The sequence below is a fragment of the Burkholderia sp. AU33803 genome (assembly GCF_002223095.1).
In the GTDB taxonomy this organism is placed as follows: Bacteria; Pseudomonadota; Gammaproteobacteria; order Burkholderiales; family Burkholderiaceae; genus Burkholderia.
Genome location: NZ_NKFJ01000002.1, coordinates 170,319 through 277,471 on the forward strand (window position 1 = coordinate 170,319; position 107,153 = coordinate 277,471).

Annotated in this window: 98 protein-coding genes, 1 tRNA gene and 1 riboswitch (1 of these 100 only partly in view); of the genes, 54 read left to right on the top strand and 45 right to left on the bottom strand. The window is 67.7% G+C overall.

Going from position 1 to position 107,153, the window contains the following annotated elements; translation table 11 throughout:
* The 5 genes in view from rffA to CFB41_RS00860 are tightly spaced (at most 59 nt apart) and all read right to left on the bottom strand, a layout consistent with a single transcriptional unit that may run on beyond the window.
* Nucleotides 1-351: the start of a dTDP-4-amino-4,6-dideoxygalactose transaminase gene (gene rffA / locus CFB41_RS00840; protein ID WP_089455442.1), read on the bottom strand. It extends 807 nt beyond the left edge of the window; only the first 351 of its 1,158 coding nucleotides appear in the window; the start codon lies at nucleotides 349-351; its stop codon lies beyond the left edge, outside the window.
* A gap of 59 nt (nucleotides 352-410) precedes the next feature.
* Complete coding sequence (locus tag CFB41_RS00845) at nucleotides 411-1,058, bottom strand: class I SAM-dependent methyltransferase (RefSeq protein ID WP_089438961.1); 648 nt, start codon at nucleotides 1,056-1,058, stop codon at nucleotides 411-413.
* 10 nt (nucleotides 1,059-1,068) lie between these two features.
* Entirely contained in the window at nucleotides 1,069-1,791 is a 723-nt protein-coding gene (locus CFB41_RS00850) for a WbqC family protein (protein ID WP_089455376.1), read from the bottom strand.
* Complete coding sequence (locus CFB41_RS00855) at nucleotides 1,788-3,173, bottom strand: FAD-binding oxidoreductase (RefSeq protein ID WP_089455377.1); 1,386 nt, start codon at nucleotides 3,171-3,173, stop codon at nucleotides 1,788-1,790. Before CFB41_RS00855 ends, CFB41_RS00850 begins: the two co-directional genes overlap by 4 nt.
* Nucleotides 3,170-3,955, bottom strand: coding sequence for a TylF/MycF/NovP-related O-methyltransferase (locus tag CFB41_RS00860; protein ID WP_089455378.1), 786 nt, complete (start codon nucleotides 3,953-3,955; stop codon nucleotides 3,170-3,172). Before CFB41_RS00860 ends, CFB41_RS00855 begins: the two co-directional genes overlap by 4 nt.
* A 409-nt stretch (nucleotides 3,956-4,364) precedes the next feature.
* On the opposite strand from CFB41_RS00860, the gene CFB41_RS00865 reads away from it, so the two are divergent.
* The 3 genes from CFB41_RS00865 to CFB41_RS00875 all read left to right on the top strand — a co-directional run bounded on the left by CFB41_RS00865 (nucleotide 4,365) and on the right by CFB41_RS00875 (nucleotide 11,076).
* Nucleotides 4,365-6,152 carry a tetratricopeptide repeat protein gene (locus tag CFB41_RS00865; RefSeq protein ID WP_089455379.1) on the top strand — a complete coding sequence of 596 codons (1,788 nt, stop codon included), beginning with the start codon at nucleotides 4,365-4,367 and terminating at the stop codon, nucleotides 6,150-6,152.
* Nucleotides 6,153-6,394: 242 nt separating this feature from the next.
* Nucleotides 6,395-8,593 carry a tetratricopeptide repeat protein gene (locus CFB41_RS00870; protein WP_089455380.1) on the top strand — a complete coding sequence of 733 codons (2,199 nt, stop codon included), beginning with the start codon at nucleotides 6,395-6,397 and terminating at the stop codon, nucleotides 8,591-8,593.
* Complete coding sequence (locus CFB41_RS00875) at nucleotides 8,590-11,076, top strand: tetratricopeptide repeat protein (protein ID WP_089455381.1); 2,487 nt, start codon at nucleotides 8,590-8,592, stop codon at nucleotides 11,074-11,076. Before CFB41_RS00870 ends, CFB41_RS00875 begins: the two co-directional genes overlap by 4 nt.
* A gap of 221 nt (nucleotides 11,077-11,297) precedes the next feature.
* Here the strand turns inward: CFB41_RS00875 and CFB41_RS00880 are convergent, their stop codons facing one another.
* From CFB41_RS00880 to CFB41_RS00890, 3 genes are all read right to left on the bottom strand, one after another.
* Entirely contained in the window at nucleotides 11,298-11,594 is a 297-nt protein-coding gene (locus CFB41_RS00880) for a flagellar protein FliT (protein ID WP_089455382.1), read from the bottom strand.
* Between the two features lie 28 nt (nucleotides 11,595-11,622).
* Nucleotides 11,623-13,041: a flagellar filament capping protein FliD gene (fliD, locus tag CFB41_RS00885; protein ID WP_089455383.1), complete on the bottom strand. Its 1,419-nt coding sequence runs from the start codon at nucleotides 13,039-13,041 to the stop codon at nucleotides 11,623-11,625.
* Between the two features lie 193 nt (nucleotides 13,042-13,234).
* Nucleotides 13,235-14,053: a flagellin domain-containing protein gene (locus CFB41_RS00890; protein ID WP_089438970.1), complete on the bottom strand. Its 819-nt coding sequence runs from the start codon at nucleotides 14,051-14,053 to the stop codon at nucleotides 13,235-13,237.
* 543 nt (nucleotides 14,054-14,596) lie between these two features.
* Between CFB41_RS00890 and rpsU the strand changes: the two genes are divergently transcribed.
* Nucleotides 14,597-14,809, top strand: coding sequence for a 30S ribosomal protein S21 (rpsU, locus tag CFB41_RS00895; protein ID WP_006401410.1), 213 nt, complete (start codon nucleotides 14,597-14,599; stop codon nucleotides 14,807-14,809).
* Between the two features lie 160 nt (nucleotides 14,810-14,969).
* Here rpsU and CFB41_RS00900 read toward each other — a convergent pair whose 3' ends face one another.
* Complete coding sequence (locus CFB41_RS00900) at nucleotides 14,970-17,093, bottom strand: TonB-dependent siderophore receptor (RefSeq protein ID WP_089455384.1); 2,124 nt, start codon at nucleotides 17,091-17,093, stop codon at nucleotides 14,970-14,972.
* A 226-nt stretch (nucleotides 17,094-17,319) separates the two neighbouring features.
* Here CFB41_RS00900 and CFB41_RS00910 point away from each other — a divergent pair, with 226 nt between their 5' ends.
* Nucleotides 17,320-18,555: a PepSY domain-containing protein gene (locus CFB41_RS00910; protein ID WP_089455386.1), complete on the top strand. Its 1,236-nt coding sequence runs from the start codon at nucleotides 17,320-17,322 to the stop codon at nucleotides 18,553-18,555.
* 121 nt (nucleotides 18,556-18,676) lie between these two features.
* On the opposite strand, the gene CFB41_RS00915 is transcribed toward CFB41_RS00910, so the two are convergent.
* A complete protein-coding gene (locus tag CFB41_RS00915) occupies nucleotides 18,677-19,279 on the bottom strand; it encodes a DNA-3-methyladenine glycosylase I (protein ID WP_089455387.1) in 603 nt (200 codons plus the stop codon).
* Between the two features lie 142 nt (nucleotides 19,280-19,421).
* Here CFB41_RS00915 and CFB41_RS00920 point away from each other — a divergent pair, with 142 nt between their 5' ends.
* Together CFB41_RS00920 and CFB41_RS00925 are read left to right on the top strand one after the other, a co-directional pair.
* Entirely contained in the window at nucleotides 19,422-20,303 is an 882-nt protein-coding gene (locus CFB41_RS00920; RefSeq protein WP_089455388.1) for a BadF/BadG/BcrA/BcrD ATPase family protein, read from the top strand.
* 136 nt (nucleotides 20,304-20,439) lie between these two features.
* Entirely contained in the window at nucleotides 20,440-21,264 is an 825-nt protein-coding gene (locus CFB41_RS00925; protein ID WP_089455389.1) for a Cof-type HAD-IIB family hydrolase, read from the top strand.
* 118 nt (nucleotides 21,265-21,382) lie between these two features.
* On the opposite strand, the gene aqpZ is transcribed toward CFB41_RS00925, so the two are convergent.
* A complete protein-coding gene (aqpZ, locus tag CFB41_RS00930) occupies nucleotides 21,383-22,126 on the bottom strand; it encodes an aquaporin Z (protein ID WP_089424232.1) in 744 nt (247 codons plus the stop codon).
* A 299-nt stretch (nucleotides 22,127-22,425) separates the two neighbouring features.
* Here aqpZ and CFB41_RS00935 point away from each other — a divergent pair, with 299 nt between their 5' ends.
* Nucleotides 22,426-22,722, top strand: a complete 297-nt coding sequence (locus CFB41_RS00935; protein ID WP_021162849.1) for an H-NS histone family protein — start codon at nucleotides 22,426-22,428, stop codon at nucleotides 22,720-22,722.
* Between the two features lie 106 nt (nucleotides 22,723-22,828).
* Here CFB41_RS00935 and CFB41_RS00940 read toward each other — a convergent pair whose 3' ends face one another.
* Nucleotides 22,829-23,893, bottom strand: coding sequence for a glycosyltransferase family 4 protein (locus tag CFB41_RS00940; RefSeq protein ID WP_046547453.1), 1,065 nt, complete (start codon nucleotides 23,891-23,893; stop codon nucleotides 22,829-22,831).
* Nucleotides 23,894-24,557: 664 nt separating this feature from the next.
* Between CFB41_RS00940 and flhD the strand changes: the two genes are divergently transcribed.
* From flhD to metF, 25 genes are all read left to right on the top strand, one after another.
* The gene (gene flhD, locus CFB41_RS00950) at nucleotides 24,558-24,878 is read left to right on the top strand and encodes a flagellar transcriptional regulator FlhD (protein ID WP_011350590.1); all 321 of its coding nucleotides are present in this window, start codon (nucleotides 24,558-24,560) and stop codon (nucleotides 24,876-24,878) included.
* A gap of 92 nt (nucleotides 24,879-24,970) precedes the next feature.
* Complete coding sequence (flhC, locus tag CFB41_RS00955) at nucleotides 24,971-25,525, top strand: flagellar transcriptional regulator FlhC (RefSeq protein WP_034209584.1); 555 nt, start codon at nucleotides 24,971-24,973, stop codon at nucleotides 25,523-25,525.
* A 168-nt stretch (nucleotides 25,526-25,693) separates the two neighbouring features.
* Nucleotides 25,694-26,554: a flagellar motor stator protein MotA gene (motA, locus tag CFB41_RS00960; RefSeq protein WP_011350592.1), complete on the top strand. Its 861-nt coding sequence runs from the start codon at nucleotides 25,694-25,696 to the stop codon at nucleotides 26,552-26,554.
* Nucleotides 26,555-26,567: 13 nt separating this feature from the next.
* On the top strand, nucleotides 26,568-27,590 hold the full coding sequence (gene motB, locus CFB41_RS00965) for a flagellar motor protein MotB (protein WP_089438975.1): 1,023 nt from the start codon (nucleotides 26,568-26,570) through the stop codon (nucleotides 27,588-27,590).
* 24 nt (nucleotides 27,591-27,614) lie between these two features.
* Entirely contained in the window at nucleotides 27,615-27,992 is a 378-nt protein-coding gene (locus tag CFB41_RS00970; protein ID WP_011350594.1) for a response regulator, read from the top strand.
* 33 nt (nucleotides 27,993-28,025) lie between these two features.
* Nucleotides 28,026-30,284: a chemotaxis protein CheA gene (gene cheA / locus CFB41_RS00975; RefSeq protein ID WP_089455391.1), complete on the top strand. Its 2,259-nt coding sequence runs from the start codon at nucleotides 28,026-28,028 to the stop codon at nucleotides 30,282-30,284.
* Nucleotides 30,285-30,335: 51 nt separating this feature from the next.
* Nucleotides 30,336-30,851, top strand: a complete 516-nt coding sequence (cheW, locus tag CFB41_RS00980) for a chemotaxis protein CheW (RefSeq protein ID WP_043185043.1) — start codon at nucleotides 30,336-30,338, stop codon at nucleotides 30,849-30,851.
* Between the two features lie 37 nt (nucleotides 30,852-30,888).
* Nucleotides 30,889-32,865: a methyl-accepting chemotaxis protein gene (locus CFB41_RS00985; RefSeq protein ID WP_089455392.1), complete on the top strand. Its 1,977-nt coding sequence runs from the start codon at nucleotides 30,889-30,891 to the stop codon at nucleotides 32,863-32,865.
* 3 nt (nucleotides 32,866-32,868) lie between these two features.
* Nucleotides 32,869-33,852 (top strand): CheR family methyltransferase, encoded by a 984-nt coding sequence (locus tag CFB41_RS00990; RefSeq protein WP_089455393.1) that lies wholly within the window; start codon nucleotides 32,869-32,871, stop codon nucleotides 33,850-33,852.
* Entirely contained in the window at nucleotides 33,849-34,577 is a 729-nt protein-coding gene (gene cheD / locus CFB41_RS00995; protein WP_089455394.1) for a chemoreceptor glutamine deamidase CheD, read from the top strand. The genes CFB41_RS00990 and cheD overlap by 4 nt, the downstream gene beginning before the upstream one ends.
* On the top strand, nucleotides 34,574-35,665 hold the full coding sequence (locus CFB41_RS01000) for a chemotaxis response regulator protein-glutamate methylesterase (RefSeq protein WP_089424237.1): 1,092 nt from the start codon (nucleotides 34,574-34,576) through the stop codon (nucleotides 35,663-35,665). The genes cheD and CFB41_RS01000 overlap by 4 nt, the downstream gene beginning before the upstream one ends.
* 67 nt (nucleotides 35,666-35,732) lie before the next feature.
* Complete coding sequence (gene cheY, locus CFB41_RS01005) at nucleotides 35,733-36,128, top strand: chemotaxis response regulator CheY (RefSeq protein ID WP_039346818.1); 396 nt, start codon at nucleotides 35,733-35,735, stop codon at nucleotides 36,126-36,128.
* Nucleotide 36,129: 1 nt separating this feature from the next.
* The gene (gene cheZ, locus CFB41_RS01010; protein WP_089424238.1) at nucleotides 36,130-36,861 is read left to right on the top strand and encodes a protein phosphatase CheZ; all 732 of its coding nucleotides are present in this window, start codon (nucleotides 36,130-36,132) and stop codon (nucleotides 36,859-36,861) included.
* 260 nt (nucleotides 36,862-37,121) lie between these two features.
* Nucleotides 37,122-37,625, top strand: a complete 504-nt coding sequence (locus CFB41_RS01015) for a DUF2844 domain-containing protein (protein WP_089455395.1) — start codon at nucleotides 37,122-37,124, stop codon at nucleotides 37,623-37,625.
* Nucleotides 37,626-37,641: 16 nt separating this feature from the next.
* Nucleotides 37,642-38,886, top strand: coding sequence for a DUF3443 family protein (locus tag CFB41_RS01020; protein WP_089455396.1), 1,245 nt, complete (start codon nucleotides 37,642-37,644; stop codon nucleotides 38,884-38,886).
* A gap of 167 nt (nucleotides 38,887-39,053) precedes the next feature.
* Complete coding sequence (locus CFB41_RS01025) at nucleotides 39,054-39,560, top strand: VOC family protein (protein WP_089455397.1); 507 nt, start codon at nucleotides 39,054-39,056, stop codon at nucleotides 39,558-39,560.
* 462 nt (nucleotides 39,561-40,022) lie between these two features.
* Entirely contained in the window at nucleotides 40,023-40,403 is a 381-nt protein-coding gene (locus CFB41_RS01030) for a DUF805 domain-containing protein (protein WP_089438983.1), read from the top strand.
* Nucleotides 40,404-40,741: 338 nt separating this feature from the next.
* Nucleotides 40,742-41,938: a flagellar biosynthesis protein FlhB gene (gene flhB, locus CFB41_RS01035; protein WP_089455398.1), complete on the top strand. Its 1,197-nt coding sequence runs from the start codon at nucleotides 40,742-40,744 to the stop codon at nucleotides 41,936-41,938.
* Between the two features lie 151 nt (nucleotides 41,939-42,089).
* On the top strand, nucleotides 42,090-44,189 hold the full coding sequence (gene flhA / locus CFB41_RS01040; protein ID WP_089438985.1) for a flagellar biosynthesis protein FlhA: 2,100 nt from the start codon (nucleotides 42,090-42,092) through the stop codon (nucleotides 44,187-44,189).
* The gene (gene flhF / locus CFB41_RS01045; protein WP_089455399.1) at nucleotides 44,186-45,946 is read left to right on the top strand and encodes a flagellar biosynthesis protein FlhF; all 1,761 of its coding nucleotides are present in this window, start codon (nucleotides 44,186-44,188) and stop codon (nucleotides 45,944-45,946) included. Before flhA ends, flhF begins: the two co-directional genes overlap by 4 nt.
* Nucleotides 45,939-46,757 carry a flagellar biosynthesis protein FlhG gene (locus tag CFB41_RS01050; RefSeq protein WP_089438987.1) on the top strand — a complete coding sequence of 273 codons (819 nt, stop codon included), beginning with the start codon at nucleotides 45,939-45,941 and terminating at the stop codon, nucleotides 46,755-46,757. Before flhF ends, CFB41_RS01050 begins: the two co-directional genes overlap by 8 nt.
* A gap of 22 nt (nucleotides 46,758-46,779) precedes the next feature.
* Nucleotides 46,780-47,514, top strand: a complete 735-nt coding sequence (locus CFB41_RS01055) for an RNA polymerase sigma factor FliA (RefSeq protein ID WP_006484033.1) — start codon at nucleotides 46,780-46,782, stop codon at nucleotides 47,512-47,514.
* Nucleotides 47,515-47,621: 107 nt separating this feature from the next.
* Nucleotides 47,622-47,737, top strand: a riboswitch (S-adenosyl-L-homocysteine riboswitch).
* A gap of 32 nt (nucleotides 47,738-47,769) precedes the next feature.
* A complete protein-coding gene (gene ahcY / locus CFB41_RS01060; protein WP_089438988.1) occupies nucleotides 47,770-49,188 on the top strand; it encodes an adenosylhomocysteinase in 1,419 nt (472 codons plus the stop codon).
* A gap of 162 nt (nucleotides 49,189-49,350) precedes the next feature.
* A complete protein-coding gene (locus CFB41_RS01065; RefSeq protein ID WP_006477367.1) occupies nucleotides 49,351-49,704 on the top strand; it encodes a phage holin family protein in 354 nt (117 codons plus the stop codon).
* A gap of 12 nt (nucleotides 49,705-49,716) precedes the next feature.
* Nucleotides 49,717-50,547, top strand: a complete 831-nt coding sequence (gene metF / locus CFB41_RS01070; RefSeq protein WP_089455400.1) for a methylenetetrahydrofolate reductase [NAD(P)H] — start codon at nucleotides 49,717-49,719, stop codon at nucleotides 50,545-50,547.
* 89 nt (nucleotides 50,548-50,636) lie between these two features.
* Here metF and CFB41_RS01075 read toward each other — a convergent pair whose 3' ends face one another.
* Both CFB41_RS01075 and CFB41_RS01080 read right to left on the bottom strand, forming a co-directional pair.
* Nucleotides 50,637-52,115 (bottom strand): amidase, encoded by a 1,479-nt coding sequence (locus CFB41_RS01075; RefSeq protein ID WP_089455401.1) that lies wholly within the window; start codon nucleotides 52,113-52,115, stop codon nucleotides 50,637-50,639.
* Nucleotides 52,116-52,196: 81 nt separating this feature from the next.
* Nucleotides 52,197-52,889: a dienelactone hydrolase family protein gene (locus CFB41_RS01080; RefSeq protein ID WP_089455402.1), complete on the bottom strand. Its 693-nt coding sequence runs from the start codon at nucleotides 52,887-52,889 to the stop codon at nucleotides 52,197-52,199.
* A 223-nt stretch (nucleotides 52,890-53,112) separates the two neighbouring features.
* On the opposite strand from CFB41_RS01080, the gene CFB41_RS01085 reads away from it, so the two are divergent.
* Together CFB41_RS01085 and CFB41_RS01090 are read left to right on the top strand one after the other, a co-directional pair.
* Entirely contained in the window at nucleotides 53,113-54,192 is a 1,080-nt protein-coding gene (locus CFB41_RS01085) for a nitronate monooxygenase family protein (RefSeq protein WP_089455403.1), read from the top strand.
* 416 nt (nucleotides 54,193-54,608) lie between these two features.
* The gene (locus CFB41_RS01090; protein WP_039346789.1) at nucleotides 54,609-55,751 is read left to right on the top strand and encodes a branched-chain amino acid ABC transporter substrate-binding protein; all 1,143 of its coding nucleotides are present in this window, start codon (nucleotides 54,609-54,611) and stop codon (nucleotides 55,749-55,751) included.
* Nucleotides 55,752-55,839: 88 nt separating this feature from the next.
* Here CFB41_RS01090 and CFB41_RS01095 read toward each other — a convergent pair whose 3' ends face one another.
* Nucleotides 55,840-57,057, bottom strand: a complete 1,218-nt coding sequence (locus CFB41_RS01095; protein ID WP_179249939.1) for an MFS transporter — start codon at nucleotides 57,055-57,057, stop codon at nucleotides 55,840-55,842.
* A 249-nt stretch (nucleotides 57,058-57,306) separates the two neighbouring features.
* Here CFB41_RS01095 and CFB41_RS01100 point away from each other — a divergent pair, with 249 nt between their 5' ends.
* The 3 genes from CFB41_RS01100 (at nucleotide 57,307) to CFB41_RS01110 (ending at nucleotide 60,025) form a co-directional block, all read left to right on the top strand.
* Entirely contained in the window at nucleotides 57,307-57,966 is a 660-nt protein-coding gene (locus CFB41_RS01100) for a HugZ family protein (RefSeq protein ID WP_089455405.1), read from the top strand.
* A gap of 365 nt (nucleotides 57,967-58,331) precedes the next feature.
* Nucleotides 58,332-58,625 carry an H-NS family nucleoid-associated regulatory protein gene (locus CFB41_RS01105; RefSeq protein ID WP_006491875.1) on the top strand — a complete coding sequence of 98 codons (294 nt, stop codon included), beginning with the start codon at nucleotides 58,332-58,334 and terminating at the stop codon, nucleotides 58,623-58,625.
* A gap of 242 nt (nucleotides 58,626-58,867) precedes the next feature.
* The gene (locus CFB41_RS01110) at nucleotides 58,868-60,025 is read left to right on the top strand and encodes a cation diffusion facilitator family transporter (RefSeq protein ID WP_089455406.1); all 1,158 of its coding nucleotides are present in this window, start codon (nucleotides 58,868-58,870) and stop codon (nucleotides 60,023-60,025) included.
* A 48-nt stretch (nucleotides 60,026-60,073) separates the two neighbouring features.
* Here CFB41_RS01110 and CFB41_RS01115 read toward each other — a convergent pair whose 3' ends face one another.
* The 3 genes from CFB41_RS01115 to CFB41_RS01125 all read right to left on the bottom strand — a co-directional run bounded on the left by CFB41_RS01115 (nucleotide 60,074) and on the right by CFB41_RS01125 (nucleotide 61,924).
* Nucleotides 60,074-60,544, bottom strand: coding sequence for an Lrp/AsnC family transcriptional regulator (locus CFB41_RS01115; protein ID WP_011882933.1), 471 nt, complete (start codon nucleotides 60,542-60,544; stop codon nucleotides 60,074-60,076).
* Nucleotides 60,545-60,623: 79 nt separating this feature from the next.
* Nucleotides 60,624-61,283 carry an exonuclease gene (locus CFB41_RS01120; protein WP_039346779.1) on the bottom strand — a complete coding sequence of 220 codons (660 nt, stop codon included), beginning with the start codon at nucleotides 61,281-61,283 and terminating at the stop codon, nucleotides 60,624-60,626.
* Nucleotides 61,280-61,924 (bottom strand): MBL fold metallo-hydrolase, encoded by a 645-nt coding sequence (locus tag CFB41_RS01125; protein WP_043185095.1) that lies wholly within the window; start codon nucleotides 61,922-61,924, stop codon nucleotides 61,280-61,282. Before CFB41_RS01125 ends, CFB41_RS01120 begins: the two co-directional genes overlap by 4 nt.
* A gap of 657 nt (nucleotides 61,925-62,581) precedes the next feature.
* Here CFB41_RS01125 and CFB41_RS01130 point away from each other — a divergent pair.
* Nucleotides 62,582-63,193, top strand: coding sequence for a septal ring lytic transglycosylase RlpA family protein (locus CFB41_RS01130; protein ID WP_089455443.1), 612 nt, complete (start codon nucleotides 62,582-62,584; stop codon nucleotides 63,191-63,193).
* A 112-nt stretch (nucleotides 63,194-63,305) separates the two neighbouring features.
* On the opposite strand, the gene rsmI is transcribed toward CFB41_RS01130, so the two are convergent.
* Nucleotides 63,306-64,187: a 16S rRNA (cytidine(1402)-2'-O)-methyltransferase gene (gene rsmI / locus CFB41_RS01135; RefSeq protein ID WP_089455407.1), complete on the bottom strand. Its 882-nt coding sequence runs from the start codon at nucleotides 64,185-64,187 to the stop codon at nucleotides 63,306-63,308.
* A 46-nt stretch (nucleotides 64,188-64,233) separates the two neighbouring features.
* Here rsmI and CFB41_RS01140 point away from each other — a divergent pair, with 46 nt between their 5' ends.
* The 5 genes from CFB41_RS01140 to CFB41_RS01160 all read left to right on the top strand — a co-directional run bounded on the left by CFB41_RS01140 (nucleotide 64,234) and on the right by CFB41_RS01160 (nucleotide 66,692).
* On the top strand, nucleotides 64,234-64,662 hold the full coding sequence (locus CFB41_RS01140; protein ID WP_179249941.1) for a YraN family protein: 429 nt from the start codon (nucleotides 64,234-64,236) through the stop codon (nucleotides 64,660-64,662).
* Nucleotides 64,663-64,788: 126 nt separating this feature from the next.
* Nucleotides 64,789-65,373 carry an SIS domain-containing protein gene (locus tag CFB41_RS01145; RefSeq protein WP_089455409.1) on the top strand — a complete coding sequence of 195 codons (585 nt, stop codon included), beginning with the start codon at nucleotides 64,789-64,791 and terminating at the stop codon, nucleotides 65,371-65,373.
* Between the two features lie 17 nt (nucleotides 65,374-65,390).
* Complete coding sequence (locus tag CFB41_RS01150; protein WP_089438996.1) at nucleotides 65,391-66,191, top strand: BON domain-containing protein; 801 nt, start codon at nucleotides 65,391-65,393, stop codon at nucleotides 66,189-66,191.
* A gap of 11 nt (nucleotides 66,192-66,202) precedes the next feature.
* Entirely contained in the window at nucleotides 66,203-66,550 is a 348-nt protein-coding gene (locus CFB41_RS01155) for a c-type cytochrome (RefSeq protein ID WP_373558607.1), read from the top strand.
* Between the two features lie 66 nt (nucleotides 66,551-66,616).
* Nucleotides 66,617-66,692, top strand: a tRNA-Ala gene (locus tag CFB41_RS01160).
* Nucleotides 66,693-66,814: 122 nt separating this feature from the next.
* Here CFB41_RS01160 and CFB41_RS01165 read toward each other — a convergent pair.
* The 3 genes from CFB41_RS01165 to CFB41_RS01175 all read right to left on the bottom strand — a co-directional run bounded on the left by CFB41_RS01165 (nucleotide 66,815) and on the right by CFB41_RS01175 (nucleotide 70,053).
* The gene (locus CFB41_RS01165) at nucleotides 66,815-67,126 is read right to left on the bottom strand and encodes a hypothetical protein (RefSeq protein ID WP_089455411.1); all 312 of its coding nucleotides are present in this window, start codon (nucleotides 67,124-67,126) and stop codon (nucleotides 66,815-66,817) included.
* A 126-nt stretch (nucleotides 67,127-67,252) separates the two neighbouring features.
* A complete protein-coding gene (locus CFB41_RS01170; RefSeq protein ID WP_089455444.1) occupies nucleotides 67,253-68,650 on the bottom strand; it encodes an enolase C-terminal domain-like protein in 1,398 nt (465 codons plus the stop codon).
* A 62-nt stretch (nucleotides 68,651-68,712) separates the two neighbouring features.
* Nucleotides 68,713-70,053, bottom strand: coding sequence for an MFS transporter (locus CFB41_RS01175; RefSeq protein WP_089455412.1), 1,341 nt, complete (start codon nucleotides 70,051-70,053; stop codon nucleotides 68,713-68,715).
* Nucleotides 70,054-70,363: 310 nt separating this feature from the next.
* On the opposite strand from CFB41_RS01175, the gene CFB41_RS01180 reads away from it, so the two are divergent.
* Both CFB41_RS01180 and CFB41_RS01185 read left to right on the top strand, forming a co-directional pair.
* A complete protein-coding gene (locus CFB41_RS01180; RefSeq protein ID WP_089455413.1) occupies nucleotides 70,364-70,990 on the top strand; it encodes a DUF2239 family protein in 627 nt (208 codons plus the stop codon).
* A gap of 17 nt (nucleotides 70,991-71,007) precedes the next feature.
* Entirely contained in the window at nucleotides 71,008-72,339 is a 1,332-nt protein-coding gene (locus CFB41_RS01185; RefSeq protein ID WP_089455414.1) for a carotenoid oxygenase family protein, read from the top strand.
* A gap of 19 nt (nucleotides 72,340-72,358) precedes the next feature.
* Here the strand turns inward: CFB41_RS01185 and CFB41_RS01190 are convergent, their stop codons facing one another.
* The 4 genes from CFB41_RS01190 to CFB41_RS01205 are packed head-to-tail and all read right to left on the bottom strand — an operon-like array spanning nucleotide 72,359 to nucleotide 76,621.
* On the bottom strand, nucleotides 72,359-73,525 hold the full coding sequence (locus CFB41_RS01190) for an ABC transporter permease (RefSeq protein WP_089455415.1): 1,167 nt from the start codon (nucleotides 73,523-73,525) through the stop codon (nucleotides 72,359-72,361).
* An 8-nt stretch (nucleotides 73,526-73,533) separates the two neighbouring features.
* Nucleotides 73,534-74,688 (bottom strand): ABC transporter permease, encoded by a 1,155-nt coding sequence (locus CFB41_RS01195; protein ID WP_089455416.1) that lies wholly within the window; start codon nucleotides 74,686-74,688, stop codon nucleotides 73,534-73,536.
* Between the two features lie 21 nt (nucleotides 74,689-74,709).
* Complete coding sequence (locus CFB41_RS01200; RefSeq protein ID WP_089455417.1) at nucleotides 74,710-75,408, bottom strand: ABC transporter ATP-binding protein; 699 nt, start codon at nucleotides 75,406-75,408, stop codon at nucleotides 74,710-74,712.
* Nucleotides 75,409-75,415: 7 nt separating this feature from the next.
* A complete protein-coding gene (locus tag CFB41_RS01205) occupies nucleotides 75,416-76,621 on the bottom strand; it encodes an efflux RND transporter periplasmic adaptor subunit (protein ID WP_089455418.1) in 1,206 nt (401 codons plus the stop codon).
* A gap of 359 nt (nucleotides 76,622-76,980) precedes the next feature.
* Between CFB41_RS01205 and CFB41_RS01210 the strand changes: the two genes are divergently transcribed.
* Nucleotides 76,981-77,211 carry a hypothetical protein gene (locus CFB41_RS01210; RefSeq protein ID WP_039366831.1) on the top strand — a complete coding sequence of 77 codons (231 nt, stop codon included), beginning with the start codon at nucleotides 76,981-76,983 and terminating at the stop codon, nucleotides 77,209-77,211.
* 80 nt (nucleotides 77,212-77,291) lie between these two features.
* On the opposite strand, the gene CFB41_RS01215 is transcribed toward CFB41_RS01210, so the two are convergent.
* Entirely contained in the window at nucleotides 77,292-78,059 is a 768-nt protein-coding gene (locus CFB41_RS01215; protein WP_089455419.1) for a Mut7-C RNAse domain-containing protein, read from the bottom strand.
* A 33-nt stretch (nucleotides 78,060-78,092) separates the two neighbouring features.
* Between CFB41_RS01215 and CFB41_RS01220 the strand changes: the two genes are divergently transcribed.
* Both CFB41_RS01220 and CFB41_RS01225 read left to right on the top strand, forming a co-directional pair.
* Nucleotides 78,093-79,025, top strand: a complete 933-nt coding sequence (locus CFB41_RS01220) for an NAD(P)-dependent oxidoreductase (protein WP_256940829.1) — start codon at nucleotides 78,093-78,095, stop codon at nucleotides 79,023-79,025.
* Between the two features lie 76 nt (nucleotides 79,026-79,101).
* A complete protein-coding gene (locus CFB41_RS01225; protein ID WP_089439007.1) occupies nucleotides 79,102-79,743 on the top strand; it encodes a LysE family translocator in 642 nt (213 codons plus the stop codon).
* A gap of 87 nt (nucleotides 79,744-79,830) precedes the next feature.
* Here CFB41_RS01225 and CFB41_RS01230 read toward each other — a convergent pair whose 3' ends face one another.
* On the bottom strand, nucleotides 79,831-81,132 hold the full coding sequence (locus CFB41_RS01230) for an MFS transporter (RefSeq protein ID WP_089455420.1): 1,302 nt from the start codon (nucleotides 81,130-81,132) through the stop codon (nucleotides 79,831-79,833).
* Between the two features lie 97 nt (nucleotides 81,133-81,229).
* Here CFB41_RS01230 and CFB41_RS01235 point away from each other — a divergent pair, with 97 nt between their 5' ends.
* Nucleotides 81,230-82,159: a LysR family transcriptional regulator gene (locus tag CFB41_RS01235; RefSeq protein ID WP_089455421.1), complete on the top strand. Its 930-nt coding sequence runs from the start codon at nucleotides 81,230-81,232 to the stop codon at nucleotides 82,157-82,159.
* A 184-nt stretch (nucleotides 82,160-82,343) separates the two neighbouring features.
* Here CFB41_RS01235 and CFB41_RS01240 read toward each other — a convergent pair whose 3' ends face one another.
* The 7 genes from CFB41_RS01240 to CFB41_RS01270 form a co-directional block, all read right to left on the bottom strand.
* Nucleotides 82,344-83,177 (bottom strand): OmpW family protein, encoded by an 834-nt coding sequence (locus CFB41_RS01240; protein ID WP_089439010.1) that lies wholly within the window; start codon nucleotides 83,175-83,177, stop codon nucleotides 82,344-82,346.
* An 18-nt stretch (nucleotides 83,178-83,195) separates the two neighbouring features.
* Nucleotides 83,196-84,446 carry a DUF2957 domain-containing protein gene (locus CFB41_RS01245; protein WP_089455422.1) on the bottom strand — a complete coding sequence of 417 codons (1,251 nt, stop codon included), beginning with the start codon at nucleotides 84,444-84,446 and terminating at the stop codon, nucleotides 83,196-83,198.
* 150 nt (nucleotides 84,447-84,596) lie between these two features.
* Nucleotides 84,597-86,027 (bottom strand): DUF2957 domain-containing protein, encoded by a 1,431-nt coding sequence (locus CFB41_RS01250; RefSeq protein WP_089455423.1) that lies wholly within the window; start codon nucleotides 86,025-86,027, stop codon nucleotides 84,597-84,599.
* Nucleotides 86,028-86,462: 435 nt separating this feature from the next.
* Nucleotides 86,463-87,413, bottom strand: coding sequence for an N-acetyl-gamma-glutamyl-phosphate reductase (argC, locus tag CFB41_RS01255; RefSeq protein WP_089455424.1), 951 nt, complete (start codon nucleotides 87,411-87,413; stop codon nucleotides 86,463-86,465).
* Nucleotides 87,414-87,567: 154 nt separating this feature from the next.
* Nucleotides 87,568-88,140 (bottom strand): flavodoxin family protein, encoded by a 573-nt coding sequence (locus tag CFB41_RS01260; RefSeq protein WP_039366855.1) that lies wholly within the window; start codon nucleotides 88,138-88,140, stop codon nucleotides 87,568-87,570.
* Between the two features lie 233 nt (nucleotides 88,141-88,373).
* On the bottom strand, nucleotides 88,374-88,967 hold the full coding sequence (locus CFB41_RS01265; RefSeq protein ID WP_089455425.1) for a YbhB/YbcL family Raf kinase inhibitor-like protein: 594 nt from the start codon (nucleotides 88,965-88,967) through the stop codon (nucleotides 88,374-88,376).
* A gap of 255 nt (nucleotides 88,968-89,222) precedes the next feature.
* The gene (locus CFB41_RS01270; RefSeq protein ID WP_011350651.1) at nucleotides 89,223-89,909 is read right to left on the bottom strand and encodes an orotate phosphoribosyltransferase; all 687 of its coding nucleotides are present in this window, start codon (nucleotides 89,907-89,909) and stop codon (nucleotides 89,223-89,225) included.
* 458 nt (nucleotides 89,910-90,367) lie between these two features.
* On the opposite strand from CFB41_RS01270, the gene CFB41_RS01275 reads away from it, so the two are divergent.
* Nucleotides 90,368-92,638 carry an NADP-dependent malic enzyme gene (locus tag CFB41_RS01275; RefSeq protein ID WP_089455426.1) on the top strand — a complete coding sequence of 757 codons (2,271 nt, stop codon included), beginning with the start codon at nucleotides 90,368-90,370 and terminating at the stop codon, nucleotides 92,636-92,638.
* Nucleotides 92,639-92,786: 148 nt separating this feature from the next.
* On the opposite strand, the gene CFB41_RS01280 is transcribed toward CFB41_RS01275, so the two are convergent.
* Nucleotides 92,787-96,377, bottom strand: a complete 3,591-nt coding sequence (locus CFB41_RS01280) for an indolepyruvate ferredoxin oxidoreductase family protein (RefSeq protein WP_089455427.1) — start codon at nucleotides 96,375-96,377, stop codon at nucleotides 92,787-92,789.
* Nucleotides 96,378-96,707: 330 nt separating this feature from the next.
* Here CFB41_RS01280 and CFB41_RS01285 point away from each other — a divergent pair, with 330 nt between their 5' ends.
* Nucleotides 96,708-96,902 (top strand): hypothetical protein, encoded by a 195-nt coding sequence (locus CFB41_RS01285; RefSeq protein WP_089455428.1) that lies wholly within the window; start codon nucleotides 96,708-96,710, stop codon nucleotides 96,900-96,902.
* Between the two features lie 132 nt (nucleotides 96,903-97,034).
* Here CFB41_RS01285 and hppD read toward each other — a convergent pair whose 3' ends face one another.
* Nucleotides 97,035-98,132, bottom strand: a complete 1,098-nt coding sequence (gene hppD / locus CFB41_RS01290) for a 4-hydroxyphenylpyruvate dioxygenase (protein ID WP_089439018.1) — start codon at nucleotides 98,130-98,132, stop codon at nucleotides 97,035-97,037.
* 212 nt (nucleotides 98,133-98,344) lie between these two features.
* Between hppD and CFB41_RS01295 the strand changes: the two genes are divergently transcribed.
* Nucleotides 98,345-98,869: an Lrp/AsnC family transcriptional regulator gene (locus CFB41_RS01295; RefSeq protein ID WP_089439019.1), complete on the top strand. Its 525-nt coding sequence runs from the start codon at nucleotides 98,345-98,347 to the stop codon at nucleotides 98,867-98,869.
* 57 nt (nucleotides 98,870-98,926) lie between these two features.
* On the opposite strand, the gene CFB41_RS01300 is transcribed toward CFB41_RS01295, so the two are convergent.
* From CFB41_RS01300 to paaA, 8 genes are all read right to left on the bottom strand, one after another.
* Entirely contained in the window at nucleotides 98,927-99,574 is a 648-nt protein-coding gene (locus CFB41_RS01300) for a GNAT family N-acetyltransferase (protein WP_089455429.1), read from the bottom strand.
* A gap of 235 nt (nucleotides 99,575-99,809) precedes the next feature.
* Nucleotides 99,810-100,415, bottom strand: coding sequence for a TetR/AcrR family transcriptional regulator (locus CFB41_RS01305; RefSeq protein ID WP_006482923.1), 606 nt, complete (start codon nucleotides 100,413-100,415; stop codon nucleotides 99,810-99,812).
* Between the two features lie 16 nt (nucleotides 100,416-100,431).
* Nucleotides 100,432-101,256, bottom strand: coding sequence for a DUF1835 domain-containing protein (locus CFB41_RS01310; protein ID WP_089439020.1), 825 nt, complete (start codon nucleotides 101,254-101,256; stop codon nucleotides 100,432-100,434).
* A gap of 128 nt (nucleotides 101,257-101,384) precedes the next feature.
* On the bottom strand, nucleotides 101,385-102,473 hold the full coding sequence (gene paaE / locus CFB41_RS01315) for a 1,2-phenylacetyl-CoA epoxidase subunit PaaE (protein WP_089455430.1): 1,089 nt from the start codon (nucleotides 102,471-102,473) through the stop codon (nucleotides 101,385-101,387).
* A 5-nt stretch (nucleotides 102,474-102,478) separates the two neighbouring features.
* Nucleotides 102,479-103,039, bottom strand: coding sequence for a 1,2-phenylacetyl-CoA epoxidase subunit PaaD (paaD, locus tag CFB41_RS01320; RefSeq protein WP_089439022.1), 561 nt, complete (start codon nucleotides 103,037-103,039; stop codon nucleotides 102,479-102,481).
* A 27-nt stretch (nucleotides 103,040-103,066) separates the two neighbouring features.
* Nucleotides 103,067-103,870 carry a 1,2-phenylacetyl-CoA epoxidase subunit PaaC gene (gene paaC / locus CFB41_RS01325; protein ID WP_089455431.1) on the bottom strand — a complete coding sequence of 268 codons (804 nt, stop codon included), beginning with the start codon at nucleotides 103,868-103,870 and terminating at the stop codon, nucleotides 103,067-103,069.
* A gap of 10 nt (nucleotides 103,871-103,880) precedes the next feature.
* Complete coding sequence (gene paaB / locus CFB41_RS01330; RefSeq protein ID WP_089439024.1) at nucleotides 103,881-104,165, bottom strand: 1,2-phenylacetyl-CoA epoxidase subunit PaaB; 285 nt, start codon at nucleotides 104,163-104,165, stop codon at nucleotides 103,881-103,883.
* A gap of 40 nt (nucleotides 104,166-104,205) precedes the next feature.
* A complete protein-coding gene (paaA, locus tag CFB41_RS01335; protein ID WP_089455432.1) occupies nucleotides 104,206-105,204 on the bottom strand; it encodes a 1,2-phenylacetyl-CoA epoxidase subunit PaaA in 999 nt (332 codons plus the stop codon).
* A gap of 198 nt (nucleotides 105,205-105,402) precedes the next feature.
* Here paaA and CFB41_RS01340 point away from each other — a divergent pair, with 198 nt between their 5' ends.
* On the top strand, nucleotides 105,403-106,671 hold the full coding sequence (locus tag CFB41_RS01340; protein WP_089455433.1) for an SGNH/GDSL hydrolase family protein: 1,269 nt from the start codon (nucleotides 105,403-105,405) through the stop codon (nucleotides 106,669-106,671).
* Nucleotides 106,672-107,153 lie beyond the last annotated feature (482 nt).

Sequence of the window (107,153 nt, forward strand, 5' to 3'; positions counted from 1 at the left end):
CTCGTCGAGATTCAGCGTGTCGCGGCGGATGTCGACGAACACCGGCGTCGCGCCGCGCAGCACGAACGCGTTGGCGGTCGACACGAACGTGTAGGACGGCATGATCACTTCGTCGCCGGGCTGCACGTCGGCGAGGATCGCGGCCATCTCGAGCGCGGCCGTGCACGAGTGCGTGAGCAGCGCGCGCTGGCAGCCGATGCGCGCTTCGAGCCAGCGGTGGCAGAGCTTCGTGAACGCCTGATCGCCGGCGAGGCCGCCCTGCTCGACCGCTTTCGCGATGTAGTAGAGCTCCTTGCCGACCACGAACGGGCGGCCGAACGGAATGCAGTCGAGATTGGGTGGGCCGAACATGGTCAGGCTCCGCATCAAGGGGTGGGACGTCCGGCCGCGCGGCTCGCGCGCGGCGCCGCTCAAATGTCCTTGCGGACGAGAATCGTGAATTCGTACAGCCCGTAGTCGTGCAGCAGCGCGACGTGGCGCGAATAGCGGCGCTTGCAGCGATCGAACAGCGCGCACGGGTCCGCGTAGTACAGGAGGTCCGGGCGCATGAACGGCGGATCGGAATACGACGTCAGGCAGTTGAACGAGAAGCCCAGTCGGCTCGTCGCGTGCAGCGTGTCGAGCGTCGCGTGGATGTAGTCGAGCCACGCGTCGTCGCCGTGACCGCGCCTGACGTTGAAGATGCCGGATGCGATCCCGTAGTCCGACGCGGCCTGCGGCACCGCGCCGACATGAAACGCGACGTTCGCGTCGTCGCGGTAGCGCTGCCGCGCGGCGTCGACCATGTCGGACGAGATGTCGTAGCCCGCATACGCGAAGCCGTCCGGCAGCGCGCGCGCCTTCAGGAAATCGACCAGCGCGCCGTAGCCGCAGCCGATGTCGTTCACCGAATGGCCGCCGGACGCGGGCAGGATCTTCGTCAGTTGTTCGAAGCGCAGGAACTGGCCGGCTTCGCCGTTCCAGTCGACGCCGCGCGCGGTCGCGCCGTGCTCCGCCAGCCGCGCGCTGTAGTACGCGGCCACTTCTTCCAGCAGGCTCGCATGCGGGGATTCGCTCATGGACATCGCCTCAGTCTTTCGAGGTCAGCGCGTACCGGCGCGCTTCGGGACCGCAGTTGAACAGCACGTCGAGCACCGTCACGCCGTGGACGAAGTCGCCCCACTGCTGCGGATACTCGGGATAGGTCGGATAGTCGAACCAGCGCACCGCGACGCCGGCATCGGCGAACAGGTTTTCGTCGAGGTAGCTGCGCGCGGCCGGGCCGGACAGGTACTCGGTCGCGCCCACCTGCACGCACAGGTTCAGCAGCTTCTCGGTGCGGTCGCCGTGCAGCGCGTAGTCCGACGTCGACGACACGCGCGTGCCGATCTCCAGTTGCCGGAGGACCCACGTCAGCATCGCGACATTCAGCTCGCTCAGCATCCCGTAGGTGCGGCCGGTGTAGAGCGCTTCGAGCTCGTCCGCATAGCGGGCGAAGTGCGGCGCGCGCGCGTAGTTCTGCTGCAGGGCCTTCCAGTGCAGCGGCGCCCAGTCGGCGCCGTCGATCTCGGTTTCGCGGATCGACTGGTGATACTTGCCCTTCACCTTCACCGGCACGCTCAGCCATTGCACGCCCTGCGGCGTCTTGATCTGGTTGCGGTTGCGCCAGTCGCGGCGCGTGTACTGCGCGTCGTCGTAGAGGATGAACTCGTCGCTGGCGGCGATCAGGTCGAAGTAGCCCTTCCACGGAATGTAGTTGGACTGGACGATCGCCACCCGCTTCGCGTCGCGGTTCATGGTCGCACCGCTCATGCCGGAATGTGGCCGTACCGGTACATGTCGACGAGCTCGGGCGGAATGCCCCAGTCCGTCGCGCCCAGCTTGTCGTGCAGCGCCTCGAGATCCGAACGGATCGCGTTCTGGAGCTGTTCGACCATGCGGTTGCGCGCCGGCACGAAGTCGTGCTGGTACGCGGCGTTGATCTGATGGCGTACCGTCTTCGCGATCGCGGCCTCGCGCGTCATGTTGCGGATCAGCTTGCGTTCGGGCGCGAGTTCCGCGTAGCGCGGATCGATCGGCTCGCCGCGCATCGCCGCGACGAGATCGCGGCACAGCACCGGCGACAGGTGGAAGCCGTCACGCTTGGTGCCGCCGAGAATCCACAGGTCGCGCACGCTGGTTTCGCCGAACAGCGGATACAGGTCGGACGTTGTCGGCCGCCAGCCGACGTTGACGTTGAGCAGGTTCGCGCGCGAGAAGCGGGTGTTGATCTGGTCCATCGCGGACTTCAGCAGCGTGTACGCGCTGCCGGCGTGGCCGTGGTCGTGCGGCACCGGGCTGATGTAGTTGCTGGCGCCGACGAGGGTCCGGTCAGGCCCATGCGGCGCCGAATACACGCCGCACGCGAGGCCGCGGTTGGTCGTGCGCACGCAGTGTGTGTGCACGTTCTCCGCGCTCTGCAGTTCGATCGACATGCCGATGCCGTAGAACATCCGCTGCACCGGCAGCTCGGGCAGGCTCGCCTGCAGCACGCGCGTCACGTTGGCGCCGTTGCAGAGGATGAAGCGGTCCGCGCCGAGCACGCTGCCATCGGACAGGCGCGCCCCGGTGACGCGTCCGGCCGCGGTGTCGAGCCGCTCGACCTCGGCGTCGATGAAGCGCACGTTGCCGGCTTGCGCGACCGACTCGGTCAGCGCGTCGAGAAACTGTTTCGGATTGACCCAGCCTTCGCGCTTCAGGAAGACGGCCTTCAGCGCGCGATAGCGCGGGTCCGGATGATAGTTCGGGATGCCTGACGGATCGACTGCCTCGCAGGGCTCCTCGAATTCGCGACAGAACCGCTGCATGGCCGCGAAGTTCTCGTCGTCGAGCGCGTCGGTCGCCGCGTTGTTCAGCACGAAGGTGCCGAAGCCGTACGCGATCGCGCGCGCCGGCGTGCAGATTTCGGCGAATACGGCGGGCCAGGCCGCCGTCGCGCCGCGGCTCAGCTCGAACTTGAAGCGGTCGATCGGCGTGCCGAGCGAATCGCCTTCCAGCTCGGTGAACGAATTGAGCATCGCCGCCGCGGCGCGCGTGGCCGAGCCGGGCCGATGCGCGTGGCCGACGATCACGAGCTCGACGCCCGGGTCCGCCCGCTGCCATGCGCGGGCCGTCATCAGGCCGAGAATGCCGTTGCCGAGGATCGCGATTTTCATTTGCGTGTGCCTCCACCCTCGGGGAATGACAGGTAGCACAGCGACGGATAGGCCGCCGCCTTGTGGATCTGGTGCGGACGATTGCCGAGCAGGTCGCGCAGGTAATGGATGCCTTCCGCGGGCAGCTGGCCGCCGCGGGTGAGCTGCCAGAACGCGACGATGCCGCCGGGCACCAGCCGCTCCATCACCGCGTCGAACGCGTGTCGGGTCGGCTCGATCACGTTCAGGTCGAACCACGCGAGCGCGACCATCTCGCCGGGATGCGCTTCGCCGAATGCCGCCAGCGTGTCGCGACAGTCGCCTTCCCACACGTGGTGCTTGTCATGCACGTGCCCCATCGCGTTGCTGCGCTCGTGCAGGTTCAGCAGCTTGCGCAGCAGGTCGGCGTACTCGCCGGACAGCGAGTACGTGCCGTCGGAGAACAGCTTGCGGTCGCGCGTGTCGTGCTCGGCGAAGCCCGTGTAGCCGGTGAACGTATCGAATGCGTGGATGCGGCGCTGGAAGTTCAGCGGCTCGAGAATCGCGCGGAAGTTCTCGCACAGCACGGCGGTCTGCCCGCGCCACGTGCCGAGATCGAGGATCGCGCCCGGCAGCGGCACGATTTTTTGATAGATCTCGAAGGTCGCGAGAATGCGTGCGAGGAGCGAGCCGCGCACGAACAGGCCGAGCGACCGTTCCAGTTCCTCGCGCGTCGCGGGGTAGGTCTGCATCAGGTCGAACAGTTCGCGGCGCGCCGCGAGCTGATCGCCATCTGCGTTGGTGATGATCGCTGATTCGTGCATACACAGGGCTCCAGGCACAAAGGGTGTGACCGGACGAGCGCGCGTCGGCGCGGCGGCATCGGAATGCGCAACCGTTCGAGCGTCGCAGGTCGGTCATCTTTCTGCGATCAAGTCTAGCGAGCGCCGCCAGGATCGAATGTCGGATTAGCGGGTGGTTTCACCCCGCATTTCGATGGATTCGCGGGTGTCCGGCGCGCATTCAGGGCGGCCGCGGGGTGCGGCTCGCAGTCGCGGGAATTGCGACCAATTCCAGCACCTGCTCGCCCGATTGGAACGCGGCGTGCGCGGGGAGAATTCGGACACGTCGGAGACCGTCGGTGCGTGCGTCCGCGAGCGAAGGCGTGCGCCGACGCAGCGGTGCCGGCCGCGATTCGAATCCCGTATTGGCTACCAGGACGACCTAAGCATCATGATGCCCACCTCCCCCGCCGCCGCCACGATCGAACAGGCGCTGGCGCACCATCAGGCCGACCGGCTGGAAGAGGCCGAGACGCTGTACCGGCGGATCCTCGACACCGATCCCCGGCACGCGGACGCGCTTCACCTCCTCGGCCTGATCGGCCATCAGTACGGGCGCTATCGTGAGGCATCCGACCTGATCATGGCGGCGATCGAGGTCAAGCCCGATGCGATCTATTACTACAACCTCGGCAACGTGATGCAGGCGGACAACCGTCACGCCGCCGCCGCCGAGTGCTTCCGGCTCGCCATCGAGCTGCGACCCGATTACGTCGATGCGTACAACAACCGCGGCAACGCGCTGCGGCTCGCCGGCGACGCCCGCGCGGCCGTCGATGCGTTCTGCCAGGCCATCGCGCTGAAGCCGGACAACGGCCAGGCCTACAACAACCTTGCGAATGCGCTGTTCGACCTGAACGAGATTCCGGCCGCGCTCGAGGCTTACCGGCACGCGGTCGCGCTGCGCCCCGAACTGCCGGAGCCGCGCAGCAACCTGCTGTTCGCGAGCCACTGCAGCGAAGCGTTCGACCACGACGCTTATCTCGCCGAGGCCGCGCGCTATGACGAAGTCGTCACGCGGGGCGCGACGCCGTGGACGGACTGGCTCGTCGACCTGACCGCCCGCGCCGGGCGACCGCTGAAGGTCGGCATCGTGTCGGGCGACCTGAAGGCGCATCCGGTCGGCTATTTCATCGAGAGCATGCTGAAGCATCTCGACCCGAACCGGATCGAGATGCATGCGTACCCGACGCGCGACGTCGAGGACGACGTGACCGCCCGCCTCAAGCCGGCCTTCGCGACGTGGACCTGCATTGCCGGCCTGAGCGACGAAGCGGCGGCCGCGCGTATCCGCGCGGACCGCATCGACGTGCTGCTCGACGCGGCGGGCCACACGGTCCACAACCGCCTGCCGCTGTTCGCGTGGAAGCCGGCGCCGCTGCAGGCGAGCTGGCCCGGTTATTTCGCGAGCACCGGCGTGCGCGCGATCGACTATGTGATCGGCGACCGTCACGTGCTGCCGCCCGCCGAGGCCGCGCATTTCACCGAGCGGCCGTGGTATCTGCCGGACAGCTATCTGTGCTTCACGCCGCCGGCCGAGCCTGTCGACGTCGGCGCGCTGCCGATGCTCGCGAACGGCCATCCGACCTTCGGCTATTTCGGCAAGCTCGCGAAGATCACCGATCGCGTCGTCGCGGTCTGGTCGCGCGTGCTGCAATCGGTCGCGGGCGCGAAGCTGTTCGTGAAGGCGGAGCATCTCGACGATCCACGCGAGCAGCAGGCGCTTGCCGCGCGCTTCGCGGCGCACGGCATCGACGCGCGGCGCCTGATCCTCGAAGGCCGCTCGCCGCGCGCCGAGTACCTGGCCGCGTACCGGCGCGTCGACCTGATGCTGAGCCCGTTCCCGTATCCGGGCGGCACGACGACTGCCGAAGCGCTGTGGATGGGCGTGCCCGTGCTGTGCCGGCGCGGCGAGCGCTTCCTGTCGCACATCGCCGAGAGCCTGCTGCATGCGGCGCGGCTGCCCGAGTGGATCGCGGACGACGATGACACATATGTTGCGCAGGCCGTCGCGCGGGTCGGCCAGCCTGACGAGCTGGCGGCGCTGCGCACGACGCTGCGCGCGCAGGTGCTCGCGTCGCCGCTGTGCGACGCGCCCCGCTTCGCGCGCCACTTCGAGGACGCACTGCACGGCATGTGGGCGCAGCACGTCGAAGCCGCGCCGGGCGCCTCCGTGTGAGGCCGCTCACGACGTGACGCGCGTGGGCATTTCCACGCCGGTGGCAAGCGGAACATCGCGCCCCTCGCGCTGAACACCGCGCCGGCCGACGTGATCGTCATCCCGGCCGGGTGGCGCGTGCGCGACACCGTCGTCGGAATGGCGCGCGATGGGACGGCGGCATCGGCCGTGACGATCGGGCACGGCCGCCGGCTGATCGACTTCGGACGCGAACCGCATCCCTATTGAGCAGAGCAGACGAGATGGACGGAACAGGACAGGCATTGCAGGCGGCGCTCGCGCATCATCAGGCCGGGCGTCTCGCGGAAGCGAAGACGCTGTACGACACGATCCTCACCGCGCAGCCGGGCCAGCCGGATGCGCTGCATTTCCTCGGGTTGCTGGCGTGCCAGCTGAAGCAGTACGACGCGGGGCTCGCACTGATGGAGCAATCGCTCGTCGCGCGGCCGGACGCGTCGTACTTCAACAACCTGGGCAACATGCTGCGCGAAAGCGGCCGGCTCGACGACGCCATCACGCACTACCGTCGCGCGGTGGCGCTGCGGCCGGATTACCCGGAGGCGCACAACAACCTCGGCAACGCGTTGCGCGACGCGCGCGAGCCGACGGCTGCCATGGTGAGCTGCGCACGCGCGATCGAGCTGCGGCCCGATTATGCGCAGGCGTACAACAACCTCGGCAACGCGCTGCAGGATCTGGGCGACCTTGACGGCGCCGCCACGCATTACGGCCGCGCGATCGAGCTGGACCCGTCGATGGCGATGGCCCACGCGAACCTGAGCGCCGTGCGTCACAAGCAACTGCGCTGCGCGGAAGCGCTCACGCATGCGCAGGACGCGATCCGGCTCGCGCCGAACCTCGCCGAAGCGCACAACCACGCGGGCAACGCGTATCACGGACTGGATCGGCTCGACGCGGCGCAGGCGAGCCATCGCACGGCCGTCACGCTGAATCCGGCGGACGCCGGCGCGTGCCACAACCTGTCCGTCGTGCTGCTGAAGCTGCAGCGGCTCGACGAGGCGCTCGTGTATTGCCGGCAGGCGTTGCAGGCCGGCCCGCCGGCCGTGTTGATGCACGTCAATCTCGGCGACATCCTGCGCGCGCAGGGCAATGTCGATGCCGCGGTCCACGCGTATCGCGATGCGCTTGCGCTGGTGCGCGACGACGCCGACGACGTCGCGGCGACCGTGCTGAACCGGTTGCTGTTCAGCGCGGCGGCGTCCGCTTGCGTGAACCCCGCCGACTACCTGGCCGACGCGCGGCGCTACGGCCGGCACCTGGCCGCGCGTTCGACGCGCTTTACGCACGATCCGCGCGAGCGGGCCGCGCGCGCGCGGGGGCGGCCACTGCGTGTCGGCTTCGTGTCCGGCGACCTGCGCCTGCATCCGGTCGGCATCTTCCTGGAAAGCGTGCTGGCGCACCTCGGGCGCACGCGCATCGACCTGCGCGTGTACGTGACCACGGACGTGGAGGACGCGATCACCGCGAAACTGAAGCCGCACGCGAGCGGCTGGCGCTCGATCGCCGCGCTGGGTCCGGACGCGGCCGCGCGAATGATTCACGACGACGAAATCGACGTCCTCGTCGACCTCGCGGGTCATACGCAGTCGAGCGGGTTGGCCGTGTTCGGCTGGAAACCCGCGCCGGTACAGGCGAGCTGGCTGGGCTTTTTCGCGTCGACCGGCTGCGATGCCATCGATTACTTCATCGGCGACCGCTACACGCTGCCGGACGCCGAAGCGCATCACTTCGTCGAGCAGCCATGGCGGCTGCCGGACAGCTTCCTGTGCTTCACGCCGCCGGCCTGCGACGTCGAGGTCGGCCCGCTGCCGATGGCGGCGAGCAGCCGTCCGACGTTCGGTTGCTTCGGCCAGCTCGTGAAGGTCGGCGACGACGTCGTGCGCGCGTGGTCGCGCATCCTGCACGCGCTGCCGGACGCGCGGCTGCTGCTCAAGGCGCACGAACTCGGCCGCGAGGGCGTGCGCGACGCGACCGCCGCGCGCTTCGCGCGGCATGGCATCGACGCGGAGCGGCTGATTCTCGAAGGCGGTTCGCCGCGCGCGGAATACTTCGGCGCCTATAACCGCATCGACGTCGCGCTGAGCCCGTTCCCTTACCCGGGCGGCACGACCTCCGCCGAAGCGCTGTGGATGGGCGTGCCGGTGCTCGGCGTGAAGGGCAGCCGGTTCGTTACGCACATCTGCGAGAGCGTGCTGCACGCGGCGGGCATGGGCGAATGGGTTGCTGACGGCGAGGACGCCTACGTCGCGAAGGCGATCGCGGCGGTGCGCGATCGCGAGCAGCTGGCGACGCTGCGCGCCGGGCTGCGCGCGCAGCTGCTCGCGTCGCCGCTGTGCGACGCGCGCCGGTTCGCCGCGCATCTCGAAGCGGCGTTCATCGGCATGTGGCAACGCTATACGAACTCGGAACACGAAGCATGAACGATATCCACGACACGCTGCAGGCGGCGCTGGCGCATCACCAGGCAGGGCGTCTCGCCGAAGCGAAGACGCTGTACGACGCGATCCTCACCGCGCAGCCGGGCCAGCCGGATGCGCTGCATTTCCTCGGGCTGCTGGCGTGCCAGCTGAAGCAGTACGACGCGGGGCTCGCACTGATGGAGCAATCGCTCGTCGCGCGGCCGGACGCGTCGTACTTCAACAACCTGGGCAACATGCTGCGCGAAAGCGGCCGGCTCGATGACGCGATCGCGCACTATCGTCGCGCGGTGGGGCTACGGCCGGACTATCCGGAAGCGCACAACAACCTCGGCAACGCGTTGCGCGACGCGCGCGAACCGACGGCTGCGATGCAGAGCTGTGCGCGCGCGATCGAGCTGCGGCCCGGTTACGCGGAGGCATACAACAACCTCGGCAACGCGCTGCAGGATCTGGGCGAGCACGAAGCGGCGGCCGCGAGCTACGCCAAGGCGGTCGCACACCAGCCGCAGTACGCGGATGCGTACTGCAATCTCGGCAACGCGCTGCATGCGCAGGAGAAATTCGACGATGCCGCGGAGGCCTATCGTCGCGCCATCGCGCTGCAACCGGGCTTCCGCGTCGCGCACCAGGGACTGAGCGAGACGCTGCGCGCGGCAGGTGATCTGCGGGGTGCGGTCGACCATGCGCGCGAGGGGCTCGATCCGGGCGACGCGGACGCGCACTGCGTACTGGCCAGGCTGCTGCAGCGCATCGGCGATTTCGACAAGGCGCTCGAACTGCTCGAGCAGGCGGTCGCGATCGACCCTGCGCATGCACGGGCATGGGCGTGGCTCGGCGATGTGCGCAACCAGCAGGGCGAATACGGGCAGGCGGTGCAGGTGTGCCGGCGTGCGATCGAGCTTGATCCCGAACTGGCCGACGCATACAACTTCCTTGGCTTCGCGTATCACAACCTCAACTTGCTGGCCGCCGCGGAGTTGAGCCACCGGCATGCGATCGACCTGAACCCGGACGATGCCGACGCGCATCACAACCTCGCCGCCGCGCTGTTTCGGCTCGAGAAGCTCGACGAGGCGATGAAGCACACCGAGATCGCGCGGGAGCTCGGCATCGATCCGCTGAAGGTCCAGATGACGCTCGGCGACATCCTGTGGGCGAAAGGCGATCTCGCCGGCGCGCTGGACGCATTCCGCACGGCGATCCGGTTCGACCTGCATCGCGCGTACTCGCGGATGCTGTTCAACATGTCGAGTTCGCCCGCGTTCGATCCGCAGGAGTGGGTCGCCGAAGCGCGCCGCTACGGCGAGCATCTCGAGCGCGACGCGCGTCCGTTCGAGCACGACCGCGCGCAGCGCGTCGCGCAGGCGCAGGGGCGGCCGCTACGCGTCGGCTTCGTGTCGGGCGACCTGCGCCAGCACCCGGTCGGCATCTTCCTGGAAAGCGTGCTTGCGCGGATCGACCGGTCGCGCATCGAGCCGCACGCCTATGTGACGTTCGTCGGCGAGGACGATGTGACCACGCGGCTCCGGCCGAACTTCGCGAGCTGGAAGAAGGTGGTCAGCCTGGGCCGCGAGGAGGCCGCGCAACTGATTCGCGACGACGGCATCGACATCCTGATCGATATGGCAGGCCATACCAACTGGAGCGGCCTGCCGATCTTCGGGCACAAGCCCGCGCCGGTGCAGGCGAGCTGGCTTGGTTTCTTCGCGACGACCGGTTGCCGCGCGATCGACTATTTCATCGGCGATGCGCACACGCTACCGGCCGACGAGGCGCATCACTTCACCGAACGGCCGTGGCGGCTGCCGGACAGCTACCTGTGCTTCACGCCGCCGCCGTACGATGTCGCGGTCGGCCCGCTGCCGATGGCGGCTCATGGCGGCATCACGTTCGGCTGTTTCGGCAAGCTGATCAAGATCAGCGACGAGGTCGTCGCGCTGTGGTCGCGCATCCTGCACGCGCTGCCGGACGCGCGCCTGCTGCTGAAGGCCCATGAGCTCGGCGCCGGCGACGTGAACCAGGCGACGCTCGACCGCTTCGCGCGGCACGGCATCGGCGCGGAGCGGCTGATTCTCGAAGGCGGTTCGCCGCGTGCGGAGTACTTCGCCGCATACAACCGCATCGACATCGCGCTGAGCCCGTTCCCGTACCCGGGCGGCACGACCACGGCCGAAGCGCTGTGGATGGGCGTGCCGGTGCTCGGGATGAAGGGCGGCCGGTTCGTCACGCACATTTGCGAAAGTCTGCTGCACGCGGCGGGCATGGGCGAATGGATCGCGGAAGACGAGGCGGCGTACCTCGCGAAGGCCGTCGCGTTCGCGCGTGACTGCGACGGGCTGGCGACGCTGCGTGCAACGCTGCGCGAGCGCGCGCTCGCGTCGCCGCTGTGCGACGCGTCGCGCTTCGCGCGCAACCTGGAGGACGCGCTGCACGGCATGTGGGCCTGCTACGCGTCCGGCGAGACGGCGCCCGGGGGCGCGTGACGAGCAGGATCGCGCCACGGCTGGAAGCCGCGCTCGCGCATCATCGGGCCGGCCGCCCGAGATGATTGACGCGGCCGTAGCCGGCGCGATCCGGCTCGCGCTGCCGCCCGTCGGCGAAAAAAAAGCCGCATTGAAGCGGCTCGACGGTACGGCGACAACGGTCCGCTCGACTGGCGGCGTCTTTTAATTCGACCTGCGCGGCGGGCGCGACGCCCGGCCGGTCACAGCAAGCCGGCCTTCTGGTACTGGCTCGCGGCCTTGATCCGCTCCTGGGACTGCGCAAATTCCGCAGCCAGGCGGTCGCGGTCCGTCTGCGCATGCTCGGTGATCGACGCGTCGATCGCCATGATCTGCCGCACCTGGTCCAGCGCGTCCGGGGTCTGCTCGCCGGTCAGGTTCATCAGCAGCGGCGAGCGTTCGTCGACGAGGGCCGCGACGCGCACCCAGTCGCATGCGTCCGCCGCCGACTGCATGGCACGGGTCAGGTCGAAGGCGCGGGACAGGGTGTCGTTCGTCATGGTCAGTTCCGTTCGGTGCGGTTGCGACTTACTTGTTGGTGGCCATCGCGCCCGCGCTGTTCTGGCCGCCGAACAGCTGGGTCAGGTAGCGGGTGTTGTTCGCCATCTGCGCCATCAGCGTGTTCAGCGCGGTGAACTGCGCGGTGTATTGCGTGGTCAGCTGGTTCGAGTAGGTCTGCAGTTGCGTGGCCTGATTCTGCACGCTCGTCAGGTCGGCATTGATCGCGGTGGTGCGCTGGTCGATCAGGCCGGACGTCTGCGTGTACGTGTTGATGTTCGCATTGAGCGCCTGGGCGATGCCGTTCGTCTGGTTGAAGATCGCCGTCACCGCGGAACTGTTCGACTTGAGCGCGGTGGTCAGCGCGGCGGTGTCGACCGACATCGCGCCGGTCGAGTCCACGTTGATGCCGATGCTGCCGAGCGCATAGGTCGTGCCGCCCGTCGTGACGCCGCTGCTGAGCGTCGTCGCGAGCGTGTTCCTGATCGTGTTCATCATCGCGTCGCCGAGCAGCGGGCCGGCGGTCTTCGCCGTCGGGTCGTAGCTCGTCAGCGATTTCGCGGTAGTCACGAAGTTGGTATACGCGGTCGCGAAATTGGTGATCGCGGTCGTCGCCGCGGCCGTGTCCTGCGACAGCGTGACGGTTTGCGTCGTGCCGACAGCGGCCTGCGACAGCGCCAGCGTGACGCCCGTCAGCGCGCCCGTCACGTTGTTCGACGCGCTCGACACCGGCGTGCCGTCGATCGTCAGCTTCGCGTCGGCGGCCGGCGTGACCGTCGTGTACCCCGACGTCAGTTTCGAGTTGACGCCCGTGCCCGAGATCGAGATCGTGTTGGCCGCGCCGGTGGCGTTCGACTGCATCACGAGATGCTGGCCGTCCGAACCGGTGATGACCGACGCGGTGACGCCGGCATTGCCGGACGCGGAGTTGATCGACGACGCGATGTCGGACAGCGATGCGCCGGCCGCCACGTTGACGTTGAATGCGGGGTTGCTGCCGAACGTGATGCTCAGCGAGCCGGCCGAGATCGTGTCCGCCGACGTCACGCCGGCCGACGACAGCTTGTTGGCGGTCGCGAGCTGCGTGACATTGACCGAATACGAACCGGCCACCGCGCCGCTGCCGCTCGTGACCGTCGTCGCGACACCGCTGCCGCTCGCCGTCGCGGCCAGGCTGCCGAGCGTGGTGCCGTTCGAGAGGCCGGTGAGCGCGGTCTGCAGCGCGGACAGCGCACTCTTCAACTGGCCGATCGCGGACAGCTGCGTGTTGTCGTTCGTCTGGCGGGTCTGCAGGGTCTGCAATTGCCCGGCCGTCTTCGCGTTCACCAGCGTCGTGACGAGCGTGTTGACGTCGAGCGACGAATTGGTCGCGCCGCTGATGATCGACTGTCCGGCCTGCGACAGGAGGGTGGTGATGTCCGTGCTGCTGACGGGGGTCGTGGTGGCCATGCCGTTGCTCCGGTCGTCCGCGCAATCAACGTGCGCGATGCGGCGGGGCGCCGCGGTTCAATGCAAAGAGGGAGGCGTGCCTCCCTGGAAAATTCTGGTCTGGGCGGTTTCGGCGGCGTCGCGATGCGTTGCATGGCGACGCCGCCGGGCCCGGAGGCGGGCGGGCGCGTGGCCCGCCGCGGGTGCTGCTCGATTAGCCGAGGAGCTTCAGGACTTGCTGCGGCAGCGAGTTCGCTTGCGCCAGAACCGAGATACCGGCTTGTTGCAGCACTTGCGCCTTGCTCAGGTTCGCCGTTTCCGTCGCGAAGTCCGCGTCGGTGATCTGCGAGCGAGCGGCGGTCATGTTGGTTGCCTGGGTTTGCGTCGTCGAGATCGCAGCCTGGAACGTGTTCTGTGCTGCGCCGAGCGTTGCCTGGAACGTGTTGACTTGCTTCAGTGCCGCGTCGATTGCCGTGATCGCCGATTGCGCGCCCGACTGGGTGGCGACGCTCAGGGTGTTCACGCTCATGCCCGTGCTGTTCCAGTTCGCCGTGCCGAAGTCGACGGTAACGACCTGGTTCGCTGCTGCGCCGATCTGGAACGTGACGCTGCCTGCGCCGCCCAGGATGGTCTGGCTGTTGAACGTCGTTTGCGATGCGACACGGTCGATTTCGCCGAGACGCGTCGACACTTCAGCTTGCAGGTTCGCGCGAGCGCTCGAATCCAGCGAGCCGTCGCCGGCTTGTTGCGCCAGCGTACGGATACGCTGCAGGTTGTCGACCGTCGATTGCAGCGCGCCGTTGGCGGTCTGGATCATCGAGATGCCGTTGTTCGCGTTTGCAACACCTTGCGTCAGCGCATTGATTGCCGCCGTTTGCGACGTCGAGATCGCCAGGCCGGCTGCATCGTCAGCAGCGGTGTTGATGCGCTTGCCCGACGACAGGCGGTTGATTGCTTGCGACAGTGCGCTTTGCGAGCCCGACAGATTCGTCTGCGTCGTCAGCGAAAGGATGTTGGTGTTGATGTTCAGCATTTGCTTCCTCGTTTTGGAAAATGCCTGGGATACAGACAGGTTCTGATATCGGCGTTGCGCTTTATCGCGACTGGCGCTGCCCGCCTTTCCTGGTTGACGGCGGCACCCGGCGAAAACTTTAGAGGGATGTTTGGGTAAATTCGGGACGGAAGGATGGCAGTCGGCCGAAAGGCCCGCCCGGCTTGGCCGGCCGGGCCGCCGGCAGGCGCGGCGCCCGGCCCCGTTCGACGCGGTGAGCGGCCGCGCCACGCGGAGCGACGAACCGGGGAATGCAAAAGGGTAGTTTTGTCTGTGATTCTCTGCTATGATGGCGGGCTGAATTGAGATTTCTGTCAAGCCTCTGCCGTTTTCGGCATGTCTGCTGGCAGTCAAACGCGGCGCTGCACGCGGTTGTGAAGCGTACTCGCGGTGCTTTCCGCCTCTCTTTTCCGGCCTCCGAGGCCGTATTTCCGCTCGTTTCGCCTGTTTGTGGGGACGCTCGGATGGCCGGTGCGTGGCGCTTGGCCGCTACGTTTTTGACCGTTTAAGCAATTTAGGAACGACATGACGACGATTCTTCTGAAAGAAAACGAGCCGTTCGAAGTGGCGATTCGCCGCTTTCGCCGTGCTATCGAAAAAAATGGCCTGATCGCTGAACTGCGCGAACGCCAGTCCTACGAAAAGCCGACCGCAGTCCGCAAGCGCAAGAAGGCAGCAGCCGTCAAGCGCCTGCACAAGCGCCTGCGCAGCCAGATGCTGCCGAAGAAGCTCCACTAAGAGCGTCTTACGGTTCGCCGCGAAACGGCGGAGCGTGCTTCGAAAGAAGCCGCTCCGCCGTTTTGCTTTTGGGGTCCGGGAAAATCCCGGGGGGCCGTGGCGGGGCGGCCATTCCGGCTAGTGGCTGATGGCCGGCGGTTTGCGACCGCCGGCCCGCCGTTCAGAAGTCGATCTTCGCGCTCAGGCTCACCGTGCGCGGGTCGCCCGGCTTCACGTAGTCCGCGTACTGGTATTCCCAGTAACGGCGGTTCAGCACGTTGTCGATCGACGCGCGCAGCGTCACGTCGTGGCGGCCGACCCGGGTCAGGTAGCGTGCCCCCGCATTGACGACGAGAAAACCCGGCGCGTCGAGGCCGCCGGCCGCGCGCAGCGGCGTCGCGCCGGTGAATTTCGCGTCGACGCCCAGCGTCAGCCCCGGCACGCCCGGCACCGCGTAGCCGATGTCGCCGGCGAGCACGAAACGTGGCGCGCCCGCGACACGGTTGCCGTTGTTGCCGATCCCGTTCGCGTACCACGCGTCGAGCAGCATCGCGTCGACGCCTGCGTTCCAGCGCGCGCCGAATTTCGCACGCGCACCGAACTCGATCCCCTGGATGATCGATTCGCCGTCCTGCACGTAGACGTTCGCGGCGTTCGCGTATTCGGCGCTGCGCTCGATGCGGAACAGCGCGGCCGTCGCGCTCCAGCGCGCGTGCTCGCTCTTGATCCCCAGCTCGTATTGCTTGCTGCGCAGCGGCTTGAGCACCTGGCCGGCGTTCGCGTAGACGTCGTTCACTCGGCTGCCGGGCTCGAGCGACTCGGCGTAGCTCGCGTAAGCGGTGGTGGTCGGCGCGAGCTTGACCATCACCGCGAACGTCGGCGTGACCACGCCGTTCTGGCGGTAGCCGGGATCCTCGGCGCCGCTCGCCTGGAACGAGCGCTGCTCGTAGTTCATGTAGCGCACGCCGGCGAGCACCGACCACCGCTCGGTGAGCTGCACGGTGTCGCTCGCGAACAGCGACTTCTGCACGATCTCGCTCGTGCGGTACTGGATGAAGCCGTGCGGGCTGTCGTAGCGGTACGGGTTCGGCGCATACAGGTTGCCGGCGCCGAGCGGCACGAACACGCTGTTCGCCGAATAGTCGTTCGCCTGCTTCTGCCACGACGCGCCGAGCACGATCTGGTGGCTGAACGGGCCCGTGCGCACCTTGCCCTCGACCATCGCGCGCCACTGGCTGAAGCGGTGATCCTCCATCCCGACGTAGCGGCTGTCGGTGTAGTTGCCGGCCGCGTCCTGCAGGTACAGCGTGCTTTCGTTGCGGCGGCGCGTCGCCTTGCTGTAGCTGTACGCGACGTCGAGCTGCCAGTCGGGCGCGAACTGGTATTGCAGCCCGGCCGTGTAGAGCTGCAGGTTCGTGTTCAGGTACTGGTCCTTGCCGCCGAGGTTCGTCGTGCCGCCGCTGATCGTCGCGGGCAGTGCGCCGCCCGGGTAGCTGCCGGTGAAGATCGACGGCGTCTGGCCCGTCGTGCGGCGGTCCTGGTACAGCGCGCCGAACGTCACCGACAGGTCGCGCGTCAGATTCGCCTGCAGCGCGAGCGAGACGCTGTCGCGGCGGATGTTGCCGTCGTTGTAGGTCTTGCCTTCCTCGTGCGTCGCGTTCAGCCGCGCGCCGAACATGCCGTTCGGCCCGAAGCGCTGGCCGAGATCGACGTGCTCGGTCCACACGTTGGTGCTCCGGTAGCCGACGTCGACGCTGCGCACGGGTTCGACACCCGGCTGCTTCGTCACGTAGTTGACGACGCCGCCGGGCGTCACGAAGCCGTACAGGAACCCGCCGAGCCCTTTCAGCAGCTCGACGCGGTCGAGCTGTTCGTACGGCATCGTGATCCCGTACGTGACGAACGGCAGCCCGTCGATCTTGTAGCCGTTCTGCCAGTCGAGCTGCATGCCGCGCACGGTCATGTAGCTGGCCCATGCGCTGTACGCGCCGCTGTTGTCGGACACCGATGCGTCGTTCGCGAACACGTCGCCGAGCTTGTACGGCTGGCGTGCCTCGAGCTCCTCCGACGTGACGATCGTCGTCGAGAACGGCGTGTCGAGCTGGCGGCGCGTGCCGAGCGCACCGGTGGCGAGCGTGTCGGTCAGGTGCTGCGGCGAGTCATGCGCAGCGGTGACGTTGATGGCCGGCAACGTCGTGGCGCCGCCGGGCGTATCGTCCGCGTGCGCGAGCGACGCGGCAAGGCAGGCAAGGGCGGCGGCCACGCGACGTGGGCGGACAGGAGGGCGGGCGAGGCTGGCGGTCATGGTGGGTAAGTAAAAATGCAAGTGAGAAGCATTCGCATTGAGATAAAATGTTGCGCATCGTATCAAAACCCGTCGAACGCGCAACAATTCCATGCCGCGTGCAAGGGCATCCGGCCTCGCCAGCGGCGGCCGGCCGGCTCGTGCGCGGCGCCTGACCGCAAATGACCTGCATCCCGTTGAACCGGGGCCGCGCATGCCGGCCCGTTTTCCCTTCCCAGGGCGCGCGATGAACGCGTTCCTGCGGCCGTTTCTCGTCCGCCTGCATCGCTGGTTCGGCCTCGCGATCGCGCTGTTTCTGTTCGTCGCGGGCCTTACCGGCGCGCTGATCGCGTGGGATCACGAACTCGACGCGGCACTGAACCCGGACTTCTACACCGCCCGTAGCGATGCGGCGCGGCTTGATCCGCTCGCGCTCGCGACGCGCATCGAGGCTGCCGATCCGCGCGTGCAGGTGACCTATCTGCCGCTCGCGATCGAGCCGGGCCACACGCTGCAGGCAGGCGTGATGCCGCGCACCGACCCGGCAACGGGCCAGCCGTACGTTCTCGGCTTCAGCCAGATCGCCGTCGATCCCGCGACCGGTGCGGTGCAAGGCCGCCGCGAATGGGGCGCGCTGTCGGTCGCGCGGCTCGACCTGATGCCGTTCATCTACCGGCTGCACTACTCGCTGTTCCTGCCCGTGTACGGCGGGATCAACTTCGGGTTCTGGGTAATGGGCGTCGTCGGCATCGCATGGGCGATCGACTGCCTGATCGCGCTCGTGCTCGCGTTTCCGAACCCGAAGAGCTGGCGCAAGTCGTTCGCGTTCCGCGTGCGCCGCGGCGGCTATCCGCTGGTGTTCGACCTGCACCGCTCGGGCGGCGTATGGGTGTGGGGGTTGCTGCTGGTCGTCGCGGTCACGTCGATCTCGATGAATCTCGCCGTGCCCGTCGTGCGGCCGCTGGTATCGCTGGTGTCGCCGCTGGCCGAGACGCCGTACACGAATCCCGAACACTTCCCGCCCGCCGCGCCGGGCAGCACGATGCTGCCGCGCGAGCGGATCGTCGAGATCGCGCGCGCGGCCGGGCGCGACGCGGGTTTCGCCGCGCCGCCCGGCGCGCTGCTGTTCGCGCCGGCGATGAATGCCTATGCGGTCGGGTTCTTCACGCCCGGCAACGATCACGGCGACGTCGGGCTCGGTAATGCGTGGCTCTATTGGGATGCGGTGACCGGCAAGCCCGTCGCCGCCCAGGTGCCGGGCCGCGGTTCGGCCGGCGACCTGTTCATGCAGGCGCAGTTTCCGCTGCACTCGGGGCGGATCGCCGGCGTCGCGGGGCGTGCCGCGGTGAGCGCGCTCGGTATCGTGATCGCGATGCTGAGCGTGACGGGCGTCTGCATCTGGGCGAAGAAGCGCAGCGCCCGTGTGCGGGCCGCGCGCAGCACCCGGGCGGTTGGACCGGCGTCGTCGCGCGCCGCAAGGTGAGGGGGGCGCGCCGCGCAGCGCAGCGCGTCGAGAGCGGTGAGCGGGCGGCGTAACCGGCGCTGGGCCGCGGTAACCGGCTGGCGGGCGGCAGCTGCCCGCGCCGACGGCCCGCCTCGCCCCGTCAGCCCGCCTTGCGCCTGCGTGCGGCCGGCTTGCCGCCGAGCGCCGCGCATTGCGCGTGGCACGGACAACCGACCTCGTGATCGTTGACCATGCCGGTGGCCTGCATCAGCGCGTAGCAGATCGTCGACCCGACGAACTTGCAGCCATACGCCTTCAGCGCTTTGCTGAGCGCGTCGGACTGTTCGGTCGACGCGGGCGCGTCGCGGTACGACTGCCACGCGTTCTGGACCGGCGTATCGCCGACGAACGACCACATGAACGCGGCGAGCGACCCGTGCTCTTCGCGGATCCGCTGTACGGCGCGCGCATTGGTGACCGCCGATTCGACCTTCGCGCGGTTGCGCACGATGCCGGGATTCTCCAGCAGCTTCTCGATACGTTTCGGCGTGAAGCGCGCGACGGCATCGACGTCGAAATCCGCAAAGGCTTCGCGATAGCCCGCGCGCTTGTTCAGGATCGTCGACCACGACAATCCGGCCTGCGCGCCTTCCAGGATCAGCATTTCGAACAGGTGGCGATCGTCGTGCGACGGCACGCCCCACTCGGTATCGTGATAGTGAGCATCCGCTTCCGTCTTCACCCAGTTGCACCGCTGCGACATCGTCTGCCTCGCTTTCCGTTTCGATTCGATCGCGTCAGCATAGCGGAAGCCCTTTTCATGGAACAGCCGGCCGAACGGCAGATGGGCGCACGGCGCCGATCCGGTTAAGCTTGGCGCCTGTTCGAATCAGCGGGATGAAGGCATGGCGGCATTACTTTTTGCGATCGGCATCGACGGCGGCGGCACGGGCACGCGCGCGGTGCTGGCCGACCGGCACGGGCGCGAGCTCGCGCAGGGGCGCGGCGGCCCGTCGGGGCTCGGGCTCGGCATCGAGCGCGCGTGGGCGTCGATCGGCGCAGCCTGCGCAGACGCATTCACCCAGGCCGGTTATGCATTCGACTGGTCGCAGTGCGCGCTCGGCTGCGGGCTCGCGGGCGTCAACAATGCGGCGTGGCTGGCCGCGTTCCGCACGCAGGCGCCGCTCGGCGCGCTCGCGGTCGAAAGCGACGCCTATACGACCGTCGTCGGCGCCCACGGCGGCGCGCCGGGGCTGATCGTCGCGCTCGGCACCGGCAGCATCGCCGCCGCGCTCGATGCGGCCGGCGCGTGCCGGATCGCCGGCGGCTTCGGCTTCCCGTCCGGCGACGAGGCGAGCGGCGCATGGCTCGGCGTGCGCGCGCTCGCCTATGCGCAGCAGGCGCTCGACGGCCGCGTGCCGCGCGATGCGTTCGCCAGCGCGCTGCTCGCAGAAACAGGCGCGCAGGATCGCGACGCGCTCGTCCAGTGGTCGTGCGATGCGAACCAGACGATCTACGCGTGGCTTGCGCCGATCGTGTTCGCGCATCGTGCGCATCCGGTCGCGAGCGCGCTGATCGCGCAGGCGGGCGACGAGATCGGCAAGATGATCGACGCGCTCGATCCGCAGCAGGCGCTGCCGGTCGCGCTGTGCGGCGGATTGGCGGACGCCCTCGCACCGGCCGTGCCGGCGCGCCACGCCGGGCGGCTGCGCGCGCCGCTCGACGATTCCGCGCACGGCGCGCTGCGGCTCGCGCTGCAGGCGCTGCGGGTGGCGGAAGGGCGCTGACGGCGTGTCGAGGCGGGAGGACAGCACACCGCAACCGCGCCGCAGGCGGCAATCGGCCGGGAACCACCCGGCGGGCAACCGGGCCCGACGTTAAAATGGCCGTTCCGCAGAGCCCTGAGCGCCATTCTTCCGTCCCATGTACAAAGTCATCGCCACCGATCTCGACGGTACCCTGCTGAACAGCGATCACCAGCTCGATCCGTACACGATCGACACCGTCCGCCGGCTCGACCGCGACGGCCTGCAGTTCGTGATCGCCACCGGGCGCCATTACGCGGACGTCGCCGGCATTCGCGACGTGCTCGGCATCCGGCCGTACCTGATCACGTCGAACGGCGCACGCGTGCATGCGCCGGACGACACGACGATCCACGCGCAGGACATCGATCCGGCAATCGTCCGCGGCCTGGTGCAGCCCGAGGTCGTCGGCGCGCACGGTCGCGTGATCGTCAACCTGTTCACCGACCAGGGCTGGCTGATCGACCGCGATGCCCCGCACCTGCTCGAATTCCACCAGGATTCGGGCTTCCGTTACGACGTGATCGACATGCCCGCGCATGACGGCGCGGATATCGCGAAGGTGCTGTACATCGGCGATCCGGCCGATCTGGCGGTCGTCGCCGAGCAGATGCGCGTGCGCTTCGGCGATGCGCTGTACGTCACGTACTCGCTGCCCGACTGCCTCGAAGTGATGACCGCGAACGTGTCGAAGGGCCGCGCGTTGCGCTCGGTGCTCGCACGGCTCGGCGTCGACACCGGCCACTGCATCGCGTTCGGCGACAACATGAACGATATCGACCTGCTCGAAACCGCCGGCCACGCGTTCATGATGAACAACGCGAATCCCGACCTGATCGCGCGGCTCCCGCACATCCCGCGGATCGGCAACAACTTCGATGCGGGCGTCGCCCGCCACCTGCGCACGCTGTTCTCGCTCGAAGACAACGTCGCCGCCTCCTGAGCGCCCTGCGGGGGCGGAAATGAAAAACGGGCGCCAGTGGCGCCCGTCGAAATAACCTGCCTCGATCTTCTTCGACAGCGTGAGGCTCGCTGCTCTGCTCGCTTGACCCCGTAGTGTTTTATTCGCTTGTGCGAGCCGATGCCGGCAGCAGGTCGACGGCGTCGTCACGCCCCGCGACCAGCGGATAGATGATCCCGGCGAGTACCGCGCCGATGATCGGTGCCACCCAGAACAGCCAGAGCTGACCGATCGCATCGCCGCCCACGAACAGCGCGGGGCCGGTCGAGCGGGCCGGGTTCACCGACGTGTTGGTGACCGGAATCGAGATCAGGTGGATCAGCGTCAGGCACAGGCCGATCGCGATCGGCGCAAAGCCGGCCGGCACGCCGCGCTTGTCGGTGGCGCCCAGGATCACGAACAGGAAGAAGCCCGTCATCACGACTTCGCAAATGAACGCCGAACTGAGTGCGTAGTGGCCGGGCGAGCGCTCGCCGAAGCCGTTCGTCGCAAAGCCGCTGCCGACCACGTCGAAGCCCGGCTTGCCGGTCGCGATCAGGTACAGCACGAATGCGCCGAGCGTCGCGCCGACCACCTGCGCGACGATGTACGGCACGAGATCGCGGGCGGGGAAGCGGCCGGCGACCGTCAGGCCGACGCTCACCGCCGGGTTCAGGTGGCAGCCCGAAATGTGGCCAATTGCGAATGCCATCGTCAGCACAGTCAGGCCGAAGGCAAGTGCGACGCCGGCAAAGCCGATGCCGAGGCCCGGAAAGGCGGCGGCCAGCACGGCGCTTCCGCACCCGCCGAGCACCAGCCAGAACGTGCCGAATACCTCTGCAGCGAGACGCTGAGAAAGATTCATGTAAGGACCTCGTTCAAGTGGATTGAAGACAACCGGACGACGCGACGGATTTAAACCGTCACCCGGAATTGGTCTGGATTATAGGAAATGAATCGGGTGGGGGAGGGTCAACGATTGTTAAATTTGAATAGCTGACGAATGCCTTTTATTAGAATAAGTCCGCATTCTCGATATAGCCGATTCGGTTAAAGATGACAGCATTAATTTCGAAGGGCAGGGCGGCAGTGCGGATGGCGTAACGGATGTTGGTGTCCCGGCCGGATTCGCCGGGGCCGCATCATCAAAAGGGGAGTCAAAAAATGTCTCAATACGCGAAACTCAAGGCGCAGATCGCCGATCTGCAAGCCCAGGCGGACGATGTACGCCGCCAGGAAGTGGCGGCGGTGATTGCGGAAGTCCAGCAAAAGATTGCCGAATATGGGCTGACCGCCCAGGATCTGGGCTTCGCGGAGCGAGCGAAGCGCGGGCGTCCGCCGAAGAAGGCGCCGCTGCCCCCGAAATACCGCGATCCGAAGTCGGGCGCGACCTGGAGCGGGCGAGGCAAGCCGCCGAATTGGATCGTCGGTAAAAACCGCGATCGTTTCCTCATCGAATGACCGAAAGCCCAAACAAAAGAGCCGCATCGAGATGCGGCTCTTTTGTTATCCGCGCCAATTTCGGCGCGGGATTGGATTACGGCATATTTCCTTGCGGCATTCCGTGTCAGGCGCCGGCGACCCGGCGCAATGCCGGTTGACGGGCTCCCGTGCAAAGCGATTCGTAAGTTTCGACATATCGCTGCGCCATGGCTTTCGAGCTGAAGCGCGTATCGAAACGTTCACGGATGGCGGTGCGCGACAGGCTGTCGATCCGGTGCAGCGCGCCGACCGCGCCCTGCACGTCCTCGACGATGAAGCCGGTCACGCCGTCCTCGATCACCTCGGGCACCGAGCCGCGGTTGAACGCGACGACCGGCGTGCCGCAGGCCATCGCCTCGATCATCACCAGGCCGAACGGCTCCGGCCAGTCGATCGGGAACAGCAGCGCCTTCGCGCCGGACAGGAACGCGGGCTTCTGCGCCTCGTTGATCTCGCCGATGAATTCGACGTGCGCCTGGTCGAGCAGCGGCTCGATCACTTCCTTGAAGTAGTCGGCGTCGGCCTTGTCGACCTTCGCGGCGATCTTCAGCGGCAGCCCGCTTTGCGCGGCGATCCGGATCGCGGTGTCGACGCGCTTTTCCGGGCAGATCCGGCCGAGGAACGCGAGGTATTCGGGCTTCACGCCCGGTTGCGGCGTGAGCAACGTGTCGGGCAGCCCGTGATACACGGTGCCGGCCCACGCGGCCTGCGGCAGCGGCTTGCGCTGGTTGTTCGAGATCGACACGACCGGCGCGTCCGGGAACGCGTCGAACACCGGCTGCAGCTCCGGCAGGTCGAGGCGGCCGTGCAGCGTCGTCACGTACGGCGTGTCGAGGCGCGACATCAGCGGGAACGGCAGGTAGTCGAGGTGGAAATGCAGCACGTCGAATTCGTGCGCGACCCGGGCCACCTTTTCGAGGAGCCGCATATGGGGCGCCATCGAATCGCGGATCGACGGGTCGAGCCGCAGTGCGCGCGGCCAGGCCGCCTCGAGACGGGCCGACGTGACGGAGTCGCCGCTGGCGAACAGGGTCACGTCGTGCCCGAGATCGACGAGCGCTTCGGTGAGGTAGGACACGACACGCTCGGTGCCGCCGTAGAGTTTCGGCGGAACGGCTTCGTAAAGCGGCGCGATCTGGGCAATTCGCATGGATGTTCTCCTGTTTCGATCCGGGGGCGCGGGGGCGCCGGTGCGGATCGCGTGCAACGTTGCGGAACTCGCCGGCGTACGCGGTTGGCGGTACGTGGCCGTGCCCTGGGCGGGGTGGGCGGGGCGCCGGACGGCAAGCTGCGGGGCGGGCCGGCACGGCTCGCGCCGCCGCCCATTGGAGTCCATTATCGATATCGCCCTGAGGGGTTCGAGTGTTTTTTCAAACACTTAAGGCTTGTTACACGATGAAATACGCGAAAACCCCGATAAAAAGGGCGCGGAAACAGGAATGGAGATAGACGCAACTATTGTTGCGTCTTCGTGAAAAAGCACTATAATTTTTACCGATCCGATTGCCGGCAGCCTTGTCGGCAAGCCTTCCGGTACTGAATGGAGGCCATCGGACACATCGCAGCCGAATCCTTGCTGCCACGCGCTTCCCCGCTTGCACCTTCCAATTCGCCTTGTCGGAAAAATTCCTACACGGTTTACAGACAAATCCTGCATGGCATACGCCACTTCGCTGATACCGGCATAAATGCCGTTTGGCCAAAATTCGCCCTGTAAGACTATAAACGAGCCGACTGAGCGCCAAGAGCGCCCTGATCGAGCAAACGTTTTCATAACACGAATGGCCAAAGCAAAGCTCTTTAACGGGGGAATCATGAGCGCTACCAGCGAAATGCTCAGTGAGATCAAAGAGGTCAACCTGTCGTACCTCCTCCTCGCGCAACGCCTGCTGCGGGAAGATAAAGCGATGGGCATGTTCCGCATGGGCATTTCCCAGGAACTCGCCGACGTGCTCGCCAACCTCACGCTCGCGCAGACCGTGAAGCTGGCCGCGTCGAACCAGATGCTGTGCCGCTTCCGCTTCGATGATCATGCGCTGCTCTCGTCGCTCGCCGACAAGGGCCGCAGCGATGTCGTCGCGCACGCCCACTCGGCCATCCTGATGGCCGGGCAGCAGGTCGAAGGCGTCCGCTGATCCATCCCGCCTTGCGTGTGTCCCGGCGTGCCGCGCCGGTGGGCAGCGTATTGGCCATCCATCCGAATAACGTCAAGCGGACGGTTATCACCATGGCAAGCAAAAGCGTCGTGATCGAGGTGAAGGAAATCACCCTCGCCATCGAACTGATCGAACTGGGCGCCCGGCTGCAACTGCTGGAAGCGGAGACGAGCCTGTCGCGGGACCGTCTGATCAAGCTGTACAAGGAACTGAAGGGCGTGTCGCCGCCGAAGGGGATGCTGCCGTTCTCGACCGACTGGTTCATGACGTGGCAGCCGAACATCCACTCGTCGCTGTTCTACAACATCTACCGGTTCATGCAGGACCACGGCCGCTGCGAGCCGATCCAGTCGATCGTGAAGGCGTACCGGCTCTATCTGGAGCACGTGAACCTGTCCGGCGACGAGGCCGCGCTGAGCCTCACGCGCGCGTGGACGCTCGTGCGCTTCTTCGATTCGGGGATGCTGCAGATGACCCCGTGCACGCGCTGCGGCGGTCACTTCGTCGCGCATGCGCATGATCCACATCAAGGTTTCGTCTGCGGCCTCTGCCAGCCGCCGTCGCGCGCGGGCAAGACCCGCAAGGCCGCCGCCGCGCGCGCCGAACTGGCCGCTGCCGCGGCCTGAGCAGCGCCGGGCGGGGCGTTCAGGCCGCGCCGGATGGCGCGAATCGTCTGCGAATTGCTGGTAAACACCGTCGGGCCGCCGCCTGGCCGCCCGCGAAAGTTTTCCTGCCGACTGCCGTAAACCTGTTTAACGGCGGTCTCCCCGCCGGTCATTCGTGAGGGACAGGCAGTGCTGATTATCGTGGGAACACTCGTGACGCTGTTGTCCGTCTTCGGCGGTTATGCGCTGGCAGGCGGGCATCTGGGCGCCTTGATCCAGCCCGTCGAGATCCTGATGATCGTGGGCGCGGGTGTCGGCGCGTTCATCCTCGGCAACGGCGGCAAGACCATCAAGGCCACGCTGCGCGTGCTGCCGACGCTCTTCAAGGGCTCGAAATACACGAAGGATGTCTACATGGAGCTGATGGCGCTTCTTTACGTGCTGCTCGCGAAGGCACGCAAGGAAGGCACGCTCACGCTCGAGGCCGACATCGACGACCCGGAAAAGAGCCCGATCTTCACGCAATACCCGAAGATCCTCGCCGATCACCACATCGTCGAATTCCTGACCGACTACCTGCGCCTGATGGTGGGCGGCAACATGAACGCGTTCGAGATCGAGAGCCTGATGGACGAGGAGATCGAGACGCACCACGCGGAAGGCGAAGGCCCCGCGCATGCGCTGATGCGCGTCGGCGACGCGATGCCGGCGTTCGGTATCGTCGCGGCCGTGATGGGCGTCGTGCACACGATGGCGTCGGCCGACAAGCCGCCCGCGGTGCTCGGCGCGATGATCGCGCAGGCGCTGGTCGGCACGTTCCTCGGGATCCTGCTGTCGTACGGGCTGATCGGGCCGCTCGCGAGCCTCGCGGAGCAGCGCGTCGCCGAGTCGACCAAGATGTTCCAGTGCATCAAGGTGACGATCCTCGCGACGCTGAACGGCTATGCGCCGGCGATCGCGGTCGAATTCGGCCGCAAGGTGCTGTTCTCGACCGAGCGCCCGTCGTTCTCCGAGCTCGAAGAACATGTGCGCCGCGTGAAGGCGAAGTGACGCGGAGCGCCCAATGAGCAAGAGCAAGGATCGCGCAATCGTCGTCAAGCGGGTGGCCCCGGCGAAGAAGGGCCACCATGGCGGCGCCTGGAAGCTCGCGTACGCGGACTTCATGACCGCGATGATGGCGTTCTTCCTGCTGATGTGGCTGCTGAGCTCGGTCACGCCGGTGCAGCTGAAGGGGATCGCCGAATACTTCAACACGCCGCTGAAGGCCGCGCTGTTCGGCAGCGGCGACCGCAGCTCGCAGGATTCCAGCATCATCAACGGCGGCGGCCGCGACCTGTCGAGCGTCGACGCCGGCACGCTGCGCCGCACCGACGGCACCACGCAGCTCGCCGAACGCCTCGCGAAGATGGGCGACGAGCATTCCCGCTCGCAGCAGAACGCGCAGGCCGCGCAGGACCGGCTCGAGCAGGCGCGCCTGCACGACCTGCAGATCAAGCTGATGGCCGCGATCGAGGCCAACCCGACGCTGCGCCAGTTCAAGCAGCAGATCCGCATCGATTCCACGCTGATGGGGCTGCGCATCGAGATCGTCGATTCGCAGAAGCGGCCGATGTTCGCGATGTCGAGCGACCACGTCGAGCCGTACATGCGCGACATCCTGCGCGAGATCGGCAAGACGCTGAACGACGTGCCGAACCGGATCATCGTCCAGGGCCACACCGACGCCGTGCCGTACGCGGGCGGCGAGGGCGGCTACAGCAACTGGGAGCTGTCGGCCGACCGCGCGAACGCGTCGCGCCGCGAGCTGATCGCCGGCGGCATGGGCGAGGCGAAAGTGCTGCGCGTGCTCGGCCTCGCGTCGACCCAGAACCTGAACAAGGCCGACCCGCTCGATCCGGAAAACCGCCGGATCAGCGTGATCGTGCTGAACCGCAAATCCGAAGAGGCGCTGATGCGCGACGATGCGACGACCACGACGCTGTCGGCCGATGCGGCCGGCTCGCAGCAGCTCGCGCAGCAGCTGGCCCCGGCGCCGGCCGTGCGCCCGGCGCTCGCGGCGTCCGCCGTCGCCGTGCCGAAACCCTGATATCGACAAGATTCCGAGACAGACATGATCCGAACCATTCTCGCCATCGACGACTCCGCGACCATGCGTGCGCTGCTGCAGGCAACGCTGATGCAGGCCGGCTACGACGTGACGGTGGCGCCGGACGGCGAGGCCGGCTTCGACCTGGCGGCCACCGTGCCGTACGACCTGGTGCTGACCGACCAGAACATGCCGCGCAAGAGCGGGCTGGAAGTGATCGCCGCGCTGCGCAAGCTCACTGCCTATACGGAAACGCCGATCCTCGTGCTGACGACCGAAGGCAGCGACGCGTTCAAGGACGCCGCACGCGACGCGGGCGCGACCGGCTGGATCGAAAAGCCGATCGACCCCGCCGTGCTGGTCGACCTGGTCGCGACGCTGTCCGAGCCGGCCGCCTCCTGACATTCACGCGACGCATTCAACCCGGGACCGGGCATGACTCTCGACATCACTCAGTTCTACCAGACATTTTTCGACGAAGCGGACGAGCTGCTCGCACAGATGGAGCAGCTGCTGCTGAACCTCGACGTCGGTTCGCCCGACCCCGAGGATCTGGCCGCGATCTTCCGCGCCGCGCATTCGATCAAGGGCGGCGCGGCGACGTTCGGCTTTTCCGCGCTGACCGATACGACGCACATCCTCGAATCGCTGCTCGACCGCGCACGCAACCATGAACTGACGCTGACCAAGGAAATGGTCGACGCGTTCCTGGAGACCAAGGACGTGCTGTCCGACCAGCTCGTCGACTACCGCGCGAGCGCCGAACCGGATGCGGCCGCCGCCGCGACGATCTGCGCGAAGCTCGAACGGCTGAAGGCCGAGAGCGGCGCGGGTGCGCCGGCAGCCGCTGCTGCCGCGCCCGCTGCGCCGGTCGCTGCCGTCGCGGCACCGGCTGCGCCGGCCGTGGAACCGGCCGCCGGCGACGATCGCGTGCCCGACCACGTGATAGAGCAGGCCGTCGCGGCCGCGCATCCGGCGGGCGACGCAGGCGAAGGCGGCCCGCACCTGAAGATCACGCTCGTGGGCGTCGACGCAAAGGATCGCGAACTGCTCACCGAAGAACTCGGCAACCTCGGCCGGATCGTCGGCCGCGAGGAAGTGGGCGCCGACCTGACGCTGTGGGTCGAATCGGACGTGCCGTCGGACGACATCGTCGCCGTGTGCTGCTTCGTGATCGACGAAAGCCAGATCCGCGTCGGGCACGGCACGGCGCCGGCCGCACCGGCTGCCGCGCAGGACGCCGCGGCGCCGGCCGCGGAACCGGTCGTCGCCGCGCAACCGGCGCGCGCCGAGGTATTCGCGCCGCAGGCCGCGGCACCGCAACCGGCGGCATCGGCGCCGGCCGCACCCGCGCCCGTCGAGCCGGCCGCCGCCGCCGCGCCCCAAGCGCCGCAGCCGGCCCAGCCGGCGCCCGCCGACCACGCGCCGCAGGCCGCCGCGCATCACGACGACAAGCGCGCGCGCCCGGCCGCCGCCGCGGCATCGGGCGCCGAAGGCAGCTCGATTCGCGTCGGTGTCGAGAAGGTCGACCAGCTGATCAACCTGGTCGGCGAGCTCGTGATCACGCAGGCGATGCTCGCGGAAACCGCGAGCGCGTTCGATCCGGCGCTGCACGACCGCCTGTTCAACGGGATGGCGCAGCTCGAGCGCAACGCGCGCGACCTGCAGGAAGCGGTGATGTCGATCCGCATGATGCCGATGGACTACGTGTTCAGCCGCTTCCCGCGTCTCGTGCGCGACCTCGCCGGCAAGCTCGGCAAGCAGGTCGAGCTCGTCACGTTCGGCCAGGCGACCGAGCTGGACAAGAGTCTGATCGAACGGATCATCGATCCGCTGACCCACCTCGTGCGCAACAGCCTCGACCACGGGATCGAGACGGTCGACAAGCGCGTGGCCGCCGGCAAGGACGCCGTGGGCCAGCTGGTGCTGTCGGCCGCGCATCACGGCGGCAACATCGTGATCGAGGTGAGCGACGACGGCGCGGGCCTGAACCGCGAGCGCATCCTCGCGAAGGCCGCGAAACAGGGCATGCAGGTGTCCGACAACATCAGCGACGACGAAGTCTGGCAACTGATCTTCGCGCCGGGCTTCTCGACCGCCGAGACGGTGACCGACGTGTCGGGCCGCGGCGTCGGGATGGACGTCGTGAAGCGCAACATCCAGTCGATGGGCGGCCACGTGGAAATCACGTCGGTGGCCGGCCGCGGCACGACCACGCGGATCGTGCTGCCGCTCACGCTCGCGATCCTCGACGGGATGTCGGTGAAGGTCGGCAACGAGATCTTCATCCTGCCGCTGAACTTCGTGATGGAGTCGCTGCAGCCGTCGAACGACGACATCTACACGGTCGGCAACGGCGAGCGCGTGGTGCGCGTGCGCGGCGAATACCTGCCGCTGGTCGCGCTGCACGAGGTGTTCTCGGTCGACGACGCGCGCACCGACCCGACGCAGGGGATCGTCACGATCATGGAAACCGAGGGGCGCCGCTTCGCGATGCTGATCGACGAGCTGGTCGGCCAGCAGCAGGTGGTCGTGAAGAACCTCGAAACCAATTACCGCAAGGTGCACGGCATCTCGGCAGCGACCATCCTCGGCGACGGCAGCGTCGCGCTGATCGTCGACGTCGCGGCGCTGAACCGCGAAACCCGTGCGACGCACGGCGCCCGAGCCGGCGCCGAGCTCGCGATGTTCTGATGTCACTCGCCATTCAACCGATTGGGGGCAAACGTGTCTGCTGAAGTCCAAATGATCAATCCGGCCGCGGCGAACGCGGCAACGAGCCGCCGCGACGCGGAACAAGGCGACGCGACGGGCCAGGAGTTCCTCGTCTTCACGCTCGGCGACGAGGAATACGGGATCGACATCCTGAAGGTGCAGGAAATCCGCGGCTACGACAGCGTCACGCGCATCGCGAACGCGCCCGAGTTCATCAAGGGCGTGATCAACCTGCGCGGGATCATCGTGCCGATCGTCGACATGCGGATCAAGTTCCATCTCGGCCGCGTCGAGTACGACCACCAGACCGTCGTGATCATCCTGAACGTCGCGCATCGCGTGGTCGGGATGGTGGTCGACGGCGTGTCGGACGTGCTGACGCTGCAGACCGACCAGATCATGCCGGCGCCGGAATTCGGCGCGACGCTGACGACCGAGTACCTGACGGGCCTCGGCACGGTCGACGGCCGCATGCTGATCCTGATGGATATCGAGAAGCTGATGTCGAGCCGTGAAATGGCGCTGATCGAGACGCTCGGCGGGTAAGCGCGCGGCGCGCGCAGGAATTTCGGGAGAATCTGCAATGTTGCATAACTGGTCGATCCGCACGACGCTCACGGCGGTCGGACTCATCCTCGTGGCGCTGGCCGCAGCCGTCGGCGGGCTCGGCCTGGTCGCGCTGAATCACGCGAGCCGCTCGCTCGACGCGATCGCGCACGTCGACCTGCCGGCGATCCACTCGCTCGACGACACCTCGTCGTACCTGCTGCGCGCGCGCGTGTCGCTCGACCGCTTCCGCTCGCTGACGGAAGCCGGCAACACGGCCGAAGCGACCAAGGTGCTCGACCGCGCGCAGGAGCTGTACGCGAAGTCGAACCAGAACTGGCAGGCGTTCCAGGCGACGCCGAAGCTCGGCGTCGAGCAGGCGCTCGTCGACGAGCTGGCCACCCGCTACGCGACGATCGTGAAGGAAGGCGTCGAGCCCGAGTTCGCGGCCGCGCGAGCGGGCGACATGGCCGCGTACCACGCGGTCGCCGATACCAAGATCAGCCCGATGTTCGTCGCGTACGACCAGGCCGCGGCGGCCGTGGTCGCGTCGCTGCAGAAGCGCGCGGAAGATCGCCAGGCCGCGACGCAATCGCAGATCTCGCTGATGATCGGGCTGATCGCGGCGGGCATCGCGATCGCGTTCGTCGTCGTGATCGCGATCCGCTTCGCGCTGCGCGGGCTGATCGTGCAGCCGCTGGAGGACGCGATCGCGCACTTCGAGCGCATCGCCGGCGGCGACCTCACGCAGCCGGTCAACGTGTTCAGCACCAACGAGATCGGCCGCCTGTTCGGCGGCATCAAGCGGATGCAGGACGCCGTCACGACGATGGTGCAGGCCGTGCATCGCGGTACCGAGTCGATCGACGTCGGCGCGCGCGAGATCTCGACCGGCAACACCGACCTGTCGCAACGCACCGAGGAACAGGCCGCATCGCTGCAGGAAACCGCGTCGAGCATGGAGCAGCTGACGGGCACCGTGCGGCAGAACGCGGAAAACGCGCGGCAGGCCAGCCAGCTCGCGGTGAACGCATCGGACATCGCGACGCAGGGCGGCGAGGTGGTCGGCCAGGTGGTGTCGACGATGCAGGACATCGCGGCGAGCTCGGGCAAGGTCGTCGACATCATCGGCACGATCGAAGGCATCGCGTTCCAGACCAACATCCTCGCGCTGAACGCGGCGGTCGAAGCCGCGCGTGCGGGCGAGCAGGGCCGCGGCTTCGCGGTGGTCGCGGGCGAGGTGCGCTCGCTCGCGCAGCGCAGCGCGAGCGCCGCGAAGGAAATCAAGCAGCTGATCGGCGATTCGGCGGAGAAGGTCGAAAGCGGGTCGGCGCTCGTGTCGCGCGCCGGCACGACGATGGACGAGATCGTACAGGCCGTGCGCCGCGTGACCGACATCATGGGCGAGATCAGCGCCGCGTCGGACGAGCAGTCGACCGGCATCGAGCAGGTCAACCGCGCGGTCGGCCAGATGGATTCGGTCACGCAGCAGAACGCGGCGCTCGTCGAGCAGGCGGCCGCCGCGGCGGCGTCGCTCGAGGAGCAGACGCGCCAGATGAAGGCGATCGTGTCGGGCTGGCGCGTGGCGGGCGGCATCGTGCTCGCGCCGTCGCGCGGGGTCGCGCGGCCGCTCGCGCATGAGCCCGCGCCGGCGCTGACGTCGGAGCCGCGTTTCGATGCGGCGCCGGTCGCCGCGCTGCCGGCGCCGCAGGCTGCCGCCCAACCGGCACGGCGCGCCGCGCCGGCGCCGCGTGCCGCCGCCGCGGCTGCATCGGGTGCCGCGGGTGCGGGCCATGAAACGAAGCGTGCGGCCGATACCGGCGTGCACGCGCACAAGGAGGCACCGGCTTCCCGCGGCACGGCTGCGGGCGGCTACGGGCCGCGTCTCGCGAAAACCGCCGCACCGGCCGACAAGCCGGCCGCGAAGCCCGCGCTCGTGCGCCCGGCGCTGAACGGCGAGAAGCCGGCGGCGGCCACGGCCGGCACGTCCGACGACGATTGGGAGACCTTCTAAACCATGCCGCACGCGCGCGCGCCGTTTCGACCCGATGCACCGGATGCCTCGCCTCGCGCGAGCGAGCCGGGGCGCGACTTCGCGTTCACCAGCGCGGATTTCGCACGCATTCGCGCGCTGATTCATCAACGCGCGGGGATCTCGCTGTCCGAGCACAAGCGCGACATGGCGTACAGCCGTCTCGCGCGCCGCTTGCGGGCACGCGGCCTCGACACGTTCCGCGACTACCTCGACCTGCTCGAGCAGGAAGACGATCCGCTCGAGTGGGAAGCGTTCACCAATGCGCTGACGACGAACCTGACCGCGTTCTTCCGCGAGTCGCACCATTTCCCGATCCTGTCGGATTTCGTGAAAGGGCGGCCGGCGCCGGTCTCGGTCTGGTGCTCGGCGGCGTCGACCGGCGAGGAGCCTTACTCGATCGCGATCACGCTGATCGAGGCGCTCGGCGAATCGGCCGCGCGCGGCGCGTCGATCCTCGCGACCGACCTCGACACGCAGGTGCTCGCGAAGGCGGAGGCCGGCATCTACACGTACGACCAGGTCAAGCACCTGTCGCCGGAGCGGCTGAAGCGCTTCTTCCTGAAGGGCACGGGCGCGCAGGCCGGGCGCGTGAAGGTGCGTCCCGAGCTGCGCGCGATGATCCGCTTCGAGCAGCTGAACCTGACCGATGCGGATTACGGGATCGCGAAGCCGTTCGACGCGATCTTCTGCCGCAACGTGATGATCTATTTCGACAAGCCGACGCAGGGGCAAGTGCTGTCGCGCTTCGAGCCGCTCGTGAAGCCGGGCGGGCTGCTGTTCGCCGGCCATTCGGAGAACTTCACGTATGTCACGCAGGCGTTCCGGCTGCGCGGGCAGACGGTGTACGAACTGACCCGCGACGCCGCCCAGGGCGCGCGGCCGCGGGGCGCGCAGCCGAGCGCGATGCCGTCTGCCGCGCGCAGGCATGCCGCGGGCGCCGCATCCGCTCTTGGAGAGCGCGGATGAGCGCCCTGCCGATCGCCACCAATCGTTACTTCGACAACCACTTCGGCCGTCCCGGCGTGAAGCTGCTGCCGAACGAGTTCTACACGACGTCCGAGGACATGGTGCTGATGACCGTGCTCGGCTCGTGCGTCGCCGCGTGCCTGCACGACCCGTACGCGGGCATCGGCGGGATGAACCACTTCATGCTGCCCGACGACGGCGCCGATCCGGGCGCGGCCGCGTCGGAATCGATGCGCTACGGCGCGTATGCGATGGAAGTGCTGATCAACGAGATGATCAAGGCCGGCGGGCGCCGCGAACGCTTCGAGGCGAAGGTGTTCGGGGGCGCCGCCGTGCTGGCCGGGATGACGACGATCAACATCGGCGACCGCAACGCGGATTTCGTGCGCCGCTACCTGGCGCTCGAGCGCATCCGCATCACGGCGGAAGACCTGCAGGGCGTGCACCCGCGCAAGGTCGCGTTCATGGCGGCCACGGGGCGCGCGGCGGTGAAGAAGCTGCGGCTGCAGGTGCCGGGCGTCACCGAGCGCGAAGCCGCGCTCGCCCGCGAGGCCGATCGCGCCCGCACCGCACGGCCGCGTCCGCAGGTCGAGCTGTTCGCGGCGAAGCGTCCGGCGCCGCCGCAGCCGGCGCGCCCGCGCATCGAGCTGTTCGGCGCGCGCAGCGCGGCGCCGGCGGCCGGCGGCGTGCGGCCGGCGAACCTATCAAGAAAGCAGGAGGCATGACCGCAGTGCAGAAGATCAAAGTGTTGTGCGTCGACGATTCGGCGCTGATCCGCAGCCTGATGACCGAGATCATCAACAGCCAGCCCGACATGACGGTGTGCGCGACCGCGCCCGATCCGCTCGTCGCGCGCGAGCTCATCAAGCAGCACAACCCCGACGTGCTCACGCTCGACGTCGAAATGCCGCGCATGGACGGGCTCGACTTCCTCGAGAAGCTGATGCGGCTGCGGCCGATGCCGGTCGTGATGGTGTCGTCGCTGACCGAGCGCGGCTCGGAAATCACGCTGCGCGCGCTCGAGCTCGGCGCGGTCGATTTCGTCACGAAGCCGCGCGTCGGGATTCGCGACGGGATGCTCGACTACGCGGAAAAGCTCGCCGACAAGATCCGCGCGGCGTCGCGGGCGCGCGTGCGCCAGGCGCCGCAGCCGCAGGCCGCCGCGCGCGCGACGGACAGCCACCCGGCCGCGCCGATGATCAACAACCCGCTCGTCAGTACCGAGAAGCTGATCATCATCGGCGCGTCGACGGGCGGCACCGAGGCGATCCGCGAAGTGCTGACGCCGCTGCCGCCGGATGCGCCGGCCGTGCTGATCGCGCAGCACATGCCGCCGGGCTTCACGAAGTCGTTCGCGCAGCGGCTGAACGGCCTGTGCCGGATTGCGGTGAAGGAAGCCGAGCACGGCGAGCGCGTGCTGCCGGGTCACGCGTATATCGCGCCGGGCCACGCGCACCTGTTGCTTGCGCGAAGCGGGGCGAACTATATTGCGCAACTGTCGGACGAGCCGCCGGTAAACCGGCACCGCCCGTCGGTCGACGTGCTGTTCCGCTCGGCGGCGACGCACGCGGGCAAGAACGCGCTCGGGGTGATCCTGACCGGGATGGGCCGCGACGGCGCGGCCGGCCTGCTGGAGATGAAACGCGCGGGCGCTCACACGTTCGCGCAGGATGAAGCAAGCTGCATCGTGTTCGGGATGCCGCGCGAGGCGATCGCGCTCGGCGGCGCGGACGAGATCGTGCCGCTCGCCGAGATGAGCCGTCGCGTGATGGCGCGCCTGGCGACGATGGGCGACCGCGTGCAGCGCGTTTGAATGGAATGTCACGGGGCGCGTGCCACGATACGCGTCCCGACGGAAACGAATCTGGAAAGGAACGACGATGGACAAGAGCATGAAAATCCTGGTGGTGGACGATTTCCCGACGATGCGCCGGATCGTCCGCAACCTGCTCAAGGAACTGGGCTATTCGAACGTCGACGAGGCCGAGGACGGCGCGGCCGGCCTCGCGCGGCTGCGCGGCGGCGGTTTCGACTTCGTGATCTCCGACTGGAACATGCCGAACCTCGACGGCCTCGCGATGCTCAAGGAAATCCGCGCGGACGCGACGCTCACGCACCTGCCGGTGCTGATGGTCACGGCCGAGTCGAAGAAGGAGAACATCATCGCGGCGGCGCAGGCCGGCGCGAGCGGCTACGTCGTGAAACCGTTCACGGCCGCGACGCTCGACGAGAAGCTGAACAAGATCATCGACAAGATGGCGAAGACCGGGAGCTGACGTGAACGAGCCGATCCATGCCGCGCTGACCGGCGCCGGGTTCAGCGCCGACGGCCAGGCCGAAGGCGCCGATTTCGCGAGCGACCGCATCCTCGCGCGCATCGGCCATGTCACGCGCACGCTGCGCGATTCGATGCGCGAGCTCGGGCTCGACAAGCATGTCGAGCGGGCGGCGGAAGCCGTGCCCGATGCGCGCGACCGGCTGCGCTACGTCGCGACGATGACCGAGCAGGCCGCCGTGCGCGTGCTGAACGCGATCGAGGTCGCGAAGCCGATGCAGGAGCGCATCCAGAACGAGGCGGAGGCGCTCGACGCGCGCTGGGCGCAGTGGTACGCGGCACCGATCGAGCACGCGGAAGTGCGCGAGCTGATGGACGATACGCGCACGTTCCTGCGCACGCTGCCCGAATCGGCTTCGGCCACCCGCGCGCAACTGCTCGAAATCATGCTCGCGCAGGATTTCCAGGACCTGACCGGGCAGGTGATCAAGAAGATCATGGACATGGTCTACCTGATCGAGCAGCAGCTCCTCACGGTGCTCGTCGAGAACATCGCGCCCGAGCGGCGCGAGCAGTTCGCGGCCACCGCGGCTTTGCTCGCGGCCGAGCAGATCAGCCCGACCGGCAGCCCCGAGTCGCTGCTGAACGGCCCGCAGATCGCGCCGGAAGGCAAGACCGACGTGGTCCAGGACCAGGGGCAGGTGGACGACCTGCTCGCCAGCCTGGGCTTCTGACCCTGCCGCAGGCATCGGTGCGCCGCATCTCGCAGCGGCGCCCGATGCCCGCTTCACACCCTCCCCCCACTGCTTCACCGCGCACGCGGCCCCGCGTGGCGCAGCGCGATCCTGCGTCAAATTGACACTTCGACACCCTCAGCAGGCATACTACGCGTCAGCAGCAATGTAGCGACATTCGTACGATTTCATCTGTTGGCAGGTGGCGCGGGCGCGATGGCCGCACCGCCGGCAACAAAGCCAGTCCCTTGGGGGGGAACGTGAAGCTGAAACGCTTGGGCTGGGCCGTCGCGCACGCGACGGCTGCAATGGGTGTGCTGTGGAGCGTCCACGCATACGCTGAACTGGGCGGCGCGCCGATGTCGCCGCCGGCGGACGATCAGGCCGCAACCGTGCGCGCCTTGCAGCGCGCGATGCGTTCGGCAGACGGCATGCAGACGAGCACGGCCGCCTATACCGTCCGCGAGATCACGCTCGGATCGGGCACCGTCATCCACGAATACACGTCGGCCGCCGGCAGCGTGTTCGGCCTCGCATGGCAAGGGCCGACGATGCCGGATCTCGCGTCGCTGCTCGGCAGCTATTTCCCGCAGTACACCGCAGGCGTCCAGGCGGCGCACCAGGCGCGCGGCTGGCGCGCGCCCGTATCCGTCGACACCAGCGGCCTCGTGATCCGGACAGGCGGCCACATGGGCGCCTTCTCGGGCCAGGCGTGGCTGCCGGCGGCGCTGCCTGCCGGCCTGACCGGCACCGACATCCAGTGACAGCGGGAGAGCGATCTTGAGAATTCCTCGTACATTCAAGCGCTGGCTCGGCGTGCTGGGCCTCGCGGCGGCGACGGCCGTCCTCGTGACGGCTTGCGGCGGCGGAGACGGCGGCGGCAGCAGCTCGGGCAGCAACGGCAACGGCGGCAACAACGGTAACGGCGGCTCGGACGGCAATTCCGGGAACACGGCCGTCATCACCGTCAACGCCGGCGTCGCGAACGTGATCAACATCCCGACCGTCAGCCTGAAGGTCTGCGCGCCGGGCACGTCGAACTGCCAAGTGGTCAACAACGTGCTCGTCGACACCGCGTCCTACGGGCTGCGGCTCGTCGGCAGCGCCGTGTCGGGCGTGCTCGGCAGCCTCCCGCAGGTGACGAGCGGCGGCGCGCCGGTCGCCGAGTGCGGCAAGTTCGTGTCGAGCTACACGTGGGGCTCGGTGCGCACGGTCGACCTGTCGATCGGCTCCGAGCAGGCGAGTTCGCTGCCCGTGCAGATCATCGGCGACCTCGGCACGACCAACGTGCCGAGCTCGTGCACGAACGGCGGCGCGTCGGCCAACTCGGCGAGCGCGCTCGGCGCGAACGGGATCCTCGGCATCGGGCCGGCGCCGGTCGACTGCGGCACGACCTGCGCGACGTCGACGTCGACGAACAACAACTATTACGCGTGCCCGAACGGCAACAACGCGAACTGCACGGTCGCGCTCGTGCCGGTGGCGCAACAGGTCGCCAACCCGGTGCATCGCTTCGCCGACAGCAGCGGGGTGAGCGTGAGCATGTCGAAGATTTCGGACAGTGGGCAAGCCAGTGCAACCGGGACGCTGACGTTCGGCCTGCCCGACCTGACCGGGAAGACGGTGATGACGTCGACCACGACGGGCGACGTCAGCGCGACGTTCCAGGGGCGCAACGTGACCGCCTTCTTCGATACGGGTTCGAATGCATACTTCTTCAACGATACGTCGGGCACGTTGCCGGCCTGCCCGAAGAACACGCAGTTCTACTGCCCGTCGGCGACGACCAGCAATTCGGCGACGCTGACCGGCCAGAACGGCGTGAGCGGCACGGTGACGATGCCCGTCGCGAACGCGGATTCGCTGTTCTCGAACCCGTCGACGTTCGCGTTCGACGACATCGCGGGGCCGTTCGGTTCGTCCGGCTGGCTCGACATCGGCATGCCGCACTTCTACAACCGGACGATCTACTTCGGGATGGACAAGACCGCGAGCGGCGGCGCGGCGCCCTTCGTCGCGTTCTGACGCGGCACGGTGACACGCAGAACCAGGGGGCGAGCGATCGCCCCCTTTTTTTATTCGGCGGCCGTACGCGGCACGACGGGTCCGGCCGGCGCGCTGCCGCGCGCGGGCACAGCGCCTACGATGTAATACCGGCACCCGTGCCGACACGACATCGAGGAGGCAGCGCCATGAACCCGCGCATACAACGCATCACGCCGTTCCTGTGGTTCGACCGCGACGCCGAGGCGGCCGCCGGTTTCTACGTATCGGTGTTCGACAATGCGCGCATCGTGCACGTCGCACGCTACGGCAAGGCCGGCGCGCACGCGTCCGGCAGCGCGGAGGGCGCGGTGATGACCGTCGCGTTCGAGCTTGACGGGCAGGCCTTCGTCGCGCTGAACGGCGGCCCCGCGTTCCAGATCACGCCGGCCGTGTCGTTCGTCGTCAACTGCCGGGACCAGGACGAAATCGACCGCTACTGGGCGCGCCTGTCGGAAGGCGGCGACGAGCGTGCGCAGCAGTGCGGCTGGCTGCGCGACCGCTTCGGCGTGTCGTGGCAGGTCGTGCCGGCGCAGATGAGCGAGCTGATGACGGGCGATCCGGCGCGCGCGGAGCGCGTGATGGCGCAGGTGATGACGATGAAGAAGCTCGATCTCGACGCGCTGCAGCGGGCGGCGGCGGGCCAGGCGGGCTAGGCGGGCTAGGCGGCGGGAATCCGTTGCAGGCGGCCAGCGCGCAGGCAAGCGACAGCAACGGAACGAGCGGATGACGGAGCATGGGTGCGGTTCGACCGGAATCGGCGAGTCATGGCGAAGCGTAGCGCGCTTTGCACGCCCGCGTAATGCCGGCCGGTTAATCGAATGCGGCACACTCGCCGCCGATTATCGATTGCACTCGATTTCATTCGGACGTAATCAAATGCTGGATTATCCGGGGCTGTCGTTTCTGTCAGTCTTCAAGATTATTAAAATGACGCGGCATGCAAGTCGATAGCGCCGGATTCCGCTGTTGCAGCCATTCCCGCACCGCGCGGACCGGCGAGACGGCCGGTGCGCGCACTACCCGGCATGTGAAAAGAGATGGAGTCCGCCGACATTCAAACATATAATGCCGGCGTTGTTTCCGGGGTCGTCTATATAAAACATGAGGGTAATAAAATGAATTTTTCCGAAGCCGTTCGTGCCGTACTCAATAAATACGCAACCTTCGAAGGCCGTGCGCGTCGTGCCGAATACTGGTATTTCGTGCTGCTGACCACGGTGCTGTCGATCGCCGCGCAGATCATCGGCGTGGCCGGTCGCGACGGCGGCCTGATCACGCTGCTGCTGCTCGGCGTGCTCGCCCTGATTTCGCTGGCGCTGATCATTCCGGGCATCGCGGTCAGCGTTCGCCGCCTGCACGATACGGGCCGCTCGGGCTGGTTCCTGCTGCTCGGGCTGATTCCGGTCGTCGGCGGCATCCTGCTGCTGGTATGGACGTGCTCGCGCGGCACCGAAGGCCCGAACCGCTTCGGCGCGGACCCGATCGTGGCGGCCTGACCGACGCCTGCCCCGACGTGCGACGCCGCCGCGTCGGGGCCCGATTTCGCGTCGCCTCCGCTGCACCGCTTTACTGCCTCACCGTTTCCGCGTTTTTCCCCGCTTCACGCCGTCGCCGCTCCGCCCGGAGCCGACACCCGCCATCGCCCCCGCCGGCACGTTTTCCCGTCGTGCCGCACCCCGTTCCGTCCCCCGTCCGGCCCGCGTTCGCACCGGCTCGCCGATTCTCCGAAATACCCCCCTTTCCCGGCTTTGCTCGACCGATCGGCGTTTGACGCCTCCATGAATAATCGGTGTCACTGGAAAGCGGCATTCCGCCGTACCCGACTGGAGGCCCCGTGGCAGACGAGAGCGATCTCGACAAGACCGAAGCCGCCACTCCCAGGCGCCGCGAGAAGGCGCGCGAGGAGGGGCAGGTCGCGCGTTCGCGCGAGCTGGCTTCGTTCGCGCTGCTCGCAGCCGGGTTCTACGGCGCGTGGCTGCTCGCGGGCCCGTCGGGCGGGCATCTGCAGGCGATGCTGCGCGGCGCGTTCACGTTCGATCGCGCGACCGCGTTCGACACGAGCCGGATGCTGTCGGCGGCCGGCAGCGCGAGCCTCGAAGGCTTCGCCGCGCTGCTGCCGATCCTCGCGCTCACCGGCGTCGCCGCGCTGCTCGCGCCGATGGCGCTCGGCGGCTGGCTGATCTCGTCGAAGACGTTCGAGCTGAAGTTCGACCGCCTGAACCCGATCTCGGGCCTCGGCCGGATCTTCTCGATCCAGGGGCCGATCCAGCTCGGGATGTCGTTCGCGAAGACGCTGGTCGTCGGCGGCATCGGCAGCATCGCGATCTGGCGCAGCAAGGACGAGCTGCTCGCCCTCGCGACGCAGCCGCTGCGCGTGGCGCTCCCCGATGCGCTGCACCTGATCGCCGTGTGCTGCGGCACGACGGTCGCCGGGATGCTGGTGGTCGCCGCACTCGATGTGCCTTACCAAATCTGGCAGTACAACAAGAAGTTGCGCATGACGAAGGAAGAAGTGAAGCGCGAGCATCGCGAGAACGAAGGCGATCCGCACGTGAAGGGGCGGATTCGCCAGCAGCAGCGCGCGATCGCGCGCCGCCGGATGATGGCGGCCGTGCCGAAGGCCGACGTGGTCGTGACGAACCCGACGCACTTCGCCGTCGCGCTGCAATACACGGACGGCGAGATGCGCGCGCCGAAGGTCGTCGCGAAGGGCGTGAACCTCGTCGCCGCGCGCATCCGCGAACTCGCGGCCGAACACAACGTGCCGCTGCTCGAAGCGCCGCCGCTCGCGCGTGCGCTGTATCACAACGTCGAACTCGAACGCGAGATTCCCGGCTCGCTGTACTCGGCCGTCGCCGAAGTGCTCGCGTGGGTCTACCAGCTCAAGCGCTTCCGTTCGGAAGGCGGTGCGTTCCCGGCGATGCCGGTCGATCTGGAGGTGCCGGCCGACCTCGACAAGGGCGCGTCGGTGTCCGCCGAAGACGAGCGCGAAGAACAGGAAGACACGCTCGGTAACGGAGGCACTGCATGATTAGCCCCCACGCTCACTTTCGTTCGCTGCCCCCCGAGGGGGCGGCTGCCGTCCACGGTCGGCTTTGCAAAGCCGACCGGCTGCGCGGGCGCGGAGCAATGCTCCGCGAATTCCCCGCTACGCCCCTTGGGGCGGCCCGGCAGGAGGCAGCATGAGCACCCCGACCGGCCTGTTCGCAAAGCGCCCGAACATGCTCGCGGGTACCAACCTGCGCGCGCTCGCGGGCCCGATCCTCATCTGCATGATTTTGGGGATGATGATCCTGCCGCTGCCGCCGATGCTGCTGGATCTGCTGTTCACGTTCAACATCGCGCTGTCCGTGATGGTGCTGCTCGTCAGCATGTACACGATGAAGCCGCTCGACTTCGCGGCGTTCCCGAGCGTGCTGCTGTTCTCCACGCTCCTGCGCCTGTCGCTGAACGTCGCGTCGACGCGCGTCGTGCTGCTCGAAGGCCACACGGGCCCGGACGCGGCCGGCCAGGTGATCGAGGCGTTCGGCCACTTCCTGGTCGGCGGCAACTTCGCGGTCGGCATCGTCGTGTTCGTGATCCTGATGATCATCAACTTCATGGTGATCACGAAGGGCGCGGGGCGGATCGCCGAAGTGTCCGCGCGCTTCACGCTCGACGCGATGCCCGGCAAGCAGATGGCGATCGACGCCGACCTGAACGCGGGCCTCATCAACGAAGAGCAGGCGCGCAAGCGCCGCCTGGCCGTGTCGCAGGAGGCCGAGTTCTACGGGTCGATGGACGGCGCGTCGAAGTTCGTGCGCGGCGACGCGATCGCCGGCCTGATCATCATGGCGATCAACGTGATCGGCGGACTGATCGTCGGGATGGTCCAGCACGACATGAGTTTCGCCGCGGCCGGCACGAACTACACGCTGCTGACGATCGGCGACGGCCTCGTCGCGCAGATCCCGTCGCTGGTGATCTCGACCGCGGCCGGCGTGATCGTGTCGCGCGTCGCGACCGACGAGGACATCGGCACGCAGATCACCGGCCAGCTGTTCACGAACCCGCGCGTGCTGAACATCACCGGCGCGATCATCGTGCTGATGGGGCTGATCCCGGGCATGCCGCACTTCGCGTTCCTCGCACTCGGCGGCGGCGCGATCTGGCTGGCCCGCACGCAGACCAAGCGCGCGGCGGCCCGCAAGGCGGCCGGCGACCTGACCGACATCGCGCCGCCCGCGGTGCTGCCGGCGGACAGCCACGAGGCGACCTGGGACGACGTGCAGCTGATCGACCCGCTCGGCCTCGAAGTCGGTTACCGCCTGATCCCGCTCGTCGACAAGAACAGCGACGGCGAACTGCTCAAGCGCATCAAGAGCATCCGCAAGAAATTCGCGCAGGAAATCGGCTTCCTGCCGCCGGTGATCCATATCCGCGACAACCTCGAGCTGCGGCCGAACGCGTACCGGATCGCGCTGAAGGGCGTCGAGATCGGCGTGGGCGAAGTGTTCCCGGGCCAGTGGCTCGCGATCAACCCCGGCCAGGTGACGGCCGCGCTGCCGGGCGCCGTCACGCAGGATCCCGCGTTCGGGCTGCCGGCGGTGTGGATCGACGTCGCGATGCGCGAACAGGCGCAGGTGTACGGCTACACGGTGGTCGACGCGAGCACGGTCGTCGCGACGCACCTGAACCACCTGGTCGTCCAGCACGCGGCCGAGCTGCTCGGCCGCCAGGAAGTGCAGTCGCTCATCGAGCGCACCGGCAAGGATGCGCCGTCGCTCGTCGAGGACCTCGTGCCGAAGACGATCTCGCTGACGACGCTGCAGAAGGTGCTGCAGAACCTGCTCGAGGAAGGCGTGCCGATCCGCGACATGCGCACGATTCTCGAGGCCGTGTCCGAACACGCGGGCCGCGGCGACGCGTTCGAGATCACGGCCGCGGTGCGGCTGTCGCTCGGCCGCGCGATCACGCAGCAGTGGTATCCGGGCACCGGCGAAATGCAGGTGATGGGCCTCGACTCGAATCTCGAGCGCGTGCTGTCGCAGGCGCTCGCCACCGGCGCGAACCCGGGCCTCGAACCCGGCCTCGCGCACAACCTTCTGACCGGCACGCAACAGGCGATGCTGCGTCAACAGAATCTCGGGCTGCCGCCCGTGCTGCTGGTGCAGCACGCGCTGCGCGCGATGCTCGCGCGTTTCCTGCGCCGCAGCCTGCCGCAATTGAAAGTGCTGTCGTATGCCGAAGTGCCGGACACACGCACGATCAAAGTCGTTAACGTCATCGGGGGTTCCGCTTGAACATTCGCAAATTCACCGGCGCAACGAGCCGCGACGCACTTCGTCTGGTGCGCGAGGCGCTCGGCGCCGACGCGGTCGTGCTGTCGAACCGTACGCTCGATGACGGCAGCGTGGAAATCGTCGCCCTGGCAGATTCGGACCTGGCCGCCGTGGCCCCGCCGGCCGCGGCGCGCCCGCGCATCGCCGCGTCGCGCACGCCGGAATCGGTGCCGGCCGCCGCCGTGCCGGGCATCGTGTCGCGCCCGGGCGCGCCGCTGGGCCGCCCGACGGTCAATCCGTATGCGGCAGGCGAAGGCGGGCTGCCGGACGTGTTCTCGTCGGTGTTCGGTGCAAGCGCCGACGCGGACGAGGCGACGGCGCAACCTCCGGCGCTCGATGACGAAGCGCCGGCTGCGGCAGCGCCGTCTTCCGCCGCCCCCGCTCCAGCCGCCGCCGCACCGGCCGCCGCCTCCGAACCCGCGCCGTGGCTCGTCGAGCACGCGAAGCGCCTGACGCAGCAGCGCGACGCGCTGATGGCGCGTGCGCAGGCGACGCCCGCCGCGGCGCAAGCAAGTGCGCCTGCCCCGCAGGCCGCCGCGAGCGCGACGCCACCCAACTGGGCACGCGACATCGTGCGCGACGCCGAACGCCGGATGCCGGCCGCCGCCACCCGCGCGCCCGACACGAACACCAGCGCCGCGTACGCCGCGAAGGCGGCCGAGCGCACGCGCCTGTCCGCCGACGCGGCCGCCGCGGTGGCCGACGCCGTGAAGTCGCGCATCGAGCGGATCGTCAACGATACGGTGATGCAGGAGCTCGGCGAACTGCGCGGGATGATGGCAGAGCAGTTCGACAGCCTGATGTGGCACGACCGCCAGCGTCGCAGCGCCGTGCATGGCGCGCTGACGAAGCACCTGTTCGCGGCCGGCTTCTCCGCGCAGCTCGTGCGGATGCTGGTCGACAACATGCCGGCCGGCGACGGCGCGCAGACCTTCGAACAGGCCGCCGAATGGGCGCAGTCGGTGCTCGCGTCGAACCTGCCGGTGCTCGACAGCGAAGATGCTTTGATGGAGCGCGGCGGCGTGTTCGCGCTGATGGGGCCGACGGGCGTCGGCAAGACGACCACCACCGCGAAGCTGGCCGCACGCTGCGTGATGCGCTTCGGCGCGAGCAAGGTCGCGCTGCTGACCACCGACAGCTACCGGATCGGCGGCCACGAGCAACTGCGCATCTTCGGCAAGATCCTCGGCGTGCCGGTGCACGCGGTGAAGGATGCGGGCGACCTCGCGCTCGCGCTGTCCGAGCTGCGCAACAAGCACATTGTGCTGATCGACACGATCGGCATGAGCCAGCGCGATCGCGCGGTGTCCGACCAGATCGCGATGCTGCACGGGGCGAACGCGCCGGTGCAGCGCCTGCTGCTGCTCAACGCGACCAGCCACGGCGACACGCTCAACGAAGTCGTGCAAGCGTACCGCAGCGCGGGCGAGCATCCGGACCTGGCCGGCTGCATCCTCACGAAGCTCGACGAGGCGACCCACCTCGGCGGCGTGCTCGACACGGTGATCCGCTACAAGCTGCCGATCCATTACGTGTCGACCGGCCAGAAGGTGCCGGAGAACCTGTACGTCGCGTCGACCAAATTCCTGCTGAAGAGCGCGTTCTGTGTACCGCGTGACGGCTCCCCCTTCGTGCCGCAAGACGAGGACATGCCGACGCTGCTTTCCGCACTGACCGCACGTTCCACCGCCGAGCTTCACGAGGTGCGATTTGGATAAACGAATCATCGACCAGGCCGAAGGGCTGCGGCGCCTGCTGGCCGGGCGCGCGTCACGCATCGTCGCGGTGGCGGGCGGCCCGGCGGGGGTCGGCTGCACGTCCACCGTCGTGAACCTGGCGGCGGCGCTCGCGTCGCTCGGCAAGGATGTGCTCGTCGTCGACGAGCGTACCGACGTGCATTCGGCCAGCGCGACGCTGGCGGGCGCGTGGCTGCGCGACGGCGAGCGCACGCGGGTCGCGGCCGGCTTCGGCCTGTGCGCCGCGGCGCGGCTCGCGCGCACCGGCTACACCGACGCGCAGCTGAGCGATTTCATCGACGGGCCGGCCGACATCGTTCTCGTCGACGCGCAGCTCGGCGCCGACGGCTCGTTCTCGGCGCTCGCCCGCGAAGCGCACGACGTGCTGGTCGTCACGCGGGTCGCCGCGCAGGCGATCACCGAGGCGTATGCGTACATGAAGCGGCTGCATTTCGCGCACGCGTTCGCGCAGTTCCGCGTGCTGACCAATCACGTCGGCAGCCACGCGGACGCGAAGGTCGCGTTCGACAACCTCGCGGGCGTCGCGAGCCGCTACCTGACGGTGTCGATCGCCGACGCGGGCTGCGTGAGCGCCGATCCGCTCGTCGAGCATGCGCGCGAGCTGACGCGTGCCGCGGTCGACGCGTTCCCGTCGTCGGCCGCCGCGCGTGACTACCGGCAGATTGCCGCCGACCTGCTGTACTGGCCGATGCGCCCGCATTCGGGGGCCGGCCGCGCCGTGCACGCGGGCGGCAAGCCGTCGTATGAGGCGGGCGCGGCACACGCCGCGTGAGCGCCACCGCAAGGAGAGAGCCATGATGTACAACGCTCAAGGAAAGATGTCCCAGGCCGACGTGCTCGCGCAATATGCGCCGCTCGTGCGACGCCTCGGGCTGCAGCTCGTCGCGAAGATGCCGGCGAGCGTCGACCTCGACGACCTGATCCAGGCCGGCATGATCGGCCTGATGGACGCGGCCGGCCGCTACAAGGAAGACCAGGGCGCGCAGTTCGAGACCTACGCGACGCAGCGTATCCGCGGCGCGATGCTCGACGAGCTGCGCAGCAACGACTGGCTGCCGCGCAGCCTGCGCAAGACGTCGCGCGAGGTCGAGCACGCGGTGCACCAGGTCGAGCAGCATCTCGGCCGCTCGGCGAGCGAGACCGAGATCGCGCAGCACCTGAACATGCCGCTCGACGAATACCAGGGGATGCTGCAGGACCTGCACGGCAGCCAGCTGATCTACTACGAGGATTTCGACCGCGCGGCCGACGACGAGCCGTTCCTCGACCGCTATCGCGTCGATCACGCCGATCCGCTGTCGGCGCTGCTCGACGAGCACCTGCGCGAAGCGCTCGTCGAGGCGATCGAGCGGCTGCCGGAGCGCGAGAAGCTGCTGATGTCGCTGTACTACGAACGGGGTCTGAATCTGCGCGAGATCGGCGCGGTGCTCGAAGTGAGCGAATCGCGCGTGTGCCAGCTGCACAGCCAGGCCGTCGCGCGCCTGCGCGCACGGCTGCGCGAACAGGCGTGGGTCGGCGCGGAGTCCTGACCCTTTACGGACGGCCGCGCGCGCCGACGCCGCGCGCGCGTGCCGATGCGCGCCATGTGTGTGCGCGCTTGCGCATTCTGCGCGCCGATTTGCTACAATCCTCTCCGCTTTCCGAGGAGCGTTGCGACGGACCACCCTGCGTCCGCCAGGCTCGGAAGGCTTCACCAAGCAGCCGTGCGGCACAACCGCGTCGGCCCCGCTTCCTGAACGGCGCTCACGTCACCAATCTAGAAACTTTTTAGAAAGGAGGGCGTGATGAACGCCATTATCGATTCCAAAGCTTCCAACGATTACGTCGTCGCCGACATGGCGCTGGCCGGCTGGGGCCGCAAGGAACTGAACATCGCCGAGACCGAAATGCCGGGCCTCGTGCAGATCCGTGACGAATACAAGGCGCAGCAGCCGCTGAAGGGCGCGCGCATTGCCGGTTCGCTGCACATGACGATCCAGACAGGCGTGCTGATCGAGACGCTGAAGGCGCTCGGCGCGGACGTCCGCTGGGCCTCGTGCAACATCTTCTCGACGCAGGATCACGCCGCTGCCGCGATCGTCGAAGCCGGCACGCCGGTGTTCGCGTTCAAGGGCGAATCGCTCGACGAATACTGGGAGTTCTCGCACCGCATCTTCGAGTGGCCGAACGGCGAATTCGCGAACATGATCCTGGACGACGGCGGCGACGCAACGCTGCTGCTGATCCTCGGCGCGAAGGCCGAGAAGGACCGTTCGGTGATCGCGAAGCCGACCAACGAGGAAGAAGTCGCGCTGTACAAGTCGATCGCGAAGCACCTCGACGCGGACCCGACCTGGTACTCGACGCGCCTCGCGCACATCAAGGGCGTGACCGAAGAAACCACGACCGGCGTGCACCGCCTGTACCAGATGGAAAAGGACGGCCGCCTGCCGTTCCCGGCGTTCAACGTGAACGATTCGGTCACGAAGTCGAAGTTCGACAACCTGTACGGCTGCCGTGAATCGCTGGTCGACGGCATCAAGCGCGCGACCGACGTGATGATCGCGGGCAAGGTCGCGGTCGTCGCGGGCTACGGCGACGTGGGCAAGGGCTGCGCGCAATCACTGCGCGGCCTGGGCGCGACCGTGTGGGTCACCGAAATCGACCCGATCTGCGCACTGCAGGCGGCGATGGAAGGCTACCGCGTCGTGACGATGGAATACGCGGCCGACAAGGCCGACATCTTCGTGACGGCCACCGGCAACTACCACGTGATCAACCACGATCACATGAAGGCGATGCGCCACAACGCGATCGTCTGCAACATCGGCCACTTCGACTCGGAAATCGACGTCGCGTCGACCCGCCAGTACCAGTGGGAAAACATCAAGCCGCAGGTCGACCACATCATCTTCCCGGACGGCAAGCGCGTGATCCTGCTGGCGGAAGGCCGCCTCGTGAACCTCGGCTGCGCGACCGGCCACCCGTCGTTCGTGATGTCGAACTCGTTCGCGAACCAGACGCTCGCGCAGATCGAGCTGTTCGTGCGCGGCAACGAGTACGAGAACAAGGTGTACGTGCTGCCCAAGCACCTCGATGAAAAGGTTGCGCGCCTGCACCTGGCGCGCATCGGCGCGAACCTGTCCGTGCTGTCGGACGAGCAGGCTTCGTACATCGGCGTGCAGAAGGACGGCCCGTTCAAGCCGAACCACTACCGCTACTGATCCGATGCGCCGCTGCCGCGGTGCCGGGCGCGCGTCACCCGCGCGCACCCGGTACGGCGGCACGGCGCGGGATCGCCGGCTGCGGCGGCGCGCCTTCGGGCACCCGCGGCGGCCGGCGGCGGCCACTGATCGTACCGATCGACAACCGAACCGGAGCACTCCATGAGCGTCATCCTCACCTGGGTCATCAACGCGCTCGCGCTGCTGATCATCACCTACCTCGTGCCGTCGATTCACATCAAGAGCTTCGGCACGGCGCTGATCATCGCGGTCGTGCTCGGCCTGATCAACACGGTGATCCGTCCGGTGCTGATCCTGCTGACGCTGCCCGTCACGATCGTCACGCTCGGGGTGTTCATCCTCGTCGTGAACGCGTTGTGCTTCTGGTTCGCGTCGTCGCTGCTGAAGGGCTTCGAGGTGTCGGGCTTCTGGTCCGCGTTCTTCGGTTCGATCCTGTACAGCATCGTGTCGTGGCTGCTGTCCGCGCTGATCTTCGGGCAGCGCGACATCGGCTGACCTTTTCGAATCATGAAACCGATCGAACTCTCGTTTGAATTCTTCCCGCCGAAGACGGCGGAAGGCGTCGAGAAGCTGCGCGCCACGCGTGCGCAACTGCTGCCGCTGAAGCCGAAATTCGTGTCCTGCACGTTCGGCGCCGGCGGTTCGACGCAGCAGGGCACGCTCGATACGGTGCTCGACATGCAGAAGGACGGCCTCGAGGCCGCGCCGCACCTGTCGTGCATCGGCTCGTCGCGCGACAGCCTGCGCGCGATCCTCGACCAGTACCGCTCGTACGGCATCCGCCACATCGTCGCGCTGCGTGGCGACCTGCCGTCGGGGATGGGCGAAGTCGGCGAACTGCGGTATGCGTCGGAACTCGTCAGCTTCATCCGTGCCGAGCACGGCGACTGGTTCCACATCGAGGTGGCCGGCTATCCGGAGTACCACCCGCAATCGCGCTCGCCGAAGGCCGATCTCGAGAATTTCGCGCGCAAGGTGAAAGCCGGCGCGAATTCCGCGATCACGCAGTACTTCTTCAACGCCGACGCGTATTTCCGCTTCGTCGACGATGCGCGCAAGCTGGGCGTGGAGGTGCCGATCGTGCCGGGCATCATGCCGATCACCAACTTCTCGCAGCTGATGCGCTTCTCCGAGATGTGCGGCGCGGAAGTGCCGCGCTGGGTCGCGCGCCGGCTCGAGAGCTTCGGCGACGATCGCGAGTCGATCCGCGCGTTCGGCGCGGACGTCGTCACGAGCCTGTGCCAGCGTCTGGTCGACGCGGGCGTGCCCGGGCTGCATTTCTATACGCTGAACACGGCGGCCGCCACGCGGGCGATCTGTGAACGGCTCGTCATGTAAGCGCGCTCACGCGATTGCATGCGTAAAAGGCCCCGCCGGTTGTATCGGTGGGGCTTTTTTTCGATGACGGCGGCGCGCGACCGTGTGCGTCAGCGCTGCGCCTGCATCAGCGGCGGTCGACGCTCGAACCACGGCCGCGCCTGTTCGAGCTGCCGGGCGAGCCGGAGCAGCAGCCCGTCGTCGGCGTGACGCGCGGCGAACTGCACGCCGATCGGCAGCCCGCGCGCGTTCCAGTAGAGCGGCACCGACATCGCCGGCTGGCCGGTCAGGTTGAACAGTTCGGTGCAGCCGGCCCACGTGAACGCCTTTTCCGACGACTTCGCGAGCATCTCCTTCAGCAGCGGCTTCACCGGCAGCGCGGCGAGCACCTTCATCTGCGCGGCTTCGAACGGTGTCGGCTGCAATTCGCCGATCTTCACCGGCGGGCCCGCGAGCGATGCGCACAGGATCGCGTCGTAGCGCGACACGAGGCCGGCCACCTGCACGGTGAGCTGGCGCTGCCATTCGAGCACGTCCGGCAGGCGCGTGCGCGCGAGGCGCCGGCCGACCACGGCCATCGCCCACGTCGCGGCCTCGAATTCGCCGCGCTTCGGCGTGCGGCCGGTCAGTGCACGCGCGCCGAGCACCATCTCCTCGGCGATCGTCGCCCATAGCGTGAGGAAGGTTTCGGCCGCGCGCGCGTAGTTGACCTGCAGCGTCGCCGGCTCGACATGGTGGCCGAGCGATTCGAGCAGCGCGGCCGCGTCGTCGAGCGCCGCGCGCGTGTCGTCGGCCAGTGCCGGCGCGAGCATCGGGTCGAGCACGAGGCCGATCCGCAGCGGGCCGGGCGGCGTGTCGAGTTCGCCGAGGAACGTGCCGGGCGCGCCCGCCGGCAAGGTCTGGCCGGTCGTCACGTCGAGCAGCAGCGCGCTGTCGCGCACGCTGCGCGTGACCGCATGCTGGACGACCAGCTCGCCGTTCGACGGCAGGTCGACGAGTACCGGGTTGCGGCTCGGCTTCAGGCCGAACAGCCCGCAGCACGACGCCGGAATGCGGATCGAGCCGCCGCCGTCGGACGCATGCGCGAGCGGCACGATGCCGGCCGCGACGGCCGCCGCCGCACCGCCGCTCGAGCCGCCGGGCGTGTGATCGAGATTCCACGGGTTGCGGCACGCGCCGAACAGTTCGGGTTCCGTGTACGGCATCTGGCCGATCTCCGACGTGTTGGTCTTGCCGAACACGTTGAGACCGGCCGCGCGGCTGCGCGCGATCACCGGCGAATCGTCGGCGGGCACGAAATACCGGTAGTGCCGGCTGCCCATCGACAGCGGCAGCCCGGCGACCGCCGCGCCGAGATCCTTCACGAGATAGGGAACGCCGGCGAACGGCGCGTCGGCGCCGCCGTCGGGTGGGGCGGCCGCGCGCTGGCGTGCGGCTTCGTAGTCCTGCAGCACGATCGCGTTGATCGCGCCGTTGACCGCTTCGGCCTGGCCGATCGCGGCGTCGAGCAGTTCGCGCGGGCTCGCCTTGCGTTCGCGTACCAGTGTGGCGAGGCCGATCGCGTCATGCGCGAGATAGTCCGAGTGCATCGCTGTCATCCCCGTGGTGGCTCGTGGCGATGACAGCAGCATAACGCGGGCCCGGTGCGCGGGGCCCGCGGCCGGCCGTTTTTAGAGGTGCTCGGCGAGGAAAGTCAGCGTGCGGCCGTGCGCGAGCGCCGACGCGCGCTGGTTGTACGACGCGCGATCCGTGCAGTTGAAGCCGTGCTCGGCGCCCGGATAGTCGTGGAACGACGCGTGGCCGTGGCCGGCGAAGGCGGCCTTCACCTGGTCGACGGCCTCGGGCGGGATCGCGTGGTCGTGTCCCGCGTAGTGGAACAGGATCGGCTGCTTGATCTGGCCGGCCAGATCGAGCGCGTTCTGGATGCCGCCGCCGTAGTAGGCCACGGCCGCGTCGATCTTGCCGGTCGCGGCCGCGCGGTACGCGAGCTGGCCGCCGAAGCAGTAGCCGATCGCGGCAACCTTGCCGGCCACTTCGGGGCGCGCGCGCAACGCGTCGGCTGCCGCGCCGATGTCCGCGACCGCGAGACCCACGTCGGTCTTTTTCATCAGCTCGATACCCTTGTCGCGATCCGCGCCTTCGTAGGTCAGCTCGACGCGCGGCTGCGTGCGCCAGAACACGTCCGGCGCGAGCGCGACGAAGCCGTCGGACGCGTACTGGTCGGCGACCGCACGGATGTGCGCGTTCACGCCGAAGATCTCCTGGATGATGATGACGGCAGGGCCCGTGCCGCGCTTGGGCAGCGCGAGATAGCCGCCGAAAGTGTCGTTACCGGCGGGAATGTCGATCCATTGGGCAGTCACGTTCTGAACTCCTGGCGAACGGGGTGCGCGATGCGCGCCCCGGGGTGGAAGAGGGCGGCTTAGTGTGCCACCGATCGTGTGACGGTGCAGCGCACGCGCCCGCTTCTCGCGCAGCGATCGTTTCGATCTCGATTATTCATTTTTCGGCGCTGCGCCGCTTCGATAGAGTCGATGTACCGGCCTTTACAAAGCGCTTTCGCGTACCGTCATCGAAGGATTCGCCATGTCCGCCCGTCTGTTTGCCACGCCCTTTTCCGAACGCTTCGGCCTGCGCCTGCCGCTCGTGCAGGCGCCGATGGTCGGCGCGACCACGACCGCGATGGTCGCCGCCGCGTCGAATGCCGGCGCGCTCGGCAGTCTCGGCGCCGCCGCGTTCGCGCCCGAGCGCCTCGCGACCGAAGTCGACGCCATCCGCGCGGCGACCGATCGCCCGTTCGCGGTCAACCTGTTCGTGCTGCCCGATGCCGCGCCCGACGCGGCGACCGTCGCCCGCGCGCTGGCCGCGATCGACCCGCTGCATGCAGCGCTCGGGTTGCCGCCGGGCACCGCGCCCGCGCGCTACGCGCCCGACTTCCGCGCGCAGCTCGACGCACTCGTGGCGTTGCGCGTGCCCGTTGCGAGCTTCACGTTCGGCGTGCTCGATGCAGCCGACGTCGCGCGCCTGAAGGCCGCCGGCACCTACGTGATCGGCACGGCGACGCACGTGGCCGAAGGGCTCGCGTGGCAGGCGGCCGGTGCCGACGCGCTGTCCGCGCAGGGCGCCGAGGCGGGCGGCCATCGCGGCACGTTCATCGGTGCCGCCGACGATGCGCTGATCGGCACGCTCGCGCTCGTGCCGCAACTGGTCGACGCGACCGGCCTGCCGGTGCTCGCCGCGGGCGGCATCATGGACGGTCGCGGGATCGCGGCCGCGCTTGCGCTCGGCGCGCAGGGCGCACAACTCGGCACCGCGTTCCTCACCTGCACGGAAAGCGCGATCGCGGCGGACTGGAAGGCGCGCCTGCTCGCGAGCGCCGACACGTCGACGCAGGTCACGCGCGCCATCACCGGCCGCCACGCGCGCGGGCTGCGCAACACGCTGATGGCCCGGCTCGGCGAACGCGTGGCCGACGCCGCGCCGTACCCGGTGCAGAACGCGCTGACCCAGCCGCTGCGCCAGGCCGCCGCGCGCGCGAACGACGGCGACTACCTGTCGCTCTGGGCCGGGCAGGGCGCGCCGCTCGCACGGCGGCGCGGCGATGCGCTGACGACGTCGCAGCTCGTCGCCGCGCTCGAGGCCGAATGGCGCGCGGCGGCTGCCTGAATCGTTCATATCGGACGACGAAACGCGCGTTGTCACGCGCGTTTCATTCAATGATCGCGGGCACAAAATACCGAATCGAAATGCCCCCGGAATGTTTTAAAACGACCTTTCAGCGAGTCGCCTGGAATTAGCGGAAACCCTTATCCGGCGGGGCTCGCGGCGATATTCGAGTAGTCGTTCCAATGGACGCATATCGGTAGTGTTACCACTACCCCAAAAAAGTCCCACAAATTAATTTGATCACCTACACTTGCGCGCAAGTACGGATGGGCGGCTGCTAAAAGCGGCGGTTTTCACGTGCTTGAGGCCAAGTGCATGAACGATGCAACCGGCGAATCGTCCAGTGATTGCAAACACAGGGATGGCAGCGGGGCACCGGGCGATGGCGTTTATTGGGACCGAAACTGGAGACTTACATGAATATCAAGATGCAAAAGCTGTTGCCGATCACCGCGGCCGCGATGCTGTGCGCTGCAGCTGCGGGCAACGCAGCGGCCGATCAAGTCGTCAAGATCGGCCACGTCGCGCCCTTGACGGGCGGCATTGCACACCTGGGCAAGGACAACGAAAACGGCGCACGTCTCGCTGTCGAAGAGATCAACGCCAAGGGTCTCACGGTCGGCGGCCAGAAAATCACGCTGCAACTCGACCCGCAGGATGACGCGGCCGACCCGCGGCAGGCCACGCAGGTTGCGCAGAAGCTCGTCGACGACAAGGTCGTCGCGGTGGTCGGCCACCTGAACTCGGGCACGTCGATCCCGGCCTCGAAGATCTACAGCGATGCGGGCATCGTGCAGATCTCGCCGTCGGCGACCAACCCGGCCTACACGCAGCAGGGCTTCAAGACCACGTACCGCGTGGTGGCCACCGATGCGCAGCAGGGCCCGGCACTCGCGAACTACGCGCACTCGAAGGGCATCAAGAGCGTGGCCGTGGTCGACGATTCGACCGCATACGGCCAGGGTCTCGCGAACGAGTTCGAGAAGAAGGCCAAGGCGCTCGGCCTGAAGGTGGTGTCGCATGACGCGACGAACGACAAGGCGGTCGACTTCCGCGCGATTCTGACCAAGATCAAGGGCGAGAATCCGGACGCGATCATGTACGGCGGCATGGACGCCACCGGCGGCCCGTTCGCGAAGCAGGCGAAGCAGCTCGGCCTGCGCGCGAAGATCTTCGCGGGCGACGGCGTGTGCACGGAAAAGCTGGCCGACCTGGCCGGCGACGCGACCGACAACGTGGTGTGTTCGGAAGCCGGTGCTTCGCTCGAGAAGATGTCGGGCGGCGCGGCGTTCAAGGCGAAGTACGAGAAGCGCTTCGGCCAGCCGATCCAGATCTACGCACCGTTCACGTATGACGCCGTGTACATCATCGTCGATGCGATGAAGCGCGCGAACTCGGCGGATCCGGCGAAGATCCTCGCCGCGATGCCGGCGACGAACTACTCGGGCGTGATCGGCACGACGACCTTCGACTCGAAGGGCGACCTGCAGCACGGCGTGATCTCGCTGTACAACTACAAGGGCGGCAAGAAGTCGCTGCTCGACGAAGTGAAGATGTAACGATACAAGCGGTCAACAGAAGGGGTGAAAGCGCGCATGCGGCAACGCATGCGCGCTTTCTTTTGGGGCCGGCGCGTGCCGCGCCCCGTCAGATCTTCAGCCGCGCGAGCACCTTCGGCGCGACGGCCGCGACGAGCGCCGCGCACAGCGCGACGACGGACAGGCCGATCGTCAGGTTCGAGGCTTGCGCGACGGCGCCGATCACGACCGGACCGAACAGCATGCCGAAATACGCGAGGCCGGCCACGTGCGCGAGCCCTTCGGCCGCATGGATGCCTTTCACGCGCGCGGCGGCCGCGAACAGCACCGGCATCATGTTCGCGAGGCCGAGGCCCATCAGCGTGAAGCCGGTCAGCACCGTGGCCGAATACGGCAGCAGCAGCGCGCCGATCATCCCCGCGCAGGCGAGCGACGCGCTCGCGAACACGAGCTGCGGCGCGCCGAAGCGGGCGCGCACGGCGTCGCCCGCGAAGCGCGCGATGGCCATCCCGCCCGAGAACGCGGCATAGGCGGCGCTGGCGAGCGCGGGGCTCGCCACGACGACGTCACGCATATACACCGTCGCCCAGTCGTACATCGCGCCTTCGGCGATCAGCGCGACGAGCGCGATGCCGCCGAGCATCCACAACGCCGGCGAGCGCCAGCGGTTGCCGCCGCCGTGCGCGTGCTCGTGATGCGGCACATGCGGGAGCACGGCCGGGCTGGCGACCACCAGCACCGTCGCGCTGGTCGCCGCCGCGAGCGCGAGATGCACGGCCGGCGCCATGCCGGCCGACAGCAGCGCGCCGCCGGCGGCCGCGCCGGCCATCCCGCCGATGCTGAACATGCCGTGCAGCGACGACATGATCGGCCTGCCGATCGCAATTTCGACCGCGCTAGCCTCGGCGTTCATCGCCACGTCGAGCGTCGCCATCGAGAAGCCGAACAGCGCGAGCACGGCCAGCAGCAACGGGTAGTCGGGCACCACGAGGATCAGCGCTGCGCAGGTCGACATCACGAGCCCGCCCGCGAGGCACGCGGTGCGCGAGCCGACGCGCGCGATCCAGCGTGCGATGGTCAGCATCGCGGCGATCGAGCCGACGGCGACCGCGAACAGCGCGATCGACAGCAGCCCGGGGCTCAGCGCGAACTTGTCGCGCACGGTCGGCACATGCACGCCCCACGACGCGAACATCATGCCGGCGACGAAGAACAGCGCCATCGACGCCGCGCGTGCGCGCTGGCGGGCCGGTAGCGACAGCACGCGATGCGCGTCGGGCGGCGCGGCGAACGGGGACGACGATTCGGGGGAGGAGGATTCGGACACGGTGACGCTCATCAAAAGAAGTGCACGGACGCGCGCGGCGCCCGTCGGATCCGTCCGATTCTATCGAACCGCTTACGATCCTGCCGGGCGTTGGCCGTTCGGCCGATGGTCCGGCGATGTCCCGGTGACCCGCGTTCGGCCGCATCGACTGCTTTGGCCGTTCGACCGATGCCCGGCGCGCCGCGCCCGCGGGTAACATCGGAGCGCGTGGCGTGCCCGATGCGCCACCCTTCGACCGCAGGAGTCCTCTTGAACATCGATCCCGCTCTCGCCGTGCATCTGCTGCACCGCTGCGCGCTCGGCACGCTCGCCACCCATGCGCGCGATCCGCAGGGTTTCCCGTATCCGACGGTCGTCCCGTTTGCGCCCGATGCCAGCCATCGTCCCGTGATCCTCGTGAGCGGCCTCGCGGAGCACACGCGCAATCTGGCCGCCGATCCGCGCGCGGGCTTCCTCGTCGTCGACGCGCCCGACGGCGACGTGCTGAACGCCGAGCGCGCGACGCTGCTCGGCCGGTTCGTCCCGCTCGGCGACGATCCGCACGTCACTGCGCGCTACTGCCGTTACGAGCCGGATGCCGCGCGCTATCTCGCGCTCGGCGACTTCACGTTCTGGGCACTCGACGTCGAGCGGCTGCGTTATATCGGCGGGTTCGGGCGCATGGGCTGGGTCGACGGCACGCATCTCGATACGCTGCCGCCGCTCGCGTTCGACGAGGAGCAGGCGTTATGGGACGCATACGATGCCGGCGCTGCACGCCGCGACGGGCTCGAATTGCTCGGCGTCGATCGCCACGGCGCCGACTGGCGACATGACGGCCGCCGCGTGCGTACGCCGTTTGATACGCCGTTGGCCGATGCGGGCGAATGGCGCGAGCGGCTGATGGCGTGCGCGCGGGATGTGACGTGACGTCGCGGATACCGGCGGGTTTGCGCTGAGCCCGTTTAGCGAGGCGCGCCATCCGATTTTCGTAAAACTGTCGTCCGATGAAAGCTTCTATTTTTCAAATGCAGGGTAATTGCGTATGTTGATAGACCTAATAGCCAATCGCTAATGTCCTAATCTCTGTGTAGGAACGTAAAAATTTGAGAAAAGGCCGTGGCCGGTCAAAATGACACGTGTGAATTCCAATTGATCTCGGGATTTTCATGAATCCCGCTTCTATCAAATCTTTTTTGTGCTAATCTCTGCCTTCGAAAATCCGAGGCACATATATTTCATGAATGGTGAGCTGGCTGCAGACCGGCGCCATTGGTCAGATAGAAAGGGAAACTATGTCTTCTTACAAGGACCTGCTGGCCCAGCGGGAAAAGCTGGAGAAGCAAATCGAAGAAGCAAAGTCGCGTGAATACGCTGAAGTGCTGAATGACGTGAAGCAGAAAATTGCCGACTACGGCTTTTCGCTCGCCGAACTCGGTCTCAGCCGCGCGAAGGCAGGTAAGGTTGGGCGTCCGCGCGCAGGCGTTGCCGCGAAATACCGCGATCCGGAAACGGGCGCGACGTGGTCGGGCCGCGGCAAGCCGCCGCGCTGGATTGCAGGCAAGAACCGCGAACAGTTTGCGATTTAAACGTCTGTTTAAATAGCCTGCTCTTCAAAAGAGCCGCGTGTCCGTTAAGGAGCGCGGCTTTTTTGTTTTCAGCGGCCGCCTCGCGCATGGCGGTGTCATGGAACTGTAATAATGGGGCGTGAATGAAAATACGACCCGTTCGCATAAGCGATTGATTTAAATAAGAAATTTGTGGGTATTGGCCGGGTTCGCGGGGCGCCCTTGATAGAATCGGGTTTCCGTACACCCATATCCCATATTTCATGTCCACGTTTTCCGGCGACGCGCAGAGCGCAGATAAGCACGCGGTTGCACGCAAGAGCACGTTCGTCAGTATTGTGCTGAATGTCGTGCTTGCGACATTTCAGATCGTCGTCGGCGTGATTGCCCATTCGCAGGCATTGATTGCTGACGGGGTGCATTCGATTTCCGATTTGATCTCGGATTTTGTCGTGCTGGTTGCGAATCGGCATAGCGGCGCATCGCCGGATGCCGACCACAATTACGGCCACAGCCGCTACGAGACCGTCGCGTCGCTGTTTCTCGGCGCTATCCTGATTGCGGTTGGCGTCGGCATGCTCTGGCGGGCCGGCGACCGCCTCGTTAATCTCGAAAACATTCCGGCGGTACATTTTTCCGCGCTGCTCGTCGCGCTGACGGTGCTCGTGTCGAAAGAGGCGCTGTTTCGCTACATGCTGCGCGAAGCGCGGCGCGTCCGTTCGGCGCTGCTCGTCGCGAACGCATGGCATGCGCGTTCGGATGCCGCATCGTCGCTCGTCGTCGCGATCGGCATCGTCGGCAGCCTGGCCGGCGTGCGGCTGCTCGACCCGATCGCGGCGGCGATCGTCGGCTTCATGGTGGCGCGCATGGGCTGGACGTTCGGCTATGACGCGTTGCAGGACCTCTCCGACCGCGCGCTCGATACGACCGATACGGACGAGATCCGCGCGCTGCTCGCGGCGACGCCGGGCGTGCGCGACGTGCACGACCTGCGCACACGCAAGATGGGCGATGCCGCGCTCGTCGACGCGCACATCCTCGTCGATCCGAAAATCTCCGTCTCCGAAGGGCACTACATCGCCGAGACCGCGCGTGCGCGCGTGCTGCACGATCCGCGCGTGCTCGATGCGCTGATCCACGTCGACCCGGAGAACGACGCGGCGCGCCGTCCGGCGCTCGCGCTGCCGCCGCGCGGCGAGATCGTGGCACGGCTCGAGGCCGCGCTCGCGCAGCGCGGGCTGCATGCGGCGGCCATCAACCTGCATTACCTGAGTACGGGGCTCGAGATCGACGTGACGCTTGCCTGCGATCCGCACGAGACCGACGCGGCGCTGGCCGGCCGGCTCGGCGCCGACGCGCTGGAGCGCGAGTTCGGCGCGCGCCGGATCGGCTTCACGCGCACGATGCCCGCGCAGGCGTGACCCGCCGCGGGCACACGGGATGGAAGGCCGCCCGCGCGTGCCGGCGCGTTACAGCGGCAGTTGCGTGTCGAACTTGATCTCGCGCAGCACGACGCTCGTGCGCACCTGCGACACGGCGGGGATCTTGAAGATGCGTTCGTGCAGGAACACGTCGTAGGCCTTGATGTCCGGCGCGACGATCTTGAGGATGTAATCGGCTTCGCCGGTCGTGCTGTAGCACTCGGTGACTTCCGGGCAGGTCGAGATCTCGCGCTCGAACTGCTCGACGCCGCCTTCGTTGTGGCGGGTCAGGTGCACGTGCGCGAGCGCGCAGACGTGCAGGCCGAGCTTCTCGCGATCGAGCAGCGCCGTGTAGCGCTGGATCACGCCCGACTGTTCCATGTCCTTGATGCGGCGCCAGCACGGCGTGCTCGACAGGCCGACCTGGTCCGAGATTTCCTGGACCGAACGGCGCGCGTCGAGCTGCAACAGGCGAAGGATTTTTTGCGAAAAGGAATCGAGCGTCACCTGCGCCTCCATGCGGCAGCTACAACACGCTGAATGTTAGAGGGCCGGGAAAGGAAAGGCAATCTGGCGTCGCGTTGTTGAGCGAGATTCGCTAATTTGCTCGCGGATCCGTAGGATTTTGTCCCGCCCCCGCGTTTTCCGACCGATCGGTGTCCGACACCGCGAGGCCCGCGAGCGCGGCCTGCTGGCGGCGCAGGTCGGCCAGCATGTTGCAGAACAGCGCGCCTTGCTCGATCGCGTCGTCGAGCGCGACGTGCGTGTGCGGATGGTCGTCGAACCAGTGCTTCGGAAAGCGCGGCTTGATCGCCTTGCGGTACGGCAGGCCCGTCATCGCGAACGCGAGCGTCTTGATGTCGAGCGCCGACCACGAGAACGGGCAGCGGCCCGCGAAGCGCATCATGTACCAGAACATGAACGTGAAATCGAAGCCCGCCGGCATCGCGACGAACACCGGCTTGCCGGGTAGCGCCTCGACCCAGTCGACGTACGCGAGCAGCGCCGCTTCGGGCGCCTGCAGATCCTTCCGGCACGCGGCCCATGCTTCGGGCTCGGTCTTCCACCACGCTTCCTGCACCGGGTGCGCCTGCGCGCCCGGCAGCGTTTCGAGATTGGCCGAGAACGTCGCGATCAGCTGCTTGTCCTCGGTATAGGCGGCCGACGCGAAGCTCAGCATCGAGTGCGGGCCGGGAATCGGGCCGTCGGCCTCGACGTCGGTGCTGACGTAGATTTCCGGGATGGCGGTCTGGTTCATCCGAATACCTTGTCGGACACGAACGGGTTGGTGCGGCGCTCGTCGCCGAACGTCGACACCGGGCCGTGGCCCGGCACGAACGTCACGTCGTCGCCGAGCGGCCACAGCTTCTCCTTGATCGACCGGACGAGATCCTCGTGGTTGCCGCGCGGGAAATCGGTACGGCCGATCGAGCCCGCGAACAGCACGTCGCCGACGATCGCGACGCGATGCGCGCGGCTGAAGAACACCACGTGGCCGGGCGTGTGGCCCGGGCAGTGATAGACCTCGAGCGTCTCGTCGCCGAACTGCACGGTGTCGCCGTCGTTCAGCCAGTGATCCGGCTCGAAGGTTTCGGCGGCCGGAAAGCCGAAGCGCTCGCTCTGCATCGGCAGCTTCTCGATCCAGAAGCGCTCTTCTTCCTGCGGCCCCTCGATCGGCACGCCGTAATGCGTCGCGAGCGTCTTCGCGCCCGCGCAGTGATCGATGTGCCCGTGCGTGAGCAGCACCTTCTCGACCTGCACGTTCTGCCGCGCGACTTCCTGTTCGATCCGGTCGAGATCGCCGCCCGGATCGACGACGGCGGCGCGGCCCGTTTTTTCGCAGACGAGCAGCGAGCAGTTCTGCTGGAACGGCGTGACCGGAATGAGCGTGACTTTCATGGAGGCACCGGCGGCTAAAAGGAGCGATTGTACCGGTCGCGCGTGCTGCCTGCCGGTCGTGCGACGCGTGTCTCGGTGCGCGCCTCCGGGCATTCCCGGAGCATGTCGATTGTTACCGCCATAGCGAGAATCAATGGTCCCCGACGGGCGCTTTCCGAGACAACCTTTTGGTTTATGTATAATGCGCCCCATTGCACGTGAATTTCACGCAATTCGCTGGTGTTTCGGCCCCGTTAAAAAAGGGGCGTCGGAGGCACCGTCAAGCATCAGCCGCCGGGGAGTCCGGCGGTGTATCCAGCACCGAATATTCGGTGCTCACGTCTTGTCCGGCCGGGTGCTGCGCGCCCGCCTGCGGCCCTGCTGCCGCGCCGCCGGATGGGGCCTGTGCCGCCGTTCCTGTGAGTCGGTCGTTTCGACGCGCGCGAACGTGAAGCCATGTTCGATGGCGGCATGTGGGGTCTGGTCAGGCTGTTGGGGACAGGTTGTGCCAGACGTGAAAGCTAATCAGGACGGTTGCGGCCTAGACGAAAGCCGCGCCCATGCTAGCCGCCTGCTCGCATCCGAGCGGGGCGTGCACGCATTTGCCGTCCGGGCCGCATATCTGCGCCGTGAATCGGCGTGATGAAGCAGCGGCCCGAACCAGAAGGCGACACGTCGATGAATTTACGTTTTCCGAGTCGATTCGGGACCATTGCATTGTTTTTCGCGCTGACGGGCTGCGCGGTGCCACCCAGCCAGACCACCAGCAGCGCGAACCAGAAGAAAGCGGTCGACAAGACGGCCGCTGCCGCTAAGGCGGACGACGACAAGCAGCAACTCAGTTTTGATTCCGCACTGGCATCGATGCCCGCTGCCGACAGCAAGGACGCGAAGAAGTCGTCGCTGGCGGACGCCGAGCCGATCGACGGCAAGGATGTGTCCGAGTTCCGCCAGACGGGCCGCGCATCGTGGTACGGTCGGGATTTCCACGGCCGCCGCACCGCGAACGGCGAGCGCTTCAACATGAACGCACTCACCGCCGCACACCGCACGCTGCCGCTGTCGTCGTACATCAGGGTGACGAACGCGTCGACCGGCAAGTGGGTCGTCGTGAAGGTCAACGACCGCGGGCCGTTCAAGCGCGGCCGCGTGCTCGACCTGTCGTATGCGGCTGCCAAGATGATCGGCCTCGTGCATGCGGGCACGGGCCGCGTGAAGATCGAAGGGCTGTCGCCGCAGGAAGCGCGCGAGGCTCGCGACGAAATGTTCGCGTCGGTCTCGGCGAAGTAACGCAGCGGCTCGACCGCTCATGCAAAAGGGCTGCCCGCGAGCAGCCCTTTGTCTTTCCTGCGCGGCGCGATGCCGGCGCCGGCTTCCCGGTGCCGGCCGGCCGTCTCGCGCGTCAGCTTTCGTCCTTCAGCACCAGCGCACGCGCATACAGCGTGCTGCGCGACGCGCCCGTCAGCGCGGCCGCGAGCTTGGCCGCGCTCTTCACCGGCACCTCTTCCAGCAGCAGCTTGAGCAGCGCGTCGTGCGCGGTGTCGTCGGCTTCGCCGCTCGTCGCCGGTGCGCCTTCGACCACCAGCACGAACTCACCGCGCTGCCGGTTCGCATCGCCGGCGAGCCAGGTCTGTCCTTCGGCCAGGGTGCCCTGGAACAACTGCTCGTGTAGCTTGGTGAGCTCGCGCGCGATCAGCAGCCTGCGCGCGGGGCCGAATGCGTCGGCGAGTGCGGCGACGGTTTCGGCGATCCGGTGCGGGGCTTCGTAGAACACCAGTGCATACGGGTGCGATACCAGCGCCTGCAGCGCGGTCGCGCGCTGCTTCGTCTTCGGCGGCAGGAAGCCCGCGAACGTGAACGCGCCGGCCCAGTCGCCGGCCACGCTCAGCGCGGTCACGGCCGCGCTCGCGCCCGGCAGCGGGATCACCGCGAAGCCGGCGGCGCGCACCGCGTCGACGAGCCGCGCGCCGGGGTCCGAGATGCCGGGCGTGCCGGCGTCCGATACGTAGGCCACGCGTTCGCCGCCGCGCAGCAGTTCGATCACGCGTTGCGCGGCTTCGCGTTCGTTGTGCTCGTGCACGGCGACGAGCGGTTTCGAGATCCCGTAGCGGGCGAGCAGCTGGCCCGTGTTGCGGGTGTCTTCAGCCGCGATGCGGTCGGCGAGGCCGAGTACGTGCAGCGCGCGCAGCGTGATGTCGGCGGTGTTGCCGATCGGCGTGGCGACCACGTAGAGCGCGGCGTCCGGGTAGTGCTGCGTGTGCGCGAGTTCGAGGAGGGCAGTCATGGCAGGCAATGCGCGCAATCGCGGCGCAAGCGGAACAAGGACGGCATTGTGCCACGCGGCGCCGGCCCGGCCGGGCGACGGGCGCGGTTTGGCACGCGCCGGCGACAACTTTTCGGATGCGGCACGATCCAAACCGGTCGGCGCGGCGTTCGAGCTGCGTGCGCGGCAGTTTCTCGAACGCCGCGGCCTCGGGTTCGTCGCGGCGAACGTGACGATGCGCGGCGGTGAACTCGATCTCGTGATGCGCGAGCCCGACGGCATGCTCGTGTTCGTCGAGGTGCGCGCGCGGCGCAGCGTCCGGCATGGCGGCGCGGCCGCGAGCGTCGGCTGGCGCAAGCGGCGTCGCCTGGTGGCGGCCGCGCTCCAGTTCTGGGCGCGGCACGGCGCCGGCGCCGCGTGCCGCTTCGACGTCGTCGCATTCGAGGCCGGCCGGCTCGCGTGGCTGCGCGACGCATTTCGTGCCGACGATGCGTAGCGGCGAGCTGTGACGAGATGTAAAGAGTTCTTGCCGGACCCCCGGAGAGGGTGCCGGAGTACGGTAAACTCGCCGCACCCACGATGTCGCGCGATGCGTGCCACGCGCCCAGTTCACCAGGAATCGATGTCAGTCGAACGTATTCAGCAACATTTCCGCGACAGCGCCGCGCTTCACGCCGAAGCGGCCGACGCGCTGTCGCTGCCGATCGCAGCCGCGGTCGATGCGATGTTCGCCGCGCTGGCGAACGGCAACAAGATCGTCGCGTGCGGTGACGGCCCGTCGGCCGCCGCCGCGCACTACCTCGCCGTGTCCCTCGTCGGCGGCTTCGAGCGCGAGCGCCCGGGCCTGCCCGCGATCGCGCTGGCCACCGACGCGTCGCAGGGCGGCCTCGCGGGCGCGGTGTCCGCCGATCAGCTGTTCGCGCAGCAGGTGCGCGTGCTCGGCCAGACCGGCGACATCCTGCTGGTGCTCGATCCGGCCGGCGCGTCGCCGCGCGTGCTGGCGGCGATCGACGAAGCGCACGAGCGCGAGATGACCGTCGTCGCGCTGACGGGCGGCGACGGCCATGCGGTCGCCGCCGCGTTGTCCGATACCGATGTTCCGATCAGCGTGCCCGCCGTTCGCGCGGCGCGCATCCACGAAGTCCATCTGCTGACCATCCACTGCCTGTGCGACGGCATCGACGCGATGCTGCTGGGTGAGGATTGAACGAAGGAGAGCCGTCGATGAATCAAAGCCGCGTCAAACAGACGCTCGTCAGAACCACGCTGCTCGCTGCGCTGACGGCGGGCCTCGCCGTGTCGCTGCAAGGTTGTGTGCTCGGGGTCGTGGGCGCAGCGGCCGGCGGCGGCGCGCTGATCGCGACCGATCGCCGTACGCTCGGCGCGCAGACGGAAGATCGCGAGATCCAGGTCAAGTCGCTCACGCAGATCAACAACGGGCTGCCCGACCAGTCGCACGTGAACGTGACGGTGTTCAACCGCCGCGTGCTGCTGACGGGCGAAGTGCCGAACGATGCATCGAAGCAGCGCGCCGAGGAAATCGTGCGCGGCATCAACAACGTGAACGGCATCGTCAACGAGCTGTCGGTCGAGCCGGCGTCGTCGCTGTCGTCGCGCGCGAACGACTCGTACCTCGAAGGGCGCGTGAAGTCCGAGCTGATCGCGACGAAGGGCATCTCGTCGAACTACTACAAGGTCGTCAGCGAACGCGGCAACCTTTACCTGATGGGGCTCGTGACGGTCGACGAGGGCAATCGCGGCGCGGAAGCCGCCAGCCAGGTGCCGGGCGTCGAGAAGGTCGTGAAGGTGTTCCAGTACGTGAAGCCGCAGGACGCGCAGGCGCTGCAGAACGCAGCGCCCGCGAGCGGCGCATCCGGCGCGCAGGCTGCCGCCGCGCCGGCGGATACCGCGACGGTGGGCGCCGTGCCCGACGCGTCGGTGCAGTCCACGCCGCTGCAGCCGCCCGCACCGATCTCGAATTCGTCGAACGTGCATCCGGGCAACCCGAAGGCCCCGTCGCAATGAAGAACAGGCAGATGAAGCAGATGAAACAGTGGATGGTGCAGGGCGCCGCGGCCGCGGCGCTCGTGGCGGGTACGCTGGGCGTCGCGCACGCGGATGTCGGTGACGGCCTGAAGGTCGCGCGCGGCAACGCGTGCATGGGCTGCCACGCGGTGGACCGCAAGCTCGTCGGCCCGTCGTTCAAGGATATCGCCGCCCGCTACAAGGCCGATCCGCAGGCCGTGGCCAAGCTGTCGAAGAAGGTGAAGGAGGGCGGCTCGGGCGTCTGGGGCGCCATTCCGATGCCCGCGCACCCGCGCATGAGCGACGCCGACGTGCGTTCGGTGGTCGAATGGGTGCTGGCTGGCGCGCCGTCAAAGTAAGGTTTGAGGGGCGATTCAACCCCTATTGCCAAGCGCAGAAATGCGTGTGTATGATGGTTGACTGTTGGGGCGGTAGCTCAGCTGGGAGAGCGTCGCGTTCGCAATGCGAAGGTCGGGAGTTCGATCCTCCTCCGCTCCACCAACGGGATTTGAAGGGCTCGATCACAAGGTCGAGCCCTTTTTGTTTTTGCGGGTCCGCGATGGCACGCCGGACCCAGGCGCCGCACTCGACGTGGCGGGGTGGGTCGACCGGTGGCCGGTCAGTCAGGTCAGCAGTTCGTGCGCGAGCCTGAACGTCGGCACCGCCAACGCGGCGAGCGCCATCGTGACGACTGCGAGAATCACCGTTCTCTTCCGCAGCAGCGCGAAAATGACGAACGACAGCGCGTAGAACGCGCAGATCAGCAGGATGAGCCACCACAACGTTGCGTAGCCGGCGCCGCCTTCGAAGTTCGACACGTTCCGCGTGATAAGCGGCGCGACATAGCCAGCGGCGGTCATGCTCGCGGGCAGGCCCAGCACCGAATACAGGATGTAGACGATGAGCTGTCGCGGTGTCGGATTGGAAGACGTCATGACGGTCGGTTCTTATTCGGGTGGACGGGCCGCCGAACCGTTCGCCGTGCAGGCCGATTCAGGCAGCCGGCAGGATGCGGGCGTTTGCCGCGTTTGGCAACCACCCGCCGTCGCTCGCTAGTCCCCTCACCCCCGCCCGACACTCGGCCGCTTCGGATCGTACGTCCACCCCGGCACGAGATAGCGCATCGCGATCGCGTCGTCGCGCGCCGTGCCGCCAACCTGCCGATAAAGCGCATGCGCGGCCTCGACCTGCGCCATGTCGAGCTCGATTCCGAGCCCCGGCCGCTCCGGCACGGCCACCTGGCCGCCGACGATCTTCAACGGCTCGCGCGTGAGCCGCGCGTCGCCTTCCTGCCAGATCCAGTGCGTGTCGATCGCGGTGATCGTGCCGGGCGCGGCGGCCGCCGCATGCGTGAACATCGCGAGCGACACGTCGAAGTGGTTGTTCGAATGCGAGCCCCACGTGAGCCCCCAGTCGCGGCACAGCTGCGCAAGCCGCACCGAGCCCTGCATCGTCCAGAAATGCGGGTCGGCGAGCGGGATGTCGACTGCCTGCAGCCGCACCGCATGATCCATCTGCCGCCAGTCGGTCGCGATCATGTTGGTCGCGGTCGGAATGCCCGTCGCGCGGCGGAATTCGGCCATCACCTCGCGGCCCGAATAGCCGCCTTCCGGCCCGCACGGATCTTCCGCATACGCAAGCAGGTGGCCTTGCCCGCGGCACAGCGCGACGGCCTCGTCGAGCGACCACGCGCCGTTCGGGTCGAGCGTCGCGCGGGCATCGGGGAAGCGCGCCTTGATCGCGGCGATCGCTTCCATCTCGTCGGCGCCGGCCATCACGCCGCCCTTCAGCTTGAAATCGGCGAAGCCGTAGCGCTCGACCGCGGCCTCGGCCTGCCGCGCGATCGCGGCCGGCGTGAGCGCTTCCTCGTTGCGCAGCCGGAACCATGCATCCGACGCGTGCGTCTCGTCGCGGTACGGCAGATCGGTGCGGCGCCGGTCGCCGAGGTAGAACAGATAAGCGAGCATCGGCACCGCGTCGCGCTGCTGGCCTTCACCAAGCAGCGCCGCGACCGGCACGTCGAGATGCTGGCCGAGCAGGTCGAGCAGCGCGGCCTCGATCGCGGTGATCACGTTGTCGAGCCGCAGGTTGATCTCGTGCGGCTGGCGCAGCACCGCGGCTTCGCCGGCCGACGTCACCTCGTGCCGGATCGTGCGGCCCGCACCCGGGCCCGCGCCGGACAGCGCCGCGCGCACCGCGTTGAGCGTTGCCTGGTAGCGTCCGATCGACTGGCCGACCACGAGATCCGTCATGCGCTCGAGCGCGTGGCGGATGCCTTCGCCGCCCGGCACTTCGCCGACGCCCGTGTGTCCGCTGCTGTCGTCGAGGATCACGAGGTTGCGCGTGAAGTACGGCGCGTGCGCGCCGCACAGGTTGAGCAGCATGCTGTCGCGGCCGGCGACGGGAATCACCTGCATGCGCGTGACGTGCGGCGTGCCGGCACGACGGGATTCGGACATCGGTTCGCTCCTGGTTCCGGTGATGCACGGGCCGCCGGCTGCGCCGGTGCGGCCCGCGCCGTTCATTGAAGCTCGACGCGGCGGATCTCGCCGACGACGAACAGGTAGCAGATCACGGCGACGAGCGCGTGCGCGACCACGTAGACGAGCGCGCCGTTGAACGAGCCGCTGCGGTCGACGATGTAGCCGATCGCGATCGGCGTCGTGATGCTGGAGAGGTTGCCGCACGTGTTGAGCAGCGCGCCGCTCAGGCCCGCGATCTGGCGCGGCGCGGTGTCGGCGTTGACGGCCCAGCCGAGCGCGCCGAGCCCCTTGCCGAAGAACGACAGCGCCATGAACAGCACGACGAGCACGTGCGAATCGGTGTAGTTGCAGACGATCATCGACATCGACAGCAGCATGCCGACCACGATCGGCACCTTGCGCGCGACCGACAGCGAGCGGCCCTGCTTGAGCAGCCCGTCGGACACGACGCCGCCGAGAATCCCGCCGAGGAACCCGCACACGGCCGGGATCGACGCGACGAGCCCCGCGTTGAGGATCGACATCCCGCGCGCCTGCACGAGATAGACGGGAAACCAGGTGATGAAGAAATAGGTGAGCGCGTTGATGCAGTACTGCGCGACGTACACGCCGATCAGCATCCGGCTCTTCAGTAGCGCCTTCACGTGGCGCATCGACGGGCCGCCGTCGCGGCCGCCGCTCGCCTGGTCGATGTTGACGAGCGCGCCGCCCTCGGCGAGGTAGTCGAGTTCCGCGCGGTTGATGGTCGGGTGGTCCTTCGGGTCATACATCGTGCGGTTCCACACCAGGACGAACGCGAAGCCGAGCACGCCCATCACCGCGAATACCGACTGCCAGCCGAACGCGTGCACGAGCCAGCCCATCAGCGGCGCGAACACGACGGTCGCCGCGTACTGCGCGGCGTTGAAGATCGCCGACGCGGTGCCGCGCTCGGGCGCAGGGAACCACGCGGACACGATCCGGCTGTTGGCCGGGAACGACGGCGCCTCGGCCGCGCCGACGAGAAAGCGCAGCCCGAACAGCAGCGCGAACGCGGCTGCGCCGCCGAAGAAGCCGATCCCGCCCTGCAGCAGCGTGAACAGCGACCAGAAGAAGATGCTGAACGCATAGACGATGCGCGATCCGTAACGGTCGAGCAGCCAGCCGCCCGGCAATTGCGCGATCACGTACGACCAGCCGAACGCGGAAAAGATGAAGCCCATCTGCACGTGGCTCAGGTGCAGCGCGCGGGCGAGGCTCGGGCCCGCGATCGCGATCGCCGCGCGATCCGCGTAGTTGATCGTCGTGACCGCGAACAGGACGGCCAGCACCAGCCAGCGCACCCGCGTGCGCCGGGCCGTTGCCGACGCGGACGCCGGCAGCGCTTGAAGCGGATTCATGACTGTCTCCTCCGAAGGGCGGAAGGTGCCGTCGTGCGGCAGGCGCGTCGGTGCGCGCATGTTGTGTATGGATGCCGCCGGCGGAGGCCGGGCACCGGACGCCGGTGCGGGCAGGGCGTCCGGGCCATTCTGTCATGTCGAAACTTGCGCCTTCATGCCAATTGCTGACTCGATCGATTCAGCAATTGAATCGATCGACCGGAGTGCGGTGCGGATGTTGTCGACATATTTTTACCCGGATGATATTGACATCCAATTTATACCCGGATAAAAATAGCGTCATTCCGATTCCAGCCTGCGGGCGACCACGATGACTACTTCCCCACTGCTTCCTTCCTACACGGCGTTCGACGGCCACCGGCGGCTCGCGTCGGGCCCGCTCGCGACGGTTGCGCTCGCGGTCCGGCAGGTTGCCGGCGATGCGATGTCCACCACGATCCTGATCTTCGACGACGCGACCGGCCGTTCGATCGACCTCGACCTGCGCGGCACGGCGGACGAGATCCGCGCGCGCTATGCGCCGGCGCAGGGCGATGCATCGGCCGGTGTCGGCGAGCCGGCCGGAATGGGCGAACAGCGCGGCCGCGGCCGGCCGAAGCTCGGCGTCGTGTCGCGCGAGGTCACGCTGCTGCCGCGTCACTGGGAATGGCTGGCCACGCAGCCCGGCGGCGCGTCGGTCGCATTGCGCAAGCTCGTCGAGGACGCCCGGCGCACCCATGCGGAAACCGACCGGCGACGCGACGCGCAGGCGCGCGCGTACCACTTCATGTCGGCGATGGCCGGCGACCTGCCCGGTTTCGAGGAAGCCGCGCGCGCGCTGTATGCGAACGACCTGACACGCGTCGCCGAGCTGATCGCCGGCTGGCCGGACGACGTGCGCGACCACGCGCTCGCACTGGCGCGCGGCGAGCTGCCGCCGTCCACCGAAGACTGCTGACAGGAGCATCGGACGCCATGACCGCATTCGATCTGAACCGTGGCGCGCTCGCGCCGGTTGCCGACGAGGTCGATCTCGTCGACCTGCGAGTGACGGGCGCGATCCCGCACGAACTCGCCGGCACGTTGCTGCGCAACGGCCCGAATCCGCCGGGCGGCCGCTTCGACGGGAACGGCGTGCTGTCGTGGTGGCCGGAAGCCGCGATGCTGCACGCGATCGCGTTCGAAGGCGGCCGCGCGACCGGCTACAGGAACCGCTGGGCGCGCACGCAGCGCTGGGCCGCCGTGCATGCGCCTGAAGAAGCATCGCAACTGCCCGACACCAATCCGAACGTGAACGTGCTGCAGCATGCCGGCGAATTGCTCGCGCTGTCGGAGGGCGGCGCACCGTTCGCGATCACGGCCTCGCTCGAGTCGCTCGGCGCGCCGGTGCGGCACGCGGGCCTCGGCGGCGGGATGACCGCGCATCCGAAGGTCGATCCGGTGACCGGCGAGCTGATCGCGTTCCGCGCGGACTGGCGCGCGCCATGGCTGCGCTATGGCGTGGCCGATGCGCAGGGCGTGCAGCGCGTCGATGTCGAGATCGCGCTGAACGCGCCGTCGATGATGCACGACCTCGCGATCACCGAAACCCGCAGCCTGCTGCTCGACCTGAACGTCGGCTACGACTTCTCGCTGCTGAAGCAGGGCCACCGGATGCCGCTGCGCTGGCACGACGACCGGCCCGCGCGCATCGGCGTGATTCCGCGCCACGGCGGCGCGGTGCGGTGGTTCGACGTCGAGCCGTGCTTCATCCTGCACGTCGTGAACGCATACGACTGCGACGCGTCGTGCATCGTGCTCGATGCGGTGCGCTATCCGTCGTACCTGCGGCTCGACGCGGGCACGGGCCGCTTCGCCGACAACCCGGTCGGCGAGCTGTGGCGCTACGTGATCGATACGGCGAACGGGCTGATCGACGAAGGGCCGCTCGCCGACGGCGGCATCGAGATGCCGCGCATCAACGAAAGCCGGACGGGGCGCCGCTACCGCTACCTGTATGCGGTGGAGCAGCCGAACCCGGTGGAAATGCGCGGCGTGATGCGTTTCGATCACGCGAGCGGTACGACGACGCGCTATGCGGTGCCGCCCGGCGACCAGAACAGCGAGCCGGTGTTCGTGCCGCGCCCGGGCGGCGCGGACGAGGACGACGGCTGGCTGCTGGTGATGGTCTACCGCGCGGCGACCGATACGAGCGACGTCGTGATCCTCGATGCGCGTGCGATCGACGCGGGGCCGGTTGCCACCGTGCACCTGCCGCGCCGCGTGCCGGCCGGGTTCCACGGCGCGTGGGTGCCGCGCGAACGTTGAACGTGAGCGGCGGCGCGCGTCACTGCGCGCGCAGCGCGTCGACGATCTTCAGCCGCGCGGCGCGCATCGCCGGCAGGAACCCGCCGACGAGCCCCATCACCAGCGAGAACAGCAGCGTCTTCACGACGATCGCGGGCGTCAGCACGAAGCGGAACGACAGGTCCGCGAAGGTCTGGAAGTTGGTCGTCGAGAACGACGCGAACTGCATCAGCGACGCGCACGCGAGCCCCGCCACACCGCCGACGAAGCCGAGCAGCAGCGCTTCCAGCAGGAACGCGGCGAGCACGTTCGTGCGCTTGAAGCCGAGCGCGCGCAGCGTGCCGATCTCGGCGACGCGGTTCGCGACCGACGCATACATCGTGATCATCGCGCCGATCATCGCGGCGATCGAGAAGATCGTCGACAGCGTGATGCCGAGGATATTGATGAACGTCGACAGCGCCTTCGACTGGTCGCCGTAGAAGGTCTGTTCGCGTTTGGCCTCGTCGGTGAGGCGCGGGTCGACGTCGATGTCGGCCTTGAAGCGCGCGAAGCCGTCGGCGCTCGGGATGCGCAGCACCATCGACGAATAGCTGGTGCGCCGGAACGACTGCATCAGCTGGTCGACGTCGCCCCAGATCTCCGAATCGAAGCCGCTGCCGCCCGCGTCGAAGATGCCGACGATGGTCCAGTCGCGCTGCGCGAAATGCAGGCTGTCGCCGAGCTGCGTGCCGCTGAACCCTTTCGCGATCGCGCTGCCGACGATGATGTCCGACGAGCCGGGCGCGAACATGCGACCGGCGGTGAGCTTCACGTGCGGACGCAGCGCGAGGCCCGTCGGCGACACGCCGCGGATCACGACGTTCGATGGCTTGCCGGTCGAGGTCTTCACCAGCGAGATCAGCACGACCGCTTCCTTCGACACGAGCGGCCGGCCGTCGGGGCCGAGTGCGACGGCCGGATGCATCTCGAGCGCATTGGCCTGCTGGTGGTCGATCGAGCTCTGGATCTCGGTTTCGGCGCCCTTGCGGATCACCACCGCGTTGTCGGGTTCGCCGGTCGACACGAGCGTCTTCGTGAGCCCCGCATCGAGCATCTGCACGGTCGCGAACACGAAGATCACGAGCGCCATCCCGCCGGCGGTCAGCGCGGTGGTGAGCCGCCGGGTCCACAGGTTGCGCGCGATGTAGTTGAGCGGGATCGCCATGTGCCGACCTAACCGATTGCCCTGAGGCCTTCGACGACGCGCACGCGCGCCGCCTGCCACGCCGGCACGATCGCCGCCGCGAAGCCGACCGCGACCGAGCACGCGGCCTGCAGCACGACCGTCTCGGTCGACACCTTGAACACCGGGAAGATGCCGCCGGCCGCCTGCTTGAACAGGCTCGCGGCGGGCGGCGTCGCGAGGATCCCGAGCCCGCCGCCGGCCACCGCGATCACGACCGATTCGCCGAACACGATCAGCGCGAGGAAGCCGGGGCCGAAGCCGAGCGCCTTCAGCGTCGCGTATTCGGCCGTGCGTTCGCGCGCGCTCATCGCCATCGCGTTGGCCATCACGGCCATGATGATCAGGATCACCACGTACGACACGAGGCGGATCGCCGCGATGATCTGGTTCGACATCGCGACGAAGCCGAGCTGGAACGCCTGCTCGGTTTCGGTCAGCGTCTCGGCGAGCGAGTTCTTGAACACCGCGTCGACGTGGCGCGCGATCGACGCGCCGTCGTCGGGGTTCGCGATGCCGAGCACGAATACGCCGACCTGGTCGGCCTGCTTCGGCGTGCGCTGGCGCACCGTCTCGTTCAGGTATTCCCAGTGGAACACCAGCTGCCGCGTGATCGTCGAGTCGTCACGGCCGTCCAGGATGCCGCGCACGACGAAATCCCATGTGCCCGGGTAGATCGTGCCCTTCAGCGGGATCACGTCGCCGATCCTGAAGCCGAATTGCGTCGCGAGCTGGCGGCCCACGAGGCAGCCGCGGCGGTCGCGATCGTAGTCGGCGCGCTGCTGCGCCGGGATGATGAATTCCGGGTACAGGTCGAGGTAGTTGTCCGATACGGCGAAGCTCGCGAAGAAGTTCTTCGGGTCGCGGTAGATGCCGCCGAACCAGTTCGAGCGGACCACGGCCGTCACGCCTTCGACGCCGCGGATCCGGTTCTCGTCGCTCACGGGCAGCGGAAACACGAGCGAGATCGCGTTGCGCGTGACGAGCCGCCCGCTGGACGCGGCAGCCGCGCCCGCGTACCACGCGTCGACCACGGTGTGCAGCAGCCCGAACGCGAGCACGGCGATGGTGAGCCCGAGCACGGTCAGCAGCGTGCGCAGCCGGTGCCGCAGCGCATTGCGCGCGATCAGCTTCAGCACGTACATCGTGCGCGCTCCCGCAGCCGGTCAGCCGGCGTGCCCATCGATCAGCTCCCCTTTTTCCAGATGCACGAGCGAGCGCGCGGCGCCGGCCGCGTGCGCGTCGTGGGTCACCATGATGATCGTCTTGCCGAGCTCGGCGTTCATCCGCTGCAGCATCGCGAGCACGTCGGTGGCCGATGCGCGGTCGAGGTCGCCGGTCGGCTCGTCGGCGACGATCAGCACCGGATCGGTGATCAGCGCGCGCGCAATCGCGACGCGCTGCTGCTGGCCGCCCGACAGCTCGGACGGGTAATGGCTCGTCCGGTCGCCGAGGTTCACCATGTCGAGCACGAGCTCGACGCGCTCGCGCCGCTCGCGGCGCGACAGGTGGGTGAGCATCAGCGGCAGCTCGACGTTCTCGAACGCGGTGAGCACCGGCATCAGGTTGTAGAACTGGAAGATGAAGCCGACGTTCGCCGCGCGCCATTCGGCCAGTTGCGCCTCCGCGAGCAGCGAGATGTCGAGCCCGCCCACGCGCAGCTCGCCGCTGTCGGGCCGGTCGATGCCGGCCACCAGGTTCAGCAGCGTGCTCTTGCCGGAGCCGGACGGCCCCATCAGCGCGACGAAGTCGCCTTCGCGGATATCGAGCGTGATGTCGGTCAGCACGGGCACGATCTGGTTGCCGCGCCGGTACGACTTCGCGACGTGGCTGATCTCGACGAGGGGCGGCGGGGCGTCGTTCACGCGTGCGCTACTTCTTCGCGACGGTCACTTTCGCGCCGTCCTTCAGCTTCGCACCCGGTGCGAGCACGACGGTGTCGCCGGGCTTCACGCCGGCGAGCGCGACGAGCTCACCAATCCGCATGCCGCGCGTCACGGGCACGGCGCGCACCGCATCGTCCTTCACGACGAACACGACCGGCCGGCCGTCGCGCTCCACGACCGCGCTGGCCTGCACGGCCGTCACGGGCTGCCGGTCCTGCGCCGACACGGGCTTCGACAGGAACGCGATCTTCGCGCTCATGTCGGGCAGCACGCGGTCGTCGCGGTCGACGAAGCGCACCTTCACGAGCACCGTGGCCTTCGAGCGGTCGACGGTCGGTACGATGCGCGACACGCGGCCCGCGAAGCGCATGTCGGGCAGCGCGTCGAGCTGGATCTCGCACGGCTGCTCGGCGCGGATCTTCGCGATGTTCGATTCGGCGACGTCGGCCTCGACCTCGAGCGTGTCCATGTCGGCGATCGTCACGACCGCGCCCTTGCTGTCCGACGCGGACGAGAACGGCGTGATGTTGTCGCCGACGTTCGCGTGCTTCGCGAGCACGATGCCGTCGAACGGCGCGCGGATCACCGTCTGGTCGACCGCGACCTGCGCGGCCTGCGCGTTGGCCTCGGCCGATGCGATCGCGGCCTGGTCGCTGTTGAGCGTCGCGCGCGCCTTGTTCACGCGGGCCGTGTCGGTGTCGAGCTGCGCGGCCGGCACGGCGCCGCGCGGCGCGAGTGCGGACGTGCGGCGCAACGCGATCTCCGCATCCTTCAGTTCCGCCTGCGCGACGCCGAGGTTCGCGCGGGACACCTGCACCTGCGCGCGCGCCTGCGCGAGCGATGCTCGCACGTCGTTGCTTTCGAGCCGCGCGATGATCTCGTCCTGCTTCACGCGCGTGCCTTCGAGCACGCCGAGCCATTCGACGCGCCCCTGGCCCTTCGACGCGACCGCGGCCTTGCGCTGCGGCACGACGTAGCCGGTCGCATTGAGTTGCGTGTCGTTCTGGTACGGGTAGGCGGACGTGACGGCGGTGGTTTCGACGGCTGGCCGGCCGGTGAGCGCGAGGCCGGCGGCGATCGCGCCGATGACGAGCGCGGCGGCCGCCGCGTAGCGGAGCCACCGGCGGCGACGGGGCGCCGGGGCGAGCGGACGCCGGTCGATCTTCAGTTTGTCCAGATTGTGATCGGGCAATTTGAGCGCCTCGAGACGGCGGCGGTCTGGCGACCGGCCGCGATCCGGTTTCCTGGGAAAGGGACGGATGGACGCCAGTATAAGCGTCGCCCCGACGGTGCGCGAGCCGGTTTGCAGCGCCGCCGCGGCGGCCGCCGGACGGGGCGCCGACCCGGGATACGCGTGCTCCCCCGGGGAAACCCGAGGGGCGCAAGCAACGTGTCAACTTGCCGCGAACACGGTGCGTTATGGAACCAGTGCGTCAGGTTTTGTCGCGACGGCACGGCGCAAGCCGGCCTCGCGGCCTGGGGCTCCGATGCGAATGCCTCGCATCATTACTTACCGGTACGTTTGATTTTTTCTCCGCTAAAGGAAGAACAATGAAGAAGACGCTCGCTTCGATCATCGCCGCAGCATTCGCACTCGCATCGGTTTCGGCATTCGCACAGGATGCGTCGGCACCGGCAGCCGACACGTCGGCCGCTGCACCGGCCAAGAAGGATCACAGCAAGCCGAAGCACCAGCTGAAGCACCACGGCTCGAAGAAGGGCCAGGCGAAGGCCGCAGCCGCATCGGCCGCCGGCACGAACGACGCAGGCGCGCAGAACTAAGAAGCGCGTTACGCCGCGGCCGCACCGCCGGCCGCCAGTCGCGAGACCCCGCATGTTCACGCATGCGGGGTTTTGTTTTTTCAGGCCTCGTGTTCGCCGTCCGGCCGCGACGGCGGCGGCGCGCGCATCGCGTCGACCACCGTAAGCATGCGCCGCCAGTGCGAACCTTCCCAGAACACGCGCCGGCACACGTCGCATGCGGCGAAGCGCCGGTGCCGCAGCCGGACGCCGGCCGGCACGCGCGGCGCGGCAGCGGCCGCGTCGAGCGGATGCAGCGGCGCATTGCAGCGCAGGCACAGCCGGAATGGCCGCATGTGCGGCGCGAGATCGAGCCGCTCGAACAGTTCGCGCAACTGGTCGGCCGGCTGCAGCGCGTGCAGGTAGCAGCCACGCTCGACCGCGCGCCGCTTGAGCAGCTCGCGGTCGCGGGTCAGTACGATCCGGCCCTCTCGCGCGGCGAGCGCCGCCAGCGCGTCGTCGCGGTAGTGGTTGTCGTAGCAGGTGTCGAAGCCCGCGAGGCGCAGCAGTTGCGCGAGGCCGCCGAGATGCGCGTCGGCGACGAAGCGCCATTGCGCTGGTGGCGGCGCGGCGGCCCCGTTCACGGCAGCCGGCCGTGCGCGCTCCGGAAAGGCTTCGACCCGGTCGCCGTCGTCGAGCGGCCGGTCGAACGCGGCCGGCGCATCGTTCACGCACAGCCGGCCGATTTCGGTATGCGGGACGCCGAGCGCTTCGATCGCGTGCTTCACCGTCGCGTCGCGCGCACACGCATGCCCGAACGCGCGGTCGCGCTGGGCGCGCGGCAAAAATGCGTTCAGTTCGTCGTGGAAGCGGAAGGTCGCGGTCGCCATCCGGGCAGTATGGCACCGTGCCTGGCCGGCCGTATGCGCTGCAGACGCCACGCATCTGTGTTTAACTCCCCGCTTCACGGAGCGAAGGAGCGGGTAATGGATCTCGGATTTATCGGGCTGGGTGAAATGGGGCAGGCAATCGCGACGAACCTGCTGAAGGCCGGGCACACGGTGCGGGTCTGGAACCGGTCGCGCGAGCGCGCCGAGCCGCTCGCGGCCGTCGGCGCGCAGATCGTCGACACGCCGGCCGACGCGTTTCGCGGCGACGCGGTGTTCTCGATGCTGGCCGACGACGCCGCGGCGCGCGCGATCTTCGACGATGCGCTGCTCGCCCAGGCGCCGCGCGGCCTGATCCACGTCAACATGGCGACGGTGTCGGTCGCGCTGGCCGAATCGCTCGCGCACGCGCATGCATCGCGCGGCATCCATTACGTCGCCGCACCGGTGATGGGCCGGCCCGACGTCGCGGCCGCCGCGCGCCTGACGATCATGGCGGGCGGGCCGGCCGAGGCGATCGACCGCGTGCAGCCGCTGTTCGACGCGATCGGCCAGAAGACCTGGCGGTTCGGGTCGTTGCCGCAGCACGCGAACGTCGCGAAGATCGCCGCGAACTTCACGCTCGCGTCGGCGATCGAGACGCTCGGCGAAGCCTCTGCCTTGCTCGGTGCGCACGGCGTCGCGATGCGCGACTTCCTCGACGTGATCACCGGCAGCGTGTTTCCGGGCCCCGTCTACGAAGGCTACGGCTCGATGATTGCCGAGCGGCGCTACGAGCCCGCGCGCTTCAAGGCGCGCCTCGGGCTGAAGGACGTTCGCCTGGCGCTGGAAGCCGGCGACGCCGTGTCGGTGCCGCTGCCGGTGGCGAGCGTCGTGCGCGACAACCTGCTCGACGCGCTGGCGCACGGCGGCGGCGAGCAGGATTTCGCGGTGCTCGGCGAAGTCGCGCTGCGCCGCGCGGGCCGCTGAGCCGTCGCGCGACAGAAGTCCGGCGCACCGGCATAATCGACGGTTCGTTTTTCCTTACATCGACGCAGAGGCGGGCATGAACTTGCATACGTGGTGGCTATTCGTGGCGACGGTGTTCGTCGTGTCGGCGATTCCGGGCCCGAACATGCTGCTGGTGATGACGCACGGCGCGCGGCACGGGCTGCGGCGTTCGACGTGGACGATGGCCGGCTGTCTCACCGCGCTGGTGCTGATGCTGTCGGTGTCGGCGGCGGGCCTCGGCGCGGTGCTCGAAGCGTGGCCGGCGATGTTCAACACGTTGCGCTTCGCGGGCGCGGCCTACCTGATCTACCTCGGCGTGAAGGCGTGGCGCGCACGCGTCGACGACGCGCAACCCGCCGCCGACGTCGACACCGTGTCGCGCCAGGCCACGCCTGCATCGCGCGGGACGCTGTTCCGCAACGGTTTCCTGGTCGCGGGCAGTAACCCGAAGGCGATCCTGTTCGCGGCCGCGCTGCTGCCGCAGTTCATCAACGCGGCCGAGCCGACGCTGCCGCAGTTCGGCGTCCTCGTCGTCACGTTCGCGGTGATCGAGGTGAGCTGGTATCTCGTCTACGCGTCGTTCGGCACGCGCATCGGCGCGACGCTGAAGAGCCAGAGCGTGGCGAAGATCTTCAACCGGCTGACGGGCGGCCTCTTCGTCGGCTTCGGCGCGATGATGGCGCTGGTCCGTCACTGATTTCGCACTGACACCGGCGTACCGAACGCCTCGTCCCTCGCAAGAGGGCGGGGCGTTCTGCTTTTCGGGCCTCCGTCACGCGCTCGGTCATGCACGCGGGCGCGTCCATGCCGCCGCGTCGGGGCCACGTCCGGCCGCGATCCCGAAGACGGTGGCCGCGCCGGCGAACGCAAACCCCACGCCGCACACCGCGCTCCACCCGCCCCAGGCCCACGCGGTGCCTGCGAGCGCCGCGCCGAGCGCGCCGCCGATGAAGAACAGCCCGACGAACAAGCCGTTCAGGCGGCCGCGCGCGGCCGGGTTCAGCAGGTTGATCTCGCGGCGGCCGATCGTCTGGTCGACGATGACACCCGCATCGAGCAGCGCCGCGCCGCCGGCCAGCAGCGCGAGCGCGAGGCCGCGATGCGCGTGCGAGTCGAAGCCGAACCAGCCGGCGCCCGCGATCCCGAGCACGACGAGCGCCGCGAGCATCGTGCCGTGCGCGATCCGCTGCGCCGCAGGTCCATGCCCACGGTCGCCGGCACTGCCCGCGAGCGGCGTGACGATCGCGCCGCTCGCGCCGGCGAACGCGAACAGCGCAATACCGTGCAGGTCGAGGCCGAACGGCGGCTGCGCGAGCCGCAGCCCGACCGCGGTCCAGAATGCGCTGAACGCGGCCATCGCGAGCGCGGCCGACAGCGCATGCCGGCGCAGCACCGGCTCGTCGGCGAGCAGGCGCCCCATCGACGCAAGCAGCGTGCGGTAGCCGGCCGAGATCGACGGCGTGCGCGCCGGCAGGCGCAGCGCGAGCACCACGGCGATCGCGGCATTCGCGAGCGCGGCCAGCACGTAGAACCCGCGCCAGCCGGCCGAGCCCGCGATCAGGCTTGCGAGCGGCCGTGACAGCAGGATGCCGAGCATCAGCCCGCTCATCACGTTGCCGACCGCGCGGCCGCGCTGCGCCTCGGGCGCCATCGACGCGGCCATCGGCACGAGCATCTGGATCACGCTCGACGCGGCGCCGGCCACGAGCGTCGCCAGCAGGAATACGGTGCCCGACCGCGTGAACGCCGGCAGCGCGAGCGCAGCCGCGCACGCGGCGAGCGTCGTGACGATCAGGCGGCGGTTCTCGAGCAGGTCGACGAGCGGGACGAGCAGCACGAGCCCGGCCGCGTAGCCGAGCTGCGGCAGCATCGCGACGAGGCCGGCCAGGCCGGGCGGCAGGTGCAGGTCGGCGCTGATCGGGCCCGTCAGCGGTTGCGAGGCGAACAGGTCCATCACGATCACGCCGACCGTCGCGGCGAAGAACAGCGTCATGCCGGCGCTCAGCGCGGGCGGCGTGCCGGCGCCGGCCGGCGCGCTCACGGGCGGGCGCGCGGCGGAGTGGCAAGGGTTGGCAGGGCAGTTCATTGGAAGCCTGGCGAATGGGTCGAAGGAGTCCCCATCGTAGGTGTCCGATGTTTATGCGACAATTGAAATATCTCTAACATGATTATGCGAGTTTGTTTTGAATACGCGTGATCTCCAGGCATTCGTCGCGGTGGTCGACAGCGGGTCGATGGTCGCCGCGGCCGCGAAGCTCCACCTGACGCAGCCGGGCCTGACACGGCGCGTGCAGAACCTCGAAACGCTGCTCGGCATGCCGCTGCTGGAGCGGCAAAGCAAGCCGCTGAAGCCGACCGCCGCCGGGCGCGACGTCTATGCGCTCGCGCGCAACGTGCTGGCCGCGGTGGACGAGCTGATGGCGGCGGGCGCGCCGGACAGCGAGCCGTCGGGCGAGCTGCGCATCGGCGTGCCGCCGTTCCTGTCCGAGCTGGCGCTCGAGCAGCCGATCGACCGGCTGCGTGACGCGTTTCCGCGCCTCACGCTGCGGGTGACGGCCGGCTGGTCGCCGGCGCTGATGCAAGGCGTCGAGCGGGGCACGCTCGACGTCGCGGCCGTGATGGTGCCGGCCAGTTCGACGCTGCCCGATACGTTCGCGTCGACGCTGATCGGCACGCAGCCGACGGTGCTCGTCGCCGCGCGCGACTATCCGCTGCCGGACGGTCCGCTGTCGATCGACACGCTGTCGGGTTTTCCGTGGGTGCTGAGCCAGGACGGCTGCGGGATGCGTTCGGCGCTGAGCCGCATGCTCGGCGCGGCCGGGCTGCCGTTCGACGTCGCGGTCGAGGCGTTCGGCTCGGAGCTGCAGCTGTCGCTCGTCGCGCGCGGCGCGGGCATCGGCATCGCGGCGCCGAACGCGCTGGCGCGCAGCGCGCATCGCGATGCGCTGAGGGTGGTGGAAACGGTGGGGCTGGAGACGCGGATCAACGTGTGGATCGTGCACGGCGCGCTGCCGGGCCGGCTGGTGCGGCCCGTCACGCTGCTGCGCGATGCGCTGGGCGAAGTGCTCGACCGGGAAAACAGGGCGGGGTCAGATGCGGTAAAGACGGTCTAGAGGCGACATTCGAGGGAAAATCCTTATTTTCTCTACGGAAATGTTGCATTGCGGAAACCGATTCGCTATAGTTGCACCTGTCTCCTCCATGTCTCCTCTGATATGGATTCAGCCCGCCTCTTAGGCGGGCTTTTTTTTGCCTGCGATTTTGTCGCGGCCTTCCATTCGTCGTCGGTCGCTGCGCTCAGAACTTGTATGTCATCCCGACGTAGCTGATGATCGGATCGGCCTTCAGGTCCGATTTCGACTCCGAGAGCACCGTGCCGTCGGCCGCCTTGATCGTTACCGTCGACGTCGTCTTCAGCGGGATGTACGTGACCGACGCGATCAGCCCGAAATGCTCCGTCATGTTGTACTGCAGGCCCGCGTTGAACACCGGCTGCCATGACGACGACGCCTTCGCCTCCACCGATGTCGTACCCGGCTTGCCCGCGCCCGCCGCGAGAACCGCGCCGAGGTTGTCCTGGGTCTGCTTGATGAAGTTCGTGTTGAGCTGCAGGTCGCTGAACCAGTTGTACGACACGCCGAGGCCGAGGAACGGCCGGAACTTCGCGTTCGCCGCGCCGAAGTAGTACTGCAGGATCGCCGCCGGGCTCCACTGCCGCACGCTCTTCACGATCGGATTGACCGACGCCAGCCCGATGTTCTGCGTGCCGAGCGCGCCGGCCGGGCCCGGCGGCTTGATCGTGCCCTGGCCCGACACCTTGAACACCGGCGGTACGCCGGCCACCGACGTGACCGCGATATGGTCGGTCAGGAAGTGGCTGACCGTCAGGCCCACGGTGTCGGCGCCGCTCGTGTGCAGCCCGGTGCCCGGCGACGTGAACGACGGCGGCAGCCGCAGCGGCGTGTTGATCGGCGTCGGCGCGACGTTGGTCGTCATCGGCGTGCTGCTCTGCTGCGGCATGATATGGAACCAGCCCAGCGTCACGACGTTGCTGCCGGCGCTCTGCGCGTGCGCCGCGAGCGGCGCCACGGCGGCGGCACTGGCCGCCGCGCAGAGAAGGGTCTTCTTCATCACGGCTCTTCCCTCCGCTTACTGGACGAATGCGCCGATCGTGAAATACGGCGTCGATCCCGCGTTGTCGAGGAAACCGAACACGCCACCCGTGAAGATGAACTTGCCGGTCGGCGACGTGCTGCCCGAGCCCGTATGAATCGTCGTGACCGTGCCCGGCACCTTCTGCGTGTAGTCGAGATCGAGCGCGGTCGCGAGCGAGGCCTGCGACGCGTTGAACGGATCGAGCAGCGTGGCCTGCTTGTCGATCAGCGCGGTGGTCCGGTAGTCGAACTGGCTGTCGACGCCGATGTACTCGCCGTTCTGCGAGCCGAGCGCGATCGCCGTCTGCGGCGCGAGGATCGAGATGCTCGATTCGTCGTCGGCGGTGAGGCCCGGCACGCCGTTGCTGTCGGGCGTCGGGTTCGGGTTCGCGACACCCGTGCGCACGAGGATCGGCACGAGCTGGTTGCGCAGCTTGCCGACGATCATGAAGCCCTTGCCCTGCGGCGTCGCCGACAGCGTCGGTTTCAGCTGGCTCGCGTAGTTGTTCGACTGGAACGCGCCGCTGCCGTCGGCCGACTGCACGAAGTTCGTGCCCTGCTGCGCGCAGGCGCCGCCGGCGAACTGGCCGGTCGTGTCGCACTTGGTCCACGTGCCGTCCGCGTTGATCGTCACCTTCGCGTCGATCGACGCCGGCGCGAACTTCTGCGACGGCACTTCGCCGAAGCCGACGTGGCTGTACGTGCCCGCGACCTTCGTGATGTCGGTTTCGATCGACGAGAAGCCGATGAACGGGTAGTACGGGAATTTCGTGTCGGGCACCGCGGCCTGGCCGAGCACCCCGTCGAACTGGATTTCCTTGCCGGGGATCGTGCCGCCCGCGACGCCGAAGCCGACGAAGATGCGTGCCGGACGCGACGCATCGAGGCTCGCGCCGTTCAGCCGGAACGCGCACTGGTTCAGCTTGTTGGTCGGCAGCAGCGTTTCCTGCGTGAGCGTGCCGCTGTCGACGGTGCCCGCGCGGGTCGGCGTGACGGTGCCGGTCTTTTGCGGGACGGCCGATTCGACGTAGGTGACCTGCCAGGTCATCTTGGTCGTGTCGAGCTGGACTTTCGCGAGCTCGCCGCTGCCTGCGCCGCCCGTGAATACGGTGTTGTAGTCGAGCGTGGCGGGGCAAAGCCGGTCTTCGACGAGCGGGGGCGGGTTGTCGCCGCCGCTGCCGCTGCCGCCGCAAGCGGAAAGAAGGGGGGCGGCAAAGGCCGCCGCCAGAATGAGGTTGCGCTTCATGTTGCTCCTCCAGATTTGTCTTGTGCGGCGGCCAGCTCCCTGTCGGCCGCTTCTGTTGGTCGTGCTCGTCCTGCTTGCGCCGTGCCGAGCGCCTTCGTGCCTTCCCAGCGTCACGCGACGGCGGTCAGCCCGCCGCCGCGCCCTCGTTCGCTACTTGCTGATCTGCGCGCCCACGCCGAAGTACGGGGTCGACGACGTCGTCGAATTTGCGGAGGTCGACGTGACGCCGCCGTTCACCGTGCCCTGGATCAGCGCCGCGTACAGGCCGCCCGTCGCGATCACCACGCCCGACGCGGACGGATAGGTCGCGCCGCTCGGCGGCGTCGTCGTCGCGTTCAGCAGGCCCGGCGTCGTCTGGCCGTAGTCGAGCGTGAAGCCGTCTTCCTCGACCTGCGTGGACGGGTTGATGAACGACGCGTTGCTGCCGCGGATCAGCGCGGCCGTGTACTTGAAGTTCGAATCTGCGCCCGCGTAACCGCCGTCGATCGCGCCCGACGTGATCGCCGTCGCCGCGCCGAGCACCGCGATGCCCGATTCGTCGTCGACCTGCGCGTCGGTGTGCAGCGGCGGCGTGCCGAGGTTCACGTTGCCCGTGCGCACGATCACCGGCACCGTCGCGCCGTTGAGCTGGCCGATCACCATGTGCGCGGTCGCCGACTTGCCGGTCGTGCCGACGATCGGCAGCGACGTTTGCGGCAGCGTCTGCGGCGCCTTGGTGCTGTCGAAGTAGCCACCGTTCGCGGTGTTCACGGTCCACGGGTTGCCCGTCGTCTGGCAGCCGCCCGAACTGGTCGACGTGCACGCACCGTTCGCGTCGAACGTCTCGCTCGAGTTCGAACCCTTCGTCGCGTAGTTGCCCGACGGCACGAGGTGATAGAGCAGTGCGTTGTACGTGCCCGGCAGTTTCGTCAGGTCGGTCGTCGTGTTCGCGAAGCCGAGGAACGGGTAGAAATCGAAGTGACGGTTCGGTACCTTGCCGACGTCCTTTGCCACCACGACCGGACCGATGGCGATCGTCAGCCCGTCGTACTGGATCGTCGCGCCCGGAATGCCGCCGCCTGCGACGCCCATGCCGACCAGCAGCATCGGCGGGTTCGCCTGGTTGAAGTCGGCGGCCGTCGAGTACGTGGCGCCGCTCGGCGCCTTGCCCGTGCCGGGTGTCAGGATGAACGCGCAGCGCGTCTGTTCCGCGGTCGGCAGTACGCCGGTCGGCGGGTGCATGACTGCACCGGTGATCGTCGTGCCGGCGCGGCTCGGCGTGACCGTGCCGGTCGCGAGCGGAATCGGCGATTCGAGCCACTTCAGCGTGTAGGTCATCGCCACCGCGTCGATGTTGACGCTGACGATCTCGCCGCTACCGGCGCCGCCGAGGTACGTGCTCTTCACGATGTCGGCGTTGGCCGGGCACAGCGCACCGTTGATGGGCTGTGACGGCGGCGGCCCTTGCGTGCCGCAGCTGGATCCGGAACATTGGGGCGCATTGATCGGCGCGGGTGCGCCGCCGTCCCCCCCACCACATGCAACCAGGAAAGGGGCAATGGCAAAGGCCGTTGCCACCCCCTTCGATAAGGTGTGCGACATGCCGCTGTCTCCAATCGTTTAATTGTGCGAGCTAATGTCGCCGCCTTGATTTTTGCTGTCAATTGATGAACCCGTCTAAAAAAGGCGATTGAAACGGGCAGCGTGTATTGAATCCTTGTCCGACACGGCATTCGGTAAGAATTAAAACGTGAGACGGGCTGCCGAAAGCGGCTGAAGTGGGGGATGTGCGACGCCGGACGGGCCGGCGCAGCACCTTCCTGCGTATAACGGCAGCGTTTAAAGCGGCGGTATCCGGTTTATCCCTATTCGGGATTGACTGGATAAAGAAAGGGCGGGGTTAATTCACGGGTAATCGCGCAATGGAAAGCTTGTAAATATTTGTAAATGCGCGATCCGGAATTTTTTATATATTGCCTGACAGGGGTAAATAAAAAGCCGGCCAGTGGCCGGCTTTGCATTGCATGCGATGCTGAATCAGCGTTTGAGACCTGCGTCCTCGGCCGCGCCGATGCTCAGGTTCATGCACTGGATCGCGGCGCCCGATGCGCCCTTGCCGAGGTTGTCGAGGCGCGCGACCGTGACGAAGCGCTCCGCGTTGCCGAACACGAACAGGTCGACCCGGTTCGTGTCGTTGTTCGCCTGCACGTCGAAGAAGCCGCCGTCGAGGTTCGCGTCCGCATCGAACGCTGCGACGCGCACGAATGCTTCGTCCGCGTAGTACTCGGCGAACACGCGCTGCACGTCCTGCGGCGTCGTGCGTTTCGCGAGCTGCTCGGGCGTGAAGTAGGTCGTCACCGCGAGGCCCTTCAGGAACGGCCCGACGATCGGCGTGAAGATCGGCGGGTTCGCGAGGCCCGTGTGCGCGGCCATTTCCGGCAGGTGCTTGTGCGTGAGGCCGAGCGCATACGGGCGCGGGCTCGCGAGCTTGCCGCCCGGCGTGGCGTTTTCGTAGTCGGCGATCATCGACTTGCCGCCGCCGCTGTAGCCGGTGATCGAGTAGCTGTGCGCGGCGAACGTCGGTGCGACGATGCCGGCATCGACGAGCGGACGCATCGCGAGCACGAAGGCCGACGCGTGGCAGCCCGGCACGGCGATGCGCTTCGACGTGCGAATCTTCTCGCGCTGCGCGCGGGTCAGTTCCGGCAGGCCGTACGCCCAGTCGGCGCTGGTGCGGAACGCGGTGCTCGCGTCGATCAGCGTCGTGTTCGGGTTCTCGACGAGCGACGCCGATTCGCGCGATGCAACGTCCGGCAGGCACAGGAACGTGACGTCCGACGCGTTGATCAGACGGCGGCGCTCTTCGACGTCCTTGCGCTTCGCCTCATCGATGCGCAGGATCTCGATGTCGCTGCGTGCCGACAGGTATTCGAAGATCTTGAGGCCGGTCGTGCCTTCCTGGCCGTCGACAAAAACTTTGGTGCTCATTTCGCTCTCACTGAATGAAACGGGGGCCCGCGCCCTGAATCCGCCATTTTAAGACGTCATCCGGCGGCCCTGCACCGCGCGGGGCGAAAAAAAGACGGCCGGCGGGCCGTCTCGCGTCCCTTTGTCGCCCGCCGGAGCGGGCGCCGGGGCATGCTCAGCCGCGGCCGGCCACCCACCGGGCGGTCGCTTCGGCAACCCGCCGGCCGAATGCCTTGCCGGTCTCGAGGTCGCCCGGCAGCGGGCCTTCGTCGGGCGTCGAATCGGCCGGCGACTGCGCGAGCAGGCCCGTCGAGCCGCCCAGGTAGTTGATGTCGTTGCGCGTGGCCGCCTTCGAGTTGGCCGGCATCAGGCTCGTGCCGACCCACACCATCCCATGCTGCATCGACAGCGTGACGAAATATTGAATCGTCGAGAACTTGTCGCCGTTCATCGTCGCGGAGTTCGTGAAGCCTGCGGCGATCTTGTCCTTCCATTTCTGCGTGAACCACGCTTTCGACGTCGCGTCGGCAAACTGCTTGAACTGCGCCGACGGGCCGCCCATGTAGGTCGGCGCGCCGAAGACGATCGCGTCGGCCGCGTCGAGCGCAGCCCAGCCCGCGTCGTCGACGTCGCCGACGGCGAGCAGGCGCACGGTTGCGCCGGCATCCTGCGCGCCCGCGTGCACGGCCTCGGCCAGTTTCTGCGTGTGACCGTAGCCGCTGTGATAGACGATGACGATGTTCGACATGAAGCGTTCTCCGGAAAGGAACGGGAACGGCGGCCCGCAGGCTCGCCGCGTCACGCGCTGCCGGCGGGCGGCGCGACGGATGCGCGGCAGGGTGCCGCGACCGGTGACGACGAGTCTAGCAAGCCGAAATGACGGGAGAACGCGTGAGCGCGGAGCATGCCATGCCGCGGCGGCCGGCAATCGCGGTGCGGCGGCGTGGCGGCGCGTCACGCCCGCCGCCCGTCACTGCCTCGTTACTGCCCGTAGTTGACCGTGAGTTGCGCGGTACCGATCGCCAGCGTGCCGATCTCGTGCTCGAACATCGGCGCGGGGCGGCCCTGCGCGACGCGCAGGTCGTCGCCCTTGAGCGCATAGACGGTGATCACGTAGCGGTGCGGCTTGCCCGGCGGCGGGCACGGGCCGCCGTAGCCGTCGATCCCGAAGTCGTTGCGCGCCTCGCTCGCGCCGATGCGCCGCAGGAACCCGGACGCGCTCGCGTCGGCGGGCAGGCTCGTGACCGTCGCCGGAATGCCCGCCACCGCCCAGTGCCACCAGCCGTGCCCCGGCGCATCGGGATCGAAGACCGTGACCGCATAGCCGCGCGTGCCGGGCGGCGGGTTGTGCCAGGCGAGCTGCGGCGAGTGGTTGCCGCCCTTGCAGTCGCCGCGGTCGAACACGTTCGCGGCGCGGACGCGCCCGCCCGGCGTCAGGTCGTCGCTCGTCACGGTGAACGGGCCTTCCGCATGCGCGGGCAGGGCAGAGAGGGCGGCGGCGTAAAGGAGGGCGGCGAGGAACGGCGACGGGCGACCTGATGGCGCAGGCGGAGTGATCCGGCGATCCACACGCATATGGCGCTTCTCCCGTCACGTGGGCCGGACCGATGCGTCCGGCATTGTTGGCGTAGTGCGTTGCCTGCGCAGCTGATGGCAGCGATGGATCAAGTCTAGCATTAGGGTTCGATGAGCGACGCACGCCGCGACGCGTGGTCGCGATCGTTTTGCGCACGAATCGGCGGACGCAAAATCGACGGACGAAAAAAAGCCGCCCGCGATGAAGCGGGCGGCTCGTTCAGCCAGGACGCCGGCCGGCGGGCCGGCGCGGCGTCAGTCCTTCGGGGACGTTGCGCCGCCGTGCGCAGCCGACCACTCGGCCGGTGCGTGCAGGAATTTCTCGACTTCGTCGAGCGTCTTCGTCTCGAAGTAGCCCGAGGCCTTCGCGACGCGCAGCACGTCCCACCACGTGGCGAGCGCGTGCAGGTCGACGTCGATGTCCTTCAGGACCGACACGCTTTCCTTGAAGATGTTGTAGTGGAACAGCACGAAGCAGTGGTTCACCGTCGCGCCCGCGGTGCGCAGCGCGTTGACGAAGTTGATCTTGCTGCGGCTGTCGGTCGTCAGGTCTTCCACCAGCAGCACGCGCGAGCCTTCTTCCAGATGGCCTTCGATCTGTGCGTTGCGGCCGAAACCCTTCGGCTTTTTGCGCACGTACTGCATCGGCACCATCATCCGGTCCGCGATCCAGGCCGCGAACGGGATGCCGGCCGTCTCGCCGCCCGCCACCGCGTCGATCTGCTCGAAGCCGATGTCGCGCGTGATCGTCGTTTCAGCCATTTCCATCAGCGCGCGGCGCACGCGCGGATACGAAATCAGCTTGCGGCAGTCGATGTAGACGGGGCTTGCCCAGCCGGACGTGAAGATGAACGGTTTTTCTGCGTTGAAGTGCACTGCTTGTACTTCGAGCAGGATTTTGGCGGTCGTATCCGAGATCGACTGACGATCGTAGCCTGTCATGGGCATTCCTTGGGTGATGAGCGAAGAGCGGGCGCGGGCCCGGTGGCGCAGCAAGGGGAACCTGCCCGGAGGGCCGGGGCGCGATCGGAGGGCCAATCGCATCGCTGCGCGCGTAGCCCGCTATTTTACCCGATTCAGGCCGGTTTTCGGCGGAATTCGCGCGGGTTCGCCGCGCGGCTCACCACCGGCGAAACAAGCGGGGCCGGATCGCTTGCGCTGATGCGGGGGATGCGGCGTTGCACCAACATGCGTCATTTAGGGGGTGTACACTAGGCGACCCTTAGAAATCGTTCAGTACTTTGTACTTTCCTCTTGCCACCCGCCAAGGTTCGATGGCGTGCCGATCCGGCGCGTCGCGTGCCGTCTCGCAGTCGATCACCCCCTCGATTCAAGCAGACGCGGCCGAAGGTGCGGCGTACTGAACCGTCAATATTTCGCATGTCTCTCGCAGGTCAATCATGGACGAACAACTGAAGCAGGCCGCACTCGCTTATCACCTGAACCCGAAACCCGGCAAGATTTCGGTCACCCCGACCAAGCCGCTGTCGAACCAGCTGGATCTCTCACTCGCGTATTCGCCGGGCGTCGCCGCTGCGTGCGAAGCGATCCACGCCGATCCGCTCGACGCGCAGAAGTACACGTCGCGCGGCAACCTCGTCGGCGTCATCACGAACGGCACCGCCGTGCTCGGCCTCGGCAACATCGGCCCGCTCGCCGCGAAGCCGGTGATGGAAGGCAAGGGCTGCCTCTTCAAGAAATTCGCGGGCATCGACGTGTTCGACATCGAACTGTCGGAGTCCGACCCCGACAAGCTCGTCGAGGCGATCGCGATGCTCGAGCCGACGCTCGGCGGCATCAACCTCGAGGACATCAAGGCGCCGGAATGCTTCTACATCGAGCAGAAGCTGCGCGAGCGCATGAAGATTCCCGTCTTCCACGATGACCAGCACGGCACCGCGATCATCGCGTCGGCCGCGATCCTGAACGGCCTGACGGTCGTCGGCAAGAAGCTGTCCGAAGTGAAGCTCGTGTGCTCGGGCGCGGGCGCCGCGGCGATCGCGTGTCTGGACCTGCTGGTGAACCTCGGCCTGACGAAGTCGAACATCCTCGTCGCCGATTCGAAGGGCGTGATCTACGAAGGGCGCGGCAACCTCGATCCGTCGAAGCAGCGCTATGCGGCGACCACCGACGCACGCACGCTCGCCGACGCGATCGTCGGCGCGGACGTGTTCCTCGGCTGCTCGAGCGCGGGCGTGCTGAAGCAGGACATGGTCAAGACGATGGGCGAGCGCCCGTTGATCCTGGCGCTCGCGAACCCGGAACCGGAAATTCGCCCGGAAGACGCGAAGGCCGTGCGCCCGGACGCGATCGTCGCGACCGGCCGTTCGGACTACCCGAACCAGGTCAACAACGTGCTGTGCTTCCCGTTCATCTTCCGCGGCGCGCTCGACGTCGGCGCGACGACGATCACGGAAGAAATGAAGCTCGCGTGCGTGCGCGCGATCGCCGAGCTGGCGCAGGAAACCGACCAGAGCGAGGAAGTCGCGAAGGCGTATGAAGGCCACTCGCTCGAATTCGGGCCGGACTACCTGATTCCGAAGCCGTTCGACCCGCGCCTGATCATCAAGATCGCGCCGGCCGTCGCGCAAGCCGCGATGGATTCGGGCGTCGCCACCCGTCCGATCCAGGACATGGACGCGTACCGCGAGCAGCTCGGCGCGACCGTCTACCGCACCGGCATGGTGATGCGTCCGGTGTTCGCCACCGCGAAGCAGAAGCAGGCCCGCATCGTGTTCGCCGAGGGCGAGGACGAGCGCGTGCTGCGCGCTGCGCAGTTCGTGCTGCAGGAAAAGATCGCGAAGCCGATCCTCGTCGGCCGTCCGTCGGTCATCGACATGCGCCTCGCGAAGATCGGCTCGAAGCTGAAGGCCGGCACCGATTTCGAGATCGTCGATCCGGAAGACGATGCGCGCTACCACCGCTACTGGCAGGCGTATCAGGAGATCGGCGCGCGCGACGGCGTGACGCCGGAAGTCGCGAAGGCGGCGATGCGCAAGTTCAACACGCTGATCGGCGCGATGCTCGTGCATCTGGGCGACGCGGACGGGATGATCTGCGGGATGATCGACACGTTCCACAGCCACCTGAAGTTCATCGAGCAGGTGCTGGGCCGTGCGAAGGGCGCCGAGCACTTCGCGGCGATGAACCTGCTGATGCTGCCGGGCCGCAACCTGTTCGTGTGCGATACGTACGTGAACGAGCTGCCGAGCGCGGAACAGCTCGCCGACATGACGATCCAGGCCGCGGCCGAGATCGAGCGCTTCGGCATCGTGCCGAAGGCTGCGCTGCTGTCGAACTCGAACTTCGGCAGCGCGCCGTCGGCGTCGTCGCGCCGCATGGGCGAAGCCCGCAAGCTGATCGTCGAACGTGCGCCGAACCTGGAAGTCGACGGCGAAATGCACGGCGACGCGGCGCTGTCGGAAATGATCCGCAAGCAGGCCTTCCCCGGCACGACGCTGTCGGGCGAAGCGAACCTGCTGATCATGCCGAACGTCGAAGCGGCGAACATCGCGTACAACCTGCTGAAGATGGTCGGCGGCGAAGGCGTGACGGTCGGCCCGTTCCTGCTCGGCGCGGCGAAGCCGGCCCACATCCTGACGCCGGCCGCGACCGTGCGCCGGATCATCAACATGACGGCCGTTGCCGCCGCGAACGTGAACACGAAGTAAGTCCACGCCCGCGTGTGCCGCGCTTCACGCGCGGCGCAATGAAAAACGCCACGGAACCTGCGTTCCGTGGCGTTTTTTTTCGCGAAGCGACGTGAGCGGATAGCCGCTCACTGGCGGGCATCCGGCCGCGAATGCCCGCCGCGTGCCGTTACGCGACCTGCTGGTGCGACTGGCCGCCGGCCGGCGAACGCCACTTCGCGAGGAGCGTGTCCCACTTCACCCGTACCGCGCGCAGGTTGTTCTCCTTCACGTGGCCATAGCCGCGAATGCCGTCCGGCAGCGCCGCGAGTTCGACGCCGAGCGGGCGGTTGGCCGCGTTCAGCTTGGCGAGCACCTCGTCGATCAGCGCTTCGTACTCGCCGATCAGCGCACGCTCGGTGCGACGCTCCGCGGTACGGCCGAACGGGTCGAGCCCCGTGCCGCGCAGGAACTTCGCCTTCGCGAGCAGCCGGAACGCCGACATCATCCACGGGCCGTACGCCTTCTTCACGAGATGGCCGTGGGCGTCCGTTTTCGCGAACAGCGGCGGCGCGAGGTGGAATTTCAGCTTCCAGTCGCCTTCGAACTGCGCGGTCAGGCGCGCGAGGAATGCCGGATCGGACTGCAGCCGAGCGACCTCGTATTCGTCCTTGTACGCCATCAGCTTGAACAGGTTGCGCGCGACCGCTTCGGTCAGCTGCTCCTGCGCCGTGTCGCCGTCCGCCAGTGCGCGCTCGGCGGCGCGCACCTTGTCGACGAACGCCGCATAGCGTGCCGCATACGCGGCATTCTGGTACGCGGTGAGGAATTCCACGCGCTTCGCGATTAGCGCGTCGACCGCCTTCTTCGTGTGCAGCGAAATCACCGTGGCGCCTTGCACGGGGCGCGCGTCGCCGGCCGCGGCCTGCTTCACGCTCGCCAGGTCGTATGCGGCGCGGCGGCCCCAGTCGAAGGCGGCACGGTTCTTCTCGACCGATACCGCATTCAGCTCGATCGCGCGCACCAGCGACGCGAGCGTGAGCGGCAGCCAGCCCTTTTGCCACGCGTAGCCGAGCACGAACGGGTTCGTGTAGATCGCGTCGCCGAGCAGCGCGACCGCGAAGCGGTTCGCGTCGATGAAATCGACGGCTTCGCCCGCCGCCGCACGGATGTCGTTTTCCGCGGACAGGCCGGGGAACGACCAGTTCGGGTTCTTGATGAACTCGGCGGTCGGCGTCTGCGCGCTGTTGACGACCACGCGCGTCGTGTCGTGCCGCATCCGCGACGTGCATTCGTCGCCGGCCGTGACGATCGCGTCGCAGCCGATCACGAGGTCGGCTTCGCCCATCGCGATCCGCGTTGCGTGGATGTCGGTCGGCGCGTGCGAGATCTGCACGTGGCTCATCACGGCGCCGCCCTTCTGCGCGAGGCCGGTGACGTCGAGCACGGTCACGCCCTTGTTTTCCAGGTGCGCGGCCATCCCGAGCAGTGCGCCGATCGTGACGACGCCCGTGCCGCCGACGCCCGTGACGAGCACGCCGTAGGCGCGGTCGATGTCCGGCAGCGTCGGTTCGGGGATCGGCGGCAGTGCGTTGCCGTCGACCGACACGGCCTTCGGCTTCTTCAGCTGGCCGCCCTCGACCGTGACGAAGCTCGGGCAGAAGCCCTTCACGCACGAGAAATCCTTGTTGCAGCTCGACTGGTTGATCTGGCGCTTCGTGCCGAATTCGGTTTCCAGCGGCTCGACCGACAGGCAGTTCGACTGCACCGAGCAGTCGCCGCAGCCCTCGCACACCGCGTCGTTGATCACGACGCGCTTGGCCGGGTCCGGATACGTGCCGCGTTTGCGGCGGCGGCGTTTCTCGGTCGCGCAGGTCTGGTCGTAGATCAGGATCGTCGTGCCTTCGATCTCGCGCAGCTCGCGCTGCACGTCGTCGAGCTGGTCGCGGTGATGGATCGTCACGCCCGGCGCGAGCAGCGCCTTCTGGCTGTCGTACTTCTCCGGCTCGTCGGTGACGATCACGATCTTCTTCGCGCCTTCGGACGCGAGCTGGTGCGTGATCTGCGGCACCGTCAGCACGCCGTCGACCGGCTGGCCGCCCGTCATCGCGACGGCGTCGTTGTAGAGGATCTTGTAGGTGATGTTCGCTTTCGACGAGATCGCCGCGCGCACGGCCAGCAGGCCCGAGTGGAAATAGGTGCCGTCGCCGAGGTTCGCGAACACGTGCTTCTCGTCCGTGAACGGCGCCTGGCCGATCCACGGCACGCCTTCGCCGCCCATCTGGCTGAAGGTGCTCGTGCTGCGGTCCATCCACACGGTCATGTAGTGGCAGCCGATGCCGGCGATCGCGCGCGAGCCTTCCGGCACGTTGGTCGACGTGTTGTGCGGGCAGCCCGAGCAGAACCACGGCTTGCGCTCGGTCTGCACGTGCGGCTTCGCGAGCGCCATTTCCTTCGCGTTGATCACGGCGAGGCGCGCGGCGATGCGCGCCCGCACGTCGGACGGCAGCTCGAACTTCTCGAGGCGTGTCGCGATCGCCTTCGCGATGATCGCGGGCGACAGCTCGTAGTGCGCGGGCAGCAGCCAGTTGCCCATCGGCACCGACCATTCGCCGCCGGCGCCGTCTTTCTCGTCGAACTTGCCGAACACGCGCGGACGTTGCCCGTCGGGCCAGTTGTACAGCTCTTCCTTGATCGCGTATTCGAGGATCTGGCGCTTTTCCTCGACGACGAGGATTTCGTCGAGCCCGCGCGCGAACGCCTGCGCGCCCTGCGCTTCGAGCGGCCACACGCAGCCGACCTTGTAGAGCCGGATGCCGATCCGCGCGCAGGTTTCGTCGTCGAGGCCGAGGTCGGTCAGCGCCTGGCGCACGTCGAGGTACGCCTTGCCGCCGGTCATGATCCCGAAGCGCGCGCTCGGCGAATCGATCTCGATGCGATCGAGCTTGTTTGCACGCACGTAGGCGAGCGCCGCATACCACTTGTAGTCGAGCAGCCGGGCTTCCTGCACGAGCGGCGGGTCGGGCCAGCGGATGTTCAGGCCCCCTTCCGGCAGGATGAAGTCGGTCGGCAGCACGATCTCGGTGCGATGCGGGTCGATGTCGACCGATGCCGACGATTCGACCACGTCCGTCACGCACTTGAGCGCGACCCACAGGCCCGAGTAGCGGCTCATCGCCCAGCCGTGCAGGCCGAAGTCGAGATATTCCTGCACGTTGGACGGGAACAGCACCGGTAGCCCGCAGGCCTTGAAGATGTGTTCGGACTGGTGCGCGAGCGTCGACGATTTCGCCGCGTGGTCGTCGCCGGCGAGCACCAGCACGCCGCCGTGCTGCGACGAGCCGGCCGAGTTCGCGTGCTTGAACACGTCGCCCGTGCGGTCGACGCCCGGGCCCTTGCCGTACCACATGCCGAACACGCCGTCGTGCTTCGCGCCGGGGTACAGGTTCACCTGCTGCGAGCCCCACACGGCGGTGGCGGCGAGATCTTCGTTGAGGCCGGGCTGGAAGACGATCTGGTGGGCGGCCAGGTGCTGCTTGGCTTTCCAGAGCGACAGATCGAGGCCGCCGAGCGGGGAACCGCGATAGCCGGAGATGAAGCCGGCGGTATTGAGGCCGGCGGCACGATCGCGTTCCTGCTGGAGCATCGGCAGGCGCACGAGGGCCTGGATGCCGCTCATGTACGCGCGGCCGCGTTCCAGTGTGTATTTGTCGTCAAGCGTGACGGACTTCAGCGCGGCTTCTAGCGATGCGCGTTGGCCTGCGTCTAGCGGGGCATTCATTAACTGTCTCCTCCACCCAGTTTGGGATCACCAAAACTCGACTGCTTCGGGCGTCTTGTGGACGCGTCTGCAGTGGCCGGCATATTGGCCGGTTTTAAGCGATGGTAGCACTGGGGCAAACCCGCCGCCCATCGGTTGGAACGCGGGGGAATTGCGGCGGCGCATCAGAAAAACAGGGCGGAACCATGCGTTACATCATGTAAAAGCATGTAAAGCCGGCCCCATCTTCGGGCAAACGCCGTTAATCTTGTCGGCCTGCCGGAGGTGCCCGGTCGCGTTGGCTTGTTTCGACGCAATCGGGGAGGCGCCGGCAGTTTTACAGGAGGTGCAATGAACACACGTCATATCCAGAGTTTCCTGATCGTGTCCGCCGCGTTTTTCTCGATGACCGGCCCGGTGCACGCGCGAGGCGCGAGCGCCCTGGCGGCCGCCGGCGCGCAGATGCAGCAGATCGTGCCGGGCCAGGACGCCGTCGCGCAGCCGTCGGCCGAGCGCGCCGTCGAGTCGAAGGCGAACGCGCGTTGATCCGCTCGCGCGGCCCGCGGGCCGCGCCGGAATGCAAAAAGGGCGGGAATCCACGGATTCCCGCCCTTTTTATTTGCGCCGCGGGATCGTGCAGGCTGCCGGGTTGCCCCGGGCAGCCGCCCGCCGGATGCGTCAGGCCTTGTCCTGCACGACGCCGCGGCGGATCTGGTCGAGTTCGATCGATTCGAACAGCGCCTTGAAGTTGCCTTCGCCGAAGCCCTGGTTGCCCTTGCGCTGGATGATCTCGAAGAAGATCGGCCCGATCTGGTTCTCGGTGAAGATCTGCAGCAGCAGGTCGTCGCGCGCGCCGTCGATCAGGATCTTGCGCTTCTTCAGTTCGTCCAGCGATTCGCCGTGGTTCGGCACGCGGCGGTCGACCAGTTCGTAATACGTGTCGATCGTGTCGAGCAGCTTCACTTCCTTGCTGCGCAGGCCATCGACCGCCTGGTAGATGTCGGCGGCGCCGAGCGCGATGTGCTGGATGCCTTCGCCGTGGTATGCGTCGAGGTATTCCTGGATCTGGCCGGCCGTATCCGAGCCTTCCTCGTTGATCGGGATGCGGATCTTGCCGCACGGCGACGTCATCGCCTTCGACTTCACGCCCGTCACCTTGCCTTCGATGTCGAAGTAACGCACTTCGCGGAAGTTGAACAGGCGCTCGTAGAACTCGGCCCATTCCTGCATGCGGCCGCGATGCACGTTGTGCGTCAGGTGATCGATGTAGGTGAGGCCGTGGCCGACCGGGTTCGGGTTCGCGCCGGCGATCGGCTCGAAGTCGACGTCGTAGATGCTGATGTCGCCGATGGCGCCCGGTTGCGCGCCGTTCTTGCCGCGCCAGCGGTCGACGAAGTAGATCAGCGAATCGCCGATGCCCTTGATCGCCGGGATGTTCAGCTCCATCGGGCCGGTCTTGTTGTCGAAGCCCCATGCGCCGAGTTCCAGTGCGTGCTGGTACGCCTTCGCGGCGTCCTGCACGCGGAACGCGATCGCGCAGATCGACGGGCCGTGCAGGCGCGCGAAGCGTTGCGCGAACGAATCGGGTTCGGCGTTGATGATGAAGTTGATGTCGCCCTGGCGGTACACCGTCACGTCCTTGTGGCGGTGGCGCGCGATCGCGGTGAAACCCATCCGTTCGAACAGTTGTCCGAGCGCTTTCGGGTCCGGTGCCGTGTATTCGATGAATTCGAAGCCGTCGGTGCCGACGGGGTTGTCCCAGTTCGGGATCTGCATGGCGTGTCTCCTGTGGGGGCGATCGGCCGGGGCGACGTGTGCAGGCCCGGCCTGGTTCGATGTCGAACGTGGCACACGCGGTGGCGTGCGCGACGAATCGGTGCGTGCGACAAAGTGTAGCGGGCAGCCGCGAGCGTAAACTTGCGAACTTAATTGCCCGAACCTACGATGGCGCAATTTCCCGTCTCAAACCATTCATTGGAGGGCAGAAGATGGCGCAAGCCGAATTGGATGCCATCGACCGGCGGATTCTCGCGATTCTTCAGGAGAACGGGCGCCTGTCGAACCAGGAAATCGCCGAGCGCGTGAACCTGTCGCCGAGCCCGTGCCTGCGGCGGATCCGGCGGCTCGAGGAGATCGGCGTGATCACCGGTTATGTCGCGCTGCTGGACCCGCAGAAGCTCGGGCTCGACCTGCTCGCGTACGTGAGCGTGCGGCTCGAGAAGCGCGGCGGCCTGGCGCCGGTGCGGGCCGACGAAACGTCGGCGCGGGCGGGCGCGACCCATGCGGACCTGTTTCGCGCGGCCGTGCAGACCTGGCCGGAAGTGGTCGCGTGCCATGCGATGACGGGGGACATGGATTACCTGCTGCGCGTGCAGGTCGAGGACATGGCGCATTTCTCCCGCTTCGTGCAGGAGCATCTGCTGCATCACCCGTCGGTGATCGACGTGAAGACGAGCTTTTCGCTCGAATGCTTCAAGGAGACGACGGCGTTGCCGATTCGTTCGGTGCGCTAGTGCGCGGGGGGAAAGGGGAGGCCGGGCGCGCGGCAGGCGCGGCCCGGCTGGCTGAAGTTACGCCGTCAGCGCGGCGGGCATCAGCGATTCGATGAACTTCGTGGTGCGGCGCGCCTGGCGCTTCATCGCGTAGTCGAACACCGCGGCCTGCTCCTGCAGCATCTCGGCGATGATCGTCGAGTGGTCGGCCGGCGGCAGCGACAGGTACGCATCGGCTTCGCCGTACGCGTACTCGATCCGCATCCCGGATTTCTTCGCGATGTGCATCATCGTTGCGTTACGCGACAGGCAGTGCATGTACAGCATCGTCACGTGCGTGTTGCGGCTGCGGATCGCCGCGCGCTCGAACAGCTTCGAGCCGACGCCGCGGCCGCGTGCGCTTTCGAGCACCGACACGCCGAATTCGGCCGTGCGCTTGTTGCCCTCGGCCGGCAGGTAGGCCAGGTGGCCGACGCCGATCAGTTCGAGGTCGTGGTCGAACACGCCGAACACGGTGTCGCGGCCGAAGTCGATCGTGCGGACATAATTCTCGATCACGTGGTCGGGCACCATCTGGCCGAAGCGCAGCAGGCGGTCCTCTTCGTCGAGCGAGAGAAAGTGGGTGAGCATCTGCTCACGGTCTTTGGAAGCCAGTTCCCTGACGAGAACCGGCGCACTGCCGACCGTGCCGACAACTTCGGCAGGGCCGTTGAATTGCGTGTTCATCGTGGGTTCCTCAGTGTGTGGGTGCACAAGCGGATTGTGCAATGCAACAGCATTTTACCCGACGAGGGTTGGGGAAAACCCGTATTTGACGTTATTTGTGCCGAGGAGAAATTCTAAAACCGCTTAGTTAATTTAGTATCTATTTGATTTTTAACGGATTTAAAATTCATCATATGAAATGCGCGGCAAGTGGTCGAAGTGTACCCGTCGCGCAACGCATGCTGCTGCGCGGCAATCAGGCCGCCGTCGACAGCCCGCGCTCGATCAGGTCGATCACCTGCTCGGCGAAGTCCCGGTAGCCGAGGCGGCCGCCCGGCTTCAGCCATGTGAACGTCCAGTTGATCATCCCGAACACCATCATCGTCACGGACGTCTGGTTTTCCTTCGAGATGCGGTCCGGGTATGCGCGTGCGAGCTGTCGCGTGAACGCCGCGACGATGTCGCGCTGGCGGTCGAGCACGATTTCGCGCTGCGCGTCCTCGAGATACTTCACGTCGTTGAGCAGCGCGACGTGCCGGCTGTGCGACGTCTCGTATTCGGCGAGGAACGCACGCACGAGCTCAGCGAACGCATCACGCTCGCTGAGGCCGCGTCGCTGGCTCGCCCCTTCCACCTCGGCGATGATCAGCATCAGCCGTTTCGTGTAGCGGTCGAGCAGGTCGAACAGGATCGCTTCCTTGCTCTCGTAGTAGTGATAGAGGCGCGCCTTGGACGTGCCGCTCGCGGTCGCGAGATCGGACATCGACGTGCTCGGGTAGCTCGTCTGCGCGAATTTCTCGGCGGCCAGATCGAGGATCTGCTCGCGCTGGGATTCGTGGTCGGGCGCTCGGGTACGGGCCATGGTCGAATGGGGAAGATTAGCGGTGCGCGGTGGCCGTGCGGGCCGCGCGCACCTGCGTGGAAGAGAGGGCGTCGGGCGCGTCGTCCTGCAGCTCGAGCCGGCCGGCTGCCGCGAGTTCGCGGCAGCGCCACCAGGCGATCGAGTCGCTGACGAACAGCCCGCCGCGGTCGGCGTCGGCCATGATGGTGCCGACGAGGCGCGCCGCGGGCCGCCAGTCGGTTTCCGCGCGCGCGACGATCAGCGCGTCGAGGTCCTCATAGTAGCCGCTCTTGATCGTGTTGCTGACCCAGTAGCGCAGCTCGGCGTTCAGGTGTTTCGCCTCCTGCCATTCGAGTGCGAGGCGGCCGATGCGCAGTACCGAGATCGGCGCGGCCACCGGGCGCTTGCGCGCCAGCTCGGCCGGCGAGAACATGCCGGTCGCGCACGCCTGGTCGGTGCGCGACAGCGCCGTGCGCTGCGCCGAGTCGAGATCGGCGGCCGACAGACGCACTTCGTTCAGGCGTTGCGGGACGTTGCGCAGGTGATAGGCGACGCGGCGCAGCAGCAGCTTGTCGCCGACGCTCGGCGCATGCCACACCACCACCTGGCCGGTATCCGTCGCGAGCTGGTCGAGGCGCGCGAACTCGCCTTCGATCTCCGCGTTCCAGTCGGGAATCTGGTCGCCGAGCACGCGCTGCCAGAAGGCGGCGCGCGTGTCGGGCGTCTCGTCGGCGCCCTTGAGCGGCCCGACGCCGAGATCGTCGAGCAATCCGACGACGCGCTCGTCGCGTCCGGCTTGCGCGAGTGCCTCGCGCAGCGACGCGGCGGCGGTGCCGCCCTGAATCACATGAATGGTACTCATCGGCCTGTCGTCAACAAAAGAAAACCGCCGGCCGGGCGGACGTTGCGATGTCCAGCCGGCCGGCGGCCCCTAGTGTAAGCGAGATGTGTGACGGCGAGAAACCGTCCGGCGCCGCGACGCGACGTCGCTCAACGCTCGTCGTAGCTCACGACGACCTTGTCGCTGACCGGGTGGCACTGGCACGTGAGCACGAAGCCGTCCTTCACTTCATGCTCTTCGAGCGTGTAGTTCTTCTCCATCCGCACTTCGCCCTCGAGCACCTTCGCGCGGCACGTGCAGCACACACCGCCCTTGCACGCGTACGGCAGCGCGAGGCCCGCGCGCAGGCCGATGTCGAGCAGGCTCACGCCTTCGTACGGCAGGCGCAGCTTGCGTTTCTTGCCGTCGAGCACGATTTCGAGGTCGGCGGCCGGCGTCTGGTCGGTGATTTCGACGATCGGCGCGCCGGCCTGCGGCAACGGTGTGCCGAAGCGCTCGACGTGCACCTTCGCCTGCGGCACGCCGGCAGCCTTCAGCGCGGCCTCGGCTGCATCCATCATCGGCGCGGGGCCGCAGATGAATGCCTCGTCGATCGCGTCGGCCGGCATCAGCGTGTCGAGGAATTCCGCGCATTTCGCCTGGTCGAGCACGCCGTTGAACAGCGCGACGTCCTGCTGGTCGTCCGACAGCACGTGATAGAGGACGAAGCGGTTCATGTAGCGGTTCTTCAGGTCCTCGAGCTCCTCCGCGAACATGATCGCGTCGACGCTGCGGTTGCCGTAGATCAGCGTGAACGTGCTGCGCGGCTCGAGTTCGAGCGTCGTCTTCACGATCGCGAGCACCGGCGTGATGCCGGAGCCGCCGGAAAACGCGACGTACTGCTTGCCGTGATCGGCGTTCAGGTGCGTGAAGAACCGGCCGTCCGGCGTCATCACGTCGATCGTGTGCCCCGGCTTGAGCGAGTCGAACGCGAAGTTCGAGAAGCGGCCGCCGCGCACCCGCTTGATGCCGATGCGCAGTTCGCCGTCACGATCGTAGTCCGTCGTGCCGACGCAGATCGAATACGAGCGGCGCGTTTCCTCACCGTCGATGTGGGTCTTCAGCGTGACGAACTGGCCCTGCGTGAAGCGGTACGCATCGCGCAGATCGGGCGGCACGTCGAAGGAGACGGTGACGGCGTCGGCGGTCTCGGGCCGCACGTCGCGGATACGCAGCGGATGAAATTGCGGGGTCGCCATATCGATTAATAAGGTTTGAAGTAGTCGAAGGGTTCGCGGCAGTCGACGCAGCGATACAGCGCCTTGCAGGCCGTGGACGCGAATTGCGCGAGACGCTCGGTGCGGGCGGAGCCGCAGCGCGGGCATGCGGGGGCCGCGACCGGTCGCGGCACGAAGCGCACGACGTTTTCCCGCGGCGCGGCGGTGCCGCACTGTCCGACCGGCGGCGCGATGCCGTACGCGCGCAGCTTGTCGCGCGCTTCCTGCGTGATCCAGTCGGTCGTCCACGCGGGGGCGAGCACCGTCTCGATCCGGTGCGCCGGGAGGTCCGCGGCCTGCAGCGCGGCAGCGATGTCCTCCGCGATCTGCGACATGGCCGGGCAACCCGAGTAGGTCGGCGTGATGACGACCTCGAGCTGGCCGTCGTCCGCGCGGCGGACGTCGCGCAGGATGCCGAGCTCGCGGATCGACACGACCGGGATCTCGGGATCGGGCACGGCTTCGAGCACGTCCCATGCACGGGCGAGCAACGGGTCGGCGTGGCGCGCGACGGGATCGGCGTTAGCGGGGGCGGTCTGGACGGACATCGTCGGGCTCCGTTGGGCGGCGGCCGGTTACCAGCTCGCGCCGGGATGCTGGCGTGCGAGGCTCTGCAGTTCCGCGAGCAGGTAGCCCATGTGCTCCGAGTGCTCGCCCTGCTTGCCGGTCGTCACATGCTGCACGGGGGCCGGCAGCGTGAGCGTCGCTTCCGCGAGCGCGTCGTCCACGTCCGCGCGCCATGCTGCTTCGAGCGTGGCCGGCGCGGGGGCGATGCCCGCGGCGGCGACCGCGTCGTCGATTGCATCGGCAGCGAAGAATTCGCGCGTGTACGGCGTCAGGTAGTCGAGCGCGTTCTGCGCGCGGCGGTGCGATTCGTCGGTGCCGTCACCGAGGCGAACCAGCCACTCGCGTGCATGCTGCACGTGATAGCGGGTTTCCTTTACCGATTTCGCGGCGATCGCGGCGAGCTGCGGGTCGGTCGACGTTTCGAGTGCGGTCCACACGTGCAGCATCAGCGCCGAGTACAGGAAGTTGCGCACGATCGTCACCGCGTAATCGTTGTCGGCGCGCGCGGTGCCGGCGATCGGGCCATAGTGCGGCAGCTCGGCGAGCGTGAAGTTCGCGAACTCGCGCTCGGTGCGAAAGTACGCGTAGTCGTCTTCGGTCTTCGTCGCGCCGGTGAGCTGGCGCTCGAGTTCGGCCGCGTGCGTATACAGCATGCGCGCCTGGCCGATGAGGTCGAGGCTCATGTTGGTGAGCGCGATGTCTTCCTCGAGGATCGGGCCGTGGCCGCACCATTCGGCGTTGCGCTGACCGAGGATCAGCGTGTTGTCCGCGAGGCGCAGCACATAGGAGAGGTGTTCGGGCGTGATCGTCATGGCGCGGGCGTTACATGTGGTTGACTTCGTCGGGCAGCGTGTAGAACGTCGGGTGACGGTAGATCTTGTCGCCCGCCGGTTCGAACAGCTCCGCCTTCTCGTTCGGATCGGACGCGGTAATGGCCGCCGACGGCACCACCCAGATGCTCACGCCTTCCTGGCGGCGCGTGTAGACGTCGCGCGCCATGCGCAGCGCCATCGATGCGTCGGCGGCGTGCAGGCTGCCGCAATGCTTGTGGTCGAGCCCCTGCTTGCTGCGCACGAACACTTCCCAGATCGGCCATTCCTTGTTCATCACTTTCTCCTCAATCCTGAATTCGATGGTGTGCCGCCGCTCAGGCAGCGTGCTGTTCGGCGCGGGCGCGGCGCTTGGCTTCGTGGGCGAGTGCGGCTTCGCGCACCCATGCGCCGTCCCCGTGCGCTTTCACGCGGGTCGCGAGGCGTTCCTTGTTGCACGGGCCGTCGCCGTTGACCACGCGCCAGAATTCGTCCCAGTCGATCGTGCCGTAGTCGTGATGGCCGCGCGCCTCGTTCCACTTCAGGTCGGGGTCGGGCAGCGTCACGCCGAGCACCTTCGCCTGGTCGACCGTCGCGTCGACGAACTTCTGCCGCAGATCGTCGTTCGAGATCCGCTTGATGCCCCATTTCGCGGACTGGTTGCTGTGGACCGAATCGGCGTCGCTCGGGCCGAACATCATCAGCACCGGCCACCACCACCGGTTCACGGCCTGCTGGACCATTGCGCGTTGCGCGTCGGTGCCCTTCATCATCGACAGCAGTGCGTCGAAACCCTGGCGCTGGTGGAACGATTCTTCCTTGCACACGCGGATCATGGCGCGCGCGTACGGGCCGTACGTGCAGCGGCACAGCGGAATCTGGTTCATGATCGCGGCGCCGTCGACGAGCCAGCCGATCACGCCGACGTCGGCCCAGGTGGGCGTCGGGTAATTGAAGATGCTCGAGTATTTCGCCTTGCCGGCGAGCAGTGCGTCGATCAGCGAATTGCGCGACACGCCGAGCGTTTCGGCCGCGCTATAAAGATAGAGGCCGTGACCGGCTTCGTCCTGGACCTTCGCGAGCAGGATCGCCTTGCGCTTCAGGCTCGGTGCGCGTGAGATCCAGTTGCCTTCGGGCAGCATGCCCACGACTTCCGAGTGCGCGTGCTGCGAGATCTGGCGAACCAGCGTCTTGCGATAGGCATCGGGCATCCAGTCCTGCGGTTCGATCTTGCCGTCGGCGGCCATGACCGCATCGAACCGCGCCTGCTCGGGCGACTCGGCTGCGGCGTCGAGCGGCGCGACGTTGCCTGGGATGTCGAGGGATTGCGTGTACATGGCGAAGCTCTCGTCCGGTGAATGTGTGCGAAGTATAAACCAACCGACCGGTCGGTTAATATATTTCTTGCGGATTTGCGGCGAGACTCGGGTAAACGAGGGACGTCGGGGCGCGATCGGGCGGCGTGACGGTGATCCGGGGCGTGGGGTTCGCGTCTTCTGCGGCACAATGCACGCTTTCCGACGAGGATTTTGCCGATGTCATTTCGAAGCAGTATCGCCGCGGCCGTGCTGGGCGCGGCCGTCTCTGTCTCGCCGCTCGCGGCGTCGGCCTCGGCCGCGCCGGCCGGATGGGTGGCGGCGTGGGCGACCGCGCTGCAGCCGATCCCCGACCTGGCCGCACCGCCGCCGCTCTATCGCGCACCCGACGTGTCCGGACGTGCCGTGCGCCAGATCGTCTATCCAACGGTGTCGGGGCGTGCCGCGCGGATCCGCGTCAGCAATGCCTACGGACGTGCGCCGCTGGTCGTCGAGGCGGCGAGCCTCGCGCGCGCCGGTGAAGGGGCGGCGCTGGCTGGTGCCGCGGCGCCGGTCCGGTTCGGCGGCAAGGCGTCGGTGACGCTGGCGCCAGGCCAGGAACTCGAAAGCGATCCGGTGGCGATCGATGTGGCGGCCGGGCGGCCGTATGCGATCAGCCTCCAGATGGGGGCGAACCAGCGGATGACGGTCTGGCACCGCGTGTCGAACCAGTTCAATTACGTGTCTGCACCGGGTGATCACGTGAGTGATCCGGGCGCCGCCGCGTTTCGCACCCGATTTACCCAATACGCATGGGTGAGCGAGCTCGCGGTCGAGGCCGGTTCAGCGCGCGCCAGCGTAGCGGCGATCGGCGATTCGATCACCGACGGACTGCGCTCGAGCGTGAACCGGAATCACCGCTGGCCGGATGCGCTCGCGCGTCGGCTGACTGCCACCGGCGTGGAGTCGATCGGTGTCGCGAATCTTGGTATCAGCGGGAATCGGCTGCTCAGCGATTCGGCTTGCTATGGCACGTCGCTGGCGTCGCGGTTCGAGCGCGATGCGCTGTCGCGCGCAGGTGTGAAGGCCGCGATCGTGCTGATCGGTATCAACGACATCAATTTTGCGGCGATGCCGCCGCACGCGGGGCTCGATTGCGACCACCCGCATACGCAGGTCACGGCTGCATCCTTGATCGACGGCTACCGCCGGCTGATCGAAGCGGCGCACCGTCAGGGCGTGAAGGTCTTCGGCGCGACGCTGACGCCGGCTGGGCTACCGGCGGGGCGCGAGGCGATCCGGCTCGAGGTGAACCGGTGGATCCGGAGCGGTAGCGGGTTCGATGGCGTGGTCGACTTCGATGCTGTGCTGCGCGATCCGGCGCGCCCGAGCGTGCTGCAGCGCCGATACGATAGCGGGGACGGTATTCATCCGAGCGACGCTGGCTACACGGCGATGGCCGACGCGGTGCCGGTCGAGCAACTGCAGGCTGCGGTGGTCGGCAAGTGACGCGTCTCTATATATAGAGGGAAGTGTTGCCGGCAACGCGTAGGTCAGCGGCACCCCTTGGCCCGTCGAGCCCAAAGCCCCCGTGCGCGTCAGCGCACGGGGGCTTTTTCAAAATATTTTCACAAAGGGCTTGCGTAGACGGGGGTGGGTGCTTAGAATCACGCCTCTTTCGCGCTAACGGAAACGCGGCGCGGGAGAAGGGAAGCAGGGTGGGTGGTGTGCTGGAGCGCGCCACTGGCCTGGAAGTTGAGCCCCGCAGTCGCAACGATGTAGTGTAAAAAAGTTGTTGACGAACTGCGAAACACGGTTCATAATCTCGCTTCTCTGCTGCTGAAAACGCAGCGCTGCCGGGAAGCACGAAGTTCCTCGCAGAATGCTCTTTAAAAATTAACAGCCGATAAGTGTGGGCGCTTGATGGAAGCGAGCTGATCCTCGGATCAGATAGCGAAAGTATCAAGAGTCTCACACTAAAGTAAGTCAGG

Coding starts and splice junctions, on each gene's coding strand:
- CFB41_RS00870 (WP_089455380.1), top strand. CDS start 6,395: ATGGACGGAACAGGACAGGCATTGCAGGCGGCGCTCGCGCATCATCAG.
- aqpZ (WP_089424232.1), bottom strand. CDS start 22,126: ATGAATCTTTCTCAGCGTCTCGCTGCAGAGGTATTCGGCACGTTCTGG.
- CFB41_RS01175 (WP_089455412.1), bottom strand. CDS start 70,053: ATGAATCCGCTTCAAGCGCTGCCGGCGTCCGCGTCGGCAACGGCCCGG.
- CFB41_RS01185 (WP_089455414.1), top strand. CDS start 71,008: ATGACCGCATTCGATCTGAACCGTGGCGCGCTCGCGCCGGTTGCCGAC.
- argC (WP_089455424.1), bottom strand. CDS start 87,413: ATGAGCACCAAAGTTTTTGTCGACGGCCAGGAAGGCACGACCGGCCTC.
- CFB41_RS01225 (WP_089439007.1), top strand. CDS start 79,102: ATGAACTTGCATACGTGGTGGCTATTCGTGGCGACGGTGTTCGTCGTG.
- paaE (WP_089455430.1), bottom strand. CDS start 102,473: ATGGCGACCCCGCAATTTCATCCGCTGCGTATCCGCGACGTGCGGCCC.
- CFB41_RS01130 (WP_089455443.1), top strand. CDS start 62,582: ATGAATTTACGTTTTCCGAGTCGATTCGGGACCATTGCATTGTTTTTC.
- CFB41_RS01230 (WP_089455420.1), bottom strand. CDS start 81,132: ATGAACTGCCCTGCCAACCCTTGCCACTCCGCCGCGCGCCCGCCCGTG.
- CFB41_RS00900 (WP_089455384.1), bottom strand. CDS start 17,093: ATGACCGCCAGCCTCGCCCGCCCTCCTGTCCGCCCACGTCGCGTGGCC.
- paaC (WP_089455431.1), bottom strand. CDS start 103,870: ATGACGATCACGCCCGAACACCTCTCCTATGTGCTGCGCCTCGCGGAC.
- CFB41_RS00865 (WP_089455379.1), top strand. CDS start 4,365: ATGATGCCCACCTCCCCCGCCGCCGCCACGATCGAACAGGCGCTGGCG.
- CFB41_RS01170 (WP_089455444.1), bottom strand. CDS start 68,650: ATGTCCGAATCCCGTCGTGCCGGCACGCCGCACGTCACGCGCATGCAG.
- CFB41_RS01240 (WP_089439010.1), bottom strand. CDS start 83,177: ATGAAGAAGACCCTTCTCTGCGCGGCGGCCAGTGCCGCCGCCGTGGCG.
- metF (WP_089455400.1), top strand. CDS start 49,717: ATGAAACCGATCGAACTCTCGTTTGAATTCTTCCCGCCGAAGACGGCG.
- CFB41_RS01300 (WP_089455429.1), bottom strand. CDS start 99,574: ATGAACACGCAATTCAACGGCCCTGCCGAAGTTGTCGGCACGGTCGGC.
- CFB41_RS01000 (WP_089424237.1), top strand. CDS start 34,574: ATGACCGCAGTGCAGAAGATCAAAGTGTTGTGCGTCGACGATTCGGCG.
- CFB41_RS01310 (WP_089439020.1), bottom strand. CDS start 101,256: ATGAGTACCATTCATGTGATTCAGGGCGGCACCGCCGCCGCGTCGCTG.
- CFB41_RS01145 (WP_089455409.1), top strand. CDS start 64,789: ATGTCAGTCGAACGTATTCAGCAACATTTCCGCGACAGCGCCGCGCTT.
- CFB41_RS01155 (WP_373558607.1), top strand. CDS start 66,203: ATGAAGCAGATGAAACAGTGGATGGTGCAGGGCGCCGCGGCCGCGGCG.
- CFB41_RS00850 (WP_089455376.1), bottom strand. CDS start 1,791: ATGAGCGGTGCGACCATGAACCGCGACGCGAAGCGGGTGGCGATCGTC.
- CFB41_RS01340 (WP_089455433.1), top strand. CDS start 105,403: ATGTCATTTCGAAGCAGTATCGCCGCGGCCGTGCTGGGCGCGGCCGTC.
- CFB41_RS01305 (WP_006482923.1), bottom strand. CDS start 100,415: ATGGCCCGTACCCGAGCGCCCGACCACGAATCCCAGCGCGAGCAGATC.
- CFB41_RS01250 (WP_089455423.1), bottom strand. CDS start 86,027: ATGTCGCACACCTTATCGAAGGGGGTGGCAACGGCCTTTGCCATTGCC.
- rsmI (WP_089455407.1), bottom strand. CDS start 64,187: ATGACTGCCCTCCTCGAACTCGCGCACACGCAGCACTACCCGGACGCC.
- CFB41_RS00915 (WP_089455387.1), bottom strand. CDS start 19,279: ATGTCGCAGCGGTGCAACTGGGTGAAGACGGAAGCGGATGCTCACTAT.
- CFB41_RS01125 (WP_043185095.1), bottom strand. CDS start 61,924: ATGAAAGTCACGCTCATTCCGGTCACGCCGTTCCAGCAGAACTGCTCG.
- CFB41_RS01065 (WP_006477367.1), top strand. CDS start 49,351: ATGAGCGTCATCCTCACCTGGGTCATCAACGCGCTCGCGCTGCTGATC.
- CFB41_RS00845 (WP_089438961.1), bottom strand. CDS start 1,058: ATGAGCGAATCCCCGCATGCGAGCCTGCTGGAAGAAGTGGCCGCGTAC.
- CFB41_RS01215 (WP_089455419.1), bottom strand. CDS start 78,059: ATGGCGACCGCGACCTTCCGCTTCCACGACGAACTGAACGCATTTTTG.
- CFB41_RS01025 (WP_089455397.1), top strand. CDS start 39,054: ATGAACCCGCGCATACAACGCATCACGCCGTTCCTGTGGTTCGACCGC.
- CFB41_RS01260 (WP_039366855.1), bottom strand. CDS start 88,140: ATGTCGAACATCGTCATCGTCTATCACAGCGGCTACGGTCACACGCAG.
- CFB41_RS01195 (WP_089455416.1), bottom strand. CDS start 74,688: ATGTACGTGCTGAAGCTGATCGCGCGCAATGCGCTGCGGCACCGGCTG.
- CFB41_RS01265 (WP_089455425.1), bottom strand. CDS start 88,967: ATGCGTGTGGATCGCCGGATCACTCCGCCTGCGCCATCAGGTCGCCCG.
- CFB41_RS00920 (WP_089455388.1), top strand. CDS start 19,422: ATGGCGGCATTACTTTTTGCGATCGGCATCGACGGCGGCGGCACGGGC.
- rpsU (WP_006401410.1), top strand. CDS start 14,597: ATGACGACGATTCTTCTGAAAGAAAACGAGCCGTTCGAAGTGGCGATT.
- CFB41_RS01190 (WP_089455415.1), bottom strand. CDS start 73,525: ATGGCGATCCCGCTCAACTACATCGCGCGCAACCTGTGGACCCGGCGG.
- CFB41_RS01030 (WP_089438983.1), top strand. CDS start 40,023: ATGAATTTTTCCGAAGCCGTTCGTGCCGTACTCAATAAATACGCAACC.
- flhD (WP_011350590.1), top strand. CDS start 24,558: ATGAGCGCTACCAGCGAAATGCTCAGTGAGATCAAAGAGGTCAACCTG.
- CFB41_RS01270 (WP_011350651.1), bottom strand. CDS start 89,909: ATGACAGGCTACGATCGTCAGTCGATCTCGGATACGACCGCCAAAATC.
- cheW (WP_043185043.1), top strand. CDS start 30,336: ATGATCAATCCGGCCGCGGCGAACGCGGCAACGAGCCGCCGCGACGCG.
- hppD (WP_089439018.1), bottom strand. CDS start 98,132: ATGCAGATCCCGAACTGGGACAACCCCGTCGGCACCGACGGCTTCGAA.
- CFB41_RS01075 (WP_089455401.1), bottom strand. CDS start 52,115: ATGCACTCGGACTATCTCGCGCATGACGCGATCGGCCTCGCCACACTG.
- CFB41_RS01165 (WP_089455411.1), bottom strand. CDS start 67,126: ATGACGTCTTCCAATCCGACACCGCGACAGCTCATCGTCTACATCCTG.
- CFB41_RS01110 (WP_089455406.1), top strand. CDS start 58,868: ATGTCCACGTTTTCCGGCGACGCGCAGAGCGCAGATAAGCACGCGGTT.
- CFB41_RS00880 (WP_089455382.1), bottom strand. CDS start 11,594: ATGACGAACGACACCCTGTCCCGCGCCTTCGACCTGACCCGTGCCATG.
- cheA (WP_089455391.1), top strand. CDS start 28,026: ATGACTCTCGACATCACTCAGTTCTACCAGACATTTTTCGACGAAGCG.
- CFB41_RS00910 (WP_089455386.1), top strand. CDS start 17,320: ATGAACGCGTTCCTGCGGCCGTTTCTCGTCCGCCTGCATCGCTGGTTC.
- CFB41_RS00925 (WP_089455389.1), top strand. CDS start 20,440: ATGTACAAAGTCATCGCCACCGATCTCGACGGTACCCTGCTGAACAGC.
- paaD (WP_089439022.1), bottom strand. CDS start 103,039: ATGTCCGTCCAGACCGCCCCCGCTAACGCCGATCCCGTCGCGCGCCAC.
- CFB41_RS01180 (WP_089455413.1), top strand. CDS start 70,364: ATGACTACTTCCCCACTGCTTCCTTCCTACACGGCGTTCGACGGCCAC.
- CFB41_RS00860 (WP_089455378.1), bottom strand. CDS start 3,955: ATGCACGAATCAGCGATCATCACCAACGCAGATGGCGATCAGCTCGCG.
- CFB41_RS01055 (WP_006484033.1), top strand. CDS start 46,780: ATGATGTACAACGCTCAAGGAAAGATGTCCCAGGCCGACGTGCTCGCG.
- CFB41_RS01295 (WP_089439019.1), top strand. CDS start 98,345: ATGGCGCAAGCCGAATTGGATGCCATCGACCGGCGGATTCTCGCGATT.
- ahcY (WP_089438988.1), top strand. CDS start 47,770: ATGAACGCCATTATCGATTCCAAAGCTTCCAACGATTACGTCGTCGCC.
- CFB41_RS01085 (WP_089455403.1), top strand. CDS start 53,113: ATGTCCGCCCGTCTGTTTGCCACGCCCTTTTCCGAACGCTTCGGCCTG.
- CFB41_RS01245 (WP_089455422.1), bottom strand. CDS start 84,446: ATGAAGCGCAACCTCATTCTGGCGGCGGCCTTTGCCGCCCCCCTTCTT.
- CFB41_RS00890 (WP_089438970.1), bottom strand. CDS start 14,053: ATGCTGAACATCAACACCAACATCCTTTCGCTGACGACGCAGACGAAT.
- CFB41_RS01105 (WP_006491875.1), top strand. CDS start 58,332: ATGTCTTCTTACAAGGACCTGCTGGCCCAGCGGGAAAAGCTGGAGAAG.
- CFB41_RS01220 (WP_256940829.1), top strand. CDS start 78,093: ATGCGCTGCAGACGCCACGCATCTGTGTTTAACTCCCCGCTTCACGGA.
- paaA (WP_089455432.1), bottom strand. CDS start 105,204: ATGTACACGCAATCCCTCGACATCCCAGGCAACGTCGCGCCGCTCGAC.
- CFB41_RS01280 (WP_089455427.1), bottom strand. CDS start 96,377: ATGAATGCCCCGCTAGACGCAGGCCAACGCGCATCGCTAGAAGCCGCG.
- flhC (WP_034209584.1), top strand. CDS start 24,971: ATGGCAAGCAAAAGCGTCGTGATCGAGGTGAAGGAAATCACCCTCGCC.
- CFB41_RS01210 (WP_039366831.1), top strand. CDS start 76,981: ATGAAGAAGACGCTCGCTTCGATCATCGCCGCAGCATTCGCACTCGCA.
- CFB41_RS00935 (WP_021162849.1), top strand. CDS start 22,426: ATGTCTCAATACGCGAAACTCAAGGCGCAGATCGCCGATCTGCAAGCC.
- motB (WP_089438975.1), top strand. CDS start 26,568: ATGAGCAAGAGCAAGGATCGCGCAATCGTCGTCAAGCGGGTGGCCCCG.
- flhA (WP_089438985.1), top strand. CDS start 42,090: ATGAGCACCCCGACCGGCCTGTTCGCAAAGCGCCCGAACATGCTCGCG.
- CFB41_RS01090 (WP_039346789.1), top strand. CDS start 54,609: ATGAATATCAAGATGCAAAAGCTGTTGCCGATCACCGCGGCCGCGATG.
- CFB41_RS00985 (WP_089455392.1), top strand. CDS start 30,889: ATGTTGCATAACTGGTCGATCCGCACGACGCTCACGGCGGTCGGACTC.
- paaB (WP_089439024.1), bottom strand. CDS start 104,165: ATGAACAAGGAATGGCCGATCTGGGAAGTGTTCGTGCGCAGCAAGCAG.
- cheY (WP_039346818.1), top strand. CDS start 35,733: ATGGACAAGAGCATGAAAATCCTGGTGGTGGACGATTTCCCGACGATG.
- CFB41_RS00855 (WP_089455377.1), bottom strand. CDS start 3,173: ATGAAAATCGCGATCCTCGGCAACGGCATTCTCGGCCTGATGACGGCC.
- CFB41_RS01115 (WP_011882933.1), bottom strand. CDS start 60,544: ATGGAGGCGCAGGTGACGCTCGATTCCTTTTCGCAAAAAATCCTTCGC.
- CFB41_RS01150 (WP_089438996.1), top strand. CDS start 65,391: ATGAATCAAAGCCGCGTCAAACAGACGCTCGTCAGAACCACGCTGCTC.
- CFB41_RS00940 (WP_046547453.1), bottom strand. CDS start 23,893: ATGCGAATTGCCCAGATCGCGCCGCTTTACGAAGCCGTTCCGCCGAAA.
- CFB41_RS01285 (WP_089455428.1), top strand. CDS start 96,708: ATGAACACACGTCATATCCAGAGTTTCCTGATCGTGTCCGCCGCGTTT.
- fliD (WP_089455383.1), bottom strand. CDS start 13,041: ATGGCCACCACGACCCCCGTCAGCAGCACGGACATCACCACCCTCCTG.
- CFB41_RS00875 (WP_089455381.1), top strand. CDS start 8,590: ATGAACGATATCCACGACACGCTGCAGGCGGCGCTGGCGCATCACCAG.
- CFB41_RS01120 (WP_039346779.1), bottom strand. CDS start 61,283: ATGAACCAGACCGCCATCCCGGAAATCTACGTCAGCACCGACGTCGAG.
- CFB41_RS01275 (WP_089455426.1), top strand. CDS start 90,368: ATGGACGAACAACTGAAGCAGGCCGCACTCGCTTATCACCTGAACCCG.
- CFB41_RS00990 (WP_089455393.1), top strand. CDS start 32,869: ATGCCGCACGCGCGCGCGCCGTTTCGACCCGATGCACCGGATGCCTCG.
- CFB41_RS00970 (WP_011350594.1), top strand. CDS start 27,615: ATGATCCGAACCATTCTCGCCATCGACGACTCCGCGACCATGCGTGCG.
- cheD (WP_089455394.1), top strand. CDS start 33,849: ATGAGCGCCCTGCCGATCGCCACCAATCGTTACTTCGACAACCACTTC.